A 111,240-nucleotide genomic window follows, 5' to 3' on the forward strand; every position below is an offset into this window, starting at 1 on the left:
AAAAGCTTTCGACTACATTAGCGCGCCTCGACAGACACAACGTGTCGTCGAGATACGGTGAGGTGTCCGAGTGGCTTAAGGAGCACGCCTGGAAAGTGTGTATACAAGAAATTGTATCGAGGGTTCGAATCCCTCCTTCACCGCCATATTTGAAACACGCCAAACCCCTGAATTCATTGAAGAATTTCAGGGGTTTTGTGGTTTATGGGGTTTGAAAAAGTGGGCTATGGGACCGATATGGGACAGCGCTACCATTTCTGTCCCACCCTCTCCAAAAAAATCGCAGTCAAAGCGACTTCTCTACGACCTACATGCCAGGCTGCCTACGCCGACCCAGCGCAGGATCAGCAACATCGCGTCGAAAAGTGGCCCCTTCATAAACCATGGAGTTTGGCCATAATCATTCCCCGGAAGGTCACGACGGTCGTAGGGCAGAGATACCCCCGCGCTGTAATGGAATTAAAGGATTCAAAAGGATTTATGTATGCCTGTGGATGAACGGATGCTCGATGCAGATGCGCCCAAACTGTTTTTTGATGACGTGATCCGGTTTTTGAAAGGGGTCAAGGCAATGAGTGCGTGCACATCGTGCAGCGCGCAGTCCTGGGAAATACCTGTCGGCTCGTTCGAGCACTCAGAGGTCGTGCTGACCCAATCGGGGATGACACAGGAATCCGTCATGCTTATGTGCAACAACTGCGGCATGCAGCGTGCTCATTCGGCCAGGTTCATAGGCAACTGGCTACTGAAAGACACAGAGACGTCTGCCGATGAGTGAGTGCTGTCTCATATTCACAAGAAACCATCTGCCCTCGCCACGGCTGTCGATTACAAGAGCTGACATGAAGACCCCGAAGGGAGATACTCCAGTCATGACCGAGATCACGCGCAATGAGATGAGGGATACGCTCTCTGCCATCGAGAACAGGATGGACAAGCGTATTGATCGAATGGAGCAAGCCGAGCTTCAAAGGCGCGAGTGGGCGGCGCGCGAGCATGAAGCCTACCGCCGTGAGCAAGAAGCGCGCGACAGGCTCTACTCGGAGCGTTTTGAAGCGACAAACCGTCGTTTAGAGGATCGGGAAAGCGTGATGGATGCGAAGCTCGATGCTTTCAATGCTTCCATAAAGCAGGTGAGCAGCACCATCGCTGGCTTTTCAACAACTCTGCCCGAGCTTCTCAAGGAAGTGAAAAGCTCTAACCGAAACACCGTTCTGGCGATTCTCGCGATAGGGGTTGCAACCGTTTTAGGCCTCTGGGGTGCGAACTCCACGATTATTGGCAGCGCCGGTTCAATCTTTCAATCCGGGTACGAACAAGCGGCTAATGCACAAGACGTGAAAAGCCTCATTGAGGAGGTAAAGGCTGGATCTGATGAGACCAAAGCCTTGCTTGAGGCAATCAGGGCACAACGGTCGTAGTCGCCGCCACATCCAGACGGTATAGGCCTACCGACGGTGTGCCGAGTATTCGGGAAAAGCGCCCCTGCCTTCACTGGTCTAAAGTACCCTCTCCTGAACTCTTCCAGAGCCTTGACCCTCATGAATGACCGCGCACGTGAACTGGCGTCTCGTCTGATCCGCAATTTCAATGAAGCGTCACTCGAACATGAAGTTCGTGAGCCGCTGTATGAAAGCGCAGCAGCGCGCCTCGGCACTGGGACGGTGGCACACAAGCTTGGGGCTTCTGTCGATGTCGTCGCGCCCGGCAAGCGCTCGTGCCCTTATCATTTCCATCACGCTCAGGAAGAAATGTTCGTGATCATCGAGGGTGAAGGCAGTTTGCGTGTTGCCGGCGAGATGTTGCCGATCAAGACGGGCGACGTCCTGTTTATTCCAGCGGGCCCCGAATACCCTCATCAGATCATCAATACATCACAGGCACCGCTCAAGTACCTGTCGATCAGCACGCGGGAGACGCCCGAGGTGTGTGAATACCCTGACTCGGGCAAGTATCAGGCGATGGTTTCAGCCAACGGGGCACGTGTGTTCACCGCCAACCAGCGGACCACTGAAAACGTCGATTACTGGGACGGCGAACCCTGATTTCAATTGTTTGAAAATTGTATCCGGCAGTTCACGCTTTTTTCACGTTCGCGGGTTTATTGTTAACTCAATTCCCAGCAAGACCTTAAGCCCGCTACCCCCCATCGCGGGCTTTTCTTTGTCTGCGATTTGAGTGCAAGACCGTCTCTTGGCCGCGCGGGAACATCACGCAGCAAACGCTTTCCAAGCCCTATCCCTCCAGATGAAACCCTTGCGAACATGAAAAACACCCTGAAAAAACTGGTCATCAGCGTTGCGTGCCTGACCGGGGCTCCGGTTTATGCGGCTTGCCCGATGACGCCCATTACGTATGACATGCCGACGCAACGCCTGGATGAAGCCTTGCAACAACTGGCCCACCGATCCGGTTGCCCGGTGACGGTTGACCTGGGCGCTGACAGCAGCAAAAAGGTCAAGAAATTCAAGGGCACGTTCACGCCGGACAGAGCGCTGTGGCTGGTACTGAAGAAAACCGGGCTGGAAGGTTATGTTGAAAACGACGGGCTCACCATTGATCGCCGGGGCCAGGATTTTGTCCACACGCGGGCAGCAGAGATTCGCAAGTCGCTTGATGATGCAGGGACAAAGGTCAACGCCGGAAAGAAGAAGCGCTTCCTCCACGAACTGACCAGTATCGAAACCGGCGCAAAAAAGCTGGTTCTGGAGCAGAGCTTTGTCAGCGCGGCCGAGATGGCGAGTTACAAGCGTGACTTCGATGAGTTGTCGAGCCAGATACCTGCCAGCAAGTGAGTGCCGGAAAATTGCGCTAACATTCGCAGCTTTTGAAGAAGCTGCCCCGGCGCGCTGTGGAATATCGATGAAAAGAACTGCGTTATTGGTACTGGCACTGGTGCTGCATCCGATGGCCCAAGGTGCAGGCGATGCAGAGGCCGGGAAGGCAGTGTTCACCCGCCTCTGCTCAGGTTGCCACAAGATCGGCCCTTCTGCGCGCAGCGCATTTGGCCCACCGCTTAACGGCATCATTGGTCGGAAGGCAGGTCAGCAGGAAGGTTACGTGTACACCGATGCGATGAAAAACTCGGGGCTGATCTGGACGCGCGAAGAATTGCGCAGGTACATCAAGGACCCAAGCGAAGTTGTGCCCGGTACACGCATGAAACTGTGGTGGATGGGCAACGATGAAAGAATGGAGGACCTGCTCGAATACCTGGATGCCAACAAATAAGACAGGCCGATAATAAACCGCCCTCGGTGTTCGCCGAGGGCAATCGGTCAGTTATTTGTCGGGCGTGTACGGCGGGTAGTCATCCTTGCTGCCCTTTTCAGTGGCAGGCGTTTTTGCAGGCTCGGTCGGGTCGATCTGCGGGTCTTGGGTCTTCGGTGACTCCTCGTCGAAGCCCGGATCATTTTTGCCTTGATTGCTCTTGTCTTGGTTGTTGCTGCCTGGCGTTGTGCCGGTCATGTGTACCTCCACTGTAGAATTCAGAACCTGATATTCAGAGAACCGACACGCGCAGCCGTGCGATACGTCTGACGAATGGTCCCTCGCCGCGAGATGATCTGGCGGCATTTACAGGCAACTGGTAGCCTTGCGCCATACAGGGAGAGAACCATGAAAAGGCTTTCAATGACACTTGCAGTGGCAGCGTTGCTGAGTGCAAACACGGCGCACAGCGAGATATTCAAATGCACGTCAGCGCAGGGAAAGGTGAGCTACGCGTCAATCCCCTGTGAAGGCGACGCTCAGAGCACCCCGCAGCGGCAAGGCCCGCCGAACATGCGGCGCGACGACGAACCGCTGGATTACGTCCACAAAACCAATCTCAAAGCCACTGAATATCTTAAGGTCAGCGGCCGCACGCACGTGACGGTATACGAGACGGAGCGCTACAAGGCGTTTCAGCGAAACCGCCCGCCACCGCCAAGCGTGCGCTCGCAGTGTCAAAGCCCGCTGTACAACAGCCAGTGTTTTGATCCGTCGGGTGGTATGTCTTCAAAGAAACAAGCGGCCTGGCAGGATACTGCTCGATAACTTACGACGCGGTTTTCACATCAGCACGTACTTCACTGATCTGTATCTCCGGAATCAGATCGGTGTAGTTGATGATGTCCGCATTGATCTGCTTTGAGTGCGGCCCCATACCGGCTTCAAAGTCTGCAATGGAGTCGCAGTAAATGTGGCACATACCGATGTAGCGAGGGTCAGAGCCAGGCGTTGCGCCGCCGATGCCCCTGTCGACGCTGTAGCCCTTGCAGTAGCTGCCCATCAGTTCCTGCACCAGCGGCAGGTGTTTGTCGCGATAGTAGTCGTGATCAAAACGGGCACCCTCTTCGTACGCATACAGCACACTGACTTTGATCATATCGATAGACTCCTGAATGAATGGTCAATAAAAATTCCTCCGGACACTCTAGCGATTATTGCGAGCAGGTGCTGACATCAATGGCCCGCTCCCTCACAATCACGCCGTCTCGCCAGGCTGCTTTGATCCGCGGCATGGCCCTGAAATCCGTTTGAGGAACCCGGCATGAATACACTTGAGTGGAACGAGGCTGCGCTGGCGAAATACCTCGCGACCCATCCGACCCTGAAAGATGAAATCAGCGAGCTGAGCCCCAAAGAGCAAAAGCAGCAACTGCAGTGGGCCTTCGAGGACGAGGCCGAAGGTCAAGGTATCGAGCCTTGGGAGCTGGCGCTGGAGTTAATTGCCGAGTCGCCAGAGCAACTGAAAAGCATGCGCCTGGAAGCCCATGCGCAGGTAGCAGAAGCGCTGGGTATGGAATGGGAAGAATATTGCGCGTTCAATGACATCCAGCCATGAACGTGGCGGCTGTCGCGGTCGAATCGGTCATTTGACAGCAAGCTGTTGCGTGACTACTCAGTCAGCGCTTTACCTGCTCTGTGCGGGTGAGTAACGTCTGCTCACTTCAATAAAGGAATCACGTCATGAGTGATCTGGTCTCGTACCATCTGGACGACGGCGTCGCTACGCTGACCTTGAACAACGGCAAGGTCAATGCCATTTCCCCGGACGTGATCATTGCGTTCAATGCCGCACTGGATCAGGCCGAAAAGGATCGCGCCATCGTGATCGTGACGGGGCAGCCCGGCATTCTCTCGGGCGGTTACGACCTCAAGGTCATGACCTCGAGTGCCGAAGCGGCCATTAATCTGGTTGCTCAGGGCTCTACCCTGGCGCGGCGCATGCTGTCGCACCCCTTCCCGATCATCGTCGCCTGCCCAGGCCATGCCGTCGCCAAGGGCGCTTTTTTGCTGCTGTCAGCCGATTATCGAATCGGCGTCGCAGGCCCGTTCAGCATAGGGCTCAACGAAGTTCAGATCGGCATGACCATGCACCACGCCGGTATCGAACTGGCCCGCGACCGGCTGCGTAAATCCGCATTCAACCGCTCGGTGATCAATGCCGAAATGTTCGACCCCGAGGGCGCGATGGCAGCGGGTTTTCTGGACAAGGTGGTCAGCGTCGAAGAGCTGCAGGGTGCCGCGCTTGCCGTCGCGGCACAATTGAAGAAAATCAACATGAACGCGCACAAGAAAACCAAGCTCAAGGTCAGAAAAGGTTTGCTCGACACCCTCGATGCAGCCATTGAGCAAGACCGCCAACACATGCTTTGATACCCGCCGCAGGCCCGCCGGTGCGGGCTTTTGTTTATCGGCGAACTCATCCGCATTTGATCGATCTGATCAGCTACCGCGCATGATTTTTTGCGCCACTGACATAGTGAAGAAGCGATAGCACCATGGGTCGAGTTGTTGCAGCAGCGGTTTACACCAAAGGCAAAAAAGTCCGCGACATTACCCTTGATGAAGGCGCTGCCTGGGCCGCAAAGCCCGAGCACTTTGTCTGGATCGGGCTGGAGCAACCCAGCGCCGATGAGCTGACCAGTCTCAAAGAGCAGTTCAACCTGCATGAACTGGCCCTTGAAGACGCGATGGAAGTTCACAGTCGCCCCAAGCTTGAAACCTTTGGCGATGCGCTGTTTATCGTGACCTACGCGCCGGTGCGCGATAACGGCAAACTGGTGTTCATCGAAACCCATATCTTCGCGGGCAAGGGTTACGTCATCACCTCGCGCAATGGCCATTCAAAGTCTTACGGGCTGGTGCGTCAGCGCTGCGAAGCGCGGCCTTTGCTGCTGGAACACGGCGAAGACTTCGTGCTTTACGCCCTTCTGGATTTCGTCACCGAGAACTATCAGCCGGTGACCGAAGCCATTCACACCGAGCTTGAGCTGCTGGAGCAGAGCGTCATCGGCGGTTCACTGCGCGAGTCTGATATCCAGCATATTCATGCACTGCGTCGCGACCTGTTGCGAATGCGCCGTTACGTGGCACCGATGGTGGAAGTGGGCGAAGAACTGCAGCGACTCAGTTTTCCGTTTATCGACAAGAACATGCGCCCCTACTTCCGTGACGTGGAAATTCACGTGAAGCGCCAGATGGAGGACCTGGGCAACCTGTGTGACATCGCCAGCCAGACCATCGAAATAGGCCTGCTGCTGGAGTCCTCGCGACAAAGCATCGTGCAGCGCAAGTTTGCCGGGTGGGCAGCCATTCTGGCGTTCCCGACGGCGATTGCCGGCATCTACGGCATGAACTTCGAGAACATGCCCGAGCTCAAGTGGCACTACGGCTACTTCATCGTGCTGGGCGTGATCGTTGGCGGCTGTACGGCACTGTTTGCCAGCTTCAAGCGCTCCGGCTGGCTATAGCCGCCCCGCTACCTTTCAGAAAACCGGTCGGGCGCATAACGATGAGCCATGCGCCTGGATCAGGCTGATTGATTGTCCGGCTTGTGCGCCACGAAGCGCATCATCCATTCCGCCACGGTGGCGCCGTGGTGGTCATGATCGAGGCTGGCGACACCCTGTTTGTAAACTTGCTCGCCGAGCGCCTCCTGGCGAAGATCAAGCAATGTCCGTGAAAAGTCATGAATAAATTCAGGGTGGCCCTGAAAGCACAGCACTTGATCATTGATGTGGTAAGCCGCAAACGGACAGAACTCGCTGGAAGCGATAACCGTTGCCTGCTCAGGCAGCGCGGTGACCTGATCCTGGTGGCTGATCAATAGCGTGAGGTTGTCCATAGCCGGGGTCATCCACGGTCTGGCCGGGGCCAACTGGTAATGATGAATGCCGACTCCCCAACCTTGCGCCGCACGCTCGGTCTTGCCGCCCAGCAACAAAGCCAGCAACTGGTGGCCAAAGCAGATACCCAACAGCTTCTCGCCGCGCTGGTACAGCTCCAGCAGGTAGACCTTCAGCGTCTGAATCCAGGGATCGGTGCCAAACGAATCGGCCTTGCTGCCTGTCACAAGATAAGCGTCGAATTTTTCGCCCTCGGGTGGATAAACTCCCTGCACCACGTTGTATACCGACAACTCTGCAGCAATCGGCTGACGCGCGAACAGCCGCTCGAACATTCGACCGTACCCATGATATTGCTCGACCAGCTCCGCGCGCAGATTGTCGGTTTCCAGAATACAGATGCGTAAAGGCATAAATGGGACCCTGAAGCGGTAATAAGACGGTTGATCAGAAGCAAAGCCTGCCTTGAAGACCTTATCAAATCAAGCAGCGGCCCGTTTCACAGGCTTGTCGCAATCCAGGCGTAGGAAAAATCTGACTCGGACGAACGGTAGCGGACCAGGGATTTTTGAGCGAAGTGTCTAGCAGAGGCCTGCGCATGCGGTGGCTTGATCATTAATAACATTCAGCATTAAAAATTAAAATAGACATGCCTAACAGTTCTAGGCCTGAGGGCACCTCGGCTCTATGGTTAGATCTGTAACAGGGAGCGTGCAAAATCCATTCAGCGCTCGGGTTAGCGGTCAGTTGACCGGACCCGCCTGTTCACTGCTTCACCTAGCCAGCAGTCCAATCCCTGCACTGGATTCGACGTGCTTCTGTCGCTCAGGAATAACAAAAAAAGGCGGTCAGCCATGTTCAAGTTCAAATTCAAACACTCGAAAGTACGCCAGGCGGGATGGATTCTCTTCACCACCACGTTGTTATTGATCGTGCCGAATCTGAACAGGTTATTCGGCTGACTCGATGCACTTTCGAACAGCGTGTAACTGTGCCACTCTTTCCACTCGCATTGAAGGAGAGTGGCGTATGCGTCAATGGATTGCTGTATTTGCACTGGTCGGCAGCGTCGCTGCACAGGCGGGTGTGGCGGATCAGGCTGCGGCCGTGTCGGCATTGAAAGAAGGCAAGCTGGCCATGGATGTTCGCAGTCAGACCGACTACGAGGCTGGCACGGTCTTGAATGCGGTGCGGGTCGATGAAAGGCGTCTGGTCAATCAGATGAAGCAGGTGCTCAGCGACCGCAATGCGGTGTTTGTCATCTTCAGCAGCACTGACAGCAAAGCCGACAAGGCTCAGGAAAAGCTCAGGGCTGCGGGTTACTTCAGCGTGATCAACGGCGGCAATTACGAAGAGTTGCACAACGCGCTCTACGACATCACCGACGACCCTGCAGAATAAGCAACGGCCGGGCTTTCCCGCCCGGCCATGACCACTTGCTGATTCACTGATGCTGCGTCTGAACCTGCACTCGGGTTTTCACCTTGGGCGTACCGGTCATGGGCGAAACCACCACCTTGGCGTGCATCTGTTCCGATCCACCGCCACGGCGCATGCCGCGCACCGGACAGGCATCCAGATAATCCAGCCCTACCGCCAGTTTCAAATGGCGCTCGGGAATGGCCAGCTGGTTAGTCACATCGAAGCTGTACCACGCATCGTCAATCCACGCCTCGGCCCAGGCATGACTGGACAGGTGTTCGCTGTCTTCGCTGCACAGGTAGCCGGACACATAGCGTGCAGGCACGCCGAGGCTGCGCGCGCAGGCCAGAAAAGCGTGGGTATGGTCCTGACAGACTCCGGAGCGCCCGGCAAACGCCTGAGCGGCGCTGGTGTCGACTTCGGTTGCGCCCTGCGTGTAGGTCATGTGCTGATTGAGCGCCTGCATCAAATCGATCAAGGCAGTACGGTCAGTACGCTTGCGACATTCTTTGGCGGCGAAACTGCGAATCGCTTCGTCAGGTTCGGTCAGCCGGGTGACGCGCAAGAACGGCAGCGCTGACTGGCTTTCGTGCTCGGCCTCGCGGGTCTCGTCGATTTCCACCTGCCCACGCGCGCCGATGATGATCGCCTCGTGCGGTTCTTCAAGGCTCAGGACGTGCAGGATGTTGCCAAATGGATCGATCTGAGCACGCACCGGGCGTGGCAGCGTCAACTGCCAGCTAAGCACTTGCTGACGCTCGCTGTCATGAGGCGTCAGGCGCAGGTACTGGATACTGGAACGCACCTGATCATCATAGTGATAGGTGGTTTCGTGGCTTATAGAGAGTCTCATGCAGCCTCCAGGTACGAAGTGTGGATCGCATCACCCAGTTGGGCCAGCATTGGAATGAATTCGTTCAACCACTCGTGCAGGCCTTCATCCAGGATCTCGTCGATACTGGTGTAGCGCAATCGTGCATCCATCTCGGCCGCCATGCGCTGCGCAGGTCGGCCGTTGACGCCGGGAAGACTGGCGAGAATGACATCCATCTCCTCCAGACAGGCGCGCAACGAACGCGGAATATCGGCACGCAGCAACAGCAGTTCAGCCACCTGACGCGCGCCCGGCGCATCCCGATAAACTTCAGTGTATGCCTCGAACGACGACAGTGCGCGCAACAAGGCGCTCCACTGGTAGTAACCTGCTGCCGAGTTGTCTGCGGCAGCGTTGGCCTGCGGCCCGCGCAGTTCGAGCATTTCGTAGCGCGCGTCGAGCATGCGCATGGTGTTGTCGGCGCGCTCGATGAATGTTCCAAGGCGAATGAAACGGAACGCATCGTTGCGCATGATGGTGCCGTAGGTTGCGCCACGAAACAGGTGCGAACGCTCTTTGACCCACTCGCAGAAGCGACTCATGCCATAGCGGGTCAGGCCCTGCTGGGCGATACCGCGAATTTCCAGCCAGGTGGAGTTGATGTTCTCCCACATGTCTGCGGTGATACGACCGCGTACCGCGTGCGCGCTGGCCCGTGCGGCCCCCAGACAGCTGTAGATGCTGGCCGGGTTGGTCGCGTCGAGGGCGAAGAAATGCAGCATACGCTCGGCATGCAGCTCACCATGACGCTCGATGTAGGTTTCCAGCGTTCCGGTAATCAGCAACGGCATGGCTATTTCATCCAGCCCGTCGCCACGCCCGTCCTGGGGCATCAACGACAGTGAATAGCTTACGTCCAGCATTCGGGCGAGGTTCTCCGCTCGCTCCAGGTAACGCGACATCCAGAAAAGATCCGAGGCAGTTCTACTTAACATTGGCAGGCATCCTTAATCCTCGACCACCCAGGTGTCTTTGGTTCCGCCACCCTGAGACGAATTCACCACCAGTGAGCCTTCACGCAAGGCCACTCGGGTGAGCCCGCCAGGAACGACGCGGGTTTCGCGTCCTGACAGAACAAAGGGGCGTAAATCAATATGTCGCGGGGCGATACCGTTCTCGACAAACGTCGGACAGGTCGACAGGCACAATGTGGGTTGGGCGATGTACGCATGTGGCTTGGCTTTCAGCCGTGCGCGGAACGCTTCGATTTCAGCGGCGGTCGCTGCCGGGCCGACCAGCATGCCGTAGCCGCCGGAGCCCTGGGTTTCCTTGACGACCAGATCGCCGAGGTTGGCCAGCACATGGGACAGCTCTTCGGGCTTGCGGCACTGCCAGGTCGGCACGTTCTTGAGAATCGGCTCTTCGTCCAGGTAGAAACGAATCATGTCAGTGACATACGGGTAAACCGATTTGTCATCCGCAACGCCGGTGCCGATGGCATTGGCCAGCACCACATTGCCGGAGCGATAGGCCGCCAGCAGGCCAGGCACGCCCAGCATCGAATCAGGGTTGAACGCCAGCGGATCGAGAAACGCGTCGTCGAGGCGGCGGTAGATGACATCGACAGCCTTGGGACCATCGGTGGTGCGCATGAACACACGGTCATCGCGGACAAACAGATCGGCACCTTCGACCAGCTCTACACCCATTTCGCGCGCCAGAAACGCGTGCTCGAAAAAGGCGCTGTTGAAACGCCCCGGCGTGAGGACCACGACGCTCGGGTTGTCCAGGTGGCTTGAACTCTTGAGCGTGTCGAGCAGCAGATTGGGGTAGTGATCGATCGGGGCAATGCGTTGTGCCGAGAACAGCTCGGGGAACAGACGCATCATCATCTTTCGGTCTTCGAGCATGTAGCTCACGCCACTCGGGGTGCGCAGGTTGTCTTCCAGCACGTAATACGTGCCATCACCGTCGCGAACCAGATCGACACCGGATACATGTGAATACAAATCGCGGTGCAGGTTCAGGCCCTGCATCGCCAGTTGATATTGCTCGTTGGCAAGCACCTGTTCGGCAGGAATGATCCCGGCCTTGATGATGCGCTGATCGTGATAGAGATCGGCCAGAAACATGTTCAGCGCCTTGACGCGCTGAATGCAGCCACGCTCGACAATCCGCCACTCGCTGGCAGGAATGCTGCGCGGGATGGTGTCGAAAGGAATAAGCCGCTCGGTCCCCTGCTCATCGCCATACAGCGTGAACGTGATTCCCGCGCGGTGAAACAGCAGATCGGCTTCGCGCCTGCGTTGAGCCAAAAGCTCGGGAGGCGTGTCACCCAGCCAGCGGGCGAACTCCCGATAGTGCGGGCGAACTACACCGCCAGCGTCGTACATCTCGTCATAAAAGGTGCGGATCATGCCGTACTCCTTGTCACCATGGACACCAAGACCATCGCAAAGCCCGTGCCACCGGCATAAACGCTTCAATATCAGTAAGTTAGGTAAATACTCAACGCCCTGCGCACCATTCCTGTGCACTAAACGCCCAAGCCGATTCTTTTACGCTTCATTCGGAGGCGTCATTCAACCGTGAAATCTATGATCAGCATAGTCAGAGTTGATTTCCGCCAACGATATTAGTTCGCCATACTCACCAGCAACCGAGCAAACAGGGCACCAAACGCCGCTTTTTGCCTCACGCAGCATTTTGCAGAACAGGCGACATTTGCCTGCCGAATTTAAACAGACTTCCCTTTGAGCCACTCGTTTGAGTGGCTTTTTTTTGACCACTGTTTATGAAACTGCTCGTATTTCTGCGCGAAGACCGGGCCTGGCACATCAAACAGCGCGAGCAGAAACAAAACCGGCCGATCCGGAAAGTCATCCCGAATCAGCCGGCAGTGTGCTGCTTCCCGATCAGGCAACATCAAGCGTGCAGTCTTCTGATCTCCTGAGTGACACCCCAGCCTTCCACTTCTCCGTCCATGGGTGAAATCACCATCTGAAAGTCCTGTTCGAAATCACCGATACCGTCGTAAGTGGCATACATCACTTTGCTCAGTTGCAGGTGCCAGGCACCGTCATCACGTACGTTTATCTGGGTATTGAGGGATTCGCCGCGAAATTGCTCTGCAGCCTGCCGTGCCCGTTCCTCGTCCGGGAAAATGGCGTAGAACTCGATGGGATAGATTCGCGCGAAATCGAAACCGCCTTCTTTCATGCGGCGCAGTACATTACTGCTGATGTCCTCTTGATAGGCTGTGCTCATGAAACGTCCTCCTATGCAACGATAGATAGAGTTTCAACTCTTCCAGAGCGACCACCGGATCGGGGGCCGCCGCACGACAGATAATCCGGCGTGGGGAATCAAGCATGTAGCTGACCAGACCGGGCCTGCGCGCAGGCCGGGAATCGAGAGGTCAGAGGCCGAGTGAATGGCCTCATCTGCAGAGTAGCCCTATCGCGGACCGGATGCCAAGTGATTGCCACGAAAAGGTTTTTGATCGATGAACGATCAGCTCATTTCTGTGATGGAAATGATCTGCACGCTGTTATGGTCTTTGAGTGTCTTCACGGTAGGCTCGTCGGTACGCCCGTCCAGATCGTTGAGGTCCAGCTCATCGGTGACCGGATACAGGTCCTTGCGCAGAAGACGTGCAACCTCTTCTTCGCTGGGACGCTCTGCAAAGCCGGCCTCAAGGCGCTGCTGCACACCATCCTTGTCCAGGTACAAAATGGCCCACTGTTTCATCAATGCCTCCAGAACGAAGCCAGGCACTCTGGCTTATGTGATAAGGACCTTTTGAGCCGCGCATTCGTTCCACCGGATTCGTGTCACGCGGCCAGCACTGGCGCATGAAAAAGGCCCTCGCAGCGGGTGCCGAGGGCCTTTGTCTGTTGCGTGATCCGACTCGCCGGTTGCCCGGACGAGTCAGCCTTCGTCAGTTGCGGTTCTTGCTGGCCTCGACACCGGCCGTGTTGTCCAGAAGGCTCTTGGTCGCCGTCTGCAGGAAGCTTTCGAGCTTGCGCTTGAGCTCCTGTGTGTCCGGCGCATCGGGCACTTCTTCGGCAGACGGTTTGGCACCCAGCGTATAGGTCAGCAGCTTGGCGGGCATCTCCGTCGGTTCGATGAGAATGCGGTTGCCACTGATGATGGCGACCACCTGCTCACTGCCCGACGGCTTGATCACACCAAAGCCCTTGTCGCCTTCCGGCAGGTTCAACAGGTCGCGTCCCCAGCACTGGTTGCGGTTCAGACCGCCCAGACGGCCCATTATGGTGGGCACGACATCGACCTGCGTACCGACGATGCTGCTGCGCTGGCCGAACTTCTCCTGCACACCAGGACCGATCAGCAGCAACGGCACGTTGAAGCGCCCCAGGTCCATTTCGGTCAGTTGCTTGTTGTTGCCGAAGCCATGATCGCCCAACACCACAAACAGGGTGTTTTTGAAGTAAGGCTCTTTTTTGGCCTTCTCGAAGAACTGGCCCAGCGCCCAGTCGGCGTAACGCATTGCGGTCAAATGCTCATCCAGCGAACCGTGCCCGGTCACACGTTCGACCGGCAGAGGGTCCGGCAGTGCGTACGGTGTGTGGTTGGACAGAGTTTGCAGCAGCGCATAGAACGGCTTGCCGTCCTGCCGGGCTTTGAGTTCCTGCGCGCCACGGTCGAACATGTCCTGGTCGGAAACACCCCAGGTCGGGTCCGAGAACACCGGATTGACGAAGTCTTCGCGACCGACAAAGTTGGTCATGCCTTGGTTGCTGAAGAAACCCGACTGGTTGTCCCAGGCAAAGTTGCCGTTATAGACGTAGACGTCATCGTAGTTACGACCGGTGCTCAGCAGCTGTGGCAGGCCCGACAGCTTGTGGCTACCCTCCGGCGTCTGCATCAGGTATTCGAAACCCGGCAGGTTCGGGAAGCATGCCATGGTGGCAAACATGCCCTGGTGGGTGTGCGTGCCGTTGGAGAAGAAGTGGTCGAACAGCAGACCTTCTTTGGACAGCTTGTCGAAATACGGCGTGATGTTGGCATCGTTGCCCAGCGCACCGACCGAGTGGCCGGCGAAGCTTTCCATCAGGATCACAACCACGTTGCGAATCGGCAGCGTGTTTTCCACTGGCGGTGTGAAGTCACGGCGCACGGCAGCAATCTCAGACTCGACCAGCGTGTCGTGAGGCGTCAGCAGCATATCGCGTACAGTCTGCTGCGCATCCGCCTGCGGCAGGGTGGCTTTCCAGATGTTGTCGCGATCTTCGGACATACGGCTCTTGGCCGCAGTGATCAGGGTCAACGTGCCATTGAGGCCCAACTGGTTGGCGAAATTGGAATCGGTGGTGTACGCATCACCCCAGCGCAGCGGCGGGCCCTGACGCAGGGTGCCACGGATGCACACGACCATGACCAGCAAGACCAGAACGAAAACACCAATGCGCAGGTACCACGGCGCAACGCTGCTGACATGGTGGGTGCCCGTGGTCGTAACGTGGCGTGGCCGTGTAAGGCGGTCGATGCCCTTGAACACCAGGCTCAACAGCCAGGTCACAATGGCCCAGGCGAGCAGGTAACGCACCACCGGAAAGCCGTACCAGAGCATGCTCAGAACGGTCTTCGGGTCTTCCTTGACGTACTGGAACACCAGACCGTTCAGGCGCTGGTGGAACTCACGGTAGAAGTCCATTTCCATCAGGCCGAAGAACAGCGTGATGCTGCCGACCAGCGTCAGCCAGAACCGGAAGAACCCGCGCGCCGCCATGGCCCGGGCGCTGAACAGCGACAGCACCAGCGGAATGAGCAGGTACACGGTCAGGCGCAGGTCGAAACGCGTGCCATTGAACAGCGCTTCGAGGAAGGTCGAGGCTGGCGTATCGCCAATCATCTCGCGGTTGTAGACCAGCAGACCTATACGCAACAGGGTGTACATCACCATCAGAGCGAAACCGCTGAGCAGGATGTAAGCCAGATGCGATTTGACAGTCGGGTTTTGCAGGCGGGCTTGCCGATGAAGCTGGGCGTCCGTTTTGGCCATGGTTGTCAGGATCCGGTGGATTCAGAAAATAGGTTCGAGAGTGCAGCACCGCCCTGTTCTCGGAGCGGGCGGCGTGCAGCAGGGCGCAGATATTACTTGATTGCGGGTCGCCTTGGGGCCAGGTCGCCGGTGAAGGTGCACGCCTGTTCAGTTTCGCGCGCAATTCTGGGACAGCAATTGTGAAATTTCTGTCGCCCGCCACGCGCCTCAAAGCGCGTGTGGCAACGTTTCAGGCCATCAGGCCTGAAACGTCTCGACTGTCTGTCAGTCGTTACTGGCCTTGTTCACAGCGTGCAGCACGTACTGTGGCAAGGCGAATGCGCCGATGTGAACTTCCGGATTGTAATAGCGCGTAACAATACCGCTGCCCGAGAAGCGCTGACGCAGAGTTTCCAGCGGCAGTTTGCGATAGCTCTTGTCGGTAGCGCCCCACGCGAAGGTCATTGCCCCGCCGATGTAGGTCGGGATGGCCGCATGATAGAAATGCCAATCGGCAAACAGACCGTTCATGCGCCCGGCCGTGGTTTGCACGCCGCTCAACTGCATGAAAGGCGTGCCGTTCTGGGTGACCAGAATGCCGCCCTCGTTCAGGCAGCGATGGCAGGCCTGATAGAAGTTTTCCGAGAACAGCACTTCACCTGGACCGATCGGGTCGGTGGAATCGGAAATGATCACGTCGAATTTTTCTTCGGTGGTCGCTACAAAGCGCATGCCATCGTCGATGACCAGGTTCAGACGCGAATCATCAAAAGCGCCACTGGAGTGATTGGGCAGGAACTCCTTGCACATCTCGACTACCGTGGCGTCGATCTCGACCATGGTGATGTGCTCGACGGTCAGGTGCTTGGCGACTTCGCGCAGCATACCGCCATCGCCGCCGCCAATGATCAGTACGCGTTTGGCAGCGCCATGGGCCAGAATCGGCACGTGAGTGAGCATTTCGTGATAGATGAACTCATCCGCTTCGGTGGTCTGGATCACGCCATCCAGCGCCATGACCCGGCCCATGCGCGGGTTCTGGAAAATAACCAGGTGCTGATGCTCGGTGCGTACTTCGTGCAGCATTTTTTCCATACGAAAGCGCTGGCCGTAGCCTTCGTACAACGTTTCCTGATAATCGCTCATGGGTAAGCTCCCGCTGGGTACTGATGACAGGACGGCCGACCGCCCACAACAAAGGCGCGCATTCTACGTCGAGGAACATGACAGGTCGAACCTCTCTGCAGCCAACCGCCCTCGTCCATGTGGCAAACGCCCTGCCCCGAAAACAAAAAACGCCTGATTACCCAGGTAATCAAGCGTTCGGGGCAGCCTGGTAACGTATCAGATACGCACGTTGCCACGCGGTCCGAGGATCGCCCAGATGATCAGGCCAACGACCGGCAACAGCACGATCAGCAACACCCAGAGAATTTTCTTGCCGGTCTCTGCGCCGCTTTTCAAGACGTTGATGATGGCCCAGATATCGAGCGCGAGAATAATCAGGCCGACAAGGCCGTTGAAGCTGGAACCCATGATATTACCCCTGGAATGAATGCTTACCTTGCTAGGATAGTTGCGCCGTTCGGGGGTTCCGTTGAACCAACCTTATATTCTCGGGCTCCCAATCGGGGTCATTTTGCATTTTTACTCGCCATCGCATTAAACCATCACACAGGTGAACCCCTTCATGCCAGCACCCGCACACCCCCGAATGACCTGGTCCAGCCATTTTCAGGCCAGCCCACTGGTGAGTCTGGGCTTCGCGCTAGCCTTGCTGATCGTCGTCGGCCTTGGCGGCGTCAGCCTTTACAACGCGTTTTATGGCGCCAGCCAGGTCAATTTCAATCACGCATTGCTGGGCGGCACCGCTGGCTTTCTGGCCACGGCGCTGGGTGCGGTGCTGGCGGTTGCACTGCGCGAGGTGTCACAACGCGCACAGGACATCATGCTCGGCTTTGCGGCAGGCATGATGCTGGCTGCCAGCTCGTTCTCGCTGATTTTGCCTGGCCTTGCGGCCGCCCGTGACATTACCGACAGCGGCCCCTGGGCGGCTGCAACAGTGGTGGCCGGGCTTGGGCTGGGCGTATTGTTGATGCTGGGCCTGGACAAATTCACCCCGCATGAGCACGAAAGCGTCGGCCGTCAGGGACCGCACTCGGAGCGCATCAATCGGGTCTGGTTATTTGTACTGGCGATCACCCTGCACAACCTGCCGGAAGGCATGGCGATTGGCGTAAGCTTTGCCAGCGGTGACATGAATGTCGGCTTGCCGCTGACCACCGCTATCGCCATTCAGGACATCCCCGAAGGCCTGGCCATTGCGCTGGCGCTGCGCTCCACCGGCCTGTCGGCGTTCAAAGCCATGCTGGTGGCAATCGGTTCAGGCCTTATGGAGCCACTGGGCGCGCTGGTAGGGCTGGGCATTTCCAGCGGGTTTGCCATCGCGTACCCACTGAGCATGGGGCTGGCTGCTGGCGCGATGATCTTCGTGGTGTCCCATGAAGTCATCCCGGAGACCCATCGCAACGGCCATCAGACCTCGGCAACGCTGGGCCTGATGGGCGGTTTCGCCGTCATGATGTTTCTCGACACCGCACTGGGTTAACCGCGCAAGGCCTGCAACGCCGGCGCGGCATATATGCCCGCCGATGCGGCCAGTTCGATGACCCGCGCCTCGTCACAACCGTAAACCAGCACCGCCTGCAATTCATCATCCAGCGGCTGGCTGAAATTCATCAGCACGTAGCCACCCATTTCCTTGTTCATGCTGCTCAACTGGATCTGGATGCGATTGACGGCGACCAGAGGCTCGACCTTGGCCAGTTGTTTGGGCTTGATGTTGAACGTCACTTCCTTGCCGAACGACTGAACAATCTGCTCGAACAGGTCCATATAAGTGTCAGCCTGAAACAGCACGGTTTCCGGCAGGCTGCCAACCACCACCCACTCGCCCAGCGGGATCGGGAAGCTGTCGTCATAATTGATGTCCGGGTTGGCAGCCAGAAACGCCTGCGGGTCGGCATAGGCCTGCGCGGCGTCATCAGCGATCTGCAGGATTTCGTCTTCGCCCATGCAGCCGGAGCTGATTTTGCTGATTAATTCGACCAGTGAGTCTTTCATGGGGGCGATCCTGCGGCAGGCAAAAAAAGAGGCGCGAAGGATAGCGGTAAATCCCTCGCGCCTCTATGTGTTAATGCCTGATGCATTAATGCTTGGCTTCAGGCCCGGGCAGCCTGCACGCCCAGCCTGGTCAGTTGCTCGGCCGTCACGGTTGCGCCCATTGCCTGCGCCGCGCCCAACGCGGTAATGCCCTTGGCATCGCAGGCATGCGGGTCCGCTCCCTGGCCGATCAGGTAATCGACTATCTCATTGCGGTTGAACATGGCAGCCATCATCAAGGCGGTGCGACCGTCAGCCGCCGCGCCTTCCACGTTGGCGCCCGCATCTACCAGCAATTTGACTACCGCCATGTCGCCTTTGAAGGCGGCACCTGCAATCGGGCTCTGGCCATTGTCATTGCGGATTTCAGGATCAGCCTTGTGGTTCAGCAGCACGCGTACCGCATCCTGATGGCCGTGGTAGCTGGCCAGCATCAGCAGCGTGTCACCCTTGTGATTACGCAAATCCGCTGGCAAGCCCTTTTCCAGCAGACGCTCCAGCATCACGGCGTTGCCCTGGCGAGCGACGTCGAATACCTGTTCGGCGAACTCTGCGGCCTCGTCTTCGGTCATGGTTTTCGACTGGCTGATAGCTGAATCGGTCATTGATCACTCCTTGGCAAACGGTGCCACGGGAATCCCGGTTGTCCCGGTGGCGGTCAATACACTGACCGCAACGCTTGCCAGCTGTTCGATCAACCTTGAGCAATGCAGCCGATAGCGATTCTGGTCGGCCGAGCTCAGGGCGACGCGTTGCCACGCCCGATCGTTATGCCCGATGTCGATCGTGCAAGAAACGGCAAAATGCAGGGTGCACGATGGTCGTTCATGCAAAATGCACGAGACACAAAATCGGACTATCTTTCAAGTGATTGATTTTAAAGGAATAATTTTAGTGCAAATACTGGCACAGACACTGCAATAGTACTTCCAAGCTTGTTATCCCATGAGCAATGGAGCCGCCAGACATGACCTTTATTCAAGAAAAATTCGCTTCCGTATTCTCCGACTACACCGTGACTACCCAGCCACGTCCTGATGGCGGTGTCCTGTTGTCACTGCGTACTCAAGATGGCAAACAGATACGTCGCTCCGTGTCTTATGCTCAGTTGCACACTGCGGTTCAGCTGGAATGGGTCATCAGCGCAATTCGCCGTGACCTGGCTGCACAAGCCAGCGAACTGCCTGCGATCTCGATGCTGCAAAGTCAGCACCGCTTCGATCTGCCGACTTACCACACCCGTTAATCGTTCTGCCGCCCTCACGGGCGGCTTGTTTACGCTGTTGTACGCTCTCTCATCCCTTGTTTGCCGCGATTACACCTTGTTTTCGCGGCTTTTTTTTGCGCTTTTTTTACCAGTGCTCGCTTGGCTCGCTCGTTAGCCCGTTACCTGATAAGGCCGCGGCAAAGGGCTTCGCCTACCGCCTGCGCTCTGTTGGCGACGCCCAGCTTTGAGTAGATGGTCTTGAGGTGGTACTTCACCGTCGACTCGGAGACATCGCGAATTATCGATATCTCCCAAGCGGTTTTTCCATCCCTCGCCCACTGCAGCACTTCAAGTTCACGGAGCGTCAGGCCGCGAGAAGAGAACTTCAGCCCGCGCGCCACACTGTGCAACACAGGCATGAGACTGCTGACGAGGTATTTTTGTTCAGCGGAAATCGTCCGTTCCACTTCGCTCAGCGTACAGACCGACGTCACGCTTTCTGTGCCACGGCAATGGCTGGTGTAGCCGTAGGAAATGGCCGGGAGCAGTTCGCAGGCATCGACCGCCTCTTCGTAACAGGCTGACGCCGGGTATTGTTTGAACGCATCCTGCCAGTTCAAAAAGCCCAGCTGATTGCGATAGCAGCGGATGACCGGGTCCTGCGTGATCAATTCATGCTGCCGATACGCCTGCCCCCACGCATCGTCAACATTGGAGGTGATGAACGTCAGCAGCATCGGGCCTTTAAACTGATAGAACATGGCCCGCTCGCTGTCGCATTCGCGTCGCAGCCACTGGAGGGCTTTTTCGATGGCGGTCTGGCCATTAAGCTCAGTAATTGTGCTCACCATCTGCTGTATCAATAGATCCTTGGTTGCGCTTTCTGTCATGGCACTGCACATCGCTGCCGCTCCTTCTGTTCACGTGAATGTGCCCGTGAATGCGTCCGTGAATCGGTACAGTTATTGCCCGTGGTTCAGGGGACGCGCAGAAGTTACACGAATAATTACGTTGGAAAACAACGACTAAACCAAAACAGAATCAACGCACTTTCAGGCAGGCAACGTCCCACTCGAAAGCAGGATGCTGCCTACAGAAAATAAAACCCAGGCGTGATGACAGGCAAAATTGCGCACCGCGGCATCAGGACGATGCCGCGCAGAACAGGCAGGTTTTCTAGAAAGAAGCGGGATCGATGAGCGTAAAACTGTTCACATGCCGGTGTCCCGCGAGCACTCCGCCATCACGCGCCAGGCCGCACGTGAGCATGCCGGCAGCTTTTGCGGCGTCGAGTTCTTCGACAATATCCGAGAGAAACAGAATCTCTTCGGCGGCAAAGCCTGTGGCGTTGGCGATTGTCTGGTAGGACTGCGCCTCGCGCTTGGGCCCCGACGTGGTGTCGAAGTAGCCGCTGAACAGACCGGAAAGATCGCCCGCTTCCGAGCAGCCGAAAATCAGTTGCTGGGCCTGAATCGAACCCGACGAATACACGAAAAGTCTGTAGCCCTGCTGGTGCCAGTGTTGCAGTGCGTCAACGGCGTCGGGATAGACATGCCCCTTGAGCTGCCCGGCGTTGTAACCCTGCTCCCAGACCATGCCCTGCAATGCCTTGAGCGGCGTGGCCTTGCGGTCTTCGGCAATCCATTCAAGCAGAATCGCGATCACCCGCTCGACATCGGCATCCGGCTCGGCGCTCTGCGTGCGCACCGCCTGCAACTGCGCCGCCACCTGAGGCTGCTCGGCATGTTGACGAACAAAATCGGGCAGGTGCGTTCTGGCGAATGGAAACAATACGTCGAACACGAAGCTTACGGCACTGGTAGTGCCTTCGATGTCCGTGAGAATGGCTTTGATGGGCATCAGTGTCGGGCTCCTGTCAGTCTTCCAGCCGCGGGAAACGGCCGGCAATGTCTTCACCGGTAAAGTTTGCGACCCAGCCGTCAGGGTTGTTGAACAGGCGAATAGCGACAAAATGCGGGTTTTCGCCCATGTCGAACCAGTGCCGAGTACCGGCGGGCACGGAAATCAGGTCGTTCTTTTCGCACAGCACGGCATACACGTAGTCGTCGATGTGCAGCGTGAACAAACCGCGCCCGGCGACGAAAAAGCGCACTTCGTCTTCGCCGTGGCGGTGTTCTTCAAGAAATTTGGCACGCAGTTCGGTTTTCTGCGGGTGATCGCTGTTGAGGCTGATGACGTCCACGGTGACGTAGCCGTGCCGGGTCATCAGCGTGTCGATCTGGGTGCGGTAGGCGTTGATCACCTCTTCCTGACTGGCGCCGGGGGTGATCGGCGTCGCGGCTTCCCAGCGGTCAAACGCCACGCCGTGTTCGGCCAGCGTCGAGGCGATGTCTTCCAGGTGGGTCAGCACCTTGTTGGGAATATCCGGGCTTGAAACGTGATAAACGGACAGGCTGCTCATGGCATGGATCCTCGGTTTGGGGCAACGCCTTCCGGCTTTTACAGGCCGGTCAGGCTGACAGACGGGTTTAATGGGCGATCGTTAACGGTTCATGACCGTACGCATCTTCAGCTCGCACTCGAACAGAAACTCGAACGCTTCGATCTGGCGCAGTGCGTCGCTCATTCTTGCGCCCCAGGTGTAGAGCCCGTGGCCGCGAATCAGGTAGCCGGCACACTCGGGATGGGCGTCCAGCCAAGGCTGCACGTTTGCGGCAAGCCGGGCGATGTCCTGATCATTGTCGAAAATCGGCACAACAACCTGCGATTCGTGGGTCAGTACGCCGTTGAAGGCCTTTTGCAGCTCGTAATCCTCGAACACCAGATGGTCAGCGGCCGTCAGCCTGGACAGCACCGTCGCATTCACCGAGTGGGTGTGCAGCACTGCGCCGACCTGCGGCCGACAAAGGTAAAGCTGGGTGTGCAGCAAGGTTTCCGCAGACGGCTTTTTGCCGGGCTCCAGGCTGTTGCCAGCGAGGTCAGTTGCCAGCACATCATCTGGCCCCAACTGGCCTTTGTGCTTGCCGGACACGGTCAGCAACGCTTCGCTGGCCGACAGGCGCACGGAGTAATTGCTGCTGGTGGCAGGCGACCAGCCACGACCATACAGGAACCGCCCTGCTTCGATGATCTCCTGACTCAGTTGTTCGCGGCTCATACGCCTTCCTCTTTTCTGGATGTGACAATCATGACGGCTGCAGCAAAGGCCGCAAGGCTGGCGATAGCAAATGTCCAGGCCGGCCCCAGCGCGTTCCAGCTGTAGCCCGAGTACAAGGCACCCAACGAGCCGCCCACACCGGACAAGGCGGCATACAGCGCCTGCCCCTGACCTTGCTGACGCGGGCCGAAGCTACGTTGCACGAAATGAATGGCAGCGGCGTGAAAGCTGCCGAATGTGGCGGCGTGCATCACCTGCGCAATTAACAGCGCAGGCAGGTGCTCGGCGAACATGCCGAGCAACAGCCAGCGTAATGCGGCGAGCAGGAAACTGGCGAACAGGACCTGGCGCACGGAAAACCTATGGAGGATGCGGCTCATGGCCATGAACATCAGCACTTCAGCCACCACGCCGACTGCCCACAGCATGCCGATCAGGCCGCGGCTATAACCAAGCGCCTCCAGGTGCAAGGTCAGAAAGGTGTAATACGGGCCGTGGCTGAGCAGCATCAGCGCAACACTGATGTAGAACACCCACACACCCGGCCGCATCAGTTGCTTGAGAAAGCCGCCCGCCTGCGCCTCTGCCTGCGGGGTCGAAGTCAGCGGTTGCGCATTGGGCACCCACCAGCTGCTGACTGCGATGCCGGCCATGATCGCCAGCAAGATATAGGGAAACAGGTCCAGGCTGAACCATTCAAACACCCGTCCCAGCACCACGACCGCCAGAATGAAGCCGATCGAGCCCCATAGCCTGATCTGGCTGTAGCGCGAGGTCTGGCCTTGCAGGTGCGCGAGGGTGATGACTTCAAACTGCGGGAGGATGGCGTGCCAGAAGAATGCATACAGCGCCATGACCATCGCCAGCCAGGCATAGCTTTTATCGATCAGAATCAGCGAGAACGCCAGCAGCGTGCAGAGCGCACCAAAGCGCACAATCAACAACCGCCGCCCGGTGTGGTCACCCAGCCAGCCCCAGATATTGGGCGCGACACAGCGCATCAGCATGGGGATAGCGACAAGTTCGCCGATTCGGGCACTGGCAAAACCCAGGTGATGCAGGTAAAGCGCCATGAAGGGCGCCGCCGAGCCGAGCAAGGCGAAATAACACACATAGAACCCGGACAGCCGCCAATACGGCAACTGCCCGTCGGGCGTTGGCGTCACGCTGGCAGACCGCAACCTGTGACAACGCTCATTACAGCTGGGCCAGCACAGGTGTGGCGACGCTGACATCGGCGTTTTGCCCGCGATGACGCAGCAAGTGATCCAGCAGCACGATGGCCATCATCGCTTCGGCGATCGGCGTGGCACGAATGCCGACACACGGGTCATGCCGCCCTTTGGTGATCACGTCGGCAGCGTTGCCATCGACATCGATCGAGCGCCCCGGCGTCGTGATGCTCGACGTCGGCTTGAGCGCCAGGTGCGCAATGATCGGCTGGCCGGAGGAGATACCGCCGAGAATGCCGCCTGCCTGATTGGACAGAAAACCCTGCGGTGTCATCTCGTCGCGATGCTCGGTGCCGCGCTGCGCGACGCAGTCGAAACCGGCACCGATTTCCACGCCCTTGACCGCATTGATGCTCATCAGCGCGTGGGCAAGCTCGGCGTCCAGGCGATCGAAGATCGGCTCGCCAAGGCCGGGCATGACGCCTTCAGCCACCACCGTGATTTTCGCGCCGACCGAGTCCTGATCGCGACGCAGCTGGTCCATGTAGGCTTCCAGTTCCGGCACCTTGTCGGGGTCTGGGCAGAAAAAAGCGTTGTCCTCAACCGAATCCCAGGTCTTGAACGGGATCTGGATCGGGCCGAGCTGGCTCATGTAACCGCGAATCACAATGCCCTGGGTCGCCAGGTACTTCTTGGCGATGGCCCCGGCCGCCACGCGCATGGCGGTTTCCCGCGCCGAGCTGCGACCCCCACCGCGGTAGTCGCGAATGCCGTATTTGTGGTGGTAGGTGTAATCGGCATGGGCCGGCCGAAACAGGTCCTTGATGGCCGAGTAGTCCTTGGACTTCTGGTCGGTGTTACGGATCAGCAAGCCAATCGATGCACCGGTGGTCTTGCCCTCGAAGACGCCCGAGAGGATCTCGACCTCATCGGCTTCCTGACGCTGCGTGGTATGGCGGCTGGTGCCCGGCTTGCGCCGGTCCAGATCACGCTGCAGGTCTTGCAGGTCCAGCTCCAGGCCCGGCGGGCAGCCGTCGACGATAGCGACCAGCGCCGGGCCGTGGCTTTCGCCGGCGGTGGTGACAGTGAACAGCTTGCCGAAAGTGTTGCCGGACATGCGGGCGCTCCGAAAAATCAGCTAAAAAACCAGATCGTTAAACCAAGCGCGCCAGTATACGCAGGCTCGCGGTTCAGTTCATCCTCGAACCTTCTGTCACCGCGTGCGTCCAAGCGAGACTCCCCCCATGATGGCCTTGCGATGTTATCCGGTAATTCCCTGCTTCGAGTTCCAAACGCGCTGCGCCTGTTGGTCCTGCCGGTCACGCTACTCCCGGTACTGCTGCTGAGCCTGATCGCCGGCACAGCCAGCGCGGCGGCGCCCAGCGTGGTGCAGCGCCCTATCAGCGTGGATACCGAAAACGGCAAGCTGTACGGCACTCTGCTGCTGCCTCGCTCCGACAAACCTGTGCCGGTGGTGCTGATCATCGCAGGCTCCGGCCCCACCGATCGCAACGGCAACAACCCGGAGGGCGGGCGCAACGACAGCATGAAACGCTTGGCGGTCATCCTGGCCAGCAACAATATTGCCAGCGTGCGCTACGACAAACGCGGCGTGGCAGCCAGCAAGGCGGTCACGCCGGACGAACGCAACCTGAGCGTCGAGCGCTACGTTGCCGACGTTCAGTTGTGGGTCAGAGCCATCAGGGCCAACCCGCGCCTGGGCCAACTGATTCTGCTGGGCCACAGCGAAGGAGCGCTGGTGGCGAGCCTTGCGGCGGAAAAGGCAGAGGCTGCGGCAGTGATTTCCGTCGCAGGCACCGGACGGCCAGTCGCCCAGGTGCTGCACGAGCAGTTTCAGGAGCGCCTGCCGCCAGAACTGTTGCAGCGCAGTGACCAATTACTTGAAGAACTCAAGGCCGGCAAGACCGACGACAAAGTGCCGGCCGAGCTGGAGGTGGTGTTCCGCCCCAGTGTTCAGCCGTACCTGATCTCGCTGTTCCGCCAAGACCCGGCCAAAGCATTCGGTGCGCTGCGCATGCCGGCGCTGATCGTGCAGGGGCGTAACGATATTCAGGTGGGCGTGGGCGATGCCCTGCTGTTGCAAAAAGCCCGACCGGATGCAGAGCTGGCGCTGATCGACGGGATGAACCACGTGTTGCGCATCGTGCCGGACAACCTGCAGCAACAACTCTTGTCCTACCGCAATCCGACCCAGCCACTGGCCAGCGAAATGACCAAGCAGGTACTGCGTTTCATAAAGGCGCTGCCAGACACCGAGAAAAAGATCTGAAAGCAGACGTCGCAAGCCCTTCAGTCTCGGTCACTTTGGCCGATAGCGGTGTTCCAGCCTTGTGTTTCAGCGCAAGACTCAGGAAAGGACACCCTAATGACTGACGCGAATCTCATGACTGAAACCATTACAGAACCCACCAGTGCAGAGGCTGACGCCCCGGCAACGCCGCAGCCGTGGGAAGACGTTCTGCCCGAAAACTTTCAGATGCTGCGTCTGTCACCACTGCCCACCGACCGCGCCACGGGTGGACGCCCTCTGCGCTTCGTGCAGTTCGGCCGTGCCGAGCGCCACAGCAAGGAAACAAGCCTGCTGCGCATCAACGTCCAGCTGCCCGGCCAGCGGGTCCGCAAGGAACAGAACAACCTGGACGTCTGGGCAGACCATGAAAAGCGCACCGTGCGGTTCGGCCCTGAGTCAGGCTTGCAGATCGAGCCGTGGAACCGCGGCATTGGCCGTTTCATGATCGCCCACGCCGTGCATTGGGCGCAGAAGAGATGGTCTTCCTACAAGATCGAAGGCGTGGCGCTGGCAAGCAAGGACGGTCTGAACGAGGACACTCGCCTGCGCCGCGATCATTTTCTGCGCAGCCTGGGTTTTGAAGTGGCTTACGCCGACGCGCAGCACATGAAAGGCAGCATCAAGGATGTGCATGTCGGCAACCTGCACAGCACCTGGAACAACGACAAGGTACAGATCATCGAGATTCTCGAAGCATCACAGATGCTGGAAAAAGCCGAGAAAAACATGATTGAGCAGGAAGTGACCATTCGCCAGCACGAAGACCGGGTCAGCAAGTACAAGCGTGAAGACACCGGCCTGCGCTTCACGATTGCCTGTCTGGTGACCTTCGCAGTGTTTCAGGCAGGACTGCTGATCTGGATCGCGACCCACCGTTAGGCTCTGTACGAAAAGTCGGCGAGCGAAGGTCAGGCAAGGCAAAAACCGGGGCTTTTACAGGCCCCGTATCCATCCAGCCTCACACCCGCGACTGAAACAGCGCCTGATGGTTGCGGCATTGTTCCTCAGTGAGCATGAACACGCCGTGACCGCCGCGCTTGAAGTCCAGCCAGGCGAAATCGACTTCCGGGTACAGCGCCTGCACGTGCACCTGGCTATTACCGACTTCGACGATCAGCAGCCCCTTCTCATTCAGGTGGTCAGCCGCCTGGGCAAGCATGCGACGCACCAAATTCAGACCGTCACTGCCACAGGCCAGCGCCAGTTCCGGCTCGTGCTGATACTCGTCCGGCATGTCGGCAAAGTCTTCGGCATCCACGTAGGGCGGGTTAGAGACGATCAGGTCGAAGCGCTGGCCCGGCAGACCGTCAAAGCCATCGCCCTGAACGGTGTAGACTCGATCATCCATGCCGTGGCGCTCGATATTCAGGCTTGCCACTTCCAGCGCATCGTAGGACAGGTCCGCCAGGGCGACTTCGGCGTCAGGGAATTCATCGGCGCAGGCGATGCCGATACAGCCGGAACCCGTGCACAGGTCCAGGATGCGTGCCGGCTCACTCGCCAGCCAAGGTGCGAAACGCTCTTCGATCAGCTCGGCAATCGGTGAGCGCGGGATCAGCACGCGGTCGTCGACAATGAACGACATACCACAGAACCAGGCCTCGCCCAGCAGATAGGGGGTTGGCACGCGGTCGTCGATGCGGCGTTTGATCAGGCGTTGCAGTTCGGATATCTCGTCGACTTCCAGACGGCAGTCAAGGTAGCTGTCAGCGATTTCCCAAGGCAGGTGCAGTGCGCCCAGCACCAGTTGCCGTGCTTCGTCCCACGCATTGTCAGTGCCATGACCAAAAAACACGTCTTCCTCGTGAAAGCGGCTGACGGCCCAACGTATATGGTCGCGCACGGTACGCAAACGGGAAGTGATCATGAACAACTCCTTGAAAAGGCGACGAGCTGCTGTGAGGCCAGCTACGGTGAAAAGCCTGGTGACGAACAACGCTGCCTGTTCGTACCCGATAAGCCTGGAAGTTTCCACGATTCGCGCACAGCCATCAAGGCAAACCGCCAGCTACCGAGCCCGTCACCTGCCCTGCAGACCATAAAAACCGGGGCCTGTGATGGTAGCCATTCCCAGAACGCCTCAGCCAGAGGACAATGTCGCAAAAGCCCCACACCAAGGAGCCCGTGAATGTCCGATTTAAAGACCATGTTCCAACTCAGCGGCCGGGTGCATGCGCCCGCCAACCTGAGCAACGCGACGCTGATTATCATCGACGCCCAGAAAGAATACCTCAGCGGCCCGCTGGCCCTGACCGGCGTCGACGAAGCGCTGGCCAACATCGGCCAACTGGTCGCCAAGGCACGCGCGGTCAAATGCCCGATTGTTCACGTCCGCCACCTGGGCACCGTGGGCGGCCTGTTCGATCCACAAGGCGAACGCGGGCAACTGGTCCCGGAACTGCTGCCGCAAGGCGACGAACATCTGGTCGAGAAACGCCTGCCCAACGCCTTTAACGGCACAGGCCTGCACGAACTGCTGCAAAGCCTCGGGCATCTGGATCTGGTCGTGTGCGGGTTCATGAGCCATTCGAGCATCAGCACCACGGTTCGCGCGACCAAGGACTACGGTTATCGCTGCACACTGGTCGACGATGCCTGCGCAACCCGCGACCTGCCGAGCCCGCACGGGGTTGTCAGCGCGCAGGTGGTGCACAGAACCGAAATGGCGATCATGGCCGACAACTTCGCCACACTTGCGCTGACCAAAGACCTGATCTGACGCCGCCATCCGAGGGGTTATGTGGCCGCGCTCACCTGACCGCCCATCCCTTGGTGCCACGGTTTATACCGGGGACGGGAACCACCTTCCTTTCTTCAAGTCAGAGCGCCGACACCCATTGAGCCGACACCTGCTGAGGAAAAGGCATGAAAACATCAGATGGTTTCGATGCACGTCGCCTGCGCCCCAAGGGCCAGGGCAACTGGCCTAAACGCATCGGCATACTGATCGCGCTGCTGCTGGCAGTGTCGGGTGCATTACTGACGGTCGCTGGCGTTTCCAGCCTGGTCGGTCATCCACAGATGCTCGGCGAGCTGAACGCAAGCCCCGGCGGCGCTGCGTTTGTTGCCGTCAGCGGATTGCTGGTGTTTTACCTGGGCGTCTGGCTATGGCGTCGTTGCCGCCGTCAGCGCAGCGCCAGCGGCTTGAGCATCTCTGCCCATCTGATGAAAAAACACAACTGACCCGCTCACTTGAGCGGTTAGACTAGCCTCCTTCGCGGAGGCCCTCATGCAAGACGACGATTTTTCCCTGTTCAGAAGCGAGACGCGCGGCGTAAAGCCGCTCAAGCATGAACACGCCGATGTCGGCAAACCCAAAGCTGATCGAAAAATGCTGGCGCGCCTGCGCCAGTCGGCAACCGTGCGTACCGATTCGGTCATCGTCGACGGTCTTTCGGATCAGTTCGTGATCGATGTCGGCCCGGAAGATGTCCTGAGCTGGTCGCGTGACGGCGTGCAGGAAGGCCAGATGCGCAAGCTCAAGCTCGGCCAGATCAGCTTCGAGGGCGGCCTGGACCTGCACGGCATGACCGTGGAAGTCGCTCGCGAAACGTTATGGGAGTTTCTCGCCGAAGCCACCCGGCTGGAAATACGCTGCGTGCGTGTGACACACGGCAAGGCGGTGCGCCTGGACGGCAAACGTCCGATGATCAAGAGCCACGTCAACACCTGGCTGCGTCAGCATCCGCAGGTGTTGGGCTTTTGCTCGTGCCTGGCCAAACATGGCGGCGCGGGCGCGGTTTATGTGGTGCTCAAACGCACCATGATGGAAGGACGCGACGAGTAACCCCCGGTCGCGTCTTCACAACGCCTGCGCAGCACGGGCAGCATGCAGTTGCCCGCCCCTGCCATTGAGTTAGCGCTCGCCGCCACCCGGACCAAAACCCGGGCCGCCACCGCCGCCACCTTGGTGATGCCCACCGCCGCCACCACCTGGGCCGCCCCCACCCGGACCGGGCCAGAACGGCCAGCAGCCGGAAACCGACGACAGTACGATGGCGAACATCGCTATTCTTGCTACTCGACTCAACATCCGGATTCACTCTCTCGACAGGCAATTGATTAATGACCTGCCACTCAGACAGCGCGGCGTCGAGGAAGTGGGTAGCGATCTGGTCGCCAACCTGTAAGCGGCGCGATACAAAGCGCATCCTGCCCGGTTGATTTGCAGCACTGCCGTGCACCCGCCCCAGTGCGTAAGTTACTATGTGCGTCTCGGCGAAGGGCTCACCCTCGCACCTATCGAAACCCACACGGAAACACAGTCCTGTGACACTGGAACAGAATTACACCGCCATACTCGGGCAACTGGGCGAGGACGTCTCGCGTGAAGGTTTGCTGGACACCCCCAAGCGCGCGGCCAAGGCCATGCAATACCTGTGTCGCGGTTATGCGCAGACGCTTGAAGAAGTCACCAACGGTGCGCTGTTCAGTTCCGATGCCAGTGAAATGGTGATGGTCAAGGACATTGAGCTGTATTCGCTGTGCGAGCACCATCTGTTGCCGTTTATTGGCAAGGCCCACGTGGCCTACATTCCGAATGGCAAGGTGCTGGGTCTGTCGAAGGTCGCGCGGATCGTCGATATGTATGCCCGTCGCCTGCAGATTCAGGAAAACCTCAGCCGGCAGATCGCTGAAGCCATTCAGCAGGTTACCGGTGCTCAGGGCGTTGCGGTGGTGATTGAAGCCAAGCACATGTGCATGATGATGCGCGGCGTCGAGAAGCAGAATTCGGCCATGATCACCTCGGTGATGCTCGGCGAATTCCGTGAAAACGCCGCCACGCGCAGCGAGTTTCTCAGCCTGATCAAGTGACCCGTCCAGCCTGCGTTCGCGTGCTCTGACGCACGCTGAGCGCCCGGCTGGTCTTCTCCCTGCACGCAAGAGGTATGACCGTGTTCATGAAAGCGTTAAGAGTCGGCCTTGGCCAACTCGTTATCGGCATCGACTTTTTGACCCGCCCGAGCAAGAAAAAGCGTGATCCCAAGGCTCAGGCCGCTGTTGTTGAAGCGGCTCGGAACCTGACGCTTTATCAATTTCATGCCTGCCCGTTCTGCGTAAAGACCCGACGCACCCTGCATCGCCTCAACGTTCCTGTCGCACTGCGCGATGCGAAGAACAATGAGCTTGATCGCCAGACGCTGTTCAACGAAGGCGGCAAGATCAAAGTGCCTTGCCTGCGCATCGAAGAAGGCGGAAAAACGGTCTGGATGTACGAGTCCAAAGTGATCATCGATTACCTGGACCAACGCTTCGGCGCGATCTGAACACAGCGTGCCCGCCCTCCTTCAGCGCGGGCAACCTTCATCGCGGCAGGCCACATAGCTTTTCAGTTGCTTGAGCCGCACACTGGTTTGCTCGGCCAGGCATTGCGACTGCACCAAAGGCCAGATCGAGCCTGAATCCTCAGTCTTGCCCGCCTGATACAGACAATCGGCATCACGCAGGGCTATCCACTTCTGCTGCGCGTCTTTGAGCGCCTGCTTTTTTGCCGGCGTCTGGAGCCAGGCCATCTGCGCCTTGTATTGCTTGTTAAGGTCGGCATCCAGCGCTGCCAGTTTGTTGGCCGCACACGTGTTCATGCTCGCCTGATTGGCGTCGCAATTCTCGGCCTGCGCCGAACAGCCGATACCCAGCGCGATGAACGCAGCCAGAAGGGTCATTGAAATACGCATAAATGTCCTTGGTGCCCGTTTTCAGTGGGAGTCAGTCCAGCATGCCGATATAGCCCGGTTCAGCCTCGACCCGCTTCAACCAGCGGCGAATGCCCGTGTAGGGTTCAAGGTCAAAACCACCCTGATGCGCTACGTGGGTGTAGGCATACAAGGCGATGTCGGCGATGGAGAAATTGTCACCGACCAGAAACGGTGTGCGATGAAGCTGCTGCTCCATGACCGCCAGCGCTCGATAGCCGGACTTCTGCATGGCGCGATATTCGACCATGCGTTCGGCAGGCAAGCCCAGGTAGAACTGTATGAAACGCGCGACGGCCACTGACGGTTCGTGGCTGTATTGCTCGAAGAACTGCCATTGCAGCACTTGAGTCCGTAAACGTGGCTCGCTTGGCAAGTACCTGGAACCATCGGCGAGAAAATTGAGAATCGCGTTGGACTCCCACAGGCAGGTGCCGTCGTCCAGCTCCAGGACCGGAATCTTGCCGTTGGGGTTTTTTTCCAGAAACGCCGGGGTCTGGGTTTCGCCGTTGAGAATATTGACCGGCACCCACTCGTACTCGCTGCCCAGCAGGTTAAGCATCAGCTTGACCTTGTAGCAGTTGCCCGAGTTGTAATCGCCATAAACCTTGTACATCGCCCTGCTCCCTTGATATGCCCGTGACACCGAATCGGATCAAGCCGCTTGCAGATTCTGTGCTGTACGGACCACGGATGCCAGTCGTTTTATGCCTTCATCCAGGCGCGCCGGGTCGATGTGGCTGAAGTTCAGCCGCAAATGCCCGTGATTGGCGTCCGGGTCGGAAAAAACGGCTCGCCCGGCATGAAGGCCATCTGCACCAGCCCGCAGGCTCACGAAGACAAGGAAAAGCGCTACACAGCCGCGATCTGGTGCGGGATTTTCTATGCTGTTGCCGGGATTTTCGGCGCGACGCTGGCAGGCCTGTTCAGCGCATTCCCCAAGGAACTGATGCTCTCGATTGCCGCACTGGCGCTGCTCGGTTCGATCACCAATGGTCTGACCGTAGCCATGGCCGAGCCCCGGCAGCGCGAGCCTGCCCTGATTACCTTTATGGTGACCGCGTCCGGGTTGACGCTGTTTTCCATCGGCTCGGCGTTCTGGGGCATTGTGGCCGGCTTGCTGACCCTGCTGATTCTGAATGCGCGCAAGGCTTGACCAAGCCGCTGTATCAGCTACGCGCGGCGGCGGATACCAGCAGCGTGCCGGCATCGGCATCAAGAATCGCCTGCGTGCCCAGTGGCACAGCCTGATTGAGATCGCCATGACCGACCGGCAGCCCACCAAGAACCGGAATGCCAAGCCCGCCGAGCCGTTCCATCAGCACATGGGCCGGGCTGATGGAGCCACCGGTGTTGGCTGCGGGGGTGAACTCGCCCACCGCGATACCTGCCAACTGCTTGAGAATGCCGCAGTTACCTAGATGGGTGAGCATGCGGTCGACCCGATAAGCGGGCTCGTTGACCTCTTCTATCAGCAGGATCGCCCCGCTCAGGTCCGGCATGAACGGCGTGCCGACAGAGGTGTCGAGAATGCACAGATTGCCGCCCAGCAGCAGGCCCCGAGCACTGCCGGCGGTTCTGACCCTGGCCGTTGGTGACGCAGGATCGGCCTTGAGCAGTACCGGCTCGCTGCTCATCAGCACATGTCGCATGCCACTGACGAACAGCCCACCGCGCTCCAACTGGGCAGCGACCGGCCCGTGAATGCTCGCCAGACGCGCATGGTTCCACAGCGCACCGTGCAACGCGGTGATGTCGGAAAAGCCGGTCACCAGTTTGGGGTCGCGCCGCACTGCGTCCATGTCAACCTGCTGAACAATCCGCTGCATGCCGTAACCACCGCGGTTGCAGATGACCGCACGGATTTCCGGATCGGCCAGCGCGGCGTTGAGGTCGGCAAGCCGCTCTTCGTCGGTGCCCGAATAGAACGAGTATTTGCCCAGTGCATGCGGATAGACACGCGGTCGCAATCCCCACCCCTTGAGCACTTCGACCGCCGCCTCAAGCTTCGCCGGGTCCACCGGGCCTGCCGGGGAAACCAGCGCCACAGCGTCGCCAGCTCGCAGAACTTGAGGGTGACGGGTGTTTGGAAAGGTCGAGGTCATTACGGTCATCCGGGCATTCATCAAGCAGGCAATGTAGATCAGCAGGTCGGGTGACTCAAGCCGCATTGGCAGTCGGCATGTGTCATCTGCAGATCAATATGAACGTCATAGCCACTGAGCACTCCTATCAACCACATGGATCAAACGGCATTCGCTGGATGATCCGTTCTTGCCTGAACACCGCTCCGAGGCTTGAATCCACCCATAAACCACTGTTACGAGGCCCCGCCATGACTGATTTATCCAACCGCCAGTTCCTGCTCGCCAAGCGTCCTTCGGGCGCTGTACGCCGTGATGACTTCACCTATCAGCAAGTGCCTGTCACCCCATTGGCAGACGGGCAGATTCTGGTCAGAAACAAATTCCTGTCGCTTGATCCGGCAATGCGGGGCTGGATGAATGACGGCAAGTCCTATATTCCGGCGGTGCAACTGGGCGAGGTGATGCGCGCGCTGGGTGTGGGCGAAGTGCTTGAATCGAAGAACCCGAAATTTGCCGCAGGCGATCACGTCCAGGGTGCGCTTGGCACTCAGGATTACTTTGCAGGCGAGCCGAAGGGTTTCTATAAGGTCGATACCAGCCTTGCACCGTTGCCGCTGTACCTGTCGGCACTGGGCATGACCGGCATGACCGCCTACCTGGCGCTGCTGGATGTCGGTCAGCCGAAAAGCGGTGACACCGTATTGATTTCCGGCGCAGCAGGCGCGGTCGGCAGCATTGCCGGGCAGATTGCCAAGCTCAAGGGCTGCCGAGTGGTCGGCATCGCCGGCGGCAAGGACAAATGCAGCCTGCTGACCAGCGAGCTGGGGTTCGATGCGGCCATCGATTACAAGTCCGAAGATGTCATGGACGCGATCAAGCGTCATTGCCCGGACGGCGTGAACGTGTACTTCGATAACGTCGGCGGCGATATTCTCGATGCAGCACTTAGCCAGTTGGCAGTCGGTGCGCGCGTGGTGATTTGCGGTGCCATCAGCCAGTACAACAACACCACAGCCATCAAAGGCCCGGCCAATTACATGTCATTGCTGGTCAACCGCGCTCGCATGGAGGGCTTCATTGTGCTGGACCACGCCGACCGCTTTGCCGAAGCAGGTCAGGTCATGGCCGGCTGGATCAAGGAAGGCAAGCTCAAGAGCAAGGAGCATATCGTAGAAGGCCTGGAGACATTCCCGGAGACCTTCCAGATGCTGTTCAATGGTGAAAACCAGGGCAAGCTGATATTGAAAGTTGAATAAAGCTGGCGTTCGGTGCTCGCTCCAGTGGAAGTGACCGGGGCGGCGATCCGCGTTGCTCACAAAGAGGCCTGTGCGGTCGCTGAATCCCCCGCTGATCTGTTAATCCGCTTTCGCTAGCAAGCGAAGCGTCGCCCGGCTCGCTCCCGCAGGGATAGACCCCGGCGCCCTTTTGATCAGGCCAGTTCGGCAACCACTGCGGCCAGTGCCTTGGCCGGGTCCGCTGCCTGGCTGATCGGGCGGCCAATCACGAGGTAGTCTGAACCCGCGTCCAATGCCTGGCGCGGGGTCAGGATGCGACGTTGATCGTCCTGTGCGCTGCCCGCCGGGCGAATGCCTGGGGTGACCAGCTGCAGTGACGGGTGAGCAGCTTTAAGGGCCTGGGCTTCCAGCGCCGAACAGACCAGGCCATCCATACCGGCTTTTTCAGCCAGCGCTGCCAGGCGCAGCACCTGTACTTGCGGATCAATATCCAGGCCGATACCGGCAAGGTCTTCACGCTCCATACTGGTGAGTACGGTCACGCCGATCAGCAAAGGCTGAGGACCGGTGCGCTGCTCCAGCACTTCCCGGCACGCTGCCATCATGCGCAGCCCGCCCGAGCAATGCACGTTGACCATCCACACGCCCATCTCGGCAGCGGCCTTGACCGCCATCGCCGTGGTGTTGGGAATGTCATGAAATTTGAGATCCAGAAACACATCGAAGCCCTTGCCGCGAAGGGCCTCGACGATGTCCGACGCACAGCTGGTGAACAGCTCCTTGCCAACCTTGACCCGGCACAGCTTGGGGTCGAGCTGATCAGCCAGGCGCATGGCGGCTTCGCGGGTCGGGAAATCCAGGGCGACGATGACAGGAGTCTGGCAGGCGGACATGAGCGTGGTCTCAGGTAAGTCGAAATCGGCGCGCATTGTAGCTGAACCAGCCCACAGGCGGGACCCATAGATCGACATTTGGCTGATGGGCGTCGCAAAAAGTCACGAATCGCTGCACCCGCGCAGTACGCCGCCGAGCTAGCCTGCACCAAACCTGCACAACACGATGACCTCGTTCGCCGCAGCGTTCTGTAAACGACCTGTTTTGAGGCAACACGACGGCGATCCGTGCACTGGCACGGCGTCTGCAACAGGATGTTTCATCGATTATCTAATCTCAGGGAGATAACAATGAGCACGCAACTCAAGCCTACGCTAGGCACGATACATCTATGGGGGATTGCCGTCGGGCTGGTGATCTCCGGCGAATACTTCGGCTGGAGTTACGGCTGGGGGGCAGCCGGGACCCTGGGCTTTTTGGTAACGGCCCTGATGGTTGCAACCATGTACACCTGTTTCATATTCAGTTTTACCGAACTGACCACCGCCATTCCTCACGCAGGCGGGCCGTTTGCCTACAGCCGCCGCGCCTTCGGAGAAAAAGGCGGGTTGATCGCCGGCATGGCGACCCTGATCGAATTCGTCTTTGCGCCACCGGCTATCGCCATGGCCATTGGTGCCTATCTCAACGTTCAGTACCCGGGCCTTGACCCCAAACACGCGGCGGTCGGTGCCTATATCGTGTTCATGGCGCTCAATATCGTAGGCGTGAAACTGGCTGCAACCTTTGAACTGGTGGTGTGCATCCTCGCAGTCGCCGAGTTGCTGGTGTTCATGGGCGTGGTCGCGCCAGCCTTCAGCTTCAGCAATTTTGCCCTCAATGGCTGGGCGGGCTCGCAGACTTTCGGGCCGCAAGCCATCGCCGGCATGTTCGCCGCCATCCCGTTTGCCATCTGGTTTTTCCTGGCCATCGAAGGCGCGGCAATGGCTGCCGAAGAAGCCAAGGACCCGAAACGTACCATCCCCAAAGCCTACATCAGCGGCATTCTGACTTTGGTGTTTCTGGCCATCGGCGTCATGCTGTTTGCCGGCGGGGTCGGTGACTGGCGCACCTTGGCCAACATCAACGACCCGCTGCCACAGGCCATGAAGGCGGTAGTCGGTGACAACTCCGGCTGGCTGCACATGCTGGTGTGGATTGGCCTGTTCGGCCTGGTAGCCAGCTTCCACGGCATCATCATGGGTTACTCGCGGCAGTTCTTCGCCCTGGCCCGCGCCGGTTACCTGCCTTCGTCACTGGCCAGACTGTCACGCTTTCAGACCCCGCACCGGGCAATCATCGCGGGCGGCCTTATCGGTATCGCCGCCATCTACAGTGACGGCCTGATCAATCTGAGCGGCATGACGCTGACCGCTGCAATGATCACCATGGCGGTGTTCGGGGCCATCGTCATGTACATCATGAGCATGCTCAGCCTGTTCAAACTGCGCAAGACCGAACCGAATCTGGAACGCAGCTTCCGTGCGCCTGGCTACCCTGTGGTGCCTGGCATTGCGCTGGCGCTGGCAGTAGTGTGCCTGGTGGCAATGGCCTGGTTCAACATGCTGATCGGCGTGATTTTTCTGGGTCTGATGGCCATCGGGTTCATCTATTTCAGTCTGACGGCCAAATCGCGCGCCGATGCACCGGCCGATTCGATGCTTACCGGCCAGTAACGTAAACAGAATTGCGTGCAAACAGGTTTGCACGCAATTCATTGCGGGCGCTTACACTTGAACCATTGAGCAATCCCGTTGCTCAAACCGGTATCACAACAAGGAGAGCGCTATGCCCTGGTATGCCTGGTTAATTCTGCTCGTAGCCATTGGCTCGATCGTCGGCGGCCTGATGATGCTGCGCGATACCGCCAAGAAACTGCCCCTCACCGAAGAACAGCTCAAACGCGTCCATGAGCGCAATGCGCAAATGGATGCAAAGGACGCCAAGGACCGCTGAACCTTCCGAGGCTGCTGAAGCTGCACAGGATGGCAGGATCAAACCTGCCTCCCCTCCTCGCTTATTTCCCCGACGCCGCCGCGCTGACCGGCATGACCTTTATGTGCAGCGGCTGAAAGATCGCCGCCAGTTCGCCGTCCGCGCGTAACTTTTCCATCAACCTCACAAAGTGCGGCACATCAATGCTGCCGTTCGGGCGCAGCAGCGCGTATTGACGATAGATCTGATCGACACGTTCGGAGACCATCAATTGCGCGGCCTCATCTTTGTTATGTGCCATGAAATCAATCAGATAGGAACGGGTAACGGGGGCGATATCCGCACGCCCGCGCACCACCATCAGCAGGTTGCTGTCGTGGGAATACGTCGAGGTAACATTGAAGTGCTCACTCAGGTACTTCTGATCGGTATTGAAGTTGGCAAAGCCGTAATGATAGCCACTGAAAAGCGCCAGACGCTTGTCGGACAAATCGTCGAAGTAATTCTGTTCTCGCCCCTCGACCCGCCGTGCCACATAGACTTCGGCATCTTCAAGGCCCATGTCGACCGTCTGGTGTGGAATGTCTTTCCAGCCCCAGTCAGGGTTTTCGAAAATCGCGACGTCGAAACGACCTTCCGAGAAGTCACGAAAGCGCCGGGGCACCGAGGTCGGAACCATCACGAACTGATAGTCACTCTGTTCGGCATTCAGGGCATCGACCAGCCTGGGCAACAGACCAGTGTCCTCACCCTTTTCAGGGCGCACCATGTAAGGGGGAAAATGCACCGCGGCAACGCGTACGACCTGCGCAGCAAAGACGTGCGGCGTCATAATCAGCGCAACGAACAGCGTCATTCCCGTTACGGCCGTGTTCACGACATTATCAATTACCACTGCAAGTCTTTTCATAAAACACGGCATTAATCAAAGCCCCCCACGCTATGCGGTTTCCTTGATTTAAACAACTGTCAAATCAACGACGCCAGCGTAGCGCATACCGCTCGACGCTTTGAACAGATGACCGAACACGACGATCTCACTGGAGGCACCAATGCAATAACACGCGGTCACTGTATGGGCGGTGTGAAACACGCTGCTGCCCGCACGCCGCCAGGCACGAGCGTAACGCATTAATGTGGCTACGCTGAAGCCATTGACTATCGAAGGGAGCTTGATGATGCCGCATTGGCTGGTGATTGATCTGGAGGCGACCACCGAAGAAGGTGGCTGGCCGGTCGCAGAAATGGAAGTCATCGAGATAGGTGCGACGCTGGTCAATCAGGATGGGCGCGAGCTGGACCATTTCGAACGCTTCGTACGCCCCGCACGCAGGCCGCTGTTGACTCATTTTTGCAAGGAGCTGACCCATATCAGCCAGAGCAACATCGACAGCGCTGCGCCGCTGACCACCGTGTGGCCGCAGTTCGAGCGCTGGCTGAGCCATCATCGCGCCCGAGTGGTGGGCTGGGCCAGTTGGGGGGATTATGATCGTCAGCAACTGGAAGAAGAATGGCGCCGTCATCAACTTGGAAGTGCGTTGTCCAGCATGCCGCATGTCAATCTCAAACAACGTTTCGCACAAGCCCGTCAGTTGCAAAAACCGGTGGGGCTGAACAGTGCGTTGCAGCTGGCGGGTATGCAGTTCAGCGGGCAACAGCACAGGGCGCTGGTAGATGCGCGTAATACCGCCAGGCTTTTGCCGCTGATTCTGCCCAACTGAATGTTGCAGCACCTGAACACTTATTCACTGTCGAGCTGCAATGGACGTGACGAGTTTTAACCTGTTGGGCATACTGGCAAACCTTTTTCAGCCCTTTCATCAAGGAACCGCCCATGTTCAAGGTCAACGAGTACTTCGACGGCACCGTCAAATCCATCGCCTTCAGTCAGGCCGAAGGTCAGGCAACTATTGGTGTAATGGCAGCGGGCGAATATGAGTTCGGCACTGCACAGCGGGAAATCATGCATGTGATCTCTGGCGAATTGAACGTCAAACTCCCGGACAGCACCGACTGGGAAACTTTCTCCACCGGCAGCCAGTTCAATGTACCTGCCAACAGCAAGTTTCAGCTCAAAGTCAGCGTCGATACCGCGTACCTGTGCGAGTACCGCTGAACCTGAACGAGTGGGAGGCTTGACCTCCCACTGCTGCCCTCGCCTTCCCGCCGTTATTCGACACCGGCATTGAACTGCAACGCCGCCAGCCGTGCATACAGCGGGTTGCTGGCAATCAGTTGCTGATGAGTGCCTACCGCCACCAGTTGCCCTTGATCCATCACCGCGATGCGGTCAGCATTCTGCACCGTCGCCAGACGGTGAGCGATGACCAGCGTGGTACGGCCTTTCATCAAGCTGGGCAAGGCTTGTTGAATCAGGTGTTCGCTTTGCGCATCCAGCGCGCTGGTCGCCTCGTCCAGCAGTAAAATCGGCGCATCGACCAGCAAGGCACGAGCAATCGCCAGACGCTGGCGCTGCCCACCCGACAACCCCAGCCCGCCCTCGCCCAGATGAGTGCGGTAACCGTCAGCCATTTCCAGAATGAACTCGTGTGCATGGGCGATACGTGCCGCTGCCTGCACCTGTTCGAAGCTTGCGTTGACGTTGCCGTAACGAATGTTGTCCTCGACGCTGCCAAAAAACAAACCAGGCGTTTGCGACACCAGCGCAAAGCAGCGACGCAGGTCATGGGGATCGAGCTGCACGGCCGGCACGCCCTCGATCAGAATGCGCCCACAGCCTGGGTCGTAAAAACGCAGCAGCAGGTCGAAGATCGTTGACTTGCCCGCGCCGGACGGCCCTACCAAAGCCAGGGTTTCGCCGGGCTCTACGGTCAGGGTCAGGTCATCGACCGCATTACGCTCGGGGCGCGACGGATAGGCGAAACTGACGCCCTCCAGTGCAAGCCCGCCGCTGATACGTTGCGGCAGGGTCTGCAGACCGGTGGTTGGCGCGCTGATCTCGCTGCGCGCCTGCAGCAACTCGCCGATCCTCTCGGCCGCACCGGCGGCGCGCTGCAGCTCGCCGATCACCTCGCTCAACGTGCCGAACGCCATACCGACCACCAGCGCGTAAAACACGAAGGCCGCCAGTTCACCACTGGAAATGCGGCCGCTGATCACATCCATGCCGCCCACCCACAACATCACCGCCACCGCCCCCAGCACCAGAACGATAACCAGCGTGATCAGCCAGGAGCGTTGCAGGATTCGCTTGCGCGCGGTATCGAACGCCTGTTCGACGGTGTGGGCAAAACGCTGTTTGTCCTGTTGCTGATGGTTATAGGCTTGCACCGTCTTGATCTGCCCCAGCGCCTCGGCCACATAGCTGCCGACATTGGCGACGCGGTCCTGGCTCTCGCGCGACAGAGTGCGCACTCGCCGACCGAACATGAGAATCGGCGCGATGATCAACGGCAAGGCCACCACCACGATGCTGGTGAGCTTGGGGTTGGTGATGAACAGCAGTACGATCCCGCCGACGACCATCAAAGCATTGCGCAGGAACATCGACAGCGACGAGCCGATGACCGACTGCAACAGCGTGGTGTCGGCGGTCAGGCGCGACTGGATTTCCGAACTACGGTTGTTTTCATAAAACCCCGGATGCAGTTCGATCAAGTGGTCAAAGACCTTCTTGCGCAGATCCGCCACCACACGCTCGCCGATCCACGACACCAGATAAAAGCGACTGAAAGTGCCTATGGCCAGGCCCACCGTCAGCAGCATGAAGAACCCGATCGAGCGTTCGAGCAATTGCGGCGAACGGGTCATGAAACCCTGATCGATCATCAACTTGATGCCCTGCCCGATCGACAGCGTGATGCCCGCAGTAACGACCAGTGCCAACAATGCGCCAAGCGCCTGCCAGCGGTAAGGTGCGATAAAACTTGCGGCCAGACGAATCGCCTGACGTTGACGCCTGGAAACCAGTGAAATCATGAAAAATGAACCTGCCTGTGTGCCTGAGCTTTCTGAACCGCAAAGCCTACACCTGTCACGCCGGGCGTGCTGCGCATCATTGCAAGTGAACTTGCGCCGCGTTTGAAAGGTCAGGTTATGTCTGCTTGACAGAGAACGCTATAAGAGATCGATCTAAGCGCCTGCTGGCAGATTTACATCATTTCTGTTGCACTGGTATCGCGTTTGAGCGGCTGACAGCACCTGTCACGGACCGGTCATCAAGCGCGGTTAATTTAACGCCGTTATCTGATGAAAGGAGATACACCATGAGCCTGCAAGAGCGCAGCAACGAAGTTCAAGTCGTTCGAGCCACGCCCAATCTGCCGGTTGGCGGTGCAATTCTCGACCAGCACGGGCAAGAAGTCCTGATCACCGAAGAAATGGTTCAGGCTGCCTGCCAGGAATGCGACAAGAACTGGGTCACCCCGGAAAAATAATACCGAGCGACACCTCATCTTGAAACCCGACCTCCAGGTCGGGTTTTTTATGCCAGGCAAAGTCTTAGGCTCTGTACGAAAAGTGGCTGCGCTCGGTGATGCTGCGTTAAAAACAGGCTCGGAATGCTCATTTACAACCCGTAGAGTCGGGCGCGACCCCGGCCGTTCCTCGCCTGTTTTTGCTTTGCCTGACCTTCGCTCGCCGACTTTTCGTACAGAGCCTAAACCCGCACCGCACCCAGCGCCCGGATCAGTTGCGTCAGCGTGTCGGACTCGCCTTCCAGGTGAACCTTCAGCCCTTCGATTTCCCGACGGGGCGGGTAATGTTTGCGCAGCGCATCGAAGGCCAGTCGCTGGCTGGCGGTGTCGCCGGTCAGGCTGCGACGGAAATCCGCATCGTCACGGCGCGGGTCGTATACGCCGCGGCACAGCATGTTCAAGGCCCACTGCGGGTCAGTGGCAGCGTCGAGGCTGACTTGCGCCAGCCAAGGGGTTGGCAGCAGGTCAGCGAGGCTGATCGCCGCCGGCTGATCGAGAAAGGCGCACAGTGCCTGATAGATCTGCGCAGTGCCGCGCTGCCTGCCGTCGAGACTGTAACCCGCGATGTGCGGCGTGCCGATGACGCACAGGTCAGCCAGCGCCACGTTGACCTGCGGTTCGCCTTCCCACACATCGAGCACGGCTTGCAGGTCTTCACGTTCAAGCATGACATCGTGCAGTGCGCGGTTATCCACCACCGCGCCACGGCTGGCATTGATCAGCCAGGCGCCTTGCCTGAGCTGACGCAGACGCGCTTCGTCGAGCAGGTGCCAGGTGGGTGACTGGCCGCTCTTGTCCAACGGCGTGTGCAGGCTGATCACGTCACAGCGCTGCAGAATCTCATCAAGGCTGACGAAGTCACCGCCTTCGGCAGACTGGCGTGGCGGGTCGCAGACCAAAACCTTCCAGCCCAGCGCTTTGAGCACCGTAATCAGCCGCCCCCCCACCTGCCCCGCACCGACCACGCCGTAGGTGCGCTGGCGCAGATCGACGCCTTCGATTTCCGCCAGGGTCAGCAGGCTGCCCAGTACATAATCCACCACACCGCGCGCATTGCAGCCCGGTGCGCTGGACCACTGGATCGCGGCGTCCTGAAAGTAGGCCAGGTCCAGATGATCAGTGCCAATGGTGCAGGTGCCGACGAAACGCACCGGGCTGCCCTCAAGCATCTCGCGGGTCACCGGCGTCACGGAACGCACCAGCAATACATCGGCGTCGGCTACTGCAGCGCGGTCGATGGAGCGGCCTGGCAGGCGGCGAATTTCGCCGAAACCGGCAAAAAAGGCGTCGAGCAGGGGAATGTTTTCGTCAGCAACAATGCGCATGGAAGCCTCTCAAGATCTGGCGGACAGGGGCCGGCCCACAGCGTGAACAGGCGCGTCGTGAACAAGCGCGGTTGCAGCGATGTGGCGGTCAGTCGGACTTTTTACGGATCCAGTACAGGAACGTGCTCTCTTCTGCCTGCTCGGCCACCAGTTCATGGCCGAGAAAGACGCAGAATTTCGGGATGTCACGGCACGTGGACGGATCGGTCGCAATCACCTTGAGCAGGCCACTTGGGGGCAGATCACGGACTTTCTGGTGCAGCATCATCACCGGTTCCGGGCAGAACAGTCCGGTGGCGTCCAGAACGGCGTCGACGGTGAGGCTTTCAATGGGTTCAGACATGGGGCACTCCAGCGGCGGGTGGCTATTGTCGCTCAAATCAGCAGGTACGATAAGCGTCAGCTTGCCTCACTTGCGGGCCGCTTTGGCCACATCCAGCCTGCGCAGGTGGCAAGTGACTTCCTCGCGGTCATGGTAAAGCTGCTTGCAGCCAATCGATACCCGCACACCGCGCGCCTGAAAACCTTCTTCGATGCGGTCGAGCAAGCGGCGCACTTCAGCGTAGCGCTGTTTCATCGGCAGCTTGAGGTTGACCACTGCTTCACGGCACAACCCTTCGCCCAGCCAGGTTTCCAGCAAGGCCGCATTGCGCGCCGGTTTTTCGACGATGTCACAGACCATCCAGTCCACAGGGTGACGAGGCTTGTAGGTAAAACCGTCCGCCATCAAGTGCTGCACCAGCCCGGTGTCCATCAGGCTTTCGGCCATCGGGCCATTGTCGATGGCGGTCACCAGCATTCCCCGGCGCACCAGTTGGTAGGTCCAGCCGCCGGGCGCAGCTCCCAGATCCACACCCGTCATGTCCCCCGAAAGACGCTCGTCCCACTGATCTCTGGGGATAAAGTGGTGCCACGCTTCTTCGAGCTTCAAGGTGGAGCGACTGGGTGCTTCGCGGGGGAACTTCAAGCGCGGGATGCCCATCGGCCACATCGCCGAGTTATCGGCTTCGGCCAGGCCGAGAAACACTTCGCGACCGCTCTTGAAGGTCAGCAGCAGGCGCGGTTTGCGTGGGTCATCGACCAGCTTGCCAGCCTGGGTCAGGGCCTTGCGCAGGGGTGCCTCGAACTTCTTGCAGAAATTCGACAGTTCCTTGCCATCGTTGGTATCCACAACTTCCAGCCACAGGCTGCCGCAGGTCGGGAACGTCGACAGTTGCGCAAGAATCACGCTGATGCGGTCGGTTTCCGGCAGATCAAGGAACAGGCCCCGCGCCCACTGACGAGGGAAGATCAACGTGTCGAAGCGCTGACCGTTCATCAGCCGTTCGGCGCCATCCGCTTCAGTGCAGATGAATTCGGCGCAGGCCGTGTCGGGTCGCGCCTTGGCGTAACCGGAAACGTCCAGGCGTGCAGCGAGGTCGGCGATCTCCGAACAGACTTCGCCCTCAAAACCGGGCCGGCAGTGCATAAACAGCGTATTCATGGGTTACTCCTGATCGGGCGTAACCCCGCAGACGTCAAAGGCGCGCATGATAACGGAATCAGGAACCACTGGCGCGGCCAGACAGTCCACAGAACCTGAAGCCTGATGCGGCGCTCCCGACCTGATGCACATGGAGCCCGTGACCCAATGCTCGGAGATCATTCCAAAAGGAGACATTCATGCCCTCCCTCGATAGCCTGAAAAGCCTGAAAACACTCGACATCGATAACAAGACCTACCACTACTTCAGCCTGCCGGAAGCCGCCCGCTCGCTCGGCGACCTGGACAAGCTGCCCATGTCGCTCAAGGTGCTGCTGGAAAACCTGCTGCGCTGGGAAGACAACAAGACCGTCACCGGCAACGACCTCAAGGCCATCGCCGACTGGCTGACCGAGCGCCGCTCGGATCGGGAAATCCAGTACCGCCCCGCCCGTGTGCTGATGCAGGACTTTACCGGCGTGCCTGCAGTGGTCGATCTGGCCGCCATGCGCGCTGCCGTGGCCAAGGCAGGTGGCGATCCGCAGCGGATCAATCCGCTGTCGCCGGTCGATCTGGTCATCGACCACTCGGTGATGGTCGACAAGTTCGGCAACGCCGAGGCGTTCGGTGAGAACGTCGACATTGAAATGCAGCGCAACGGCGAGCGCTATGCGTTTCTGCGTTGGGGCCAGAGCGCCTTCGACAACTTCAGCGTCGTGCCGCCCGGCACCGGTATTTGCCATCAGGTGAACCTGGAATACCTGGGCCGCACTGTCTGGACCAAAGAGCAAGACGGTCGTACCTACGCGTTCCCCGACACGCTGGTCGGCACTGACTCGCACACCACGATGATCAACGGCCTTGGCGTATTGGGCTGGGGCGTGGGCGGGATCGAAGCCGAGGCGGCGATGCTCGGCCAGCCGGTATCGATGCTGATCCCGGAAGTGATCGGTTTTAAACTGACCGGCAAATTGAAAGAAGGTATTACCGCCACCGATCTGGTGCTGACCGTGACGCAGATGCTGCGCAAGAAAGGCGTGGTCGGCAAGTTCGTCGAATTCTATGGCGACGGTCTGGCGGATCTGCCACTGGCCGACCGCGCGACCATTGCCAACATGGCCCCTGAGTATGGTGCGACCTGCGGTTTCTTCCCGGTCGACGAGGTGACGCTGGATTACCTGCGCCTGTCCGGCCGCCCCGACGAGACCGTGAAGCTGGTCGAGGCCTATTGCAAGGCGCAAGGGCTGTGGCGTCTGGCAGGTCAGGAACCGGTGTTCACCGACAGCCTGGAACTGGACATGACCACCGTGGAAGCCAGCCTCGCCGGCCCCAAACGTCCGCAAGACCGCGTGGCGTTGCCACAGGTGGCCAAGGCGTTTGATGACTTTCTCGGTTTGCAGGTCAAGCCGGCCAAGGTCGACGAGGGCCGGCTGGAAAGCGAGGGCGGCGGCGGTGTCGCGGTGGGCAACGAAGCACAGGTCGGTGGCGAAACCCAGTATGAATACAACGGCCAGACCTACCCTCTGAGGGACGGCGCGGTGGTGATCGCGGCCATCACCTCCTGCACCAATACCTCCAACCCCAGTGTGATGATGGCCGCCGGCCTGGTGGCGAAAAAAGCGGTCGAAAAAGGCCTGCAACGCAAACCTTGGGTGAAGAGCTCGCTGGCACCTGGCTCCAAGGTTGTGACCGATTACTACGACGCAGCGGGCTTGACACCGTATCTGGAAACGCTGGGCTTCAATCTGGTGGGCTATGGCTGCACGACCTGCATCGGTAACTCCGGGCCGCTGCTGGAGCCGATCGAAAAAGCCATTCAGCAGTCCGACCTGACCGTCGCCTCCGTGCTGTCGGGTAACCGCAACTTCGAGGGCCGCGTCCATCCGCTGGTCAAGACCAACTGGCTGGCCTCGCCACCCCTGGTGGTGGCGTACGCGCTGGCAGGTTCGGTGCGCACCGACATCAGCAGTGAACCGCTGGGCGAAAGCTCGGACGGCAAACCGGTTTACCTGCGCGACATCTGGCCCAGCCAGCAGGAGATCGCCGACGCAGTCGCAAGCGTGAACACCGGGATGTTCCACAAGGAATACGCCGAAGTCTTTGCCGGCGACGAGCAGTGGCAAGCCATCGAGGTGCCGCAGGCTGCCACTTATGTCTGGCAGGAAGACTCCACCTACATTCAGCACCCGCCGTTCTTCGAAGACATCGGCGGCCCGCTGCCCGTGATCGAAGATATAGAAGACGCACGCATTCTGGCGCTGCTGGGCGATTCGGTAACCACCGACCACATCTCCCCTGCCGGCAATATCAAAGCGGACAGCCCGGCCGGCCGCTATCTTCAAGAGAAAGGCGTCGCGTATCAGGACTTCAACTCATACGGTTCACGCCGTGGCAACCATGAAGTGATGATGCGCGGCACCTTTGCCAACATCCGTATCCGCAACGAAATGCTCGGTGGCGAAGAAGGCGGCAACACGGTGCACGTACCTTCCGGCGAAAAACTGGCGATCTACGACGCGGCCATGCGCTATCAGGCTGAAAGTACACCGCTGGTGATCGTCGCGGGCCTGGAATACGGCACCGGATCGAGCCGCGACTGGGCGGCCAAAGGCACCAATCTGCTGGGCGTGAAGGCGGTCATTGCCGAAAGTTTTGAGCGGATTCACCGCTCCAATCTGGTCGGCATGGGCGTGCTGCCGTTGCAATTCAAAAACGGTCAGACCCGCAAGACATTGGCCCTTACCGGCAAGGAAACCCTGAAAATCACCGGCCTGACCAACGCCGACGTGCAACCAGGCATGAGCCTGACCCTGCACATCAACCGCGAGGACGGCAGCAAGGAAACGGTCGACTTGCTGTGCCGCATCGACACGCTTAACGAAGTGGAATACTTCAAGTCCGGCGGCATTCTGCATTATGTGCTGCGGCAACTGATCGCTTCGTGATACGCAATGCCTGACACGATGCCTGCCCCTGCTCAGGGGCAGGCTCGTGCATGAAGATTTGTATAAGCTGACACCTGCATCGCTGAACGTTGGATAGAATCTTCCGTTTCTAAAAGCAAGATGTCCCTCATGACTACAAGACACTGGATGGTTCTCTTTCTCCTGAGCACTGGTTATGCACTTGCATTGTCTTATGGCAGTATCGCCCCCGCTGCGGCCTTAAGCATCGGCCTGTTGCTCGTCGCGTGGTTATGCGTGGCGTTGCCTTCTGATAAATACATCCGTTTTTTTGGCCATGTGCTGTTTGTTGTGACGGGCCTGGCCTTGGCTTTTCATCTGGCACCCGGTTTCAATAATGCGCAAGTCATCGAAGCCACCCGATTCAGTGCCGATGCCCAGATTTTTTCCATGTACCTGAATCTGGACAAGCCGCTCATCGGCTTCTGGCTGATACTGGCCTGCCCGTGGATCATGCCGAAGGTCGACATCGCCCATTCGCTGAAAGTCGGCGTTCTCGCGCTGATCGTCACGTCAGCGTTCTGCATGACAGCAGCCGTCGTTCTCAACGTTGTTGGCTGGACACCCAAATGGCCCGCTCAAGGCCTGATATGGCTGTTCAACAACCTGTTGCTGGTGACCCTCGCCGAGGAGCTGTTTTTCCGCGCGTATCTGCAAGGCGGTATGCAGCGCCTGTTCAAGGATTCGAGGTTTGCGACCGCACTGTCGGTCACTCTCGCTGCGGGCCTGTTCGGGCTCGCTCACGCAGGCGCAGGCTGGGAGTGGATGGTGTTGGCGAGCATGGCAGGTGTGGGTTATGGCATCGCGTTTCGTTCAGGTGGCTTGCCAGCTGCGGTCATCAGTCATTTTGGCCTGAATCTTGTGCACTTCGGGCTGTTCACCTATCCCATGCTTTCCCGGTAATGATGACTCTTCGGTCATTTGTGACGCGCGGCTCAATTTATCGACTCCCCCGCCGATAAAACGCCATCGTCTTCCGGATCGAAGGATCGAAATCCCATGCGCAACAACCAGCCCGTCACTCAACGCGAGCGGACATTTCCTGCCGAACAGCGACTGATCTCCACCACCGACACTCGCGGCACCATCACGTACTGCAACGATGCTTTCGTCGATATCAGCGGTTACAGCGAGGCAGAACTGCTCGGTGCCGCGCACAACACAGTGCGCCACCCGGACGTTCCGCCAGCGGTGTTCGAGCATATGTGGACCACGCTCAAGACCGGTCAGCCATGGATGGGTATCGTCAAGAACCGTTGCAAGAATGGCGACCATTACTGGGTCAACGCCTATGTGACGCCGGTGCTGGAAAACCGCCAGGTCGTGGGTTTCGAGTCGGTGCGCATCAAGCCGACCGCCGAACAGATTCGTCGGGCCGAAACACTTTACACGCGCATCAATAACGGCAAGAGCGCCGTACCGGGCCGTGATAAATGGCTGCCGATACTTCAGGACTGGCTGCCGTTCATTATGGTCAGCCAGTTGAGCTTTCTGATCGGCGTGTGGCTCAATTCGCAGTGGGGCTTCGCACTGGCTGCAGCGTTGTCGGTGCCGCTGGGCTTGCTGGGGCTGTCCTGGCAGCAACGCGGCACCAAACGCCTGTTGCGACTGGCCGAACAGACCACCTCCGACCCGTTGATCGCTCAGATGTACACCGACAGCCGTGGCCCACAAGCGCGTCTGGAGATGTCGATCCTCAGCCAGCAAGCGCGTCTGAAAACCTGCCTGACCCGCTTGCAGGACACCGCCGAGCATTTGAACAATCAGGCCCGCCAGGCCAACTCGCTGGCCAACGCCAGCTCGACCGGGCTGGAGCGCCAGCGCGTGGAAACCGAGCAGGTCGCCGCCGCGATCAATCAGATGGCCGCCACCACCCAGGAAGTCGCCAGCCACGTCAATCGCGCCGCTGACGCCACCCAACAAGCCAACGAACTGACCCGTCGCGGCCGCGACATTGCCGGTGAAACCCGCGAAGCCATTCAGCGCCTGTCCACTTCGGTGGGCGAAACCGGCCTGACCGTGACAAGGCTGGCCAAAGACAGCGACGAAATCGGCGGCGTGGTCGATGTGATCAAAGGCATCGCCGACCAGACCAACCTGCTGGCCCTCAACGCCGCCATCGAAGCCGCACGTGCTGGCGAGATGGGTCGCGGGTTTGCCGTCGTGGCAGATGAAGTGCGCCAACTGGCGCAACGCACCGCCGAGTCCACCGGACAGATTCACGGTTTGATCGCCAAACTGCAGCAGACCGCCAACGACGCGGTGCAGACCATGAACACCGGTCGTCTTCAGGCTGAAGAAGGTGTCGCGCGGGTACTGGAAGCCGATCAGGCGTTGGTGGGCATCAGCGAGGCCGTCGCCAACATCACCGACATGACCACGCAGATCGCCACCGCCACTGAAGAACAAAGCGCGGTGGCCGAAGAGATCAACCGCAACATCTCGACCATCGCCAGCCTGGCCGACACGACCTCAGACGAGGCCCGTCGCTCGGCAATACTGAGTGGCGAACTGACCGATACGGCCAACTCCCAGTATTCGCTTGTGGAACGATTTAATCGCTGAAACTTCAAGCAATTTAAAGAGCCCCGACAGAGTTGATCTGTCGGGGCTTTTTATTGGGTGCTTTCTATGTGTTTTTTCTTTATGGACTGACAGATCCCTGAAGTAGCTCCGAAGAGAATGTAGGATATTTCCTTAATGCCACAAACGACAGTAAAACGGCCGGTGTCGGCATTGACACAGAGCGCTCAATCCGATTAGTTGAAATTCAGGTGATGCGCGGTAGTTATTTATTACCTTTTTTAGTTATTGCGTGTCGTCCTGAAAAAAACTTTAGATCGGCGCTATTTGGCGCTTGACTTATTAATTGGAGAGACAAGATGAATAATTTCACAAGCCCAGCATTGGAGGCACCCTCAGTACCTGTGGCAGAAAGCGATGGCCTGATCAGAGTTCGCGATCTTGAATCAGGCATTTCGGTCCATTTCACCGCACGGGGCTTAATCAAAGAAAAAGACAGCTTTGAGCTTATGGTTAACGGTGCTGGCTCCGGGGTTACTCAGATCATTTCTGATCCTGACGCACCTGAAGAGGTGAAGTTCGTTATGAATCTGCAGCCTGAACACTTCGCTAAAGATGGCACTTATGCAATCGGGTACCAATGGTTAACTTTTCCGGGCGATATTCGAACAGACTCTGCAACTACTGAGATTCGGATCGACCGCACCGCCCCAGGCGCGGCGCTGCTGGCTCCTGTCATTTTCCATCAGATCAACCTCGGCAACACCCTCACAGGCCTTGTCCCAGGCTACGCAGACATGCAGCCCGGAGACCGTATCCAGACCTTCTGCAACGACCGGCAAGGTCCCGCTTACGTGGTCACCTCCGACAATCTGACTGATCGTCCGGTACCGATCATTTTCGACAAGGAGTTTCTGCTGAATCTGCACAGCGATAGTGTCACGATCAGCTACCGGGTCATCGATCGTGCGGGCAATATTTCGCTGCCGGCGCGCTCTGTCACACTCTCGATGCAGGTTTAATCACGACCGCCTACATTTTTCGCTCAATACCTTGAAGGTTTCGCACACTGAAGTGTGCGAGACCCTAATGATAAGTTTGAGTGAATCTTCCTACGAACAAGTAGGACTTTAGACAAAATTTAAAATTTCCAGCTTTGTAAGAATTGTCTGTAGTAACGGTCCTACAAAGATAGGCGGCAGAAAAAACCTCAAACCCACACCAACCCGAGGCAACACCCTTTGTTTACAGCATCTTCGACACTAATGACCGATAATTTAGTACCAACATGAAACCAAATGTAACTGCAAAGTCCGACACAACCTTTTCAGAACCTTTGGAGAACCTTGAATTCGTCAGGGACTTGACCTGAACACTTATGTGTTTTGTAATATTTCCGCTGCCGACCCGTGTCGGCACACATATAACAATCCAACTTAATGTAAATAACCGAGTTCACGATGGATAAAAACAAGTCCACGGATGTCGCTGCGCGCACCCAACTAGAAAAAAACGGCCCCGAAAACGCAAGCATTGTTCAAGAAGCTCCACTACACGAGAGTCTCTATCGACAGGCGATTGCTGTGCACATTCCATCCGATATTTCAGACACATTGAAAGCGCCTGTGCTGCCCAACAACGACCCTGCGGCCATCAGTCATGAACAGGCACATGCAGGTATCACCGTCCACATTCCCGGTTCCGTCAAGATGTGCTGGGGAGATGGCATTCATTTCTACTGGGGTAAAAACGTATCGACCACAACGCTTTTCCATCGAGTAGGCGAGAATAGCGTGGTGCGCGAGCTGTGTGTTTCCTACCTGTTCACGCCCCACATTCAGTACGGCCTGATCGACCTGTATTACGAGCTCTACCGCGATTGTCGACTGATCGGCACATCGCCGGTGCTGCGTGTGAACGTCAATTACTCGGTACCTGTGACCTCCAGGCAGCGCAGCCGCAAACGCCTGATCAATCGCAGGTTTCCAGACAAATAACTGAAAAACCCCCGGTGATCACTCACCGGGGGCCCGGGCATTGCTCAGTCCTTTACCTGACAGATCAGAATGTCAGACGTAGTCCCACATTAGCCCCCCAGGGTTGCTCGATATGCTGACCTTTCATGTAATCAACGTCCGCGTGCAGTTTCAGGCGCTCGGACAGCGAAACCGATACCCCGGCCCCCAGCTCGCCGCGCGAGCCGAACAGGCTGTTATCAAATTTCACGTCGTTGGCCTTTACCTCGTTACGGCGGGAAAATTCCTGAGCAACGGCGACACGCACGTAAGGCTGCAACACCCCGCCGTCCTTGAGCGCCACAGTGCGCCCCAGCGAAGTACCGACCTTGCCCAGCACCGAACGGGTTCGCGCGTTCTTCGCCTTCATGCCGTTGTCCAGACGCAGCTCCTGCCCCTGCACGACGACGCTGGACAACTGGGCAAACGGCTCGAGAAAGTAGTCGTCCGCCAGCTTGATGTGCCGACCGGCTTCCACCCAGCCACCCACACCGGTGTTGCTGTAGTCGCCCTTGGCCTTGCTCGCATCGCTCATGGCAATATCTGCCTTGTTGCGAAAGCGGTTGAGCTTGAGCATGCCATCCACGTAGTAACCGTCGTCGGACAACCAGGTGCCGTAAGCGCCCGCGTAATAACTGGCAACTTTACCTGTCGTACCGCGGCTCACATCCAGATCGGACGTGCTGTAACCGCCCAGTACACCCACCAGCAGCCGTCCGTTGCTGACCTCGACAGGCGCATCGGCACCCAGCGACAGGCCGCTCTGCTTCTGCCGGTAGTCAACCCCGTCGCTGGTCGTGGCATTGAGACGACTGCCGTAGGCACGCATCCAGCCACCCGCCTGGCCGCTGGCACGAACCTCGCCCATGCGCGAACGCAGGGTAGAAAGCTCACTCATCCAGATGGCAGGCGCTGCGCTGTACAGCGCCAGAGCACTCTGGGTCGAAGGGCTGATGACCTTGTCCCTGCCGACAACGAACCAGTCATTGCCTTGCTGCTCCAGCAGATAGGAATAAGCCCCCAGATCGACCCGCCCGCCCAGCAGGCTGAACTGCGCATCGCCACCTTCGGTGTGCACCACCTTGAGCGGCTGCATATCAGCCGATATCACCTCCACCCCGGTGTTACGTACCCGCAACCCGAATTGCCCGCTGGCCTGACCATTGACGTTGATGAGATCACCCACCCCGTTATCCAGGTCCACGCGCATGCCGAATGTGCCCGACCCGGACAACTCATTCAGCGACAAGGTATGGAACCCGTTCTCGGCGAACCCGACGCTGCCACCCTGCATGGAGAGCGACTTGACGGCATTGTCACCCTGCATCTGCCATTGCCCACCGGAAGCGATCGCCAGCGTATTGCCATTGATGATGTCACCGTTCAATTGCGCGCCATTTTGCAGTGTGACGTTCAAGGTGCTGGTGTCATCAGCGACGAGGTTGCCGTTGAGGGTGCTGTTGTCGACGTTGAAGTTGACGGTACTGCTATCTGCAACCTCCAGCAGGTTCCCGTTCCCGGACAGCAACTCGGAATGGTTCTGCACAGCGATATCGGCATCGATATCAAACAATACACGTTGGTCGACTCTGATAGCAGCGCCAGTCAAGCCCTCAACAATAGAGTCATTGATAACCGTGTAGGGTTTATTTCCAATCAGACTTCCGTCCGAACTCCCCCGAGCCGAGCCGTCAGTAATATTGATGCCGTTCAGATCACCCATGACGTGACTACGCTGGGTAATAAAAACATTTCCTCCAGAAGAAAGAATACCTTGACCTCTCCCACGTTGCGACGCTGCCCCTTGCAGCTCCGTGTTAACCAAATTCAGTTCACCCCACAGACCTACTGCAATACCCACTTCCAGTCCAGATACATTGCTCGAAAAAATAGAGGCTTCGGAGCCAGGTTTATCAGAATCTATGATTCCGCCCAGAGAGATACCGAAACCTGAATCATTGCTTACCACGGCGCCGTGAATGTTAGACACACTGTCGGTGAGGTGCAGACCATTCTCCACGCTCCCGGACTCTATATTAACTGTGGACTGCGTTGCGTAGACCGTACCGACTCTTCCGCCATTAACATTGAGAACACCTCTATTGCTCACGACGTATGAATCAAAAGGCGTCTGAGGCCCCACCGTTACTGAATCACCATTTATCGGTATAGCCTTTAGCACTTCTCCATTGGGCAGAATGACCGCAATTTTTTCGTCACCCTGATACCCGGCATTCACTTTACGTTGAATATCTGCAGACACCTGAGCAGCTACCAAAGCTCCGGCTGCCAGTACGGAAAACTGCAAAATACAGGAACTGAAATTTCTAACGTTACTTTTTCTATAAGACACCATCCATCTCCTCGACTATTGAGCCCGAGAAAGTAGCTCATCCAAATCATAAAACGCTCACACCCTCAACACCAAAACTGTAGGACCATTCCCAAATAACTATAAATAAAATCCTACAGACGACCTCTACTTAGCCCCAACTACAAAAAACCTACTCTCAAGCAAAAAATAATTAACGCACCCATTGACACACATCAAGAAAACCTATTACGTCAAAACGTGATCGAGAAAGCGACATCAATAGATTGTTTTTTAAATCTCCAGCTGCTCTCGCTCAAAATCATCAAGTAGGAAATACCCTACAACTCACATCAACTAATGAAAGGATTGACCGATGAGTAACTCTCAAGAAACTACGCTACTAAAACCTGTAAGCATTCCAAAAATCCGATACGAGGTCTCAAAAGCTCCTCTGGACGCGCCTGATGTCGCTGTCGCATTTCACGATGAAGATACCCCAGGTCTGATTCCCATAAACGCATTGACCCAGCCTTTACTTGTCAGTCTGAAGGTGTGGCCAGCCGCGCTCCCTGACTATACCTACCGACTGCTTTTTGACGCGGAAAAAGTGGGCCCGGAAAAGCTGATCCTGGCGTCACACACACCGGGAGATCCCTTGAGCCTTGAAGTCCCGACTGATCTTTTATCAGAAGGAATTCACGACATTGCCTATGTGATTAAAAACCCGGGAAACCAAGTGGAAGAAATATCAAACTCTTTCCAAATCCAGATCGACAAAACACCACCAGGCGCGCCTGAGCTTGCCGCAATACAATTTCCGGCCGAGATCCAGAACGGCCTGACTGCGGCCGAGCTCGAGCAGTTGGGTGGACAGCTGGTTGTACAGATTGCCGGCTACACCGGCATGGCAAAACATGACCTTATTCAGACAAGATGGGGCGATGTCGTAGGTCCTAGCGCTGTCGTCAACGAAAATGACATGGGACTGGACAAGGTTGTGGTCACCTTCACCCGTGAGTTTCTGGAGTCTTTAGGGCAAGACGAGAAACTGGTTTGCTACAAAGTGGTTGACCGTGCTGGCAACACGTCGATTCTCTCGAACACTGTTTCTGTAAGGTTGAGGCTTCAGGAAGTTCCATCTGACTATCCAGCGCCTATCGTTGACGCTGCGGTGGGCAACACAGTGGATTATCTTGAAGCGCAGTCAGGCGTAGTAGTGGATATTCCGCATTACCCGGGCGCAGCTGCACTTGATAACATCCAGCTTTTCTGGGGCGACAATAACCCTCTGGCACCTGTTGCTCTGCCGCCCGGCGACGAGGATGAGACAGTCGTCCTGACGTTGAGAGTACCCTTTGCAGCGATTGACAAGATCCCTCAGGGTCGCGTCCCCATTCACTATGAAGTATCCCGCACCGGGGAACTCGTCGGCACATCACTCAATACCGATATCGACGTATTTACGACGCTTCCTGTCGATGGGACGCTCAACAGCCTGATAGTGCAAGGTACCAGCGTACAAAACCCGAATATTGAGAACAACTTTATCGACGAAGATGATTATGAACTGAATGGCCGAGCGCTGGTGAGCTGGAACGCTGGCTTTCAGGTAAATGATGACTTGAATCTTCATTGGGGCGACCAAGTAAGGTTGCAATGGCGCCAGATAAATTCGGGTGACGTGGCATCTCAACAGGACTTGATCGTTCCGATTGACAACAACATCATACAAAGCCAAGGAACAGGCGCGGCAATTCCCGTTTATTTTACTGTCTCGCGTGCGGGTAACCCAAACGCTGTCAAAAGCCCGATTCAGCCTGTCACAGTGAGATCTCGAGAGGAACAACCCGGCGGTCAGGACGGGCTGGCAGGCCCTACATTCAAATTGACGCCAAATGGCGTGTTAGGCCCGAATGAAAACCCTGATGGTTCAGACGTAAAAATCTTGCCCTATCTCAATATGATTGATGGTCAGAGAATAACGTTCACCTTCAAAGGTTTTGATCAATCAAACAATCCCATTGAAGCAGCCACCTATACGTCAACAAGAAAAGTCGACGAAGTTGATGTGCTGGAGGGGCATGTTTTTACGGTACCGTTCTATAACACCAGGGTTATCTGTACGGGCTTTGCAGAAGCCAGCTATACCGTCAGCCCGATTGAGGGCAGCAACCAGAGCCCGGCAAACTCCACAGTCACTCGGGTACCGGTTTTAATGCTCAAACCTTCTGATGTTACCTGCTTAGTCCGCTGACCCGACGCGGGCCGCTATGGCCCGCGTTCCCCAAGACCTATAAAGGAAAACGAAATGTCTAACCCGAGCACAATCACAAACAGAAAACCGCTGGACGCCCCCGTTGTACCGGCCGCATTGAGCAGTGGACTGTTACCCGTGAATTCACTTAACAAACCTGTTCAGGTATCGCTGTCAGTGTGGCCAGGCGCACAGACTGGCTACACTTATCAACTTTATTTCGATGACACGCTTATTGAACCAAAAAAAGAAATACTGGCGAGCCATAAGCCTGGGGCCCCCCTTAGCCTGGAGATCCCAAAAGAATTGCTAAAAGAAGGCAATCACACAGTCGCTTACGCCATCGAAAACCCTGGGAACATGGTTGTTGAGTTTTCAGAAAATACAATCGTATCCGTGGACATTACTCAACCCGGCGCTCCGACTCTCGCCCCCATCATCCTCCCCAGACAAACCCTGAACGGCCTCACCTCCGAAGAACTGGAAAACATGGGTGATGTCCTGACGGGCACGATTGCCGGTTACAACGGCATGCAGGAAGGCGATGTCGTCCGTACCTACTGGAACGACGTACCGGGCCCGATGGCAGTGGTCACCAAAGACGATATGGGCCTTAAGTGTGTAATGGTCTACTTTGTCAGGCCGTTTCTGGAGCTGATTGGTGATATCGAAGCGCCGGTTTACTACACAGTGACCGACCTGGCTGGCAATCAGTCCATGGCCTCAGAAACCCTGGACGTAAAGCTCCAGCTCACGGTGACAACGCCCCTGCCCACCCCAACCATAAAAGAAGCCACCGGCAGCACCCTGGACCCTATCAACGCCTCCGCCGGGGCAACAGTGGTCATCGAGGCCACCGCCAACCTGAAAACCGGCGACCAGGTGATTGTGCAATGGCAGGGGCCGAAAGGCAGTGATACCAAGGAGAAGACACTGACAAGCGCTGAAGCCGGTCAGGCGCTGGAGGTGCTGTTTGCCGCTGTTCTGGTGACTGCCAACGCCGGGCAGACGGTTTCGGTCTCCTACGTCGTGAACCGCACCAACGGTCTGGTGCAGGTATCCGATACTTTGGCGCTGCAGGTTGTGAGCGGGCTGGCCGAGTTGCCTGCACCGCGCATGGATACGGTCGGGGCAGACGGCGTGGTCACGCCTTCGCTGATTCCTGGCTACGGCGCGACGGTGCGGGTGAGTTACCCGGGCGTGAGCGCGCAGGACAGTGTGGTGGTCAACTGGCGCGGCGCGTCCAGCCATGACACGGCGGCGCAGGTTGCAGGGGGTGGCGAATTGCAGTTCAACGTGCCCAAGGCGTTGATCAGCGCCACTGCAGGCCGCTCTGCCACAGTGACTTACACCGTCACCCGCGCAGGGGAGCCCACTGTATCGACCGCGCTACAGCTCAGTGTCAGACAGGAGCTGGTACTGGACACTTCACCGGTAACACTGGCCGGCAAAATCTATCTGCTTCCGGGCTCACCGGACCTGTTGCCGAACTTCCCGGCCGATACCACCGTTCAGCGCCAGGCCAGCGGTGGGCATGCGCCTTATCGATACGCATCGAGTAATCCGCTGGTGGTGAGCGTGGACGGCAATGGCCTGGCTTCTGTTCGAGGTAAAGGTACGGCCACCATTACCGCAACCGATGCGCTGGGCGCGACCAAGAGTTATCCGGTCACTGTTACCGGCGTCATCCATTGCATCGGTGTGGGCAGTGGCAGCTTCTCTCAGATCAGCAAGGCATCGGCCAATAATGGCGCGCGGATTCCGACCATTCACGAGTTGGTGGAAATCTACACCCTGTACGGCAATCGCTGGCCGATGGGCAACGGCAATTACTGGTCGTCTACCGTTTCAAGCGCGGGTATCGGGGGCTGGAACTGGTACTACGTAAAAAACATGGTCTCTGGCGGGAACTTCAAGTTGAAGAGTCACAACTCCAGCCTTGGCGTTTGTATCAAATAATCGACACCTGACGAACCTGTAATCATCACACAGGGCGTTACCTTGACGGGCAACGCCCTGCTTCTATTCATACGCTTTGCAGAGTCAGACCATGCACCGCATACCATCGCCAGCCAAACGCGTCGTTCGTCCTTCGCCTTGTGAAGGCAGTTTTCACGCCCGTGTCAACAGTAAGCCGTTCCAGGCGATGTACCTGTCGGGCCAGTTGGCCCTGCGGGCAGAACTGGAGCACGAACCCGATCGATGGATCTGGAAGCTGATTGTCGATGGCAAGGTGGGCACAGCACGAACCACGATCGGACTGTTTCTGGACAGCGACCTGAAACCCGGCGATCACGACCTGGTGAACCATGCGCAGATCAAAGTGATTTTCAACGAAACGCGACGCAGGCAAAACACGATTTATCATTCGGCCGACTTTCAAAGCGGCACGCTGAGCCTGTTCGAAGCCAATCCCTATACCCTGCGCTTGCGCGGGCGCTTCCGGTTCAGCATGTCATCGATCAATTTCGACGTCACCCACGGGTTTTTTGACGTACGTTGCCAATAATTCAGGCACGCAGAAAGCGGGCGATCACCTGCGCCGACTCGACCAGGCACTGGTCATGGCTGATACTTGCCACTTTCAGTGGTTTGAGGTCGTGATTGGCCGTCGGCAACCAGTGCAATTCAATGGCACTGGACAACGTATACCCCGCCACGCTTTCGCGGTTTCCCAACGCATCGCGCTCACCCTGAACGATAAGGGCCGGCGTTTTCAGCTCGGCCAGATGCGCCACACGCGGTTTTTCCGGTTTACCCACGGCGTAAAACGGATAACCCAGGCATACCAGCGCATCAACCTGCAGTTCATCAGCGATCAAGCTGGCCATTCGCCCGCCCATCGATTTGCCACCAACCGCCAGCCGCCCCGCAACTAGTGGCCGAACCTGGGCATAGACTTCTCGCCAGCATGCCAGCAATTGCGCCTGCGGATTGGGCGGGCGTTTGCTGCCGCCCTCGCGTCGCTGCGCCATGTAGGGAAACTCGAAGCGCAGCACGCCGATGCCTTGGGCCGCCAAGTGCATGGCCATGCTGTTCATGAACTCGCTGTCCATCGGTGCACCTGCACCATGCGCCAGCAGCAAGGTCGCCGGCGGCAGCGTCGCCAGCGAGTGCCCGGGCGTCCATAGCCAGCCTCTTTCGCGGGTCAGTTGCAGCCATTGCTCCGCGCCGATACCGGGCTGTAAGCCTGTGCTCATGCTTGCCTCGTTTTGATGAGTACGACATTGGCCGACCACTATAAGCAACTGCGCAAGCAACTGCATAACCCACCGCACATCAGGCACGAATCGCGCGGGCAGATGCTGCGACTTCCCACACTCCTCTTTCAAAGCTAAACTCGCCAGCAGGCGTCTGCTGCAACCATTGACGCTCGTTAGCTTGCCTGTCTGTTCCTGCCCCCGCCTTTTCGGTGTGCTTCGGTGCCATTTCCAGCGATGCATCGCCCGAGCCCGATAACGTCTGCGGTAAACACCTGAATCGTGGAAGTCCGCAATGAGCACAACAATCAGCCCGACCGCCTACAACTACCGAGTGGTGCGCCAGTTCGCCATCATGACTGTGGTCTGGGGCGTAATCGGCATGAGCCTGGGCGTCTTCATTGCGTCGCAACTGGTATGGCCTGGGCTGAACCTCGAACTCGAATGGACGACCTTCGGTCGCTTGCGACCGCTGCACACCAACCTGGTGATTTTTGCTTTCGGTGGCTGCGCGCTGTTCGCCACCTCTTATTACGTGGTGCAGCGAACCTGCCAGACACGGCTGATTTCCGACGGGCTGGCAGCGTTCACCTTCTGGGGCTGGCAGGCCGTGATTGTCGGCGCCATCGTGACGTTGCCGATGGGTTACACCACCACCAAGGAATATGCCGAGCTCGAGTGGCCGGTGGCTATCTTGCTGGCCATCGTATGGGCGGCCTACGCGGCGGTGTTCTTCGGCACTATTGTCAAACGCCGGACCCGGCACATTTATGTCGCCAACTGGTTCTACGGCGCGTTCATTGTGGTGACCGGCATGCTGCACGTCGTCAACCACGTCTCCTTGCCGGTCAGCCTGTTCAAATCCTATTCAGCCTACGCCGGTGCAACCGACGCCATGATCCAGTGGTGGTACGGGCACAACGCGGTGGGGTTTTTCCTGACCACCGGCTTTCTCGGAATGATGTATTACTTCGTGCCCAAGCAGGCTGAACGTCCGGTGTATTCCTATCGCCTGTCCATCGTGCATTTCTGGGCGTTGATCACCCTGTACATCTGGGCCGGCCCGCACCACCTGCATTACACCGCACTGCCGGACTGGGCGCAGTCGCTGGGCATGGTAATGTCGATCATTTTGCTGGTGCCTAGCTGGGGCGGCATGATCAACGGCATGATGACGCTGTCGGGCGCGTGGCATAAATTGCGCACCGATTCGATTCTGCGCTTTCTTGTGGTGGCGCTGGCGTTCTATGGCATGTCGACTTTTGAAGGCCCGATGATGGCCATCAAGACCGTCAACTCGCTGTCGCACTACACCGACTGGACCATCGGCCATGTGCACGCCGGGGCACTGGGCTGGGTGGCAATGATCACCATTGGCTCGGTCTACCACATGATCCCCAAACTCTACGCTCGCCCACAGATGCACAGCGTCGGCCTGATCAACGCGCACTTCTGGCTCGCGACCGTCGGCACCGTGCTGTACATCACCTCGATGTGGGTCAACGGCATCACTCAGGGCCTGATGTGGCGCGCGGTAAATGACGACGGCACGCTCACTTATTCTTTCATCGAGACCATGCAGGCCAGCCATATGGGCTACATCGTGCGGGTGATCGGCGGCGTCATTTTCACCAGCGGCATGCTGCTGATGGCCTACAACGTGTGGCGCACCGTGCGCGCCTCGGACCCGCAAGCAGCGCAGGCCGCTGCGCGCATCGCCGTCGCGGGAGCGCATTGATGAAACACGATGTGCTGGAAAAGAATATCGGTCTGCTGGCCTTTTTCATGGTGATTGCCGTGAGCATCGGCGGGCTGACTCAGATCGTCCCGCTGTTCTTTCAGGATGTGACCAATCAACCAATCGAGGGCATGAAGCCGCGCAGCGCGCTGGAAGTCGAAGGCCGCGATGTGTTCATTGCCAACGGTTGCGTGGGTTGCCACTCGCAGATGATCCGCCCGTTACGCGCCGAAACCGAGCGCTACGGGCATTACTCGGTCGCAGGCGAAAGTGTCTGGGATCACCCGTTTCTGTGGGGCTCGAAACGCACCGGGCCGGACCTTGCGCGGATCGGCGGTCGCTACTCGGATGAGTGGCACCGTGTGCACCTGAACAACCCGCGCGACCTGGTCCCTGCCTCGATCATGCCGGCCTATCCGTTTCTGGCCGGCAAACACATCGACAGCACGCAGACCGCGAAAAAGCTGCAAGTGCTGCGCACCCTTGGCACGCCGTACAGCGACGCCGATATTACCGGTGCGGCGGCGGCCGTGCAGGGCAAAACCGAAATGGACGCGCTGGTGGCCTACCTGCAAGGCCTCGGCACCCTTATCAAGAGCAAGCGGTGATCAGCATGGACATCGGAATGATTCGGGGTCTCGGCACACTGGTCGTCATGATCGCTTTCATCGGCCTGATGCTGTGGGTGTTCAGCCCTGCACGCAAGGCCCACTTTGACGACGCGACCCTGCTGCCGTTCGCAGATGACCCCGAAACCATCGACACCGTCGAGCGGGCCAAGGCCGAGCGAGAAAATCGATCATGAGTACGTTCTGGAGCCTGTACGTCACCCTACTGACGCTGGGCACAATCATCGCCATGCTCTGGCTGCTGCTGTCCACCCGCAAGGGCCAGCGCGAGGAGCCGACCGACGAAAAAGTCGGCCACTCGTTCGACGGCATTGAGGAGTACGACAATCCGCTGCCCAGGTGGTGGTTCCTGCTGTTCATCGCCACCCTTATATTCGCGCTGGCTTATCTGCTGCTGTATCCGGGCCTGGGCAATTGGCAGGGGCTATTGCCCGGTTACGAGTACAGGGACAAGGGCAGCACCTCGCAGTTCTCGGATGGCCAGCAGGGCTGGAGCAGTGTTCACGAGTGGGAGCGCGAAGTCGCCAGTGCCGAGGCACGCTACGGCCCGCTGTTCGCCCGGTATGCAGCGATGCCCGTCGAGGAAGTGGCCAAAGACCCGCAGGCACTGAAAATCGGCGCGCGCCTGTTCGCGTCCAACTGCTCGGTCTGCCATGGCTCCGACGCCAAAGGTGCCTACGGTTTTCCCAACCTCACCGACGCGGACTGGCGCTGGGGCGGCGATGCTCAGGCAATCAAGACGTCGATCATGGCGGGGCGCATGGGCGTGATGCCGGCCTTGGGCGAAGTGCTTGGCGAACAAGGCGTGCGCGATGTATCGGCCTACGTGCTGACCCGACTGGACGCCCGGCAACTGCCCCAAGACGCCAAGGCTGACCCAGTCGCGGGCCAGAAGACTTTCGCCACGCTCTGCGCTGCCTGCCATGGGCCGGAAGGCAAAGGCATGCCGATCTTGGGCGCACCGGACCTGACGCACCCGAATGCGTTTATTTACGGCGCCAGTTTCGCCCAGCTTCAACAGACCATTCGCGACGGTCGCCAAGGCCAGATGCCCGCTCAGCAAGCATTGCAAGGCAATGACCGGGTTCACATCCTCGCCGCCTACGTTTACAGCCTGTCTCGTCAGGAGAAACCGGCAGAGCCCAAGTGATCTGGCTCGATCGGACGTGACTGGACCTGCAGGCCCGTTGCAATTCGAAAGACTTGCAACATTGTAGTTACATCTCTACATGGCTAGACTTACGCATTATCACAACGACGTGTCTGCCCATTCTGGAGCTCGCCCTCATGACAACTACCCTCTCAAGCCGCGAATTCAACCAAGACACCAGCGGGGCTAAAAAGGCTGCGAATGAAGGCCCGGTTTTCATTACTGACCGAGGCCGCCCTGCCCATGTGCTGCTGTCGATCGAGGCGTACCTGCAACTGACCGGCAGTGCAGCGAGTATCGCTGACCTGTTAATCATGCCGACGCACCTCGATATCGAATTCGAGCCGCAACGGGCTGTCATCACGCCTCGACCGGTTGACCTGTCCTGATGTTCCTGCTCGACACCAACGTGGTGTCCGAACTCAGAAAACGCAATGCCGACTCGAACGTGCTCCGCTGGTCGCGAACCCAGATGGCATCCAGCCTGTTCATCTCGTCCATCACGATTCTTGAGCTCGAAACAGGTATCCTGCGGGTCGAACGCCGTGATCCGACACAAGGCGCAGCCCTGCGAATGTGGCTCGACCACCATGTATTGAAAGCCTTCGCCGGGCGCATTCTGCCAATCGACACCCAGGTCGCAAAACGCTGTGCCCAACTGCACGTGCCCGACCCGCGCAGCGAATGTGATGCCCTGATCGCCGCCACAGCGCTGGTGCACGGCATGACCGTGGTCACCCGCAACACAGCAGATTTCAAATCGAGCGGAGCCGCCTTGCTTAATCCCTGGATCAGCCAGTTGAACGAAGAAACGGCCTATTACTCAAGTGCGTCACGTTGAACGCGGCTTTGAACCGGCCTGACCTGTATCGGCGCGGGCTGCGCCAGCGCCGCTGGACCCATCGATGAGCAACCAGATTCCAGTACACGACATCACACCGTCGTCCAACGAGAACAGCGAATACGTTGATCTCTATGCGTCGCGCACGAAAATCCAAACCCGCGCGTTCAAAGGTCTGTTTCGCACGCTGCGCATGGCGGGTGGCGCGGTGTTGCTGCTCATCTTTTTCGGTACGGTCTGGCTCAATCGAAACGGCCATCAGGCTGTGTGGTGGGACCTGCCGGAGCGCAAGTTCTACATCTTCGGCGCGACGTTCTGGCCGCAGGATTTCATCCTGCTCTCGGGGATTCTCATCGTTGCAGCCTTCGGGCTGTTCTTCATCACGGTCTATGCCGGACGTGTCTGGTGCGGCTATACCTGCCCACAGAGCGTCTGGACCTGGATGTTCATGTGGTGCGAGAAAGTCACCGAGGGCGACCGCAACCAGCGTATCAGGCTCGACCATGCCCCGATGAGCGCTGGCAAACTGCTGCGCAAGTTGGCCAAGCACAGCCTGTGGCTGATGATCGGCTTTGCCACGGGCATGACTTTCGTGGGCTATTTCTCGCCGATCCGCGACTTGTGTATAGAACTGTTCACCGGCGAGGCAGATGGCTGGGCGTATTTCTGGGTCGGTTTTTTCACCCTCGCCACTTACCTCAACGCAGGCTGGCTGCGTGAGCAGGTGTGCATCTATATGTGCCCCTACGCGCGGTTCCAGAGCGTGATGTTCGACAAGGACACGCTGGTCATTTCCTACGACCCGCGCCGTGGCGAACCACGCGGGCCGCGCAAGAAGGAAACCGACCATCAGGCTCAGGGGCTCGGTGACTGTATCGACTGCACACTGTGCGTTCAGGTCTGCCCGACCGGCATCGACATTCGCGACGGCCTGCAGGTCGAGTGCATCGGTTGCGCGGCGTGTGTAGACGCTTGCGACACTGTCATGGACAAGATGGACTACCCCCGCGGCCTGATTCGCTACACAACCGAACACAATTTGTCCGGGCAGCGTACCCGCATCTTGCGCCCACGCCTGATCGGTTATGCGCTGGTCCTGCTGCTGATGATCGGGCTGCTGACCACCGCCTTCTGCATGCGCACACTGGTGGGTCTGGAGGTCAGCAAGGACCGCATGCTATTCCGGGAAAACGCCGAAGGCCGGATCGAAAACGTCTACAGCGTGAAGATCATGAACAAGGACCAGGTTGATCACACCTACCTGCTGACTGCCAGCGGCCTGCCTGACCTGAAGCTGCAAGGCCTGCGTGAAATCAACGTTCCGGCGGGCGAGATCATCAGCCTGCCGGTGGCGTTGTCCAGCGCGCCGCAGGCCCTGTCGTCGAGCAGCAACGAGGTCATCTTCACCCTCAAGGACATCGACAGCAACACCCGAGTCCAGACCCCAAGCCGTTTCACCGGCCCACTTATTCGGTAAGAGCATCGCCATGCCTTTCGCGACCGTTTCAAGCCCTTGGTACAGGCAGTTATGGCCCTGGATCATCATTGGCATCCTGGCCTGCTCGGTGACGTTGAGCCTGTCGATGGTGTTCATTGCCGTGACCAACCCGGACCCATTGGTCACCGACAATTACTACGAGGCAGGCAAAGGCATCAATCGCTCGCTGAACCGCGAAGTGCTGGCCCAGAATCTCAAGCTGCGCGCCAGCATCCATCTGGACGACGTGACCGGCGAGGTCGGGCTGCGCCTGAGCGGCGACAGCCGCCCGCAGCGTCTGGAACTGAACCTGATTTCGCCCACACAGCCCGCCCGTGATCGCCGGGTGTTTCTGAACCGCAGCCCAACCGAGCCAGACCGCTACATCGGCCAGTTGCAGGACAGCGTCGCAGGCCGGCGCTTTGTCGAGCTGCTGGGCGTTGAAGGCAATCAGACCTGGCGCCTGTTTGAGGAAGAGCAGGTCGGCGCGGCTGACCTGACCCTCGGCGATGAACCGCTGCAAGCTGCGCAACACCGGAACGACTGAACGTGACCGCGCTCAACCGCCCCACGACGCCCTGCTACCACTGCGCCCTGCCCGTGCCGGCCGGCAAGCGCTTCAACGCCGTGGTGCTCGGTGAAACCCGTGAGCTGTGCTGCCCAGGCTGTCAGGCGGTCACCCAAGCCATCGTTGCGAGCGGTCTGGAAAGCTATTACCGCCATCGCAGTGAAACATCAGCCAACCCGCAAAGCCTGCCCGCGCAATTGATCGATGAGCTGGCGCTCTACGACCGCCCTGACGTTCAGGCACCGTTCGTGCGCCACGAAGGCGAATTGTCCGAAGCCATTCTGCTGATCGAGGGCATCAGTTGCGCAGCCTGCGGCTGGTTGATCGAAAAGCGTCTGGGCCGGTTGCCGGCTGTTGCCGAGGCGCGCATGAACCTCTCGACGCATCGTCTGCAGGTGCGCTGGCGCAGCGATCAACTGGCCCTCAGCCAACTGCTGAGCGAACTGCACGCCATCGGTTACGTCGCCCATCCGTGGCAGGCCGACCGCGCTGCCGAACGGTTGGCGAGTGAAAATCGCCTGGCCTTGCGGCAACTGGGCGTCGCCGGCCTACTGTGGTTTCAGGCAATGATGGCAACCATGGCCACCTGGCCTGAGTTCAACATCGACCTCAGCCCGCAGATGCACACCATCCTGCGCTGGGTGGCGCTGTTTCTGACCACGCCTATCGTGTTCTACAGTTGCGCGCCGTTCTTTCGCGGTGCCTTGCGTGACCTGCGCAACCGCCAACTGACGATGGACGTTTCGGTGTCGCTGGCCATAGGCGCAGCCTATGTGGCAGGCATCTGGACCGCAATCAGCGGCACAGGCGAGCTGTATTTCGATGCCGTCGGCATGTTCGCCCTGTTTCTGCTGGCCGGGCGCTATCTGGAACGCCGGGCCCGGGAGCGCACCGCCGCGGCCACCGCGCAACTGGTCAATCTGCTGCCTGCCTCATGCCTGCGCCTTGATGAGGACGGCCAAAGCCCGCGCATCATGCTCAGTGAGCTGCGTTTGGCTGACCGGGTACTGGTGCGGCCCGGTGCGGTGATTCCAGCTGACGGCACCATTGTCGAGGGTCAATCCAGTGTCGATGAGTCGCTGCTGACCGGCGAATACCTGCCACAGGCACGCAGTGTGGGCGATGCGGTCACTGCCGGGACGCTGAATGTCGACAGTCCGCTGACCGTCAAGGTGACGGCGCTGGGTCAGGAAACCCGTCTTTCGGCCATTGTTCGCCTGCTCGAACGCGCCCAGGCAGAAAAGCCCCGCCTCGCACAACTGGCCGACCGGGCGGCGCAGCTTTTTTTGCTGTTTTCGCTGATGGCTGCTGCGCTGATCGGGGTAATCTGGTGGCAGATCGACGCATCACGGGCGTTCTGGATTGTGCTGGCAATGCTGGTCGCCACCTGCCCCTGCGCGCTGTCGCTGGCAACCCCGACCGCCCTGACCGCAGCCACCGGCACACTGCACACACTCGGCCTGCTGTTGACCCGTGGTCATGTGCTGGAAGGCCTGAATCAGATCGACACGGTCATCTTCGACAAGACCGGCACCCTGACCGAAGGGCGCCTGGTGCTGCGCAGCGTTCAGCCGCTGGGCACGCTCGACGCTGACACCTGCATGGAACTGGCAGCGGCGCTGGAAAACCGCTCCGAGCACCCCATCGCGCGCGCCTTTGGCCACGCACCTGTGGCCGCTGAAGACGTGCACAGCACACCGGGGCTGGGCCTTGAAGGCATTGTCGGTACCCGCCGCTTGCGCATCGGTCAGCCGGCTTTTGCCTGCGCCCTGAGCGGCACTGAAACGCTGTCGATAACAGACCCATCCGGGCAGTGGCTGCTGCTCGGCGACACCCAGGGCCCTCTGGCATGGCTGGTGCTGGACGACCGACTTCGCGACGATGCGCATGGCTTGTTACACGCCTGCAAGGCCCGTGGCTGGAAAACCCTGCTGCTGTCCGGCGACAGTTCGCCCATGGTTGCCAGCGTCGCGCAGACACTGGGTATCGAAGACGCCCGTGGCGGCTTGCGTCCCGACGATAAACTGGCCGTGCTGCGGGAGCTGCAGGCTCAGGGGCATAAAGTGCTGATGGTCGGTGACGGCGTGAACGACGTACCGGTCATGGCCGCTGCCGACATCAGCGTGGCGATGGGCTCGGCCACTGACCTTGCAAAAACCAGCGCCGACGCCGTCTTGCTCTGCAACCGCTTGCCGGTGCTGATCGACGCATTGACCCTGGCCCGACGTACCCGGCGCATCATTATCGAAAACCTGGTCTGGGCCGGTCTGTACAATGGCCTCATGTTGCCGTTCGCAGCGCTGGGCTGGATCACCCCGATCTGGGCAGCGATTGGCATGTCGGTCAGTTCCTTGATTGTGGTGCTCAACGCACTGCGCCTGACCCGCGTGCCGCGCGCTGCACACCTGTCGCAAACCGCCCCGGAGGTTTCATGCCCGCGCTTTACATCATGATCCCCGCTGCCCTGCTGCTGGTGGGTATCGCGATTTACGTTTTTTTCTGGGCGGTGGACAGCGGCCAGTACGACGACATGGAAGGCCCGGCACACAGCATCCTGTTCGATGACCCGCCGCCTGCGGATCAGCGCCCGCCAGCACATCACACGCCGGGCACTGACGAGAAGCACGATGTTTGAGCTGGCGCCGGTGTTGCTGTCCGCGCTTGTTCTCGGCCTGCTGGGCGGCGGTCATTGCCTGGGAATGTGTGGCGGCCTGATGGGTGCACTGACGCTGGCTATCCCCAAAGAGCAGCGCAACCGTCGCTTTCGCCTGCTGCTGGCCTATAACCTTGGGCGCATTCTCAGCTACGCCGTGGCAGGCTTTTGTTCCGGGCTGGTTGGCTGGGCGGTCGCGCAAAGCCCGCTGGCAACGGGCTTGCGGGTCATGGCGGCGGTACTGCTGATTGTCATGGGCCTGTATCTGGCCGGTTGGTGGAGCGGGCTCACACACATCGAGCGCTTGGGCCGAGGGCTGTGGCGCTACGTGCAGCCGCTGGCCAGTCGCTTGCTGCCAGTGTCCAGCCTGCCGCGCGCCTTGTTGCTCGGCGCCCTGTGGGGCTGGCTGCCCTGCGGGCTGGTCTACAGCGCCCTGCTCTGGGCCGCCAGCCAGGGCAACCCGGTCGACAGCGCACTGCTGATGCTGGCCTTCGGGCTGGGTACCTGGCCGGTTCTGTTGGCCACCGGGCTTGCCGCTGAACGCACCACTGCGCTGCTGCGCAAGCGTGGCGTTCGTGTGGCGGGCGGGCTGCTGGTGATCGTGTTTGGTGTGTGGACCCTGCCGGGGCCTCATCAGCACTGGCTGATGGGGCATTGAACCGGGCCGTTCCCGCCTTTTGATCCACATCAAGGCCCGCCACTGATCGCCTGCGTATGCTCGGCGCATCGCCAGCCTGACCAGGAAACGCGCGCATGCTTGACGCCATTCGTTGGGATTCAGACCTGATCCATCGCTACGATGTGGCAGGACCGCGCTACACGTCTTATCCGACCGCCGTGCAATTTGATACCCGGGCAGGCCCATTCGAGCTGCTGCACGCCCTGCGGGAAAGTCGCAAGGCGCTGCGTCCGTTGTCGCTTTACGTGCACATCCCATTCTGCGCAAATATTTGCTACTACTGTGCGTGCAACAAAGTGATCACCAAGGATCGCGGCCGGGCACAGGCTTACCTGCAACGGCTTGAACACGAAATCCGGATGCTTGCCTGCCATCTGGCGCCCAGCCAGGTGGTCGAGCAACTGCACCTGGGCGGCGGCACACCGACCTTCCTCAGCCATGATGAACTGCGTCGCCTGATGGCCCGGTTGCGCGCGCATTTCACGCTGCTGGAGGATGATTCCGGCGACTATGGCATCGAGATCGACCCGCGCGAAGCAGATTGGGCAAGCATGGGTCTGCTGCGCGAACTGGGTTTCAACCGGGTCAGCCTTGGCGTGCAGGACCTTGACCCGACAGTGCAACGGGCGATCAACCGCATGCAGAGCCTGGAAGAGACCCGCGCCATCGTCGAGGCCGCACGCACGTTGCAATTTCGCTCGGTGAACATCGACCTGATCTACGGCCTGCCCAGACAAACCCCGCAAGGGTTCAGCCGCACGGTGGACGAAATCATCGAGTTGCAGCCTGATCGGCTGTCAGTGTTCAACTACGCCCATCTGCCGGAACGCTTCATGCCGCAGCGGCGCATCGACGCGTCGGACCTGCCGGATGCGCACACCAAGCTACTCATGCTGGAGCGTACCGTCGAGCAACTGACCGACGCAGGTTACCGGTACATCGGAATGGACCACTTCGCCCTGCCCGATGACGAGTTGGCCATCGCTCAGGAAGAACTGACCCTGCACCGCAACTTTCAGGGCTACACCACGCATGGCCACTGCGACCTGATCGGGCTGGGGGTTTCGGCCATCAGCCAGGTCGGCGACCTGTACAGCCAGAACAGCAGCGACCTGAACGACTATCAGCGGCTGCTGGACAGTGATCAACCCGCAACACGGCGCGGGCTGATCTGCAGCGAGGACGACCGGATCAGACGCGCCGTCATCCAGCAGTTGATCTGCCACTTCACCCTGAATTTCAGTGAACTGGAAAAAGCGTTCGCCATAAGTTTCAGGGACTACTTCGCCGATGCATGGCCGCAGTTGCTGTGCATGGCAGACGACGGGCTGATTGCGCTGAGCGATAGTGCAATTGAAGTCAGGCCAGCGGGCCGGTTGCTGGTGCGCTCGGTGTGCATGGTATTTGACGCGTACCTGACCCGGCAGAACAGGCAGCAGTTCTCCCGGGCCATATAAACGAACAGGCGGTAACGCCTTACATCTTCGCCAGAACCAGCATGCCGGCGTTGATCTTGTCGGAGTCGCTGGATTTCAGGCTGTTCATGAGCGACGAGAGATCCGCTGTAGCGTTGCTCACCTGCGCCTGCAACGTGCTGAGCACGGTCTGCAGCGCAGCAGCCTTGGTCCGGCGCTCTTCAGGGTCCAGACTCTGGTCGTTGAGAACTTTTTGCAACTGATCCATGGTTTCCTCGATCTTGCGTTGCAGCTCGCGAATCCCCTTGAGAATCTTCTGCACAGAGGCAGGCAGGCCACTCTGCTCGATATCCGCATCTCTTGAGGATGACGATGCGGCCGCCTTGCCTTCCGAAGACAGATTGACCTCCACACTTTTGGCGCTGCTGGCAGACGCTTCGACGTTGCTGTCTGCTGTCTGGCTGTAGGTGACTTGCGATGTCGCCGTACGGATCGTGATGCTGTTGATCAGCGGGAGCGTCATGGACATGACAAGATGCATCCTGAGTCATTGAGAGATACCGGCCTATCGGCCGACCGTCTGGAAACTTGATCGGGCAGCGAGCCTTCCAAGGCTGGCCCCGACAAGCGATGGTGAGTTACCCTTACGGCTTATGTGTGTTTTCCCACAAGGAATTTAGTGATGTCCGAGCCAGTCAAGTTGCGTGCTCACACCCAGGCTCATTGCAAGGATTGCAGTCTCGCCCCGCTCTGCCTGCCCCTCTCGCTGAACACAGACGACATGGACTCCCTCGATCAGATCGTCAAACGTGGCCGTCCGCTGAAGAAAGGTGAGTTCCTGTTTCGTCAGGGGGACACCTTCGAGTCGGTCTATGCGGTGCGTTCCGGGGCTTTGAAAACCTTCAATATCAGTGACAACGGTGAAGAGCAGCTCACCGGTTTTCACCTGCCCAGCGAGCTGGTGGGCTTGTCAGGCATGGACGCCGAGGCTTACCCGGTTTCGGCGCAGGCGCTGGAAACCACCTCGGTGTGCGAAATTCCGTTCGAGCGCCTGGACGAGCTTTCGGTGCAACTGCCACAACTGCGTCGGCAGTTGATGCGCGTGATGAGCCGCGAGATTCGCGACGATCAGCAAATGATGCTGCTGCTCTCGAAAAAGACCGCAGACGAGCGTATTGCCACGTTTCTGATCAATCTGTCGGCGCGCTTCCGGGCTCGGGGTTTCTCGGCCAATCAGTTCCGCCTGAGCATGTCGCGTAGCGAAATCGGTAATCATCTGGGCCTGGCGGTCGAAACCGTGTCGCGGGTGTTTACCCGGTTTCAGCAAAATCAGCTGGTTAGTGCAGAAGGCAAAGAGATTCATATCCTCGCCCCCATCGAACTGTGCGCGCTGGCAGGCGGTGCGATGCAAAGCTGAAACGTGCGATCTGTGGCAGGTCAGCTTAAACTGTCGGCCAAACCTGCTATGGATCCTCACGATGACCTTCGATCAATCGAACTTCAAATCCCTGATACGCCCGGTCGTAGACTTCCCCAAGCCGGGTGTGGTTTTTCGCGACATCACGCCCCTGTTCCAGTCGCCCAAAGCCACCCGTCAGGTAATCGACAGTTTCGTGCAGCGCTATATCGACGCCGATTTCAGCCACATCGGCGTCATGGATGCACGGGGTTTTCTGATTGGTTCAGTGGTCGCGTATCAGTTGAACAAGCCGCTGGTGCTGTTTCGCAAGCAGGGCAAACTGCCAGCTGACGTGCTGTCCGAGGCCTATCAGACCGAATACGGCGAAGCGTATCTGGAAGTGCACGCAGACAGTCTGTGCGAGGGTAATTCAGTCATCATGTTCGATGACCTGATTGCTACCGGCGGCACGCTGATCGCCGCCGCCAACCTGATCCGCCGTATGGGCGCCCAGGTGCACGAAGCCGCTGCAATCATCGACTTGCCGGAACTGGGTGGCTCCAAGCGTCTTAACGACCTGAACATCCCGACGTTTTGCCTGACGGAATTTGCGTTGGACGAGCAGTAAGACGGGGCGCGGAGCGTCATGAAGACGCGCAGCGTCGCACGATAGTTGAGATTCTCGTTCCTCACGCTCCAGCGTGGGAATGCAGTTCTGAACGCTCTGCGTCCGATCTTGACTGTGCAGCGAAGAAAAACTAGCCCGCTGTATTGCCGTGCAGTTTGGTCATCAACTGCGCTTCGGCCTGGGTCAGGCCGCAGGACTGGGTCAGTTCGTCGATGCTGGCACCCATGCCGACCAGGCGTGCGGCCTGGGCGAAGGACAGCGTCGAGGGATCGCGCTGCTCCAGTGCCGTGAGCTTGTCCGGCAACGGCGCAACAGTGGCGCGCAGCTCGTGCAACGCTTCGCCCATGCGCACCGTGCCGTTCTGGTAGTTGTCCAGACGCCTGGCCAACTCCTTGATCCGCTGATCACGCAAGGCAGCCGCATCATCACGCTCGGTGTCGAGCTTGCGCTGACGCCTGGTATGGGCCAGGAACATAAACAGGGTGACCACCCAGAGAATGCCCAGGAAGACGACAGCTACCTCAAAGATCAATCAGATGCTCTCCAGTTCGGACCACTCTTCTTCGGACATCATTTTGTCCAGTTCGACCAGAATCAACAGTTCGCCGTTCTTGTTGCAAACGCCCTGAATGAACTTGGCCGATTCGTCATTACCCACGTTTGGCGCAGTTTCGACTTCGGACTGACGCAAGTAAACCACTTCCGCCACGCTGTCGACCAGAATACCGACTACTTGCTTGTCGGCTTCGATGATCACAATACGCGTGTTGTCGCTGACTTCAACAGGTGCCAGGCCAAAACGCTGACGGGTGTCGATCACGGTCACAACGTTACCGCGCAGGTTGATGATGCCCAGCACGTAGCTTGGCGCACCCGGCACCGGAGCGATCTCGGTGTAGCGCAGCACTTCCTGCACCTGCATCACGTTGATGCCATAGGACTCATTGTCCAGGCGGAACGTAACCCATTGCAGGATAGGATCTTCGGAACCTTGTGCAGACGACTTATTCATAACCCCAACCCCTCACGTGTGTTCTTTGCAGGTGATGCCTGTGGCATCGACCCATGATTATTTCGATCTGTTCAACTGCTTGACCGCGCCACTGGCTATCAACTCGGCCAACTCTGCAACATCCAGCAACGCGCACATGTGTTCAATCACCGTGCCCGCCAACCAGGGACGCTGACCTCGCTGCGAGCGCCATTTGATCTCGTTCGGATCAAGACGCAACGAACGGCTGACCTGATGCACCGCCAGCCCCCATTCGTATCCCTGCACCGAGATCACATACTGCAATCCCTGGCGAAAATCGTCGCGGTAGCGATCCGGCATGATCCAGCGCGCGGTATCCAACACTTTCAGGTTGCCCGCCTGACTTGGCAGGATTCCGAGAAACCAGTCCGGCTGACCGAACAGTGGCGTCAGCTCCTGCCCCGCCAGCGGATAAATCGACCCCAGACACACCAGCGGCACCGCCAGCGTCAAACCGGCCACATCGAACAACAGGCATTCAAACGGCTCGGCGGCCCAGGCCGGACGTCCATCGCTGGTTGGCGGTGGGGTCGGCGTGCGCTGTGTGACCAGCGTACTCAACTCGGCAACAGGCTCGACCCGTTCAACGGTCGGTTTAGCGGCTACAACCGGCACCGCCTCGGCAACAATCACCGGAGCGACTTCAACAACTGCAACCGGCGCTGCAACCTTCACCGCCACAGCCACCGGAGCCGGTGCAGCCACTGCGACCGCCAACGGCTTGATCTGCGCCTGCATGCGCGCATCAAAGGCCTGCTCTTCGAGCACAGCGGCCTGAAAATCATCAAGACTGCTGGAGGGCTCTTCGAGCACTTCAGTGGCGTCATACAGCAATGCATCCAGATAAGACTGCAAAGCCAGCTTGGGTCGTGTTGCAACTTCTAACGGGCGGTTCATACCAGGGCCCAACCAAAAATGGAGCATGTGCAGCCTGATACAGTTATCGGCCGCATTGAGGCATCACTTGAGCAAACTATGGAGAAAGAATAGACGTTCACGTCAGGCCACCTGAGCATTGAGCTGCTCGGCGAGCATGTGCTTGAGCAATGCCCGATACGCAATCACGCCACGGCTCTTGCTGTCATTCTGCGACGGCGTCAGGCCTAGACGGCTCGCATCACGCAAGCGCGTGTCGACCGGTACGTAAGCTTGCCAGACGTGCTCGGGGAAGCTGTCACGCAACAGCTTCAATGTACCCATCGATGCCTGGGTACGACGATCGAACAGGGTCGGCACGATGGTGTAAGGCAACGGCACTTTGCGCGAGCGATTGATCATGGTCAGGGTATTGACCATGCGCTCCAGGCCCTTCACCGCGAGAAACTCGGTCTGCACCGGAATCGCCAACTGCTGACTGGCGGCCAGCGCATTGACCATGAGCACACCCAGCAGCGGCGGGCTGTCGATCAGCGCATAGTCAAAATCCTGCCACAACTGAGCAAGGCTTTTCGCGATCACCAGACCAAGACCGCTCTGGCCAGGCGATTGACGCTCAAGGGTGGCCAGCGCGGTGCTCGACGGGATCAGAGAAATACGTTTGTCGCTGGTGGGCAACAATAACTGGCCGGGCAGACCATCCGGCACCGCCCCCTTGTGCAGGAAAAGATCGAAGGCACTGTGTTCCAGCTCGTCCGGATTGTGCCCGAAATAACTGGTCATGGAGCCGTGGGGGTCCAGATCGACAACGACCACGCGCTTGCCTGCATCGGCCAGCAAACCGGCCAGGGCAATGGTCGTGGTGGTCTTTCCGACTCCACCTTTCTGGTTGGCTACTGCCCAGACTCTCATTGATGTTTTTCCTTCCGTACAGCGACGACCATACCGATACGATGATTAGGGGGCGGGTGACGGAGAATTGACGGCGTTCGCGCGTACCGGCGGCTTTGCTGGCACCGGTGCAGTTTGTGTGCCAGCACGGCGTAATGCAGCGTCGGGCTGCGCATTGGCCGTGCCGGAACCGGTCAGGCTGCGGCGAACGTCCAGATTTCGCGAGATCACCAGCACCACACGACGGTTCTTGGCGCGTCCGGCTGCCGTGGTATTGGGGGCGATGGGCTGAAACTCACCGTAGCCTACCGACGCAAGCCGCGCCGGATTGATACCGTCCATGGCCAACATGCGCACAATGCTGGCAGAGCGCGCCGACGACAGCTCCCAGTTGGTCGGAAACTGTGCAGTGCTGATCGGCTGGTCGTCGGTAAAGCCTTCAACATGAATCGGGTTATCGAAACGTTTGACGATGCCCGAGACCTTTTCGATGATGGTGAAGGCCTTGTCGCTGGGCATGGCATCGCCGCTGACGAACAACAGGCTGGAATTGAGCTCGATCTCGATCCACAACTCGTTGCCACGCACGGTCATCTGGTCGGACTTGATCAGATCACCAAACGCATCGCGCACATCCTGAGCAATGGTCTGCAACGGGTCATCGGAAGCCTGACCGATACCGGCATCGGTCTGCTCGCTGTCTTTGACCAAGGGCTCGGCGGGCTTGACCGACACCGGGCGCTGTTCGCCGATGGGGATCGGCTTCATGGTCCGTTCGGTGTCGTTGAACACGCCGACCAACGCTTGGGAGAGAATTTTGTACTTGCCTTCGTTGACCGAGGAGATCGAGTACATCACCACGAAAAAGGCGAACAGCAAGGTGATGAAGTCGGCGTAAGACACCAGCCAGCGTTCATGATTTTCGTGTTCTTCGGGCTGACGTCGGCGAGCCATGCGCTGTTACTCCATGAAGCCTTGCAGCTTGAGTTCGATGGAGCGCGGGTTTTCGCCCTCGGCGATGGACAGCAGGCCTTCGAGCAACATTTCGCGGTAACGCGACTGGCGATGGGCGATGCCTTTGAGCTTGTTGGCCACCGGCAGCAGAATCAGGTTGGCCATAGCGACGCCATAGATAGTGGCGACGAAAGCCACCGCAATGCCGCTGCCCAGCTGGCTGGGGTCAGCCAGATTGCCCATTACGTGAATCAGGCCCATCACGGCGCCGATGATGCCCACGGTCGGCGCATAACCGCCCATGCTTTCAAAAACCTTGGCAGCCTGGATATCGCGGGTTTCCTGAGTGATGAAATCCACTTCCAGAATGCTGCGAATCGCTGCCGGCTCGGCGCCATCGACCAACAACTGCAGGCCTTTGCGGGCGTAATTGTCGGGCTCGGAGTCTGCGACAGTTTCCAGACCGAGCAAGCCTTCCTTGCGGGCCGTCATGCTCCAGCCGATGACCCGGTCCACGCCACCGGGCAAATCGATGCGCGGCGGGAAGATGATCCAGCGGATAATTTTCATGGCGCGCATGAACGCGCTCATCGGTGACTGCAACAGCGATGCGCCAAGCGTACCGCCCAGCACGATCAGAGCTGCGGGGCCGTTGAGCAGCGCGCCGAGGTGCCCGCCTTCGAGAAAGTTACCGCCAATGATCGCGACAAACGCCAGGATCAGACCGATAAGACTCAGTACATCCATCAGAGACAGGCCTCGACCAGGTGCCGACCGATGTCATCCAGACTGTAGATCGCGTCCGCGAGCTCAGCCTTGACGATCGCCATCGGCATGCCATAGATCACGCAGCTCGCTTCATCCTGCGCCCAAACGGTACTGCCGACCTGCTTGAGCAGGCGCGCTCCTTCACGGCCATCGGCACCCATGCCGGTCAACACGACCGAGAGCACCTTGTCGCCATACGACTTGGCGGCAGAACCAAAGGTGATGTCCACACAAGGCTTGTAATTCAGGCGCTCGTCACCCGGCAGGATTTTCACCGTACCGCGGCTGTCGACCATCATCTGCTTGCCACCTGGCGCCAGCAACGCCAGACCCGGACGCAGCACGTCACCGTCCTCCGCTTCCTTGACGCTGATCTTGCACAGCTTGTCGAGGCGCTCGGCAAAGGCCTTGGTGAACGCTGCAGGCATGTGCTGAATCAGCACCAGCGGTGCCGGAAAATTGGCTGGCAACTGGGTCAATACCCGTTGCAATGCAACCGGGCCGCCCGTCGAGGTGCCAATGGCCACCAGCTTGTAAGCCTTGCGCTTGGCAGTGCCGGTGGTGGTCGGGTGCGCAGGCGTGTGGTGAGCATGAGCGGCCGGCGCCGCGGCGGGCGCGACAGTGCGTGAAGGCACGGCTCGGGCGGGCGCTGCTGCCGAGGGCGCAGGCGCACGACTGGACAGGGTCGATGGCGCGGGAGCAGCCGGGGCTGGCGATGCAGCGCTGGCCGAACCAATGCCGCTCGAACGACGGTTACTGCGCGAAATGCTGTTGATTTTCTCGCACAGCAGTTGCTTGACCTTCTGCGGGTTGCGCGAGATATCTTCGAAATTCTTGGGCAGGAAATCCACTGCACCGGCGTCCAGAGCATCCAGCGTCACGCGCGCACCTTCATGCGTCAGCGACGAGAACATCAATACCGGGGTGGGAATACGCTGCATGATGTGACGAACTGCGGTAATGCCATCCATCATCGGCATTTCGTAGTCCATGGTGATGACGTCAGGCTTGAGGGCCAGCGCCTGCTCGATCGCTTCCTTGCCGTTGGTGGCGGTGCCGACAACTACAATGTTGGGGTCCGAAGAAAGAATTTCCGTGACACGGCGGCGGAAAAAACCGGAATCATCCACCACCAGGACCTTGACTGCCATAAACACTCCAATAGGTGTTGCAGGCAGCCAGGCTGCCCGCAACCCCGGATTCAAATACGCCGAGCGGCGTAACGCTTGAGCATGCTGGGTACATCGAGAATCAAGGCGATGCGACCGTCACCGGTGATGGTGGCGCCCGACATGCCCGGCGTACCTTGCAGCATCTTGCCCAGCGGTTTGATGACCACTTCTTCCTGACCGACCAGTTGATCGACGACAAAGCCGATGCGCTGGGTGCCGACGGTAAGAATCACGACGTGCCCTTCTCGCTGCTCTTCGTGAGCCGCCGAACTGACCAGCCAGCGCTTGAGATAGAACAGCGGCAAGGCTTTATCACGCACGATCACCACTTCCTGGCCGTCAACAACGTTGGTAGTCGACAGGTTCAGGTGGAAGATTTCGTTGACGTTGACCAGCGGGAAGGCGAAAGCCTGGTTGCCCAGCATCACCATCAGGGTCGGCATGATCGCCAGGGTCAACGGCACCTTGATGACGATCTTCGAGCCTTGGCCCTTGGTCGAATAGATGTTGATCGAACCGTTGAGCTGGGAAATCTTGGTTTTCACCACGTCCATGCCCACACCACGGCCCGACACATCGGAAATCTCGGTCTTGGTCGAGAAGCCCGGTGCAAAGATCAGGTTATAGCAATCGGTGTCGCTCAACCGATCGGCTGCATCCTTGTCCATAACGCCGCGTTTGACCGCAATCGAGCGCAGCACGTTGGGGTCCATGCCCTTGCCGTCATCGGAAATCGACAGCAGGATATGGTCGCCTTCCTGCTCTGCCGAAAGAATCACCTTGCCGCCGCGGGACTTGCCCGAGGCTTCGCGTTCTTCCGGCGTTTCGATACCGTGGTCGACCGCGTTGCGCACCAAGTGGACCAGCGGGTCGGCAAGCGCCTCTACGAGGTTCTTGTCGAGGTCGGTTTCTTCACCGACCAGTTCCAGGTTGATCTCTTTCTTGAGCTGGCGAGCCAGGTCACGTACCAGACGCGGGAAGCGACCAAAGACTTTCTTGATCGGCTGCATGCGGGTCTTCATGACCGCGGTCTGCAGGTCCGCAGTGACCACATCCAGGTTGGAAACCGCCTTGGACATGGCTTCATCGCCACTGTTCAGACCCAGACGCACCAGACGGTTACGCACCAGTACCAGTTCGCCGACCATGTTCATGATCTCGTCCAGTCGGGCGGTATCGACACGAACCGTGGTTTCAGCTTCCGTGGCCACCGGTTTTTCGCCGGAAGGCGCAGGCGCCCGGGCAGGTGCAGGTGCAGGTGCAGCCGCCTTGGCAACAGGTGCCGGAGCAGGCTTGGCAACCGCTGCTGGCGCAGCAGCCGGGGCCGGTGCAGACGCCTTGGCAGCGATGGCCTGAGGTTCGAACTTGCCCTTGCCGTGCAATTCGTCCAGCAGGTTTTCGAATTCGTGATCGGTGATCTCGTCAGATGCCTTCGCAGCACTCGGGGCCTTGGCGGCAACAGCGGCGGCAACCGGCGCGGCCACAGCACTGTCAAACGAGCCCTTGCCGTGCAACTGATCGAGCAACGCTTCGAACTCGTCGTCGGTTATTTCGTCGCCGGGCGCAGCCTTGCTGCTCTGGGCAGCAGGTGCAGGCGCTGGAGCAGCAGCAACATCGGCCGCAAACTTGCCCTTGCCGTGCAACTGGTCGAGCAGGGATTCGAACTCCTGATCGGTGATCTCGTCGCTGGCAGGCGCTGCAACGGCTGCTGCAACCGGAGCTGCAGGTACAGACACCGGATTTGAGCCATGCAACGAGTCGAGCAGTTGCTCGAACTCATCGTCGGTGATGTCATCGCCAGCGGCGGCTGATGCAGCTACCGGCGCGACAGCTTCGACCACCGGTTCAGGCTCGGGAGCGGCAACCTCGTCGGCAGATTGAGGCTCGGCCAGACGCGCCAGCGCCGCCAGCAGTTCCGGCGTCGCCGCAGTCACGTCAGTCCGTTCACGTACCTGGCCGAACATGCTGTTGACCGTGTCCAGAGCTTCCAGGACCACATCCATCAGTTCGGAATCAACGCGCCGCTCACCCTTGCGAAGGATGTCGAACACGTTCTCGGCGATGTGGCAGCACTCCACCAGCTCATGGAGCTGGAGGAAGCCGGCGCCGCCTTTTACAGTGTGAAAACCGCGAAAAATTGCATTGAGCAGATCAGCATCATCCGGTCGGCTTTCCAGCTCGACCAATTGTTCTGACAACTGCTCCAGAATTTCGCCGGCCTCTACCAGAAAATCCTGAAGGATCTCTTCATCGGCGCCGAAGCTCATGGGGTGCTCCCTAAAATTAACCGTCAACAGACCTTAGAAGCCGAGGCTCGATAGCAGATCGTCTACATCATCCTGTCCGGATACGACGTCTTCACGTTTATCGGCATGAATCTGCGGACCTTCACCCTTGTCGAGATGTTTTTTAGGATCTTTTTCAGCAAGGATGGATTCTTCGTCATGTTCGATGCCAGCGAAGCGATCGACATGGCTGGCCATGAGCACCAGCTTGAGCAAATTGCCCTCTACTTCGGTCACCAGTTGCGTGACGCGCTTGATCACCTGACCGGTGAGGTCCTGGTAATCCTGAGCAAGCAGAATATCGTTGAGGTGCGCGGAAACCGTATGGCTTTCCTTCTCGGTACGCGTCAGAAAACCATCGACGCGCTTGGCCAGTTCACGAAACTCTTCGGCACCGATTTCTCGACGCATGAAGCGTCCCCAGTCTTCGCTCAACGCCTTGGCGTCGGAACTCAGACCATTCATGATCGGCGTGCTTTCCTCGACCAGATCCATCGTACGGTTGGCCGCGTTCTCGGTCAGCCTGACGACGTAGGACAGACGCTCCGTCGCGTCCGTGATCTGCGACACCTCTTCGGCCTGAGGCATATGCGGATCAATGTGGAAATTGACGATTGCACTGTGCAACTCACGCGTCAGCTTGCCCACTTCCTGATAAAGGCCGCGGTCACGGGTCTGATTGAGCTCATGGATCAGCTGCACAGCTTCACCGAAACGGCCTTTTTCAAGGCTGGTGACGAGTTCCTGTGCGTGTCTTTTTAAGGTCGACTCAAAGTCGGCCATCGAATCATTGTTATCCATAGCGCCCTCACGGCATGCATCAGCTATTGACGCGTTCAAAGATCTTTTCGATCTTCTCTTTCAGCGCTTGAGCCGTGAATGGCTTGACTACATAACCGTTCACCCCGGCCTGGGCAGCTTCAATGATCTGCTCACGCTTGGCTTCGGCAGTAACCATCAGTACAGGAAGGCTTTTGAGACGATCGTCCGCACGGACCTGACGCAACAAGTCGATACCGGTCATGCCAGGCATGTTCCAGTCCGTCACCAGAAAGTCAAAGGCACCGCTCTGCAGCATCGGCAATGCGGTCAGACCGTCATCCGCTTCAGATGTGTTGGTAAACCCCAGATCACGCAACAGATTCTTGATGATCCGCCGCATCGTTGAGAAGTCATCAACGATGAGGATTTTCATGTTCTTGTCCAATTCGACCTCCAAGCAGTCTTTAACGCGTTCAGCACCTGAACACGCTGTTCACTCAATACTGGCACAGCACACCCCCAGCTATACGAAACGACGACGGGCTTGGCACAACGACAGTCAAGACTGCGACTAAAGCCCATCGAGACATTGCCCGACAGGCCCTTGCCTCGTCTATCCTGCTACCACGTAACGCTTTGCACAGCCGGCATGCAGACAACGCACGACAAACGTCGCGCACTGCCGTCAACGCGCTCGCCACTCCCCCAAACGCCCTCGCAAACGAGCTGCGCACTGGCTGTGTAACTGACTGACTCGAGATTCGCTGACACCAAGAACCTCTCCGATTTCCTTGAGGTTCAGCTCTTCGTCGTAGTACAGCGCCAACACCAGACGCTCGCGCTCTGGCAAATTGGCAATTGCATCGGCCAACGCTGCCTGGAAGCGCTCGTCTTCCAGGTCGCGTGATGGCTCAAGCGAACCGCTTGCGCCGTCCTCGTGCAGCCCTTCATGATCGCCGTCCTGCAGCAGGTCGTCGAAACTGAAGAGGCGGCTGCCCAAGGTGTCATTCAAAATCCCGTAATAATCATCAAGACTCAACTGGAGTTCGGCCGCAACCTCGTGATCTTTAGCGTCACGACCGGTTTTAGCTTCAATTGCGCGAATTGCGTCACTGACCATACGGGTATTGCGGTGAACCGAGCGAGGTGCCCAGTCCCCCTTGCGAACCTCATCGAGCATTGCACCACGAATGCGAATACCGGCATAGGTCTCGAAACTCGCACCCTTGGTGGAATCATACTTGGTGGAAACCTCGAGCAGGCCGATCATACCAGCCTGAATCAGATCCTCGACCTGCACACTGGCCGGCAAGCGCGCCAGCAGATGATAAGCGATACGCTTGACCAGCGGCGCATAACGCTCGATCAACTCGTACTGCGAATTACGGGAAGTCTTGCTGTACATCTGGTAGCCGCTCGCAGTCATTGCACAGGCCCCGCACTGGTCTGGTGAACGAGTCGCTCAACGAAGAACTCGAGATGACCCCGCGGGTTGGCTGGCAACGGCCAGGTATCAACCTTCTGGGCAATGGCCTTGAAAGCCAGCGCACATTTGGAACGCGGGAATGCTTCGTAGACGGCACGCTGCTTTTGTACCGCCTTGCGCACGCACTCGTCGTACGGCACGGCACCTACATACTGCAGGGCAACATCAAGAAAACGATCAGTCACTTTGGTGAGTTTGGCGAACAGGTTGCGTCCTTCCTGCGGGCTCTGGGCCATGTTGGCCAGCACCCGGAAACGGTTCATGCCGTAGTCGCGATTGAGCAGTTTGATCAGGGCGTACGCATCGGTGATCGACGTGGGCTCGTCGCACACCACCAGCAGCACTTCCTGAGCGGCGCGCACGAAGCTGACCACCGATTCGCCGATACCGGCAGCGGTATCGATCACCAGCACATCGAGGTTGTCGCCAATCTCGCTGAACGCCTGAATAAGGCCGGCATGCTGGGCCGGTGACAGGTGCACCATGCTCTGGGTGCCAGAGGCCGCAGGCACGATACGAACGCCGCCCGGCCCCTGCAATAGAACGTCGCGCAATTCACAGCGACCCTCTATCACATCGGCAAGCGTGCGTTTAGGCGTCAGCCCAAGCAGAACGTCGACATTGGCCAGGCCAAGGTCGGCATCCAGCAGCATGACGCGCCGGCCAAGCTCGGCGAGGGCCAGTGATAGGTTCACTGACACGTTAGTCTTACCGACGCCACCTTTGCCACCGGTCACCGCGATAACCTGTACGGGATGCATGCTGCCCATGTTATTTCTTTACCTTGTCTTGCGTAGACCGAAACCACATCAAGGGCTGCACGTTCGCAAATGAACACCGCATGGCAGACCGTTGACGCAGGGACATTCCAAAAATATCCATCACTTAACCCACTCTCTTGCCAGGGGTGTGATAGAGGTCAGCAAACATATCCGCCATCGCTTCCTCGCTAGGCTCATCCTGCATCTGCACACTCACCGCACGACTCACCAATTGATGACGTCGTGGAGTGTGCAGGTCATCAGGAATACGTGGACCGTCCGTGAGGTAGGCCACCGGTAATTCGTGACTGATCGCCAGGCTCAGGACTTCGCCCAGGCTGGCTGTTTCATCAAGCTTGGTCAGAATGCATCCGGCCAGGCCACACCTTTTGTAACTGTGATACGCAGCGGTCAGCACCTGCTTCTGGCTGGTCGTCGCCAGCACCAGGTAGTTACGTGATTTAATGCCGCGCCCTGCCAGGCTTTCCAGCTGCATGCGCAGCGCAGGATCACTGGCCTGCAGCCCGGCGGTATCGATCAGCACCACGCGCTTGCGCAGCAAAGGCTCCAGCGCCTGAACCAGCGACTGGCCCGGATCGACATGGGTGACCGGCACGTTGAGGATGCGCCCAAGGGTCTTGAGCTGTTCCTGCGCGCCGATGCGGAAACTGTCCATACTGACCAGGGCGATATTCTGCGGGCCGTACTTCAACACATAACGTGCCGCCAGTTTGGCCAGCGTGGTGGTCTTGCCCATACCGGCAGGACCGACCATGGCAATCACTCCGCCCTCTTCCAGCGGCTCGATGTCCGGTACAGCAATCATGCGGGCCAGATGGGCCAGCAGCATGCGCCAGGCCTGACGAGGCTCGTCGATGTCCGGGATCATCGACAGCAGATCGCGAGACAGCGGGCCGGACAGGCCGACGCGTTGCAGACGGCGCCACAGGTTGGCCTGCTGCGGACGGCTGCCTTGTAGCTGGTTCCAGGCAAGGGAGCCGAGCTGGACTTCCAGCAGCTCGCGCAGGCCGTTCAATTCAGAGCGCATCGAGTCAAAGGCACGCTGACCGCCAGCAGGCTCTGCAGCCGGTGCGGGAGCGTAGGCAAACGGGCGTGGCGGCTCTTCGAGCGTCGGTTCGATATGCGTGTCGGCAGCACTGACCGGCTTGCCGGAAAACAGCTGAAGGTTGATCGACGCATCGCTGTCGCTACGGTTGTTCAGTTCGGCCTGAGCGGAGACGATGCGCGACTGAGTCTTGCGCAGCTCGTCTTCGAGTTCCATATTCGGCACACGCGGCGCCAGGGCAGACAGCTTGTAATCCAGAGCGGCAGTCAGCTCTACGCCACCGGCAATGCGCCGGTTACCGATGATGGCCGCCTCGGCGCCCAGCTCATCGCGAACCAGTTTCATGGCTTGACGCATATCGGCGGCGAAAAATCGCTTAACTTGCATGACTCACTACCTCAGCCGTTCGGCCCGACAGTCGCTACGATGGTTACTTGCTTGTTGTCCGGTATTTCCTGGTACGCCAGAACATGCATGTTCGGTACAGCCAATCGTCCAAATCGTGACAGCATCGCCCGGACAGGACCTGCTACCAGAAGAATGACCGGCAACCCTTGCATCTCCTGACGCTGGGCCGCTTCAATCAACGAACGCTGGAGCTTTTCAGCCATGCTCGGTTCAAGCAGAACGCCTTCTTCCTGACCCTGACCAGCCTTCTGCAAACTATTGAGCAATATCTGTTCCAACCTTGGTTCCAGAGTGATAACAGGCAGCTCCGGCTCAACGCCTACAATGCTTTGGACGATTGCGCGACTCAGACCGACACGCACGGCGGCCACCAGAGCGGCGGTATCTTGACTCTTCCCGGCGTTGTTGGCGATAGCCTCTGCAATGCTGCGGATATCCCGCACAGGTACGTGCTCGGCCAGCAACGCCTGCAGCACGTTGAGCAGCGACGACAGGGACAGCACGCCAGGCACCAGCTCTTCAGCGAGCTTGGGCGAGCTTTTGGACAGCAATTGCATCAATTGCTGGACTTCTTCGTGACCGATCAGCTCGTGAGAGTGCTTGTAGAGAATCTGGTTCAAGTGGGTTGCCACTACCGTACTGGCGTCTACCACTGTGTAACCGAGTGACTGCGCCTGACTGCGCTGGCTGATTTCGATCCAGACGGCTTCCAGGCCAAACGCCGGGTCTCTGGCGGTGATGCCATTCAGCGTGCCGAACACCTGACCGGGGTTGATCGCCAGTTCGCGATCCGGATAGATCTCGGCTTCGGCGAGGATCACCCCCATCAGCGTCAGACGGTAAGCGCTGGGTGCCAGATCGAGGTTGTCGCGGATGTGTACGGTGGGCATCAGAAAGCCAAGTTCCTGTGACAGTTTCTTGCGCACACCCTTGATCCGCGCCAGCAGTTGACCACCCTGATTGCGGTCCACCAGCGGAATCAGACGGTAACCCACTTCCAGGCCGATGATATCGATCGGGGTTACGTCATCCCAGCCCAGCTCCTTGGAGTCCTGAACGCGAGTCGGCGACGGCAGCAGGTCCTGCTGACGCTGCACTTCGGCCAGCGCCTCGACCTTCACCTGATTGTCTTTCTTCCACAGCAGGTATGCGCCACCTGCGGCCACCAGACCAAGGCTGATAAAGGAGAAGTGCGGCATGCCTGGCACCAGCCCCATCACGATCATGATCGCGGCGGATACCGCCAGCGCCTTGGGTGAGGCAAACATCTGGCGATTGATCAGCTTGCCCATTTCTTCCGAACCGGAAGCACGGGTCACCATGATCGCGGCAGCGGTGGACAGGAGCAGTGATGGCAATTGCGCCACCAAACCGTCACCGATGGTCAGCAGGGTGTAAACGCGACCCGCATCGGCGAAGGTCATATTGTGCTGAAAGATACCGACCAGCATGCCGCCGATGAGGTTGATGAACAGAATCAGCAGGCCAGCAATTGCGTCGCCGCGTACAAACTTGCTGGCACCGTCCATGGAACCGTAGAACTCGGCCTCCTGGGCCACTTCGGCACGACGGCGCTTGGCTTCCGGCTGGTCGATGAGGCCGGCGTTGAGGTCGGCGTCGATTGCCATCTGCTTGCCGGGCATCGCGTCGAGGGTGAAGCGCGCGCTCACCTCGGAAATACGCCCGGCACCCTTGGTGATGACCACGAAGTTGATGATCATCAGGATGGCGAACACCACGATACCGACGACGTAGTTACCGCCGATCACCACTTCACCGAAGGCCTGAATCACCTTGCCCGCAGCAGCATGACCGTCCTGACCGTGAAGCATGACCACCCGCGTCGACGCGACGTTCAGCGCCAGACGCAACAACGTGGCGACCAGCAGAATGGTCGGAAACACAGAGAAATCCAGCGGCCGCAGGGCATAGACGCAAACCAGCAGCACGACGATGGACAGTGCAATGTTGAACGTGAACAGTACGTCCAGCAGGAACGGTGGCATGGGCAACATCATCATTGCCAGCATGATCAGCAACAACAACGGAACGCCCAACTGACCACGGCCAAGGCCTGTGATGTTGCTGCGTGCGCTACTGAGTAATTGAGAGCGATCCACTGATTCGTTACCTGCGCACTAGATCAAAACATTGACGCCGATGGCGACCTGTATCGACCTTATTGCAAAAAGCTGTCCAACTTTTACAAAGCCAGTGCCGGCAAGGCTTTAGAGGTAGAAATTGCGCAAGACGAGGTGATCAGTGAAGCCAGAGAACCTCGCGCTGCGCACACTAAAGAGCGGACGCAAAGCGTCCAGAACGGCATGCCCACGCGGAGCACGGGCACGATAGTGTTCTTCCGGACACCTATCGTTCCTACCACTCCAGCATGGGAATGCCTGTCGTGACGCTGCGCGTCACAGATCTGCGCCGCGCCGTACATTTAAAGGCGGACGCAGAGCGTTGGAAGAGAGCTAAGGCAACTTTATGACAGCCACTGAAGGCTAAGCATCGCGCTGCAAATCAGGGGGGATTTTGACGTCGCCGAGGGGGTCGGGGCGTTTGCCCTGGCCTGAGTGGAATTGGCGGATCTGGTAGACGTAAGCCAATACCTGGGCAACGGCCAGATACAGGCCTGCGGGAATTTCCTGGTCCAGCTCGGTGCTGTAATAGATGGAGCGTGCCAGCGCGGCCGATTCAAGGATCAGAATCTGGTTGTGCGCGCCGATTTCTCGAATTTTCAGGGCAACAAGGTCCGTACCCTTGGCCAGCAGCATTGGCGCTCCGCCCTGCTCGGGATCGTATTTCAGGGCAACGGCGAAGTGTGTCGGGTTGGTGATGATGACATCCGCTTCGGGAATCGACGCCATCATGCGTCGCTGGGACATTTCGCGTTGCAACTGGCGAATACGCTGTTTGACCTCGGGGCTGCCCTCGCTGTTCTTGTGCTCGTCGCGCACTTCCTGCTTGGTCATCAGCAGTTTCTTGTGCGCCTCATACAGCACAAAGGGTACGTCGGCAGCAGCAATGAACATCAGGCCACAGGCCATCCAGAAGCTGCTCCAGCCCACCACCAGCAGGCTGTGGATCATCGCCTGCTCGAGCGGCTCGTGGGCGATGGCCACCAGGTCGTTACGTTCCTTGCTCAAGACCACCAGTGCAACGGCCAGGATGATCAGGAACTTGCCAAAGGACTTCAGCAATTCGACCAGCGCATGGGGCGAAAACATCCGCTTGAGCCCCGCTGCCGGGTTCATTCGGCTGAACTTGGGCATCAGCGACTTGGTCGAGAACAGCCAGCCACCGAGCAGGATCGGACCGACCAGCGCCGCCGCCAGCATGGCAATCAGAAACGGCAGCATGACCACCAGCGCGTGCAGGCCGGAGCTGAGCAAGGCCTTGCCCATGTACGACTGATCCATGATCGTTTCACGGCTGATCGTGAAGTTGTCGCGCATCAGGTCGGACATCATCTGCGCGATGCCTGCGCCGAACATCAGCAACCCGCCCGCCCCCATCAGCATGACCACCAAAGTGGTCAGCTCCTTGGAGCGTGCAATCTGGCCCTCGGCTCTGGAGTCCTTGACCTTTTTTTCCGTGGGGTCTTCTGTCTTGTCCTGGCCATTCTCGTTTTCTGCCATCTCAACGAGCCCTCACCATGTCGCGTAGCATCTGCAGTGCCTGAGTGGCAATGGGCTGATACTGATTGAGAATGTCACCCATCGTCATCCACAGGATGACCATGCCCAGCACCAGAGTCAGCGGGAAGCCGATCGAAAAGATGTTGAGCTGTGGCGCAGCGCGAGTCATGACGCCAAAGGCGATGTTGATGATCAGCAGCGCCGTGACAGCGGGCAAAACCAGCCTGAGCCCGGCGCTCAGCGCCCAGCCCAGCCCGTTCGCCAGCTCCCAGAAGTTGTTGACCAGCAGACCACCCCCCACCGGCATCGTGGTGAAGCTTTCGACAAGGATTTCCAGCGCCACCAGATGACCGTTCATGGACAGAAACAACAGGGTCACCAGCATGGTGAAGAACTGCCCGATCACTGCCGAAGACACCCCGTTGGTGGGGTCGACCATCGAAGCGAAGCCCATCCCCATCTGCGTCGAGATGATCTGCCCGGCAATCACAAAGATATGGAAGAACATCTGCAGGGACAGCCCCATGCCGGCACCGATGATGATCTGCTCGCCGATCAGCAACAGCCCACTGAGGTCAAGCGCTTGAACCGGCGGCATGGCCGGCAGCGCTGGCGCGACCACTACCGTGATGGCAAAGGCGAGGTAAAGACGGACACGCCGGGGAACCAGCGTGGTGCCGATCACCGGCATGGTCATCAACAGCGCGACGATACGAAACATCGGCAGCATGAAGCTGGCTACCCAGGTACTGATCTGGATATCGGTCAGCGCAAGCATCGGCTGCACGAGGCGCTAGCCGATCAGCGTCGGAATACTGGTGTACAGCGACAGCATGTATTCCATGAATATTTTCAGCAGCCAGGGGCCGATGACGATGAGCGTCACCAGCATCACCAGCAGACGCGGCAGGAAGCTCAGAGTCTGTTCGTTGATCTGCGTGGCCGCCTGAAACATCGCCACCAGCAGGCCGCACAACAGGCTCGGAACTACGAGGATCGCCACCAGCACCGTGGTCAGCCACAGCGCTTCGCGAAACAGATCGACGGCAACTTCCGGCGTCATCGGGCAGACTCCTCAGTAAAACGGCTCATACGCCACCAAAACTGCCAGCCAGGGTGCCGACAATCAGCGCCCAGCCATCCACCAGCACGAACAGCATGATCTTGAACGGCAGGGAAATGATCAGCGGCGAGAGCATCATCATGCCCATCGCCATCAGCACACTGGCTACCACTAGGTCGATGATCAGAAACGGAATAAAGATCATGAAGCCGATCTGAAACGCCGTCTTGAGCTCCGAAATCACGAACGCCGGGACCAGAATGGTCAGCGGCGCAGCGTCCGGTGTCGGAATATCGGTACGTTTGGACAAACGCATGAACAGCTCAAGGTCGCTGGTACGGGTCTGCGCCAGCATGAAATCCTTGATCGGCACCTGCGCCTTGGCAACGGCGTCTTGCGCCGTGAGCTTTTCAGCCAGGTAGGGCTGTAATGCGTCCTGATTCACCCGGTCGAAAACCGGCGCCATGATGAACATGGTCAAAAACAGCGCCATGCCGGTCAGGATCTGGTTCGACGGTGTCTGCTGCAAGCCAAGGGCCTGACGCAGAATAGAAAAGACGATGATGATCCGGGTGAAACTGGTCATCAGCATGACAAACGCCGGAATAAAGCTCAGCGCAGTCATGATCAGCAGAATCTGCAGACTGACCGAATATTCCTGCTGCCCGTCGGCACCGTTGGACAGCGTGATCGCCGGTATCGACAGCGGATCGGCCGCCAGCGCAGCAGGTGCCACCACGACCAGCATCAGCAGTATCAGGAAACGCAAGGCGCCCATTACTTCTTGTCCTTATCCTTACCCATCAGCTCCATCAGGCGCTGAGCGAATTCAGGTGTCGTCTGCTCACGAACCGGCACGTGCACAGGTTCCTTGAGTACGTGCAGGGGCGTGATACGTCCCGGCGTGATACCCAGCAGCACCTGCTCGTTGCCAATCTGCACCAGCACCAGACGATCACGCGGGCCTAACGCTCGCGTGCTCACCAGCTCGATGACCTGCCCGTTGTTCGGCCCCACGCGCTGTACCCGGCGCATGACCCACGCCAGCACGAAAATCAGCCCGACCACCACGATCAGGCCAAACAGCAGTTGCATCACCTGCCCGCCCATGCCACCGGAAACCGTGTTGGCCACCTGCGCCGGTGCTGCCTGCGCAACAGGCTCGACAGCCCAGGCCAGCGACGGCACGGTCAGCAGAACACTCAGCCACCGCCTCATTCAGCGCAGCTTCTTGATGCGTTCGCTCGGGCTGATCACGTCAGTCAGACGGATGCCGAACTTTTCGTTGACCACCACCACCTCGCCGTGGGCGATGAGCGTGCCGTTGACCAGCACATCCAGCGGCTCGCCTGCCAGACGGTCCAGCTCGATCACCGAGCCCTGGTTAAGCTGCAACAGGTTGCGAATGTTGATGTCGGTGCTGCCCACTTCCATGGAGATCGACACCGGAATGTCGAGGATCACGTCCAGGTTCGGACCATCCAGAGTCACCGGGCCAGCGCTTTTCGGCACACTGCCGAACTCTTCCATGGTCATCCGGCTGCCCGAATTCCCGGCGTCCGCCGCCAGCAACGCGTCAATGTCAGCCTGGCTGTCGCCCGCTTCGCCCAACGCAGCAGCCCACTCATCGGCCAACGCCTGATCTTCAGCAGACGTCATATCATTTTCATCAGCCATCGGTAGTCCTCTGCACGCAGTATTTCAGTTACGCAACAATTTCCGACGTTAACCAGACAGGTCAACGTCGCGCTATGGGTTCGATTACTTGCAGGGCCATCTTGCCCTTGTGCGAGCCTAGCTTGACCTTGAACGAAGGTACGCCATTGGCACGCAGGACCAGCGTATCGCTCAGTTCCACCGGGATCACATCGCCAGGGCGCATGTGCAGGATGTCCCGCAACGGCAGTTGGCGCTGGGCAATGGTGGTGGTGAGCGGCACGTTGACGTCCAGAACATCTTCTTTGAGCGCGTTGACCCAGCGCTCGTCCTGATCGTCCAGGTCCGACTGGAAACCGGCGTCGAGCATTTCACGGATCGGCTCGATCATCGAGTACGGCATGGTCACGTGCAGATCGCCGCCACCGCCATCGAGTTCGATGTGGAAAGTGGAAATCACCACGGCCTCGCTCGGCCCGACGATGTTGGCCATGGCCGGGTTCACTTCCGAGTTGATGTACTCGAAGTTGACTTCCATGATCGCCTGCCAGGCTTCCTTGAGATCGATGAACGCCTGATCCAGCACCATGCGCACGACACGCAGTTCGGTCGGCGTGAATTCACGGCCTTCGATCTTGGCGTGACGACCGTCACCACCAAAGAAGTTGTCCACCAGCTTGAACACCAGCTTGGCGTCCAGAATGAACAGCGCCGTGCCGCGCAACGGTTTTATCTTGGCCAGATTAAGGCTGGTCGGCACGTACAGCGAATGCACGTATTCGCCGAACTTCATGACCTGAACACCGCCCACTGCCACATCCGCCGAGCGGCGCAGCAGGTTGAACATGCTGATGCGGGTATAGCGGGCGAATCGCTCGTTGATCATTTCCAGCGTAGGCATACGCCCACGGACGATACGGTCCTGACTGGTCAGGTCGTAACTTTTGACGCTGCCAGGCTCACTGGCGATGTCAGTCTGGACCATCCCGTCGTCAACGCCATGCAGCAGCGCGTCGATCTCATCCTGGGAGAGCAGGTCTTGCACGGCCATGTGAGGATCCTACTGCAATACGAAGTTAGTGAAGAGCAGCTGTTCGATCACAGTCTTGCCGAGTTCTTTCTGTGCCACTTCCTGAATGCTCGCCGTCGCTTTCTGACGCAGCATTTCCTGGCCGATCGGCGAGGCCAGCGACTCGAAGGGGATGGCCGCGAATAGCATGACAAGGTTATTGCGGATCAGGGGCATGTGCACTTTCAGCGCTTCCATGTCAGCTGCATTGCGGCCCAGCATGGTGATGCTGACCTGCATGTAGCGCTGGCGACCGTTGGCGTTGAAGTTGACCACGAAGGCTGGTGTCATGGGTTCGAACACCGCCACTGGCTTGACGTTCGCTGCCGCTGCGGCGGCTGCCGGGTCTGGCGCGCTTTCGCTCTTGTGCATCAGGAACCACGTTGCCCCGACCGACAGGCCTACTGCAAGCAGCAACGCTACAACCGCGATGATGATGAGCTTGAGCTTGCCTTTGGCTGCCGGGTCTTTAACAACTTCTTCGCTCTTCGCCATGCCAATAATCCGTCACTATTCAAGAGGTTCTTCAATACGTGACAGAGGAAGAGCAAGTGTTATGCCAGAGTTGTACGAGAGGGGCATGTATCTGACACAAACGGTTACGCGCGGAGACAGGCGCTGGACATGACATAAGTCCTGATGAACCCTGAAAACCGGGCTTGGACCATGATGATTATCTCTCCCACTCTCCGCGCTCAGCGTCATACACAAGTCAGCTTTTGATTCTGGATTATCGTTCCCACGCTCTGCGTGGAAATGCATTTCGTGACGCTCTGCGTCAAACAGATCTGCGAATCAATGAGATTTCGGCTCGACTTCGTCGGGTTCCTTCGCCCTGTCACTTACGTCGCACCCTGCGTCGTCAGTGCCAGCGCGGTAAAAAGCGCTTTCGTTTATGTGCAGTGACTATGAGTAAGACATAACGTTGAGTTGCAACACAGATGCGACGCGGAGCATCACGAACTGCTTGCCAACGCGGAGTTTGGGCACGATTGTCCAGTCGGACTTGCGCATAGCAACCAACCGCCACTGAACATCACGCGTAGTAATCGATCTCGCTGGTGCCGATAACGCGCGCAGCCGGCTGGCTGACGGGAATGGCGGCGTCGACGCCAGCAATGTCGTCAGAGGTATCGCTCGACCCCACGCCGTTGCCGCGACCACTGCGCTGGGCGCGGCTGGCTTGTTCCTGAGCCTGTTGCTGGGCTTGCTGTTGCGACTGGTCGGACACGTTGACGTCGACATTGCCCAGACCCTGCTGAACGAACGACTCACGCAACTTTGACATCTGGCTTTCCAGTGCGTCGCGCACGCCCATGTGGGCGCTCATGAAGGTCACTTGGGTCTGCTGTTCCGGGGCCATGTTGATGCGGATGTCCAGGCGCCCAAGCTCGGCGGGTTCCAGCTTGATATCGGCGGTTTTGAGGTTCTGACTGGACAAATACATGACGCGGTCGACGATGCCTTCGGTCCAGCCGCTCTGGTGCATGGCCAACGGCTGATTCATCAAGGGCGCAGATGCCGGTGCGGCGACCGCGCGGGCGGGTTGTGCCGCTTGGCTCAACGCAGCCAGACGATCAGCAAAGTTGTCTACGCGTGTATCACCCGCAGCGCTTTTGACGTCCTTGAGCCCTTCGCCGATCAGCCCGCTGAACGATTTGTCACTGCTTTCTGTGCTGCTGTCATCTGCAGTGGGCTGCTCGGTCAGGGCCGACAGGTTATTGACTAAATTCTGGTTTGGATCAGCTTCTGCGTTTGACGGCGTCGCCTTGTTGGCGGCGTGAGCATTCTGTGCAGCCAACTGCGTTCTGGCGCTGGCATTTTCGAGCGCCAACTGCACCGCTTCCAGCCCGTCCAGAGGATCGGCGTCCGGATTGAAAGCTTGTTCAGCGACGACCGGCGTTGCAGGCGCAGCCTGAGTCGTAGCGAGGGTCGCAATAACCGGTGCAGTCGTGACTTCCGGCGCTTGCACTCTGGCTGCCGGCAAGCCAGGCGTTTGTGCCGCCAGCGCTTGCAATGCGGGATCAAGCGCAGGGTCCAGAGCAGCATCGGTAACGGCCTGCCCGTCCGCCAATGCAGCGGCATCTGCCTGTGCATCGTCAGGCGTCGAGTCAGCGCTGGCAGTGTCAGAGTCATTGCCGGCGACAGATGACGCTGCAGGCAAATCGTTGCCGCTATCGGCAACGGTCGACTTGTCAGCGGCATTGGCCTGATCGTTTACCGGCTTGTCCTTGCCTGCGGCGACCTTGTCCTTGTCAGGCGCAGTCTTGTCCCGGCTCGGCTTGACCGGCACGTCATCGCGCGGCGCAACCGTGTCTCTGGCCTGTTTGGCGTAGACGTTGGAAAAGCTGGAAGCCCCGTCCTTGCTGCTGTCAGCAGACTTGACGGCATTGGTGGCCGCACTGGACCTGGAAGTCGCAGCGGTGCTGGTCTGAAGAAGCGCATTGGTCGCAAGGGGCATTTCGGTCTCCGCATAAGCTGCTGGTTGTTGCCATACAACAAGACATAGCAATATGTGGGCCAACTTTAAAATACAGCCCTTCGACAGGGCATTATCGATCAACTGATGAAGAGCTGGCGCTCAGCATTGAACAAACCACGGACGGTCAGGTATTCGCTGCCTATCCTGCCGATCAGGTCTGGCAGATCCGAGGAATCGTTCTGACGAGCACGTTCCTCAAGCTGGTGACACAATTGCGAAAGCTGCAGGGCACCCATGTTACTGCTGCTGCCCTTGAAGCTGTGCGCCGTGAGGCTCAGTTCCTGAAGATCAAGGTTGCCGGTTTCAACCGCAAGGCGCAGTTGTGCGAGACGCTGCTCGGAATCCTTGAGGAATACATCCAGCAAAGTCGGATATTCGTCCTCCATGACTTCCTGCAGGGCACTCAGTACGCTGTAATCCAGATGAATCGACACTTGTTCACTCCTTGATCAAGAACCCGGAACGGATTATGCCACTCCCTCCCAGGAAAATTCCACGCAGGCGGTCCTGCCATCAGTGGACCAACGGGCCTCGTGACTGAGCTCGCACACCAGCCGAAGTCCGCGACCATACAGCTCATCGCTGTCAGGTATCAACATTTGCGCCTTGTTTGCATCAAATCCGTCGCCGCTGTCTTCGACACTGAGGGTTAATCGCCCGCCTTCTCCTACCGGCTCGACCTGCACGGTTACGCGAATGAATCCGGACTCAAGTGCGCCCAGACGCTCCGCACGCTGCCGGTAATACAGTGCGAAACCTGCGGCATCATGCTTGAGCGCCGAGTCCAGCCCTAGCACACCGTGCTCCAGCGCATTGCTGTACAGCTCACCGAGCACCATGTGCAACGCCGCGCCCTGATTGCGCAACCCATGAACTTCCAGAAGCAATTGCAGCACATAAGGCAGCGGATTGAAGCGTTTGAGAGTCGAAGCCCGAAACTCGAAGCTGGCCGACCAGTCCAGCGGGCTCGACGCGCCGCTGTCCGAATAAGTGGGTGCCGGCCGACGGGTGAGCGGCTCATCGACCGCGCTGATTTCCAGCAAGCTGACATCGTCACGCGCCTTACCGCCGAAATCGTTGAGCGCCTGGAGGATTTCCTGAATCAATAATGGCGGCTCGCGATTGGCATACAGAACCTCCCGCAGCCGCTGCACGCCGAACAACTGGTCGTTGCTGTCGCTGGTGTCGAGCACGCCATCGGACAACAGAAATATCCGGTCACCAGGTGCCAGCGGGTAAACCTCGGTGCGCGCATCGAAAGCGTCGACACTGAGCACGCCCAGAGGCAGATGACTGGACGCCAGCGGCACATGCTCGCCGTCCGTACCGCGCAACAGATAGCCATCCGGCAAGCCGCCGTTCCACACCTCGACCTGCCGTTGCGGGAGATTGATGCACAGCAGCGTCGCGCAGCAGAACATGTCGACCGGCAGAATGCGCTTGAGCTTGGCATTCATTTCACGAAGGATCTCGATCAGGCCATAGCCCTTGGCGGTCATGCCGTAGAACACATCGGCCAGCGGCATGGCACCCACGGCAGCCGGCAAGCCATGACCGGTGAAATCGCCGAGCAGCACCTGCATGTGCCCGGCCGGGGTGTAGGCAGCCAGCATCAGATCACCGTTGAACAGCGCATAAGGCGATTGCAGATAACGGATATTGCCCGCCCCCAGACATCCGGCGTGCGCCACCTGATCGAATACGGCCTTCGCAACCCGCTGCTCATTGAGCAGGTATTCGTGGTGCTTACTAATCTGGTCGCGCTGCAGACGAACGGTTTCGTGCAATACCCGCAGGCGGTTCATCGCATTGATCTTGGCAGCCAGTACCAGCGGGTTATAAGGCTTGGACATGAAATCATCGCCGCCGGCGTCCAGACAGCGTGCCAGCGCTTCACCTTCGGTCAGCGAGGTGAGAAAGATGATTGGCACCAGCGATTCGCCCGTCAGCGCCTTGATCCGCCGCGCCGCTTCGAAGCCATCCATGACCGGCATCATCGCGTCCATCAGAATCAACTGCGGGCTTTCGGCCATGAAGATCGCTACCGCCTCGACACCATTGGCAGCACACAGCACTCTGTGGCCCTGACGCGCAACAATAGTCGAAAGCAGCAACCGGTCACTGGCGCTGTCGTCGGCAATCAGAATGCACAGCTTCTTCAGAGGCGACTGCAAAGGATCAGCTCAGTTGGAACAGCTTCGAGAAATTGGAGATGGCGAGAATCTTGTGAACATCGGGCGTGCAGTTGATCAGGCGCACTGTCGCCTTGTCGCCGCCGGCGTGGTCGCGCAACAGCAACAGCATGCCCAGCGCGGAGCTGTCCAGGTAATGCGTGCCGCGCAAGTCGACGACATAGTCGAGATCATGCGGACACTCCTCATAGGCCGCACGAAAGTCCTGATGGGACGAAAAATCAAAGCGGCCCTCGATAAAAAGGGTCAATTGTCGACCCTCTTCGGAACGTACGGAAGTCACTGTCATGGGAACCTCGAGGTGTTTCATCACCGAGACATTAATAGCGTAGACCAGACCGGAAGATCTCCGGGACTGATTAAATGAAACGTCAGAATTGTTCGTGACGAGGCAAACGTTGCGACAACTCGTCGAGCAACTTCTGCTCGCGCTTGTCTTCAAGCCTGCGGGCTTCATCCATGTAGCGCTGGACCAGCTTGCGCAAGCCCTCGACCCGCGCATAGCAATCCTGCCAGGCACTGCGCGCTCTATCGAGGTTGGCCTTGTGCCATTCGAGACTTTTGTATTGCTGGGCAACCGCGACATCAAGCTGGCTGAGGAAGCGCTGGTAGCCCAGCAACCACTGTCCGGACACCCCGGCACTGCCGCGCTGCAGCCATTGCTGCTGATAGTCCTGACGAAACTGGTCCAGCTCCTGCAGCTTGTTGTTGGCCAGATTGACCTGCCCCTGAAAATGCCCGAGCCGCTGAGCCGCCGTACGCTCGGCCGCTTCTGCCATCTCGACCACAGGCGCCAGACGCGCCGCTCGACTCTGGGCCATGGGCTATCAGCCGCCAGGGGCCGGAGCGAATATAGACGCCAGCGCGTCGCCACTGCCCTGCATGCTTTCGTTCTCGCGCAACGCCTGACGCTGGTAGCGCACCAGTACAGGGTGCAGGGCAATCGCCATGTCGGTTTCGCGATCACCACCGGCCACGTAGGCGCCGACGCTGATCAGGTCGCGAGTCTGCTGATAACGCGACCACAGCTGTTTGAAATGTTGTGCCCGGGCCATGTGTTCAGGGCTGACCACGGCGGGCATGACCCGGCTGATCGACGCTTCGATGTCGATTGCCGGGTAATGCCCCTCTTCAGCGAGGCGTCGCGACAGCACGATGTGGCCGTCAAGCACACCCCGTGCCGAGTCGGCAATCGGGTCCTGCTGGTCATCGCCTTCGGAGAGCACGGTGTAAAACGCGGTAATCGAACCACCGCCCTTTTCCGCGTTGCCGGCGCGCTCGACCAGTTTGGGCAAACGGGCAAACACTGATGGCGGATAGCCTTTGGTGGCTGGCGGCTCGCCGATGGCCAGGGCGATTTCACGCTGGGCCTGAGCGAAACGGGTCAGGGAATCCATCAGCAGCAGGACGTTCTTGCCCTTGTCACGAAAGTATTCGGCGATTCGCGTGCAGTACATGGCGGCGCGCAGGCGCATCAGCGGCGCGTCATCGGCTGGCGAAGCAACCACCACCGAGCGCTTGAGACCCTCTTCGCCGAGGATGTGCTCGATGAATTCCTTGACCTCACGGCCCCGCTCACCGATCAGCCCGACCACGATGATGTCCGCCTCGGTGAAGCGCGTCATCATGCCCAGCAGCACACTCTTGCCCACGCCCGTACCGGCAAACAGCCCGAGACGCTGGCCACGGCCGACTGTCAATAAACCGTTGATGCAGCGAATGCCGACATCCAGCGGCTGGCTGATCGGATCGCGCTTGAGCGGGTTGATGGTCGGGCCGTCCATCGGCACCCAATCTTCAGCCTTGATCGGTGAACGCCCATCCAGCGGGCGACCGGCGCCGTCCAGCACCCGACCGAGCATGCTCATGCCCATCGGCAGACGACCGGTATCGGCCAGCGGCACGACCCGCGCCCCGGGCGCAATGCCGGCAACGCTGCCCACCGGCATCAGAAACACCTTGCCGCCGGAAAAACCCATGACTTCGGCTTCGACTTCCACCGGGTGATGGCTGTCGTCATTGATGACCATGCAGCGACTGCCCATTGCCGCACGCATGCCTTCTGCTTCAAGCGTCAGGCCGACCATACGCAGCAGGCGGCCTTCCACCACCGGCTGGGCCGGCAGGCTGATCGACTCGGCGTAGCCAGCCAGACGCTTGCCGAAGCTCACGCGATCAAGGCGCATCGAGAGCGTCCACGTCAGAATCTTCAGTTTTCGCCGTGCTGACGGGCGAGGCATCCAGATCGACGCTCAGGTCAGCGGCGGCAGGATGAGTCACCTGTTCATGCAACTGATCGTGCATTTTCGAGATCGCCAGGGCGATGCGTGTTTCGACGCTGGCGTCGATACGGCTGTGTTCGGTTTCGATTCGGCAACCACCCGGCAGCAAGTCCTCGTCCTCGACGATTTTCCACGCCTCCTCATGACGCTCGCGCATGGCCTTGACCAGCAGGAAGTCCTGGGGGTTGATGAAGATTCGCAGGTTCTGCGCGCCCATCGGCAATAACTTGAGCGCATCGCGCAACACGCTGGCGATCTGCCCGGAATCAGTGACCAGTTCGCGCTGAATAACCTGCCGCGCGATGTGCTCGACCAGATGAATGACGGCCTTTTCGATCTGTGTGTCCTGCTCGGCGATAGGTGCCAACAGATGGCCCATCAGTTGTTCAAGGCTGGCAACCTTGGCCGCAAGAACGACTTCCGCCTCCTGGCGCACTTTTAGCTGAGTACTGTGAAAGCCCTCTTTTTCACCCGTGGCAAAGCCTTCGTTCCAGGCTTCCTGGCGGATGCTTTCCAGCTCTTCCAGGGTCAGCGGCTGAACCTCGTCAAGCGGCACCTCTTCCATTTCCGCCGGCTCGTCGACCGGTTCCGGCTCGGGTTCAGGCTCGGGTTCCACGTGCGGATCGAAGCTGGGCAATGCCCAGATATCGAGTAACCCGGCGTCCTTGGCGCGAATGAGGTCGCTGGCCGATTCTTTATTGGAACTGGACATGAGTCGGCTGAATCCTTAGATCATTTCCTCGCCACCCTTGCCACCGAGTACGATCTCGCCGGCCTCGGCCATACGACGCGCAATGGTGAGGATTTCTTTCTGGGCGGTTTCCACATCGCTGACACGCACCGGACCTTTTGCTTCCAGGTCGTCGCGCAACAGTTCGGCGGCACGCTTGGACATGTTCTTGAAGATTTTTTCCTTGATTGCCTCGTCCGAGCCTTTGAGCGCCAGTACCAGTACGTCCGAAGACACTTCGCGCAACAGCGCCTGTATACCGCGGTCGTCCACGTCGGAGAGGTTGTTGAAGACGAACATGAGGTCTTCGATCTGCACCGAAAGGTCTTCGTCGACCTCGCGAATCGAATCCATGAGCGCGCCTTCGATGGAGCTGTCGAGGAAGTTCATGATGTCGGCCGCACGCTTGATACCACCCAGGGTAGTACGCGACGTGTTGGCGTTGCCGGAGAACTGCTTCTCGAGAATCTGGTTCAGCTCTTTGAGCGCGGCTGGCTGTACGGTATTGAGCGAGGACACACGCAGGATGATATCCAGTCGCACTTTATGGTCGAAATGGCCGAGCACTTCACCGGCCTGGTCGGCGTCCAGATAGGCCACCACGATGGCTTGAATCTGTGGGTGCTCGAAACGGATCACGTCGGCGACGGCGCGTGGCTCCATCCATTTGAGGCTGTCCAGACCGCTGGTGTTACCACCCAGCAGGATGCGGTCGATCAGGCCGTTGGCCTTGTCTTCGCCCAGTGCCTGGGTGAGCATTTTGCGGATGTAGCCGTCCGAACCAACCCCGAGGCTGGTCTGATCGCCGACGATGTCGACAAATTCGCTCATCACCTCTTCGACCTGCTCGCGATGCACGTTGCGCATCTGAGCCATCGCGACGCCCACTTTCTGGACTTCCTTGGGGCCCATGTGCCGGAGCACCTGGGCCGCGTCGGTTTCACCCAGAGAAAGCAGCAATACTGCAGCTTTCTCGACTTTGGAGAGTTTGGCTACCATGGCTCGATCATTCATCAGTGTTAATCCACTCTTTCACGACCTGGGCCACACGACCCGGGTCTTCGGCCACCAAGCTCTTGATTGCGTTCAGCTGTGCGTCATAACCCTCGGTAGGGCTAGGCAGCAGGATGCTTTGCGGGCCGCCCAGGCTGACACGGTCATTGGACAACTCGCCATCCAGACCGCCCATGCCACCCAGTTCGGCGTCGCCACCGAAACCGGCCAGTTCCTTGCTCTTGCCGCTGGTGATGTTGTTCAACACCGGACGCAGCACACCGAACACCAGGATCAGGATGAAGATCACCCCCACCGCCTGCTTGACGATGTCCCAGAACCACGGTTGCGAATAGAACGACGCTTCAGGCAGAACCTCGGCGCGCTCACTGGAGAACGGCACGTTGATTACGCTGACACTGTCACCACGGCTGGCGTCGAAACCGACGGCATCCTGTACCAGACGCGTGAAACGAGCCAGGTCCGCGGCGCTCCACGGCGCACGGGAAACCTCGCCGTTGGCTGCGTTGGTCTTGACCATGTCATCGACCACTACCGCGACCGACAGGCGGGTCAGACGACCCTGCTGTTGCTTGGTGTGGCTGATGGAGCGGTCCAGCTCGAAGTTCTTGGTCGATTGCACGCGCTTGTCGGCCGGGTATGGCGCCAACGCTGGCTGACCGGTTGCCGGGTCCATGATCTGCTGACCGTTGGCATCCAGCAGCGGCTGGCCTGGAGCGATAGGGCCTGCGGCACCGGCAGCACCCGCCGCCGCATTTTGCGGTGCGGTGGCAGGGCCCGGTGGCTGGTTGCTCAATGCCCCCGGTACACCGCCTGTGCTTGAACTGCTGGAACGTTGTTCGTTGACCGATTGCTCGCTGCGCAAGGCAGGCTGGTCAGGGTTGAAGCTTTCTGCGGTCGATTCGACGGCGCTGAAATCGACCACTGCCGAGACTTCAGCCTTATAGCGATCATTGCCCAGAATCGGCTGCAGAATGTTCTGCACGCGCTGGGTCAGCATGCCTTCCATACGACGGCTGTAATCGAATTGCTTGCCGGCCATGGTCAGTTCGGAGTTTTCCGCCTGATCAGACAGCAGCGTGCCCTTCTGGTCGACTACAGTAATCTGCGACTTGCTCAGCTCAGGTACGCTGGTGGCCACCAGATTGATGATGGCCAGCACCTGGCTGGGTTCCAGCGAACGGCCGGCATACAGTTCGACCAATACCGAAGCGCTGGGCTTGCGGTCGTCGCGGACAAACACCGAGCTTTTCGGAATGGCCAGGTGCACACGGGCACCCTTGACATTGTTCAGGGCGGAGATGGTACGAGCCAGTTCGCCTTCCAGACCACGGCGATAACGCGTGGCTTCCATGAACTGACTGGTCCCCAGCCCCTGATCCTTGTCGAGGATCTCAAAACCTATATTGGCGTCGTTCTGAACCACGCCCGCCTGCGCCAGCTGGATACGCGCACGCTGTACGTCATCGGACTTCACCAGCAGCGCACCGGAATTGGGCTCGACGGTGTAGTTGATGTTCGCCGCCGTCAGGGTGTCCATGATCTGCTTGCTGTCCATGCCCGCCAGGCTGCCATAAAGCGGACGGTAGTCAGGTTGCTGGGACCAGAGCACCACGGCAAAGCCGATGGCCACGCTCGCGGCAAGACCGACCATAAGGCCGATCTGACGCAGCATGGTCATTTCAGAGAGATTTTCCAGAAAAGACAAACCGAACAACGGTTTCTTATCGGAAGCGCCCGCTCTTGCAGGAACGGTATCGGCAGTTGCTTCGGCCATGACTCAGTACGTCCCTTAAACCGGCATCTGCATGATGTCTTGGTAAGCTTGAACCAGCTTGTTACGCACCTGGGTCAACGCCTGAAAAGACACACTGGCTTTCTGCGACGAGATCATGACGTCGGTCAGATCAATGCCGCTCTTGCCCACTTCAAATGCATTGGCCAGCTGGCTGGAAGCCTGCTGGGTCTGCGCAACCTTGTTGACGGCCTGGCCAAGCATGTCGGCGAAGCTGCTGGCTCCGGCTTCCTGCGCGCCGGACACGGGCTTGGGTGCAGACATCGCATCCATCTGCATGGCCCGCATATCCAACATCAAGCGATTAAATTCAACACCTTGGCTCATGGACGTTTTCTCTCGTAAGGCCCGCAAATTTTTGACACTGATTCAGCGGGTACAGAAGACTTAGCAACAACGGTGCCAGCTGGATAGTGGCAATTTGGCACACCCTGCAGGAATGCCGTGTTGCCCGACATCAAATCGCCCTGGACCGCCTGTATATCAAGGGGCGTCGGCGATTATGGCTTCCGTCGGTTATACAAAACCCACACGAAAATCGAACACACGCTCATCGCACGCCACCTGTTCATGTGGCAAACAGATAACCCTCGACATCCATCCCGGCGTCGCGCATCTGCGCCAGCTTGTAACGCAATGTACGCGGGCTGATACCCAACCGTTCGGCGGCTTCCTTGCGACGGCCGCGCTCGGCACGCAGCGTGTCGATGATCATTTGAAACTCGCGACGCCTGAGGTCATCCCCCAGCGCCCCGGCTGATTCAGCACCCACGCCAACACCGGCATTCTCTGCCGAAGAAATGACAGGCTGAGGGGGCACAGCCTCACTGGGCACCGCGACAGGCAGGCTGGTGACCGGCCCGGCAAGACAGAAATCCTGCGCCTCTATCACCCCGCCCTGCTGCAGAATCAAAGCCCGCTGCACGGCGTTATCCAGTTCACGCACGTTGCCGGGCCACGGGTAACTCACCAGACACTGCTGCGCCTGGGCAGAAAGACGAACCGGCGCGTGCTTCATTTTATTGACGTGCTTGGCCAGCAGTCGCTCGGCCAACGGCAGAATATCGGCAGTCCTTTGACGCAATGCCTGCCACGCCAGCGGGAATACCGAAAGCCGATAAAACAAATCTTCGCGAAAACGCCCCGCCGCCACTTCACCGGCCAGATCGCGGTTAGTGGTTGCCACTACACGAATGTCCAGGGTGATCGGCTTGCGCGCACCGACACGCTCGACCTCTCGCTCCTGCAATACGCGCAGCAGCTTGGCTTGCAGCCCCATGGGCATTTCAGAAATCTCGTCGAGCAGGATTGTGCCGCCGTCTGCCTGTTCGAATTTGCCTGCCTGCGCCGCAATTGCGCCAGTGAACGAGCCCTTTTCATGACCGAACAGCGTCGCTTCCAGCATGTTGTCAGGGATGGCGGCGCAGTTGATCGCAATAAAAGGCTTATCGGCCCGCGGCGAATTTTGATGAATGAAACGCGCCAGAACCTCTTTGCCTGTGCCGGACTCGCCGGAAATAAGCACAGTGGAGTCGCTTTTCGCCACGCGACTGGCCAGATTCAGCAACTGGATGCTGGCGGGTTCGACCGCGATCGGCCCGTCACTCTCGGCAGGCCCCAAGCGCCCCAGTGCATGACGCGCAACCAGCGCGATCAGGGCTTTGGGCTCGAAAGGCTTGACCAGATAATCTGCCGCACCCTGACGCATGGCATCGACCGCGCGATCGACTGCGCCGTGGGCGGTCATCAGCAGCACCGGCAGTTGCGGGTGCCGACTGCGCAACAGGCCCAATAATTGATGACCGTCCATGCCTGGCATGTTGACGTCACTGATCACCAGACTGAACGGCTGCGCCTCGGCCGCGACCAGCGCCTCTTCGGCAGAGCCGACTGCCTGGTATCCATAACCGGCCAGCTCCAGGGTTTCCCCAAGCGCCTCGCGCAGCGAACGGTCGTCCTCGACCAACAGCACGTTGATCGGCATCAGTTGTTACCCATCGGGCTGGACGCCGGAATCAGTGGCAGGCTGACGATTGCACAGGTGCCACGCCCGACCCGCGACAGATAATGCACGCCGCCCTGATGCGCACGCGACACCGCCGTCACCACGGCCAGACCGAGCCCGGTGCCAGTGGTCTTGGTGGTAAAGAACGGCTCACCGATACGCGCCAGGGCGGCCTTGTCCATGCCGCTGCCGTTATCGCTGAAGCACACGCGCAACACGTTGCCGCGACTGTAGGCATGCACTTTCAGCAATGTCCGCCCGGCACTGGCCTGGACGGCGTTTTCAATCAGGTTGAGCAACGCACCGACCAATGTGTCGCGATTGCACAGCAGCTCGCCATCGATGCTGTCGCACTGCCAGCGCACCGACACGCCTTGCACATGGGTCGCGGCAGCGTTTTGCAGCGCATGGAACAGCGCACCGGGCGTTAGGCGGTCCGTCAGCGGCAACTCGCCACGGGCGAACACCAGCATGTCGCGAACCTGGTGTTCAAGCTCATGCAGGCGATCCTTGAGCCGCGCGGCAAAGCGTTGCTGGGTTTCCACCGGCAATTCCTGCTCGGTCAGATGACTGGCGTAGATCATTGCCGCCGACAAGGGCGTGCGAATCTGATGCGCCAGAGAAGCAACCATCCGGCCCAGCGACGACAAACGCTCGTGGCGAGCCAGTTGCTCCTGAAGGCGACGGGTTTCGGTCAGGTCGTTAAGCAGCACCAGTTGCCCGGGCTCGGCGTCCAGAGAACGGGTTGCAATGGAAAGCCTGCGGCCGTCCTTGAGGGAGACTTCGTGGCCATCGTCTTCACGCGGGGCAAAGCAGCGGCTGATGACGTGACGCCAGAGCATGCCCAGCAAGGGCTGGCCGAGCAGATCGATGGCAGCCGGGTTAGCCTCACGCACCACCCCCATGCCATCGATGACGATGACGCCACCGGGCAGCAGATCAAGCAGGTTCTGCAGGCGGTTGGCCAAGCGCTCTTTCTCTGCCAGTTCCTGCAGACGCTGAACACCGGCATCTGCCAGCTCACCCTTGAGTTCGGTGACACGCGCTTCCAGCAACCCGTAGGAATCGGTCAACTGTGCGGACATCTGATTGAACAGCGAGAACGCCTGCTCAAGCCCCTGACGACTTTCCAGCTCCGGGGAGTACCGGGCCTGAGCAGATTGGGCGGACGTCAGTTGGGCGGCCTGGGACATAGTTCATCTCTCTCGTGGCGAACCGTCAGTAAACGGTGTGTTAAGAGAGACTTAGCAATCCTCGTGCCGAAAAAAAACCCTTGAAAATTCAAGGGCTTGATTTTTGGCGTTTGAAACAGGCGTCAATCCTCCGCCTGTTCATCACCCTCACGACGGCTCATACCGTACTTGCGCATCTTCTCGACCAGGGTGGTCCGGCGAATCCGCAAGCGCTCCGCTGCGCGAGCCACAATGCCGTTGGCATCGTCCAGCGCCTGCTGAATCAGACCTTGTTCCAGACCACCCAGGTAGTCTTTCAGGTCAAGCCCTTCAGGCGGCAGCATGGCACCGGATGCGAAGTTCGGTGTGTTGCTGTTGATGGCCACGCGCTCTTCGATATCGCTGCGCATGCTGTCGACCATCTGCTCGTCTTCATCATCGACATAGCGGAATTTTTTCGGCAGCTCGGCCACGCCGATCACACCGTACGGGTGCATGATCGCCATGCGCTCGACCAGGTTGGCCAGTTCCCGAACGTTGCCCGGCCAGGCGTGACGACACAGCGACATGATGGCGGCCGAGTTGAAGCGAATGGAACCGCGCTTTTCGTGTTCCATACGTGAAATCAATTCGTTCATCAGCAGCGGGATGTCTTCAACGCGCTCACGCAGCGGTGCCATCTCGATAGGGAACACATTGAGACGGTAATAAAGGTCTTCGCGAAAGCTGCCAAGCTCAATCATGTTTTCGAGGTTCTTGTGCGTGGCGGCAATAATGCGCACGTCAATGCTCTGCGTCTTGTTACTGCCAACGCGCTCGAAGGTCCGCTCCTGCAACACGCGCAGCAGCTTGACCTGCATCGGCAGTGGCATGTCGCCGATTTCATCGAGGAACAGCGTGCCGCCGTTGGCCAGTTCGAAGCGGCCGGCACGGCTGGTGATTGCCCCGGTAAACGCGCCCTTCTCGTGCCCGAACAACTCGCTTTCGAGCAGCTCGGCCGGAATGGCGCCGCAGTTGACCGGCACAAACGGCGCATCACGACGCTTGGAATGGTAATGCAGGTTACGGGCAACAACTTCCTTGCCGGTCCCCGACTCACCGAGAATCAGGACGCTGGCGTCGGTGTCGGCGACTTGCTGCATCATTTGCCGTACGTGCTGGATCGCGCGGCTGGTGCCTACCAGGCTGCGGAACAGGTTCGGCTCGCGATGACGACCGCGCTCGCGGGCCTGATCGTACATTTCACGATAGACCTGGGCACGGTGCAGGGAGTCGAGCAGCTTGCTGTAGCTGGGGGGCATTTCGAGCGCGGAGAGCACGCGTCTGCGCAGATCCTCCGGCAGCTCGACGGAAGAGTTTTCGCTCAACAGCAGCACGGGAAGGAACTCATCCCATGCCGCGATGGTCTTAAGAAGCCCTTGCAGGCTGCCCGGCGCGCTGACGTTCCCGACCAGCACGCACAGAACCTCTCGCGTGGACGCCAAAGAGCCGACCACCTGCTGCCAGTCCTGGCTGGAACAGGAGAGATTTTCTTCGCCAAGAAAGTTCAGGATAACCGCCAGATCCCGGCGGCGCTGGCTATCGTCATCGATTAGCAGAATCTTGATTTCACGCCACATGCAATAGCAACTTCCCTAGTCAACTCAATGCCCATGATTGGGGGGCAGCTTGGCATCTCAGCCGGTATAACCATGAGACGCCAGAAAATAGTAAACATCACTAGTTAAGTCAAAAAAACGAACACAGTCAAATTTATGGCGAAACTCTTGTCGACGGATTAAATGACAATTATCAGTCAACCGAACAGATGGTATACCTTCGTCGCATTTTTGGCATTCTGGATTTGCGTCATTTCATCGACGACGGCTTGACGCTCGCCGGTTGCAACATCAATCAGTTGCCGATAGACCCCCAGCAGCTCTTCAAGGTTGCTACGCAGCGCAGGTTCGTCGGCAGGCGCTTCGCTGACCACCGCATCCACACACTCGCGACACGCCAGGTCAAGCTTGACGATAGCCTCCCAGTCGCGCTCGGCCAACGCCCCGACCAAGGCTTCCCGGGTTTCTTCGATACGCTTGAGCGCAGCACTCATTTTATTGTTCTCCTAGAGCAGCAGGTTATTGCACAGTGGCAATCGCGTCCCAGCCTTCCTTGACCGTGATCAGCAGACCGGCGACTTCGTCGAGCATCTTCTGATCGTTGCGGGCATTGGCTTCGGCCAGACGCGTCATCATGTAGTGATAAAGGCTGTCCTGCCTGACCAGCGCTTCGCTGGGGGCGTTGTCCAGGTCCAAGCCTTCACGCAGACCACCGACAATGCCGATCGCCTTGCTGATGAACACGCCTTTGCTGGCGACGTCACGGCGCGCCATGGCACCCTTGGCTTGAGCGATACGGTCCAGGCCACCCTCCATCAACATCTGAACCAGACGATGAGGGCTGGCTTCCGAGGTCTGAGCCTGGGAGCCGATCTTCTGATACTGCCGCAACGCTAACATCGGATTCATATGGGGGGCCTCGTCACAAATCCAGAATACTGATATTCAAGCTATCGACGCATCGCGCAGAAACTTTAGCCCAAAAGCAAGAACCCGACACGAAGTCGGGTTCTTGATACTGCTGTCAATTGAATTTAAGAAGCGTTTTTCTGCGCGTTCATCGCCTCGAATATCGAAGTGATACTGGTAGCGGTCGCCTTGAGCTGCCCGACCACCAGGTCCATCGCGTTGTATTTCTTGGTCAGGCTGGCCGTCAGACTTTCGATACGACGATCAAGGGCATCCTGATCACTGGCGATTCGGGTCTGAATTTTGGTCAGGCTGGTCGTCTTGCTGGCCAGAACGCCACCAGACTCCGTATAGGGCAAAAGTGCCTTGCTCATCCGCGCAACCAGGCCGCCGTCCACCGTGCCGTCGGCATTTTTTACACCCGTACCGGTAAACATGGTCTGGATCTGGCTGCCCAGCTTCTTGTCATTAAGCGCTGCAGTGAATGTAACGGTGTCAAGCGACAGCGTGCCGTTGGACTGCTGGGTCTTGATACCCAACTGCGATAGCGCACTGAGGCCGGCACTTGAAGAGGCACCCGCCAACTGATCACGGATAGTTGCCAACAGCGCACGCGGCGTGGCGTCACCGGTAAGGGCGGCCGCCGTGAAAACGCCCTTGTCGCTGATCGAACCCTTGGTCAGGGAAGTCACCAGGGTGGCCAGCGTGTTGTAGGAGTCCACGAAGGACTGCAGCGACGCTTTCAGCCCATCGGTGTTGGTAGCCACTGTGACAGTGGTCGTTGCTCCAGCAGCACTTGGCGCGACCAGATCAAAGGTCAGGCCGGAAATCGCGGTACTGACCGTGTTCGTCTTGCTCGTCAGACTCAGACCATCGACAGTGAATGCCGCGTCCTTGGCTGTCGCAGTAATCGCACCAGCGCCGGGAATCGCCTTGCCGCTGGCATCGGTCCCCGTGCTGGTGTCGCTCATCAGCTTGGTGCCATCGATATTCAGCGCTTCCTGACCGGAAGCACCCACCACCGAAATGTCACTGCCCTTGCCGGTGGTCGTTGAGCTAAAGACCAGCCGAGAGCCGTTGTTGTCGTTGATGATGTTGGCGGTGATGCCTTTACCCTGCAACGACGAGTTGATCTTGTCGCGCACTTCCTGCAACGTCGAGCTCTTGTCGATCTTGACGTCAAAGTCAGTGCCATTCTGAGTGATTTTCAGGGTACCACTCGGAATAGCACTCGCGGAATTCATCGCGGCGGTGGCCACCTTTGATGGCGTTGCCAACTGGGTGATACCGATCGCGTAAGTACCGTTGACGGCTGTATTGCCGGCAGTTGCCTTTACCACTGCTTCATTG

At 58.7% G+C, this 111,240-nt stretch carries 118 protein-coding genes, 1 tRNA gene and 2 pseudogenes (1 of these 121 running past the window's edge); 49 read left to right on the forward strand and 72 right to left on the reverse strand.

What is annotated here, in order from left to right; translation table 11 throughout:
* Positions 1-56: 56 nt before the first annotated feature.
* From QRN38_RS23220 to QRN38_RS23245, 6 genes are all read left to right on the forward strand, one after another.
* Positions 57-146, forward strand: a tRNA-Ser gene (locus QRN38_RS23220).
* A gap of 338 nt (positions 147-484) precedes the next feature.
* On the forward strand, positions 485-778 hold the full coding sequence (locus QRN38_RS23225; protein ID WP_057415647.1) for a hypothetical protein: 294 nt from the start codon (positions 485-487) through the stop codon (positions 776-778).
* A 64-nt stretch (positions 779-842) separates the two neighbouring features.
* Positions 843-1,421, forward strand: coding sequence for a hypothetical protein (locus QRN38_RS23230; RefSeq protein WP_057418472.1), 579 nt, complete (start codon positions 843-845; stop codon positions 1,419-1,421).
* A gap of 120 nt (positions 1,422-1,541) precedes the next feature.
* Positions 1,542-2,045, forward strand: coding sequence for a cupin domain-containing protein (locus tag QRN38_RS23235; protein WP_005766833.1), 504 nt, complete (start codon positions 1,542-1,544; stop codon positions 2,043-2,045).
* Between the two features lie 219 nt (positions 2,046-2,264).
* Complete coding sequence (locus QRN38_RS23240) at positions 2,265-2,795, forward strand: hypothetical protein (RefSeq protein WP_057418471.1); 531 nt, start codon at positions 2,265-2,267, stop codon at positions 2,793-2,795.
* Between the two features lie 67 nt (positions 2,796-2,862).
* Positions 2,863-3,231, forward strand: a complete 369-nt coding sequence (locus QRN38_RS23245; protein WP_057418470.1) for a c-type cytochrome — start codon at positions 2,863-2,865, stop codon at positions 3,229-3,231.
* 51 nt (positions 3,232-3,282) lie between these two features.
* Here the strand turns inward: QRN38_RS23245 and QRN38_RS23250 are convergent, their stop codons facing one another.
* Positions 3,283-3,468, reverse strand: a complete 186-nt coding sequence (locus QRN38_RS23250; RefSeq protein ID WP_005766839.1) for a DUF6021 family protein — start codon at positions 3,466-3,468, stop codon at positions 3,283-3,285.
* Between the two features lie 150 nt (positions 3,469-3,618).
* Here QRN38_RS23250 and QRN38_RS23255 point away from each other — a divergent pair, with 150 nt between their 5' ends.
* Entirely contained in the window at positions 3,619-4,038 is a 420-nt protein-coding gene (locus QRN38_RS23255; RefSeq protein ID WP_024667446.1) for a DUF4124 domain-containing protein, read from the forward strand.
* Between the two features lies 1 nt (position 4,039).
* Here the strand turns inward: QRN38_RS23255 and QRN38_RS23260 are convergent, their stop codons facing one another.
* Complete coding sequence (locus QRN38_RS23260; RefSeq protein ID WP_007244311.1) at positions 4,040-4,369, reverse strand: EthD family reductase; 330 nt, start codon at positions 4,367-4,369, stop codon at positions 4,040-4,042.
* Positions 4,370-4,534: 165 nt separating this feature from the next.
* Between QRN38_RS23260 and QRN38_RS23265 the strand changes: the two genes are divergently transcribed.
* From QRN38_RS23265 to QRN38_RS23275, 3 genes are all read left to right on the forward strand, one after another.
* Positions 4,535-4,828 (forward strand): DUF6388 family protein, encoded by a 294-nt coding sequence (locus QRN38_RS23265; RefSeq protein WP_005738377.1) that lies wholly within the window; start codon positions 4,535-4,537, stop codon positions 4,826-4,828.
* Between the two features lie 125 nt (positions 4,829-4,953).
* A complete protein-coding gene (locus tag QRN38_RS23270; RefSeq protein WP_005738376.1) occupies positions 4,954-5,643 on the forward strand; it encodes a crotonase/enoyl-CoA hydratase family protein in 690 nt (229 codons plus the stop codon).
* Between the two features lie 125 nt (positions 5,644-5,768).
* Positions 5,769-6,740: a magnesium and cobalt transport protein CorA gene (locus QRN38_RS23275; RefSeq protein WP_005617011.1), complete on the forward strand. Its 972-nt coding sequence runs from the start codon at positions 5,769-5,771 to the stop codon at positions 6,738-6,740.
* Between the two features lie 59 nt (positions 6,741-6,799).
* Here QRN38_RS23275 and QRN38_RS23280 read toward each other — a convergent pair whose 3' ends face one another.
* Entirely contained in the window at positions 6,800-7,528 is a 729-nt protein-coding gene (locus tag QRN38_RS23280; protein ID WP_011103822.1) for an amidotransferase, read from the reverse strand.
* Between the two features lie 616 nt (positions 7,529-8,144).
* Here QRN38_RS23280 and QRN38_RS23285 point away from each other — a divergent pair.
* Positions 8,145-8,516, forward strand: coding sequence for a rhodanese-like domain-containing protein (locus QRN38_RS23285; RefSeq protein ID WP_005766850.1), 372 nt, complete (start codon positions 8,145-8,147; stop codon positions 8,514-8,516).
* 43 nt (positions 8,517-8,559) lie between these two features.
* Here the strand turns inward: QRN38_RS23285 and QRN38_RS23290 are convergent, their stop codons facing one another.
* The 8 genes from QRN38_RS23290 to QRN38_RS23325 all read right to left on the reverse strand — a co-directional run bounded on the left by QRN38_RS23290 (position 8,560) and on the right by QRN38_RS23325 (position 16,894).
* Positions 8,560-9,390: a transglutaminase family protein gene (locus QRN38_RS23290; protein ID WP_003378608.1), complete on the reverse strand. Its 831-nt coding sequence runs from the start codon at positions 9,388-9,390 to the stop codon at positions 8,560-8,562.
* Entirely contained in the window at positions 9,387-10,346 is a 960-nt protein-coding gene (locus QRN38_RS23295) for an alpha-E domain-containing protein (protein ID WP_003378609.1), read from the reverse strand. Before QRN38_RS23295 ends, QRN38_RS23290 begins: the two co-directional genes overlap by 4 nt.
* Before the next feature lie 12 nt (positions 10,347-10,358).
* Entirely contained in the window at positions 10,359-11,768 is a 1,410-nt protein-coding gene (locus QRN38_RS23300; RefSeq protein WP_005617003.1) for a circularly permuted type 2 ATP-grasp protein, read from the reverse strand.
* A gap of 508 nt (positions 11,769-12,276) precedes the next feature.
* On the reverse strand, positions 12,277-12,618 hold the full coding sequence (locus QRN38_RS23305) for a ribonuclease E inhibitor RraB (RefSeq protein WP_005617305.1): 342 nt from the start codon (positions 12,616-12,618) through the stop codon (positions 12,277-12,279).
* A 246-nt stretch (positions 12,619-12,864) separates the two neighbouring features.
* Positions 12,865-13,101, reverse strand: coding sequence for a hypothetical protein (locus QRN38_RS23310; protein ID WP_003378612.1), 237 nt, complete (start codon positions 13,099-13,101; stop codon positions 12,865-12,867).
* A gap of 190 nt (positions 13,102-13,291) precedes the next feature.
* Positions 13,292-15,379: an LTA synthase family protein gene (locus QRN38_RS23315; protein ID WP_057418468.1), complete on the reverse strand. Its 2,088-nt coding sequence runs from the start codon at positions 15,377-15,379 to the stop codon at positions 13,292-13,294.
* A 264-nt stretch (positions 15,380-15,643) separates the two neighbouring features.
* Complete coding sequence (gene speE / locus QRN38_RS23320) at positions 15,644-16,504, reverse strand: polyamine aminopropyltransferase (protein ID WP_057418467.1); 861 nt, start codon at positions 16,502-16,504, stop codon at positions 15,644-15,646.
* A gap of 198 nt (positions 16,505-16,702) precedes the next feature.
* The gene (locus tag QRN38_RS23325; protein ID WP_002552853.1) at positions 16,703-16,894 is read right to left on the reverse strand and encodes a PLDc N-terminal domain-containing protein; all 192 of its coding nucleotides are present in this window, start codon (positions 16,892-16,894) and stop codon (positions 16,703-16,705) included.
* Positions 16,895-17,048: 154 nt separating this feature from the next.
* Between QRN38_RS23325 and QRN38_RS23330 the strand changes: the two genes are divergently transcribed.
* On the forward strand, positions 17,049-17,966 hold the full coding sequence (locus QRN38_RS23330) for a ZIP family metal transporter (protein WP_007244314.1): 918 nt from the start codon (positions 17,049-17,051) through the stop codon (positions 17,964-17,966).
* On the opposite strand, the gene QRN38_RS23335 is transcribed toward QRN38_RS23330, so the two are convergent.
* Both QRN38_RS23335 and QRN38_RS23340 read right to left on the reverse strand, forming a co-directional pair.
* The gene (locus QRN38_RS23335) at positions 17,963-18,481 is read right to left on the reverse strand and encodes a hypothetical protein (RefSeq protein WP_057418466.1); all 519 of its coding nucleotides are present in this window, start codon (positions 18,479-18,481) and stop codon (positions 17,963-17,965) included. The two genes, QRN38_RS23330 and QRN38_RS23335, sit on opposite strands and share 4 nt — an antisense overlap.
* A 98-nt stretch (positions 18,482-18,579) precedes the next feature.
* Entirely contained in the window at positions 18,580-19,125 is a 546-nt protein-coding gene (locus QRN38_RS23340; RefSeq protein WP_057418465.1) for an ankyrin repeat domain-containing protein, read from the reverse strand.
* 362 nt (positions 19,126-19,487) lie between these two features.
* Here QRN38_RS23340 and QRN38_RS23345 point away from each other — a divergent pair, with 362 nt between their 5' ends.
* Positions 19,488-19,766 (forward strand): DUF3509 domain-containing protein, encoded by a 279-nt coding sequence (locus QRN38_RS23345; RefSeq protein ID WP_057418464.1) that lies wholly within the window; start codon positions 19,488-19,490, stop codon positions 19,764-19,766.
* Between the two features lie 140 nt (positions 19,767-19,906).
* Here QRN38_RS23345 and QRN38_RS23350 read toward each other — a convergent pair whose 3' ends face one another.
* From QRN38_RS23350 to aroC, 6 genes are all read right to left on the reverse strand, one after another.
* Positions 19,907-20,629, reverse strand: a complete 723-nt coding sequence (locus tag QRN38_RS23350; protein WP_044419761.1) for a helix-turn-helix transcriptional regulator — start codon at positions 20,627-20,629, stop codon at positions 19,907-19,909.
* A 274-nt stretch (positions 20,630-20,903) separates the two neighbouring features.
* Positions 20,904-21,587 (reverse strand): acireductone synthase, encoded by a 684-nt coding sequence (gene mtnC / locus QRN38_RS23355; protein ID WP_057418463.1) that lies wholly within the window; start codon positions 21,585-21,587, stop codon positions 20,904-20,906.
* A gap of 16 nt (positions 21,588-21,603) precedes the next feature.
* The gene (locus tag QRN38_RS23360) at positions 21,604-22,149 is read right to left on the reverse strand and encodes a 1,2-dihydroxy-3-keto-5-methylthiopentene dioxygenase (protein ID WP_044390116.1); all 546 of its coding nucleotides are present in this window, start codon (positions 22,147-22,149) and stop codon (positions 21,604-21,606) included.
* 81 nt (positions 22,150-22,230) lie between these two features.
* A complete protein-coding gene (locus QRN38_RS23365) occupies positions 22,231-22,845 on the reverse strand; it encodes a methylthioribulose 1-phosphate dehydratase (protein ID WP_005766874.1) in 615 nt (204 codons plus the stop codon).
* On the reverse strand, positions 22,842-24,011 hold the full coding sequence (locus QRN38_RS23370) for an MFS transporter (protein WP_081025427.1): 1,170 nt from the start codon (positions 24,009-24,011) through the stop codon (positions 22,842-22,844). Before QRN38_RS23370 ends, QRN38_RS23365 begins: the two co-directional genes overlap by 4 nt.
* 31 nt (positions 24,012-24,042) lie before the next feature.
* Positions 24,043-25,134: a chorismate synthase gene (gene aroC / locus QRN38_RS23375; protein WP_007244321.1), complete on the reverse strand. Its 1,092-nt coding sequence runs from the start codon at positions 25,132-25,134 to the stop codon at positions 24,043-24,045.
* 141 nt (positions 25,135-25,275) lie between these two features.
* On the opposite strand from aroC, the gene QRN38_RS23380 reads away from it, so the two are divergent.
* Together QRN38_RS23380 and QRN38_RS23385 are read left to right on the forward strand one after the other, a co-directional pair.
* Positions 25,276-26,307 (forward strand): alpha/beta hydrolase, encoded by a 1,032-nt coding sequence (locus QRN38_RS23380; RefSeq protein ID WP_044390113.1) that lies wholly within the window; start codon positions 25,276-25,278, stop codon positions 26,305-26,307.
* A 96-nt stretch (positions 26,308-26,403) separates the two neighbouring features.
* On the forward strand, positions 26,404-27,207 hold the full coding sequence (locus tag QRN38_RS23385; RefSeq protein ID WP_081025426.1) for a hypothetical protein: 804 nt from the start codon (positions 26,404-26,406) through the stop codon (positions 27,205-27,207).
* Between the two features lie 79 nt (positions 27,208-27,286).
* Here the strand turns inward: QRN38_RS23385 and prmB are convergent, their stop codons facing one another.
* The gene (gene prmB / locus QRN38_RS23390) at positions 27,287-28,195 is read right to left on the reverse strand and encodes a 50S ribosomal protein L3 N(5)-glutamine methyltransferase (RefSeq protein ID WP_005616971.1); all 909 of its coding nucleotides are present in this window, start codon (positions 28,193-28,195) and stop codon (positions 27,287-27,289) included.
* 261 nt (positions 28,196-28,456) lie between these two features.
* Between prmB and QRN38_RS23395 the strand changes: the two genes are divergently transcribed.
* The 3 genes from QRN38_RS23395 (at position 28,457) to QRN38_RS23405 (ending at position 30,115) form a co-directional block, all read left to right on the forward strand.
* Complete coding sequence (locus QRN38_RS23395) at positions 28,457-29,047, forward strand: cysteine hydrolase family protein (protein WP_003378637.1); 591 nt, start codon at positions 28,457-28,459, stop codon at positions 29,045-29,047.
* Positions 29,048-29,193: 146 nt separating this feature from the next.
* Positions 29,194-29,511 (forward strand): hypothetical protein, encoded by a 318-nt coding sequence (locus QRN38_RS23400; RefSeq protein ID WP_003378639.1) that lies wholly within the window; start codon positions 29,194-29,196, stop codon positions 29,509-29,511.
* 46 nt (positions 29,512-29,557) lie between these two features.
* Entirely contained in the window at positions 29,558-30,115 is a 558-nt protein-coding gene (locus QRN38_RS23405; protein WP_003378641.1) for a Smr/MutS family protein, read from the forward strand.
* Between the two features lie 69 nt (positions 30,116-30,184).
* Here QRN38_RS23405 and QRN38_RS23410 read toward each other — a convergent pair whose 3' ends face one another.
* Positions 30,185-30,334 carry a hypothetical protein gene (locus QRN38_RS23410; RefSeq protein ID WP_005766886.1) on the reverse strand — a complete coding sequence of 50 codons (150 nt, stop codon included), beginning with the start codon at positions 30,332-30,334 and terminating at the stop codon, positions 30,185-30,187.
* 263 nt (positions 30,335-30,597) lie between these two features.
* Here QRN38_RS23410 and folE point away from each other — a divergent pair, with 263 nt between their 5' ends.
* Together folE and QRN38_RS23420 are read left to right on the forward strand one after the other, a co-directional pair.
* Positions 30,598-31,143, forward strand: a complete 546-nt coding sequence (gene folE, locus QRN38_RS23415; protein WP_005616969.1) for a GTP cyclohydrolase I FolE — start codon at positions 30,598-30,600, stop codon at positions 31,141-31,143.
* A gap of 74 nt (positions 31,144-31,217) precedes the next feature.
* Positions 31,218-31,595, forward strand: a complete 378-nt coding sequence (locus tag QRN38_RS23420; protein WP_081025425.1) for a glutathione S-transferase N-terminal domain-containing protein — start codon at positions 31,218-31,220, stop codon at positions 31,593-31,595.
* A gap of 21 nt (positions 31,596-31,616) precedes the next feature.
* Here the strand turns inward: QRN38_RS23420 and QRN38_RS23425 are convergent, their stop codons facing one another.
* The 3 genes and pseudogenes from QRN38_RS23425 to QRN38_RS23435 all read right to left on the reverse strand — a co-directional run.
* Positions 31,617-32,003 carry a lysozyme inhibitor LprI family protein gene (locus QRN38_RS23425; protein ID WP_057418461.1) on the reverse strand — a complete coding sequence of 129 codons (387 nt, stop codon included), beginning with the start codon at positions 32,001-32,003 and terminating at the stop codon, positions 31,617-31,619.
* Positions 32,004-32,034: 31 nt separating this feature from the next.
* The gene (locus QRN38_RS23430; protein ID WP_005766893.1) at positions 32,035-32,637 is read right to left on the reverse strand and encodes a glutathione S-transferase family protein; all 603 of its coding nucleotides are present in this window, start codon (positions 32,635-32,637) and stop codon (positions 32,035-32,037) included.
* 39 nt (positions 32,638-32,676) lie between these two features.
* Positions 32,677-32,834 (reverse strand): annotated as a pseudogene (locus tag QRN38_RS23435) (PLP-dependent aminotransferase family protein); the annotation flags it as partial.
* On the opposite strand from QRN38_RS23435, the pseudogene QRN38_RS23440 reads away from it, so the two are divergent.
* A pseudogene (locus QRN38_RS23440) lies at positions 32,830-33,177 on the forward strand (benzoate/H(+) symporter BenE family transporter); the annotation flags it as partial. The pseudogenes QRN38_RS23435 and QRN38_RS23440 sit on opposite strands and share 5 nt — an antisense overlap.
* 13 nt (positions 33,178-33,190) lie before the next feature.
* Here the strand turns inward: QRN38_RS23440 and QRN38_RS23445 are convergent.
* Positions 33,191-34,135: a S66 peptidase family protein gene (locus QRN38_RS23445; RefSeq protein ID WP_044390158.1), complete on the reverse strand. Its 945-nt coding sequence runs from the start codon at positions 34,133-34,135 to the stop codon at positions 33,191-33,193.
* Positions 34,136-34,356: 221 nt separating this feature from the next.
* Between QRN38_RS23445 and QRN38_RS23450 the strand changes: the two genes are divergently transcribed.
* Positions 34,357-35,364, forward strand: a complete 1,008-nt coding sequence (locus QRN38_RS23450) for an NADP-dependent oxidoreductase (RefSeq protein ID WP_057418460.1) — start codon at positions 34,357-34,359, stop codon at positions 35,362-35,364.
* A gap of 173 nt (positions 35,365-35,537) precedes the next feature.
* On the opposite strand, the gene pyrF is transcribed toward QRN38_RS23450, so the two are convergent.
* Positions 35,538-36,236: an orotidine-5'-phosphate decarboxylase gene (pyrF, locus tag QRN38_RS23455; RefSeq protein ID WP_024667462.1), complete on the reverse strand. Its 699-nt coding sequence runs from the start codon at positions 36,234-36,236 to the stop codon at positions 35,538-35,540.
* Positions 36,237-36,527: 291 nt separating this feature from the next.
* Between pyrF and eat the strand changes: the two genes are divergently transcribed.
* Entirely contained in the window at positions 36,528-37,892 is a 1,365-nt protein-coding gene (gene eat / locus QRN38_RS23460; RefSeq protein ID WP_005766903.1) for an ethanolamine permease, read from the forward strand.
* Between the two features lie 112 nt (positions 37,893-38,004).
* Positions 38,005-38,172: a DUF2897 family protein gene (locus QRN38_RS23465; protein WP_005766904.1), complete on the forward strand. Its 168-nt coding sequence runs from the start codon at positions 38,005-38,007 to the stop codon at positions 38,170-38,172.
* Positions 38,173-38,233: 61 nt separating this feature from the next.
* On the opposite strand, the gene QRN38_RS23470 is transcribed toward QRN38_RS23465, so the two are convergent.
* Positions 38,234-39,061, reverse strand: a complete 828-nt coding sequence (locus tag QRN38_RS23470) for a substrate-binding periplasmic protein (RefSeq protein WP_044390156.1) — start codon at positions 39,059-39,061, stop codon at positions 38,234-38,236.
* Between the two features lie 268 nt (positions 39,062-39,329).
* On the opposite strand from QRN38_RS23470, the gene QRN38_RS23475 reads away from it, so the two are divergent.
* Both QRN38_RS23475 and ppnP read left to right on the forward strand, forming a co-directional pair.
* A complete protein-coding gene (locus QRN38_RS23475) occupies positions 39,330-39,872 on the forward strand; it encodes a 3'-5' exonuclease (RefSeq protein WP_005766910.1) in 543 nt (180 codons plus the stop codon).
* 113 nt (positions 39,873-39,985) lie between these two features.
* Positions 39,986-40,267 (forward strand): pyrimidine/purine nucleoside phosphorylase, encoded by a 282-nt coding sequence (gene ppnP / locus QRN38_RS23480; protein ID WP_003378666.1) that lies wholly within the window; start codon positions 39,986-39,988, stop codon positions 40,265-40,267.
* Positions 40,268-40,320: 53 nt separating this feature from the next.
* On the opposite strand, the gene QRN38_RS23485 is transcribed toward ppnP, so the two are convergent.
* Entirely contained in the window at positions 40,321-42,090 is a 1,770-nt protein-coding gene (locus tag QRN38_RS23485; RefSeq protein ID WP_007244331.1) for an ABC transporter transmembrane domain-containing protein, read from the reverse strand.
* Positions 42,091-42,377: 287 nt separating this feature from the next.
* Here QRN38_RS23485 and QRN38_RS23490 point away from each other — a divergent pair, with 287 nt between their 5' ends.
* The gene (locus QRN38_RS23490; protein ID WP_003378668.1) at positions 42,378-42,548 is read left to right on the forward strand and encodes a PA1571 family protein; all 171 of its coding nucleotides are present in this window, start codon (positions 42,378-42,380) and stop codon (positions 42,546-42,548) included.
* Positions 42,549-42,769: 221 nt separating this feature from the next.
* On the opposite strand, the gene pdxB is transcribed toward QRN38_RS23490, so the two are convergent.
* The 3 genes from pdxB to rlmM form a co-directional block, all read right to left on the reverse strand.
* Complete coding sequence (pdxB, locus tag QRN38_RS23495) at positions 42,770-43,912, reverse strand: 4-phosphoerythronate dehydrogenase PdxB (protein ID WP_044390109.1); 1,143 nt, start codon at positions 43,910-43,912, stop codon at positions 42,770-42,772.
* Positions 43,913-44,000: 88 nt separating this feature from the next.
* The gene (gene tusA / locus QRN38_RS23500) at positions 44,001-44,255 is read right to left on the reverse strand and encodes a sulfurtransferase TusA (RefSeq protein ID WP_005766916.1); all 255 of its coding nucleotides are present in this window, start codon (positions 44,253-44,255) and stop codon (positions 44,001-44,003) included.
* 66 nt (positions 44,256-44,321) lie between these two features.
* On the reverse strand, positions 44,322-45,395 hold the full coding sequence (gene rlmM, locus QRN38_RS23505) for a 23S rRNA (cytidine(2498)-2'-O)-methyltransferase RlmM (RefSeq protein WP_011103806.1): 1,074 nt from the start codon (positions 45,393-45,395) through the stop codon (positions 44,322-44,324).
* A gap of 179 nt (positions 45,396-45,574) precedes the next feature.
* On the opposite strand from rlmM, the gene acnA reads away from it, so the two are divergent.
* The 5 genes from acnA (at position 45,575) to QRN38_RS23530 (ending at position 52,857) form a co-directional block, all read left to right on the forward strand.
* Positions 45,575-48,319, forward strand: a complete 2,745-nt coding sequence (acnA, locus tag QRN38_RS23510) for an aconitate hydratase AcnA (protein WP_057418963.1) — start codon at positions 45,575-45,577, stop codon at positions 48,317-48,319.
* 129 nt (positions 48,320-48,448) lie between these two features.
* Positions 48,449-49,240 carry a CPBP family intramembrane glutamic endopeptidase gene (locus QRN38_RS23515; RefSeq protein ID WP_057418962.1) on the forward strand — a complete coding sequence of 264 codons (792 nt, stop codon included), beginning with the start codon at positions 48,449-48,451 and terminating at the stop codon, positions 49,238-49,240.
* A 96-nt stretch (positions 49,241-49,336) separates the two neighbouring features.
* Entirely contained in the window at positions 49,337-50,902 is a 1,566-nt protein-coding gene (locus tag QRN38_RS23520; RefSeq protein WP_007244337.1) for a methyl-accepting chemotaxis protein, read from the forward strand.
* A 317-nt stretch (positions 50,903-51,219) separates the two neighbouring features.
* A complete protein-coding gene (locus QRN38_RS23525; protein WP_005766925.1) occupies positions 51,220-51,882 on the forward strand; it encodes a hypothetical protein in 663 nt (220 codons plus the stop codon).
* Between the two features lie 438 nt (positions 51,883-52,320).
* Positions 52,321-52,857: a hypothetical protein gene (locus tag QRN38_RS23530; protein WP_005766927.1), complete on the forward strand. Its 537-nt coding sequence runs from the start codon at positions 52,321-52,323 to the stop codon at positions 52,855-52,857.
* 64 nt (positions 52,858-52,921) lie between these two features.
* Here the strand turns inward: QRN38_RS23530 and QRN38_RS23535 are convergent, their stop codons facing one another.
* On the reverse strand, positions 52,922-54,799 hold the full coding sequence (locus QRN38_RS23535) for an autotransporter outer membrane beta-barrel domain-containing protein (RefSeq protein WP_057418967.1): 1,878 nt from the start codon (positions 54,797-54,799) through the stop codon (positions 52,922-52,924).
* Positions 54,800-55,562: 763 nt separating this feature from the next.
* Between QRN38_RS23535 and QRN38_RS23540 the strand changes: the two genes are divergently transcribed.
* From QRN38_RS23540 to QRN38_RS23550, 3 genes are all read left to right on the forward strand, one after another.
* Positions 55,563-57,443: a hypothetical protein gene (locus tag QRN38_RS23540; protein ID WP_057418961.1), complete on the forward strand. Its 1,881-nt coding sequence runs from the start codon at positions 55,563-55,565 to the stop codon at positions 57,441-57,443.
* A gap of 54 nt (positions 57,444-57,497) precedes the next feature.
* A complete protein-coding gene (locus QRN38_RS23545; RefSeq protein ID WP_057418960.1) occupies positions 57,498-59,402 on the forward strand; it encodes an immunoglobulin-like domain-containing protein in 1,905 nt (634 codons plus the stop codon).
* Positions 59,403-59,493: 91 nt separating this feature from the next.
* Entirely contained in the window at positions 59,494-59,952 is a 459-nt protein-coding gene (locus QRN38_RS23550; protein ID WP_024667471.1) for a hypothetical protein, read from the forward strand.
* A gap of 1 nt (position 59,953) precedes the next feature.
* Here the strand turns inward: QRN38_RS23550 and QRN38_RS23555 are convergent, their stop codons facing one another.
* The gene (locus tag QRN38_RS23555; protein ID WP_057418959.1) at positions 59,954-60,643 is read right to left on the reverse strand and encodes an alpha/beta family hydrolase; all 690 of its coding nucleotides are present in this window, start codon (positions 60,641-60,643) and stop codon (positions 59,954-59,956) included.
* A gap of 295 nt (positions 60,644-60,938) precedes the next feature.
* Here QRN38_RS23555 and ccoN point away from each other — a divergent pair, with 295 nt between their 5' ends.
* From ccoN to hemN, 12 genes are all read left to right on the forward strand, one after another.
* Positions 60,939-62,381, forward strand: a complete 1,443-nt coding sequence (gene ccoN, locus QRN38_RS23560) for a cytochrome-c oxidase, cbb3-type subunit I (protein WP_011103797.1) — start codon at positions 60,939-60,941, stop codon at positions 62,379-62,381.
* Positions 62,381-62,989 carry a cytochrome-c oxidase, cbb3-type subunit II gene (gene ccoO, locus QRN38_RS23565; RefSeq protein WP_011103796.1) on the forward strand — a complete coding sequence of 203 codons (609 nt, stop codon included), beginning with the start codon at positions 62,381-62,383 and terminating at the stop codon, positions 62,987-62,989. Before ccoN ends, ccoO begins: the two co-directional genes overlap by 1 nt.
* 5 nt (positions 62,990-62,994) lie before the next feature.
* Positions 62,995-63,186 (forward strand): CcoQ/FixQ family Cbb3-type cytochrome c oxidase assembly chaperone, encoded by a 192-nt coding sequence (locus tag QRN38_RS23570; RefSeq protein ID WP_057418966.1) that lies wholly within the window; start codon positions 62,995-62,997, stop codon positions 63,184-63,186.
* Positions 63,183-64,160 carry a cytochrome-c oxidase, cbb3-type subunit III gene (ccoP, locus tag QRN38_RS23575; RefSeq protein WP_054089722.1) on the forward strand — a complete coding sequence of 326 codons (978 nt, stop codon included), beginning with the start codon at positions 63,183-63,185 and terminating at the stop codon, positions 64,158-64,160. The genes QRN38_RS23570 and ccoP overlap by 4 nt, the downstream gene beginning before the upstream one ends.
* Positions 64,161-64,297: 137 nt before the next feature.
* Positions 64,298-64,549, forward strand: coding sequence for a type II toxin-antitoxin system Phd/YefM family antitoxin (locus tag QRN38_RS23580; protein WP_005766946.1), 252 nt, complete (start codon positions 64,298-64,300; stop codon positions 64,547-64,549).
* Positions 64,549-65,001, forward strand: coding sequence for a type II toxin-antitoxin system VapC family toxin (locus QRN38_RS23585; protein WP_007244348.1), 453 nt, complete (start codon positions 64,549-64,551; stop codon positions 64,999-65,001). The genes QRN38_RS23580 and QRN38_RS23585 overlap by 1 nt, the downstream gene beginning before the upstream one ends.
* Positions 65,002-65,065: 64 nt before the next feature.
* Positions 65,066-66,478, forward strand: coding sequence for a cytochrome c oxidase accessory protein CcoG (gene ccoG, locus QRN38_RS23590; protein WP_007244349.1), 1,413 nt, complete (start codon positions 65,066-65,068; stop codon positions 66,476-66,478).
* 10 nt (positions 66,479-66,488) lie between these two features.
* Positions 66,489-67,025, forward strand: coding sequence for a FixH family protein (locus tag QRN38_RS23595; protein WP_057418958.1), 537 nt, complete (start codon positions 66,489-66,491; stop codon positions 67,023-67,025).
* Between the two features lie 2 nt (positions 67,026-67,027).
* Entirely contained in the window at positions 67,028-69,499 is a 2,472-nt protein-coding gene (locus QRN38_RS23600; RefSeq protein ID WP_057418957.1) for a heavy metal translocating P-type ATPase, read from the forward strand.
* Positions 69,478-69,681, forward strand: a complete 204-nt coding sequence (gene ccoS, locus QRN38_RS23605) for a cbb3-type cytochrome oxidase assembly protein CcoS (protein WP_005616890.1) — start codon at positions 69,478-69,480, stop codon at positions 69,679-69,681. The genes QRN38_RS23600 and ccoS overlap by 22 nt, the downstream gene beginning before the upstream one ends.
* Complete coding sequence (locus tag QRN38_RS23610) at positions 69,674-70,357, forward strand: sulfite exporter TauE/SafE family protein (RefSeq protein WP_005766954.1); 684 nt, start codon at positions 69,674-69,676, stop codon at positions 70,355-70,357. Before ccoS ends, QRN38_RS23610 begins: the two co-directional genes overlap by 8 nt.
* A gap of 95 nt (positions 70,358-70,452) precedes the next feature.
* Positions 70,453-71,835, forward strand: a complete 1,383-nt coding sequence (gene hemN, locus QRN38_RS23615; RefSeq protein ID WP_057418956.1) for an oxygen-independent coproporphyrinogen III oxidase — start codon at positions 70,453-70,455, stop codon at positions 71,833-71,835.
* A 19-nt stretch (positions 71,836-71,854) separates the two neighbouring features.
* Here the strand turns inward: hemN and QRN38_RS23620 are convergent, their stop codons facing one another.
* On the reverse strand, positions 71,855-72,322 hold the full coding sequence (locus QRN38_RS23620) for a hypothetical protein (RefSeq protein WP_010207877.1): 468 nt from the start codon (positions 72,320-72,322) through the stop codon (positions 71,855-71,857).
* 153 nt (positions 72,323-72,475) lie between these two features.
* Here QRN38_RS23620 and fnr point away from each other — a divergent pair, with 153 nt between their 5' ends.
* Both fnr and QRN38_RS23630 read left to right on the forward strand, forming a co-directional pair.
* The gene (gene fnr, locus QRN38_RS23625; RefSeq protein ID WP_007244356.1) at positions 72,476-73,210 is read left to right on the forward strand and encodes a fumarate/nitrate reduction transcriptional regulator Fnr; all 735 of its coding nucleotides are present in this window, start codon (positions 72,476-72,478) and stop codon (positions 73,208-73,210) included.
* 61 nt (positions 73,211-73,271) lie between these two features.
* Positions 73,272-73,820, forward strand: coding sequence for an adenine phosphoribosyltransferase (locus tag QRN38_RS23630; protein ID WP_005766964.1), 549 nt, complete (start codon positions 73,272-73,274; stop codon positions 73,818-73,820).
* A 130-nt stretch (positions 73,821-73,950) separates the two neighbouring features.
* Here the strand turns inward: QRN38_RS23630 and QRN38_RS23635 are convergent, their stop codons facing one another.
* The 38 genes from QRN38_RS23635 to fliD form a co-directional block, all read right to left on the reverse strand.
* Complete coding sequence (locus tag QRN38_RS23635; protein ID WP_005766966.1) at positions 73,951-74,352, reverse strand: DUF2802 domain-containing protein; 402 nt, start codon at positions 74,350-74,352, stop codon at positions 73,951-73,953.
* Positions 74,353-74,832, reverse strand: a complete 480-nt coding sequence (locus QRN38_RS23640; RefSeq protein WP_002554262.1) for a chemotaxis protein CheW — start codon at positions 74,830-74,832, stop codon at positions 74,353-74,355.
* Between the two features lie 57 nt (positions 74,833-74,889).
* On the reverse strand, positions 74,890-75,777 hold the full coding sequence (locus tag QRN38_RS23645) for a CheW domain-containing protein (RefSeq protein ID WP_057418955.1): 888 nt from the start codon (positions 75,775-75,777) through the stop codon (positions 74,890-74,892).
* Positions 75,778-75,852: 75 nt separating this feature from the next.
* On the reverse strand, positions 75,853-76,641 hold the full coding sequence (locus QRN38_RS23650) for a ParA family protein (protein ID WP_005766970.1): 789 nt from the start codon (positions 76,639-76,641) through the stop codon (positions 75,853-75,855).
* 45 nt (positions 76,642-76,686) lie between these two features.
* The gene (gene motD, locus QRN38_RS23655) at positions 76,687-77,574 is read right to left on the reverse strand and encodes a flagellar motor protein MotD (RefSeq protein WP_011103791.1); all 888 of its coding nucleotides are present in this window, start codon (positions 77,572-77,574) and stop codon (positions 76,687-76,689) included.
* Positions 77,575-77,580: 6 nt separating this feature from the next.
* Entirely contained in the window at positions 77,581-78,321 is a 741-nt protein-coding gene (locus tag QRN38_RS23660; RefSeq protein WP_003378725.1) for a flagellar motor protein, read from the reverse strand.
* Entirely contained in the window at positions 78,321-79,493 is a 1,173-nt protein-coding gene (locus QRN38_RS23665; protein WP_010207872.1) for a protein-glutamate methylesterase/protein-glutamine glutaminase, read from the reverse strand. The genes QRN38_RS23660 and QRN38_RS23665 overlap by 1 nt, the downstream gene beginning before the upstream one ends.
* A 50-nt stretch (positions 79,494-79,543) precedes the next feature.
* Entirely contained in the window at positions 79,544-81,781 is a 2,238-nt protein-coding gene (locus QRN38_RS23670) for a chemotaxis protein CheA (RefSeq protein ID WP_057418954.1), read from the reverse strand.
* A 33-nt stretch (positions 81,782-81,814) separates the two neighbouring features.
* Positions 81,815-82,600, reverse strand: coding sequence for a protein phosphatase CheZ (locus QRN38_RS23675; protein ID WP_005766975.1), 786 nt, complete (start codon positions 82,598-82,600; stop codon positions 81,815-81,817).
* A gap of 19 nt (positions 82,601-82,619) precedes the next feature.
* The gene (locus QRN38_RS23680) at positions 82,620-82,994 is read right to left on the reverse strand and encodes a chemotaxis response regulator CheY (protein WP_007244361.1); all 375 of its coding nucleotides are present in this window, start codon (positions 82,992-82,994) and stop codon (positions 82,620-82,622) included.
* 252 nt (positions 82,995-83,246) lie between these two features.
* Positions 83,247-83,987 (reverse strand): RNA polymerase sigma factor FliA, encoded by a 741-nt coding sequence (gene fliA, locus QRN38_RS23685; RefSeq protein WP_003378731.1) that lies wholly within the window; start codon positions 83,985-83,987, stop codon positions 83,247-83,249.
* Positions 83,984-84,817 carry a flagellar synthesis regulator FleN gene (gene fleN, locus QRN38_RS23690; protein ID WP_003412391.1) on the reverse strand — a complete coding sequence of 278 codons (834 nt, stop codon included), beginning with the start codon at positions 84,815-84,817 and terminating at the stop codon, positions 83,984-83,986. The genes fliA and fleN overlap by 4 nt, the downstream gene beginning before the upstream one ends.
* 115 nt (positions 84,818-84,932) lie before the next feature.
* Positions 84,933-86,261 (reverse strand): flagellar biosynthesis GTPase FlhF, encoded by a 1,329-nt coding sequence (gene flhF / locus QRN38_RS23695; protein WP_005766980.1) that lies wholly within the window; start codon positions 86,259-86,261, stop codon positions 84,933-84,935.
* An 11-nt stretch (positions 86,262-86,272) separates the two neighbouring features.
* Positions 86,273-88,402 carry a flagellar biosynthesis protein FlhA gene (gene flhA / locus QRN38_RS23700; protein ID WP_005616857.1) on the reverse strand — a complete coding sequence of 710 codons (2,130 nt, stop codon included), beginning with the start codon at positions 88,400-88,402 and terminating at the stop codon, positions 86,273-86,275.
* Positions 88,403-88,786: 384 nt separating this feature from the next.
* Positions 88,787-89,923: a flagellar biosynthesis protein FlhB gene (flhB, locus tag QRN38_RS23705; protein WP_005766982.1), complete on the reverse strand. Its 1,137-nt coding sequence runs from the start codon at positions 89,921-89,923 to the stop codon at positions 88,787-88,789.
* A gap of 1 nt (position 89,924) precedes the next feature.
* Positions 89,925-90,701 (reverse strand): flagellar biosynthetic protein FliR, encoded by a 777-nt coding sequence (fliR, locus tag QRN38_RS23710; protein ID WP_007244363.1) that lies wholly within the window; start codon positions 90,699-90,701, stop codon positions 89,925-89,927.
* A gap of 15 nt (positions 90,702-90,716) precedes the next feature.
* Positions 90,717-90,986, reverse strand: coding sequence for a flagellar biosynthetic protein FliQ (locus tag QRN38_RS23715; RefSeq protein WP_002554277.1), 270 nt, complete (start codon positions 90,984-90,986; stop codon positions 90,717-90,719).
* Between the two features lie 25 nt (positions 90,987-91,011).
* Positions 91,012-91,764 carry a flagellar type III secretion system pore protein FliP gene (fliP, locus tag QRN38_RS23720; RefSeq protein ID WP_005616850.1) on the reverse strand — a complete coding sequence of 251 codons (753 nt, stop codon included), beginning with the start codon at positions 91,762-91,764 and terminating at the stop codon, positions 91,012-91,014.
* Complete coding sequence (gene fliO, locus QRN38_RS23725) at positions 91,764-92,204, reverse strand: flagellar biosynthetic protein FliO (protein ID WP_005766986.1); 441 nt, start codon at positions 92,202-92,204, stop codon at positions 91,764-91,766. The genes fliP and fliO overlap by 1 nt, the downstream gene beginning before the upstream one ends.
* The gene (gene fliN, locus QRN38_RS23730; RefSeq protein WP_003378749.1) at positions 92,205-92,663 is read right to left on the reverse strand and encodes a flagellar motor switch protein FliN; all 459 of its coding nucleotides are present in this window, start codon (positions 92,661-92,663) and stop codon (positions 92,205-92,207) included.
* Between the two features lie 61 nt (positions 92,664-92,724).
* The gene (gene fliM / locus QRN38_RS23735; RefSeq protein WP_003378750.1) at positions 92,725-93,693 is read right to left on the reverse strand and encodes a flagellar motor switch protein FliM; all 969 of its coding nucleotides are present in this window, start codon (positions 93,691-93,693) and stop codon (positions 92,725-92,727) included.
* A 9-nt stretch (positions 93,694-93,702) separates the two neighbouring features.
* A complete protein-coding gene (gene fliL / locus QRN38_RS23740) occupies positions 93,703-94,206 on the reverse strand; it encodes a flagellar basal body-associated protein FliL (RefSeq protein WP_007244365.1) in 504 nt (167 codons plus the stop codon).
* Positions 94,207-94,747: 541 nt separating this feature from the next.
* Positions 94,748-96,172: a flagellar hook-length control protein FliK gene (locus QRN38_RS23745; protein WP_057418953.1), complete on the reverse strand. Its 1,425-nt coding sequence runs from the start codon at positions 96,170-96,172 to the stop codon at positions 94,748-94,750.
* A gap of 98 nt (positions 96,173-96,270) precedes the next feature.
* Positions 96,271-96,627 (reverse strand): Hpt domain-containing protein, encoded by a 357-nt coding sequence (locus QRN38_RS23750; protein ID WP_005616840.1) that lies wholly within the window; start codon positions 96,625-96,627, stop codon positions 96,271-96,273.
* Between the two features lie 33 nt (positions 96,628-96,660).
* Complete coding sequence (locus QRN38_RS23755; RefSeq protein WP_007244368.1) at positions 96,661-98,367, reverse strand: fused response regulator/phosphatase; 1,707 nt, start codon at positions 98,365-98,367, stop codon at positions 96,661-96,663.
* 4 nt (positions 98,368-98,371) lie between these two features.
* Complete coding sequence (locus tag QRN38_RS23760) at positions 98,372-98,674, reverse strand: STAS domain-containing protein (protein WP_005616835.1); 303 nt, start codon at positions 98,672-98,674, stop codon at positions 98,372-98,374.
* Between the two features lie 82 nt (positions 98,675-98,756).
* The gene (gene fliJ / locus QRN38_RS23765) at positions 98,757-99,206 is read right to left on the reverse strand and encodes a flagellar export protein FliJ (protein WP_002554288.1); all 450 of its coding nucleotides are present in this window, start codon (positions 99,204-99,206) and stop codon (positions 98,757-98,759) included.
* A gap of 6 nt (positions 99,207-99,212) precedes the next feature.
* Positions 99,213-100,571: a flagellar protein export ATPase FliI gene (fliI, locus tag QRN38_RS23770; protein ID WP_005767000.1), complete on the reverse strand. Its 1,359-nt coding sequence runs from the start codon at positions 100,569-100,571 to the stop codon at positions 99,213-99,215.
* Positions 100,561-101,379 (reverse strand): flagellar assembly protein FliH, encoded by an 819-nt coding sequence (gene fliH, locus QRN38_RS23775; RefSeq protein WP_005767003.1) that lies wholly within the window; start codon positions 101,377-101,379, stop codon positions 100,561-100,563. Before fliH ends, fliI begins: the two co-directional genes overlap by 11 nt.
* Positions 101,380-101,394: 15 nt before the next feature.
* The gene (gene fliG / locus QRN38_RS23780) at positions 101,395-102,411 is read right to left on the reverse strand and encodes a flagellar motor switch protein FliG (RefSeq protein WP_002554291.1); all 1,017 of its coding nucleotides are present in this window, start codon (positions 102,409-102,411) and stop codon (positions 101,395-101,397) included.
* Positions 102,404-104,188, reverse strand: coding sequence for a flagellar basal-body MS-ring/collar protein FliF (gene fliF, locus QRN38_RS23785; protein WP_007244370.1), 1,785 nt, complete (start codon positions 104,186-104,188; stop codon positions 102,404-102,406). Before fliF ends, fliG begins: the two co-directional genes overlap by 8 nt.
* Before the next feature lie 15 nt (positions 104,189-104,203).
* Positions 104,204-104,533 carry a flagellar hook-basal body complex protein FliE gene (fliE, locus tag QRN38_RS23790; RefSeq protein ID WP_003382144.1) on the reverse strand — a complete coding sequence of 110 codons (330 nt, stop codon included), beginning with the start codon at positions 104,531-104,533 and terminating at the stop codon, positions 104,204-104,206.
* Between the two features lie 241 nt (positions 104,534-104,774).
* On the reverse strand, positions 104,775-106,190 hold the full coding sequence (locus QRN38_RS23795; RefSeq protein WP_057418952.1) for a sigma-54-dependent transcriptional regulator: 1,416 nt from the start codon (positions 106,188-106,190) through the stop codon (positions 104,775-104,777).
* Positions 106,190-107,404, reverse strand: coding sequence for a sensor histidine kinase (locus tag QRN38_RS23800; protein ID WP_057418951.1), 1,215 nt, complete (start codon positions 107,402-107,404; stop codon positions 106,190-106,192). The genes QRN38_RS23795 and QRN38_RS23800 overlap by 1 nt, the downstream gene beginning before the upstream one ends.
* 122 nt (positions 107,405-107,526) lie before the next feature.
* A complete protein-coding gene (gene fleQ / locus QRN38_RS23805) occupies positions 107,527-109,002 on the reverse strand; it encodes a transcriptional regulator FleQ (RefSeq protein ID WP_003382141.1) in 1,476 nt (491 codons plus the stop codon).
* 176 nt (positions 109,003-109,178) lie between these two features.
* Positions 109,179-109,475 carry a flagellar protein FliT gene (gene fliT, locus QRN38_RS23810; RefSeq protein ID WP_002554297.1) on the reverse strand — a complete coding sequence of 99 codons (297 nt, stop codon included), beginning with the start codon at positions 109,473-109,475 and terminating at the stop codon, positions 109,179-109,181.
* A 25-nt stretch (positions 109,476-109,500) separates the two neighbouring features.
* On the reverse strand, positions 109,501-109,890 hold the full coding sequence (gene fliS, locus QRN38_RS23815) for a flagellar export chaperone FliS (protein WP_003382140.1): 390 nt from the start codon (positions 109,888-109,890) through the stop codon (positions 109,501-109,503).
* A gap of 125 nt (positions 109,891-110,015) precedes the next feature.
* Positions 110,016-111,240, reverse strand: partial view of a flagellar filament capping protein FliD gene (fliD, locus tag QRN38_RS23820; protein ID WP_007244374.1) — the 3' portion only. 248 nt of this gene lie beyond the right edge of the window; the window shows 1,225 of its 1,473 coding nt (coding positions 249-1,473); its start codon lies beyond the right edge, outside the window; it ends in the stop codon at positions 110,016-110,018.

Source organism: Pseudomonas sp. CFBP2511 (genome assembly GCF_030209255.1).
GTDB lineage: Bacteria > Pseudomonadota > Gammaproteobacteria > Pseudomonadales > Pseudomonadaceae > Aquipseudomonas > Aquipseudomonas avellanae.

What these genes read in the sequence shown, in the direction of transcription:
- QRN38_RS23420 (WP_081025425.1), top strand. Translation starts at nt 31,218, where the DNA reads ATGACCGTGTTCATGAAAGCGTTAAGAGTCGGCCTTGGCCAACTCGTT.
- QRN38_RS23345 (WP_057418464.1), top strand. Translation starts at nt 19,488, where the DNA reads ATGACCTTTATTCAAGAAAAATTCGCTTCCGTATTCTCCGACTACACC.
- mtnC (WP_057418463.1), bottom strand. Translation starts at nt 21,587, where the DNA reads ATGCCCATCAAAGCCATTCTCACGGACATCGAAGGCACTACCAGTGCC.
- fleQ (WP_003382141.1), bottom strand. Translation starts at nt 109,002, where the DNA reads ATGTGGCGTGAAATCAAGATTCTGCTAATCGATGACGATAGCCAGCGC.
- QRN38_RS23795 (WP_057418952.1), bottom strand. Translation starts at nt 106,190, where the DNA reads ATGCCGATCAACGTGCTGTTGGTCGAGGACGACCGTTCGCTGCGCGAG.
- ppnP (WP_003378666.1), top strand. Translation starts at nt 39,986, where the DNA reads ATGTTCAAGGTCAACGAGTACTTCGACGGCACCGTCAAATCCATCGCC.
- QRN38_RS23485 (WP_007244331.1), bottom strand. Translation starts at nt 42,090, where the DNA reads ATGATTTCACTGGTTTCCAGGCGTCAACGTCAGGCGATTCGTCTGGCC.
- fnr (WP_007244356.1), top strand. Translation starts at nt 72,476, where the DNA reads ATGTCCGAGCCAGTCAAGTTGCGTGCTCACACCCAGGCTCATTGCAAG.
- flhF (WP_005766980.1), bottom strand. Translation starts at nt 86,261, where the DNA reads ATGCAAGTTAAGCGATTTTTCGCCGCCGATATGCGTCAAGCCATGAAA.
- tusA (WP_005766916.1), bottom strand. Translation starts at nt 44,255, where the DNA reads ATGTCTGAACCCATTGAAAGCCTCACCGTCGACGCCGTTCTGGACGCC.
- motD (WP_011103791.1), bottom strand. Translation starts at nt 77,574, where the DNA reads ATGGCTCGCCGACGTCAGCCCGAAGAACACGAAAATCATGAACGCTGG.
- QRN38_RS23245 (WP_057418470.1), top strand. Translation starts at nt 2,863, where the DNA reads ATGAAAAGAACTGCGTTATTGGTACTGGCACTGGTGCTGCATCCGATG.
- fliH (WP_005767003.1), bottom strand. Translation starts at nt 101,379, where the DNA reads ATGTCCAGTTCCAATAAAGAATCGGCCAGCGACCTCATTCGCGCCAAG.
- QRN38_RS23305 (WP_005617305.1), bottom strand. Translation starts at nt 12,618, where the DNA reads ATGAGCACAGCCTATCAAGAGGACATCAGCAGTAATGTACTGCGCCGC.
- rlmM (WP_011103806.1), bottom strand. Translation starts at nt 45,395, where the DNA reads ATGAATACGCTGTTTATGCACTGCCGGCCCGGTTTTGAGGGCGAAGTC.
- QRN38_RS23300 (WP_005617003.1), bottom strand. Translation starts at nt 11,768, where the DNA reads ATGATCCGCACCTTTTATGACGAGATGTACGACGCTGGCGGTGTAGTT.
- QRN38_RS23445 (WP_044390158.1), bottom strand. Translation starts at nt 34,135, where the DNA reads ATGACCGTAATGACCTCGACCTTTCCAAACACCCGTCACCCTCAAGTT.
- QRN38_RS23335 (WP_057418466.1), bottom strand. Translation starts at nt 18,481, where the DNA reads ATGAAAGACTCACTGGTCGAATTAATCAGCAAAATCAGCTCCGGCTGC.
- pyrF (WP_024667462.1), bottom strand. Translation starts at nt 36,236, where the DNA reads ATGTCCGCCTGCCAGACTCCTGTCATCGTCGCCCTGGATTTCCCGACC.
- QRN38_RS23410 (WP_005766886.1), bottom strand. Translation starts at nt 30,334, where the DNA reads ATGTTCGCCATCGTACTGTCGTCGGTTTCCGGCTGCTGGCCGTTCTGG.
- QRN38_RS23240 (WP_057418471.1), top strand. Translation starts at nt 2,265, where the DNA reads ATGAAAAACACCCTGAAAAAACTGGTCATCAGCGTTGCGTGCCTGACC.
- ccoO (WP_011103796.1), top strand. Translation starts at nt 62,381, where the DNA reads ATGAAACACGATGTGCTGGAAAAGAATATCGGTCTGCTGGCCTTTTTC.
- QRN38_RS23340 (WP_057418465.1), bottom strand. Translation starts at nt 19,125, where the DNA reads ATGACCGATTCAGCTATCAGCCAGTCGAAAACCATGACCGAAGACGAG.
- fliA (WP_003378731.1), bottom strand. Translation starts at nt 83,987, where the DNA reads ATGACTGCGAGCGGCTACCAGATGTACAGCAAGACTTCCCGTAATTCG.
- QRN38_RS23660 (WP_003378725.1), bottom strand. Translation starts at nt 78,321, where the DNA reads ATGGATGTACTGAGTCTTATCGGTCTGATCCTGGCGTTTGTCGCGATC.
- QRN38_RS23325 (WP_002552853.1), bottom strand. Translation starts at nt 16,894, where the DNA reads ATGGGTTCCAGCTTCAACGGCCTTGTCGGCCTGATTATTCTCGCGCTC.
- QRN38_RS23665 (WP_010207872.1), bottom strand. Translation starts at nt 79,493, where the DNA reads ATGGCAGTCAAGGTCCTGGTGGTGGATGATTCCGGTTTTTTCCGCCGC.
- QRN38_RS23400 (WP_003378639.1), top strand. Translation starts at nt 29,194, where the DNA reads ATGAAAACATCAGATGGTTTCGATGCACGTCGCCTGCGCCCCAAGGGC.
- QRN38_RS23800 (WP_057418951.1), bottom strand. Translation starts at nt 107,404, where the DNA reads ATGTCCCAGGCCGCCCAACTGACGTCCGCCCAATCTGCTCAGGCCCGG.
- fliS (WP_003382140.1), bottom strand. Translation starts at nt 109,890, where the DNA reads ATGAATCCGATGTTAGCGTTGCGGCAGTATCAGAAGATCGGCTCCCAG.
- QRN38_RS23360 (WP_044390116.1), bottom strand. Translation starts at nt 22,149, where the DNA reads ATGAGCAGCCTGTCCGTTTATCACGTTTCAAGCCCGGATATTCCCAAC.
- QRN38_RS23275 (WP_005617011.1), top strand. Translation starts at nt 5,769, where the DNA reads ATGGGTCGAGTTGTTGCAGCAGCGGTTTACACCAAAGGCAAAAAAGTC.
- QRN38_RS23715 (WP_002554277.1), bottom strand. Translation starts at nt 90,986, where the DNA reads ATGACGCCGGAAGTTGCCGTCGATCTGTTTCGCGAAGCGCTGTGGCTG.
- QRN38_RS23430 (WP_005766893.1), bottom strand. Translation starts at nt 32,637, where the DNA reads ATGTACAAGGTTTATGGCGATTACAACTCGGGCAACTGCTACAAGGTC.
- fliJ (WP_002554288.1), bottom strand. Translation starts at nt 99,206, where the DNA reads ATGGCCCAGAGTCGAGCGGCGCGTCTGGCGCCTGTGGTCGAGATGGCA.
- QRN38_RS23555 (WP_057418959.1), bottom strand. Translation starts at nt 60,643, where the DNA reads ATGAGCACAGGCTTACAGCCCGGTATCGGCGCGGAGCAATGGCTGCAA.
- QRN38_RS23350 (WP_044419761.1), bottom strand. Translation starts at nt 20,629, where the DNA reads ATGTGCAGTGCCATGACAGAAAGCGCAACCAAGGATCTATTGATACAG.
- QRN38_RS23475 (WP_005766910.1), top strand. Translation starts at nt 39,330, where the DNA reads ATGCCGCATTGGCTGGTGATTGATCTGGAGGCGACCACCGAAGAAGGT.
- fliI (WP_005767000.1), bottom strand. Translation starts at nt 100,571, where the DNA reads ATGCGCCTTGATCGCGTGAGCTTCGGCAAGCGTCTGGCTGGCTACGCC.
- ccoG (WP_007244349.1), top strand. Translation starts at nt 65,066, where the DNA reads ATGAGCAACCAGATTCCAGTACACGACATCACACCGTCGTCCAACGAG.
- hemN (WP_057418956.1), top strand. Translation starts at nt 70,453, where the DNA reads ATGCTTGACGCCATTCGTTGGGATTCAGACCTGATCCATCGCTACGAT.
- QRN38_RS23620 (WP_010207877.1), bottom strand. Translation starts at nt 72,322, where the DNA reads ATGTCCATGACGCTCCCGCTGATCAACAGCATCACGATCCGTACGGCG.
- QRN38_RS23425 (WP_057418461.1), bottom strand. Translation starts at nt 32,003, where the DNA reads ATGCGTATTTCAATGACCCTTCTGGCTGCGTTCATCGCGCTGGGTATC.
- eat (WP_005766903.1), top strand. Translation starts at nt 36,528, where the DNA reads ATGAGCACGCAACTCAAGCCTACGCTAGGCACGATACATCTATGGGGG.
- QRN38_RS23365 (WP_005766874.1), bottom strand. Translation starts at nt 22,845, where the DNA reads ATGAGCCGCGAACAACTGAGTCAGGAGATCATCGAAGCAGGGCGGTTC.
- fleN (WP_003412391.1), bottom strand. Translation starts at nt 84,817, where the DNA reads ATGGGCAGCATGCATCCCGTACAGGTTATCGCGGTGACCGGTGGCAAA.
- fliT (WP_002554297.1), bottom strand. Translation starts at nt 109,475, where the DNA reads ATGAGTGCTGCGCTCAAGCGTATCGAAGAAACCCGGGAAGCCTTGGTC.
- QRN38_RS23675 (WP_005766975.1), bottom strand. Translation starts at nt 82,600, where the DNA reads ATGGATAACAATGATTCGATGGCCGACTTTGAGTCGACCTTAAAAAGA.
- fliF (WP_007244370.1), bottom strand. Translation starts at nt 104,188, where the DNA reads ATGGCCGAAGCAACTGCCGATACCGTTCCTGCAAGAGCGGGCGCTTCC.
- QRN38_RS23680 (WP_007244361.1), bottom strand. Translation starts at nt 82,994, where the DNA reads ATGAAAATCCTCATCGTTGATGACTTCTCAACGATGCGGCGGATCATC.
- flhB (WP_005766982.1), bottom strand. Translation starts at nt 89,923, where the DNA reads ATGGCAGAAAACGAGAATGGCCAGGACAAGACAGAAGACCCCACGGAA.
- QRN38_RS23595 (WP_057418958.1), top strand. Translation starts at nt 66,489, where the DNA reads ATGCCTTTCGCGACCGTTTCAAGCCCTTGGTACAGGCAGTTATGGCCC.
- QRN38_RS23450 (WP_057418460.1), top strand. Translation starts at nt 34,357, where the DNA reads ATGACTGATTTATCCAACCGCCAGTTCCTGCTCGCCAAGCGTCCTTCG.
- QRN38_RS23520 (WP_007244337.1), top strand. Translation starts at nt 49,337, where the DNA reads ATGCGCAACAACCAGCCCGTCACTCAACGCGAGCGGACATTTCCTGCC.
- QRN38_RS23290 (WP_003378608.1), bottom strand. Translation starts at nt 9,390, where the DNA reads ATGAGACTCTCTATAAGCCACGAAACCACCTATCACTATGATGATCAG.
- QRN38_RS23645 (WP_057418955.1), bottom strand. Translation starts at nt 75,777, where the DNA reads ATGCTCCATTTTTGGTTGGGCCCTGGTATGAACCGCCCGTTAGAAGTT.
- QRN38_RS23315 (WP_057418468.1), bottom strand. Translation starts at nt 15,379, where the DNA reads ATGGCCAAAACGGACGCCCAGCTTCATCGGCAAGCCCGCCTGCAAAAC.
- acnA (WP_057418963.1), top strand. Translation starts at nt 45,575, where the DNA reads ATGCCCTCCCTCGATAGCCTGAAAAGCCTGAAAACACTCGACATCGAT.
- QRN38_RS23255 (WP_024667446.1), top strand. Translation starts at nt 3,619, where the DNA reads ATGAAAAGGCTTTCAATGACACTTGCAGTGGCAGCGTTGCTGAGTGCA.
- QRN38_RS23330 (WP_007244314.1), top strand. Translation starts at nt 17,049, where the DNA reads ATGCCAGCACCCGCACACCCCCGAATGACCTGGTCCAGCCATTTTCAG.
- QRN38_RS23585 (WP_007244348.1), top strand. Translation starts at nt 64,549, where the DNA reads ATGTTCCTGCTCGACACCAACGTGGTGTCCGAACTCAGAAAACGCAAT.
- QRN38_RS23310 (WP_003378612.1), bottom strand. Translation starts at nt 13,101, where the DNA reads ATGAAACAGTGGGCCATTTTGTACCTGGACAAGGATGGTGTGCAGCAG.
- QRN38_RS23235 (WP_005766833.1), top strand. Translation starts at nt 1,542, where the DNA reads ATGAATGACCGCGCACGTGAACTGGCGTCTCGTCTGATCCGCAATTTC.
- QRN38_RS23470 (WP_044390156.1), bottom strand. Translation starts at nt 39,061, where the DNA reads ATGAAAAGACTTGCAGTGGTAATTGATAATGTCGTGAACACGGCCGTA.
- QRN38_RS23540 (WP_057418961.1), top strand. Translation starts at nt 55,563, where the DNA reads ATGAGTAACTCTCAAGAAACTACGCTACTAAAACCTGTAAGCATTCCA.
- QRN38_RS23380 (WP_044390113.1), top strand. Translation starts at nt 25,276, where the DNA reads ATGTTATCCGGTAATTCCCTGCTTCGAGTTCCAAACGCGCTGCGCCTG.
- QRN38_RS23465 (WP_005766904.1), top strand. Translation starts at nt 38,005, where the DNA reads ATGCCCTGGTATGCCTGGTTAATTCTGCTCGTAGCCATTGGCTCGATC.
- fliE (WP_003382144.1), bottom strand. Translation starts at nt 104,533, where the DNA reads ATGAGCCAAGGTGTTGAATTTAATCGCTTGATGTTGGATATGCGGGCC.
- QRN38_RS23285 (WP_005766850.1), top strand. Translation starts at nt 8,145, where the DNA reads ATGCGTCAATGGATTGCTGTATTTGCACTGGTCGGCAGCGTCGCTGCA.
- QRN38_RS23760 (WP_005616835.1), bottom strand. Translation starts at nt 98,674, where the DNA reads ATGACAGTGACTTCCGTACGTTCCGAAGAGGGTCGACAATTGACCCTT.
- QRN38_RS23670 (WP_057418954.1), bottom strand. Translation starts at nt 81,781, where the DNA reads ATGAGCTTCGGCGCCGATGAAGAGATCCTTCAGGATTTTCTGGTAGAG.
- aroC (WP_007244321.1), bottom strand. Translation starts at nt 25,134, where the DNA reads ATGTCCGGCAACACTTTCGGCAAGCTGTTCACTGTCACCACCGCCGGC.
- ccoN (WP_011103797.1), top strand. Translation starts at nt 60,939, where the DNA reads ATGAGCACAACAATCAGCCCGACCGCCTACAACTACCGAGTGGTGCGC.
- fliR (WP_007244363.1), bottom strand. Translation starts at nt 90,701, where the DNA reads ATGCTTGCGCTGACCGATATCCAGATCAGTACCTGGGTAGCCAGCTTC.
- QRN38_RS23745 (WP_057418953.1), bottom strand. Translation starts at nt 96,172, where the DNA reads ATGCCCCTTGCGACCAATGCGCTTCTTCAGACCAGCACCGCTGCGACT.
- QRN38_RS23395 (WP_003378637.1), top strand. Translation starts at nt 28,457, where the DNA reads ATGTCCGATTTAAAGACCATGTTCCAACTCAGCGGCCGGGTGCATGCG.
- fliM (WP_003378750.1), bottom strand. Translation starts at nt 93,693, where the DNA reads ATGGCCGTGCAAGACCTGCTCTCCCAGGATGAGATCGACGCGCTGCTG.
- fliN (WP_003378749.1), bottom strand. Translation starts at nt 92,663, where the DNA reads ATGGCTGATGAAAATGATATGACGTCTGCTGAAGATCAGGCGTTGGCC.
- QRN38_RS23545 (WP_057418960.1), top strand. Translation starts at nt 57,498, where the DNA reads ATGTCTAACCCGAGCACAATCACAAACAGAAAACCGCTGGACGCCCCC.
- QRN38_RS23385 (WP_081025426.1), top strand. Translation starts at nt 26,404, where the DNA reads ATGACTGACGCGAATCTCATGACTGAAACCATTACAGAACCCACCAGT.
- QRN38_RS23295 (WP_003378609.1), bottom strand. Translation starts at nt 10,346, where the DNA reads ATGTTAAGTAGAACTGCCTCGGATCTTTTCTGGATGTCGCGTTACCTG.
- speE (WP_057418467.1), bottom strand. Translation starts at nt 16,504, where the DNA reads ATGAGCGATTATCAGGAAACGTTGTACGAAGGCTACGGCCAGCGCTTT.
- fliO (WP_005766986.1), bottom strand. Translation starts at nt 92,204, where the DNA reads ATGAGGCGGTGGCTGAGTGTTCTGCTGACCGTGCCGTCGCTGGCCTGG.
- QRN38_RS23525 (WP_005766925.1), top strand. Translation starts at nt 51,220, where the DNA reads ATGAATAATTTCACAAGCCCAGCATTGGAGGCACCCTCAGTACCTGTG.
- fliG (WP_002554291.1), bottom strand. Translation starts at nt 102,411, where the DNA reads ATGAATGATCGAGCCATGGTAGCCAAACTCTCCAAAGTCGAGAAAGCT.
- QRN38_RS23650 (WP_005766970.1), bottom strand. Translation starts at nt 76,641, where the DNA reads ATGAGAGTCTGGGCAGTAGCCAACCAGAAAGGTGGAGTCGGAAAGACC.
- QRN38_RS23265 (WP_005738377.1), top strand. Translation starts at nt 4,535, where the DNA reads ATGAATACACTTGAGTGGAACGAGGCTGCGCTGGCGAAATACCTCGCG.
- ccoP (WP_054089722.1), top strand. Translation starts at nt 63,183, where the DNA reads ATGAGTACGTTCTGGAGCCTGTACGTCACCCTACTGACGCTGGGCACA.
- QRN38_RS23530 (WP_005766927.1), top strand. Translation starts at nt 52,321, where the DNA reads ATGGATAAAAACAAGTCCACGGATGTCGCTGCGCGCACCCAACTAGAA.
- QRN38_RS23610 (WP_005766954.1), top strand. Translation starts at nt 69,674, where the DNA reads ATGTTTGAGCTGGCGCCGGTGTTGCTGTCCGCGCTTGTTCTCGGCCTG.
- QRN38_RS23280 (WP_011103822.1), bottom strand. Translation starts at nt 7,528, where the DNA reads ATGCCTTTACGCATCTGTATTCTGGAAACCGACAATCTGCGCGCGGAG.
- ccoS (WP_005616890.1), top strand. Translation starts at nt 69,478, where the DNA reads ATGCCCGCGCTTTACATCATGATCCCCGCTGCCCTGCTGCTGGTGGGT.
- QRN38_RS23490 (WP_003378668.1), top strand. Translation starts at nt 42,378, where the DNA reads ATGAGCCTGCAAGAGCGCAGCAACGAAGTTCAAGTCGTTCGAGCCACG.
- QRN38_RS23270 (WP_005738376.1), top strand. Translation starts at nt 4,954, where the DNA reads ATGAGTGATCTGGTCTCGTACCATCTGGACGACGGCGTCGCTACGCTG.
- QRN38_RS23640 (WP_002554262.1), bottom strand. Translation starts at nt 74,832, where the DNA reads ATGAATAAGTCGTCTGCACAAGGTTCCGAAGATCCTATCCTGCAATGG.
- QRN38_RS23230 (WP_057418472.1), top strand. Translation starts at nt 843, where the DNA reads ATGAAGACCCCGAAGGGAGATACTCCAGTCATGACCGAGATCACGCGC.
- QRN38_RS23630 (WP_005766964.1), top strand. Translation starts at nt 73,272, where the DNA reads ATGACCTTCGATCAATCGAACTTCAAATCCCTGATACGCCCGGTCGTA.
- QRN38_RS23515 (WP_057418962.1), top strand. Translation starts at nt 48,449, where the DNA reads ATGACTACAAGACACTGGATGGTTCTCTTTCTCCTGAGCACTGGTTAT.
- QRN38_RS23405 (WP_003378641.1), top strand. Translation starts at nt 29,558, where the DNA reads ATGCAAGACGACGATTTTTCCCTGTTCAGAAGCGAGACGCGCGGCGTA.
- fliL (WP_007244365.1), bottom strand. Translation starts at nt 94,206, where the DNA reads ATGGCGAAGAGCGAAGAAGTTGTTAAAGACCCGGCAGCCAAAGGCAAG.
- prmB (WP_005616971.1), bottom strand. Translation starts at nt 28,195, where the DNA reads ATGATCACTTCCCGTTTGCGTACCGTGCGCGACCATATACGTTGGGCC.
- QRN38_RS23260 (WP_007244311.1), bottom strand. Translation starts at nt 4,369, where the DNA reads ATGATCAAAGTCAGTGTGCTGTATGCGTACGAAGAGGGTGCCCGTTTT.
- QRN38_RS23250 (WP_005766839.1), bottom strand. Translation starts at nt 3,468, where the DNA reads ATGACCGGCACAACGCCAGGCAGCAACAACCAAGACAAGAGCAATCAA.
- pdxB (WP_044390109.1), bottom strand. Translation starts at nt 43,912, where the DNA reads ATGCGCATTGTTGCTGACGAAAACATTCCCCTGCTCGACGCCTTTTTT.
- QRN38_RS23570 (WP_057418966.1), top strand. Translation starts at nt 62,995, where the DNA reads ATGGACATCGGAATGATTCGGGGTCTCGGCACACTGGTCGTCATGATC.
- QRN38_RS23550 (WP_024667471.1), top strand. Translation starts at nt 59,494, where the DNA reads ATGCACCGCATACCATCGCCAGCCAAACGCGTCGTTCGTCCTTCGCCT.
- QRN38_RS23225 (WP_057415647.1), top strand. Translation starts at nt 485, where the DNA reads ATGCCTGTGGATGAACGGATGCTCGATGCAGATGCGCCCAAACTGTTT.
- fliP (WP_005616850.1), bottom strand. Translation starts at nt 91,764, where the DNA reads ATGGGCGCCTTGCGTTTCCTGATACTGCTGATGCTGGTCGTGGTGGCA.
- QRN38_RS23580 (WP_005766946.1), top strand. Translation starts at nt 64,298, where the DNA reads ATGACAACTACCCTCTCAAGCCGCGAATTCAACCAAGACACCAGCGGG.